Origin of the sequence: Saccharothrix sp. AJ9571, assembly GCF_021725495.1 — a bacterium.
Taxonomy (GTDB): Bacteria; Actinomycetota; Actinomycetes; order Mycobacteriales; family Pseudonocardiaceae; genus Amycolatopsis; species Amycolatopsis magusensis.
On the sequence record NZ_CP091382.1, the window covers coordinates 6,019,007 to 6,132,631 of the forward strand.

Sequence of the window (113,625 nt, forward strand, 5' to 3'; positions counted from 1 at the left end):
CGGTTCAGCATCGGCGAGGGCGACGAGATCGTCATCACCGAGATGGAGCACCACGCGAACCTGGTGCCGTGGCAGCAGCTCGCCCACCGGACCGGGGCGAAGCTGCGCTGGTTCGGCGTGACCGACGAGGGCAGGCTCGACCTGTCCGAGCTGGACTCGCTGATCACCGAGCGGACGAAACTCGTGGCGTTCACCCACCAGTCGAACGTGCTCGGCACGGTCAACCCGGTGGCGACGCTGGTGGCCAAGGCGAAGCAGGTGGGCGCGCTCACCCTGCTCGACGCCTGCCAGTCGGTGCCGCACGCGCCGGTGGACCTGGCCGCGCTCGGCGTCGACTTCGCCACCTTCTCCGGGCACAAGATGCTCGGCCCGTCCGGGATCGGCGTGCTCTACGGCCGCCGGGAACTGCTCGAGGCGATGCCGCCGTTCATCACCGGCGGGTCGATGATCGAGCTGGTGCGCATGGAGGGTTCGACCTTCGCGCCGCCACCGCAGCGGTTCGAGGCGGGTTCGCCGATGACCTCGCAGGCGGTCGGCCTCGGTGCCGCGGTGGACTACCTGTCCGCGGCCGGGATGGACGCGATCGCCGCGCACGAGCACCGGCTCACCGAAGCCGCGATCGCCGGGCTCGGCGAGATCGCCGGCGTCCGGATCATCGGACCCACGGATCTGGCCGACCGCGGGGGCGCGGTGTCCTTCGTGATCGACGGGGTGCACCCGCACGACGCCGGGCAGGTGCTGGACAGCCTCGGGATCGCGGTGCGCGTCGGGCACCACTGCGCGTGGCCGCTGCACCGCCGGATGGGGGTGCCCGCCACCGTGCGCGCGTCGTTCTACCTGTACAACGAACTGTCCGAAGTGGACGAACTGGTGCGCGGTGTGCGCGAGGCGCAGCGCTTCTTCGGGGTGGCTTGATGCAGCTGCAGAGCATGTACCAGGAGATCATCCTGGACCACTACAAGAACCCGCACGGCCGCGGCCTGCGGGAGCCGTTCGACGCCGAGTCGTTCCAGGTGAACCCCACCTGCGGCGACGAGGTGACGCTGCGGGTGAAACTCGACGGCGGTACCGTCACCGACATCTCCTACGAGGGGCAGGGCTGTTCGATCAGCCAGGCGTCGACCTCGGTGCTGACCGACCTGGTGGTCGGGCACACCGTGGAGGAGGCGATGCGGACGCTGGACGCGTTCGTCGAGCTGATGCAGGGCCGGGGCCAGGTGGAACCGGACGAGGACGTGCTCGAAGACGGCATCGCCTTCGCGGGGGTCGCGAAGTACCCGGCGCGCGTGAAGTGCGCGCTGCTGGGGTGGATGGCGTTCAAGGACGCGGTCGCCCGTACCGCGGGTGACGGTTCGAGTGGTTCGAACGGTTCGAACGGAGAGGTGAAATGAGCGAGACCGAAACCGACGCGCCCGCCCACCGCGAGGGCCGCACCGCCGCCGACCTGCCGGAGCAGCAGGCGCCGGCGGCCGACCTCGCCAAGGTGGAGGACCTCGAGGAGGCCATGCGCGACGTGGTCGACCCCGAACTGGGCATCAACGTGGTCGACCTCGGCCTGGTGTACGGCATCCACGTCGAGCCGGACAACACCGCCACCATCGACATGACGCTGACCTCGGCGGCCTGCCCGCTGACCGACGTGATCGAGGACCAGACCGCCTCCGTCCTCACCGGCGGCGCCGGCCTGGTCAAGGACTTCCGGATCAACTGGGTCTGGATGCCGCCGTGGGGCCCCGAAAAAATCACCGACGACGGCCGGGACCAACTACGAGCCCTCGGCTTCACCATGTAACCCCGGGCACCTTCCCTCGCGAAGGTGCCCACACACTCGTGCACCCGAGCCCCACACTCGGGCATGCGAGTTCCACATTCGTGCGCTCGAGTTCTACGTTCGTGCAGTCGAATGCCGCGTTCGCGGAGCCGGGTTCCACACTCACGCAGCTGAGTTCCACACTCAGGTAACCGGGGTGGCCAGGTGAGGCCGTGGAGGAGGCGCGAGCGGTCTCAGGCCAGGACCCCGAGCAGAAGCCAATAGCCGCCGCCTCCGGTGAGTAGGCCGATGAGCAGGCCGCCGGCGATCTCGGCGGGGGTGTGGTGCCGGAGGCTGAGGCGGGACCAGCACACCCAGGCCACCAGCACCAGGAGCAGCAGCACGAGGGCCGTGCCGTAGGTGACCGCGAGGATGAGCACCGCGCCGACGGCCACCCCGGCGTGCATGGAGACCTTGAGCCCGGCGCCGAAGGTGACGGCCACGCTGACGACCAGGCAAGCCAGCATCGCCGCCGCGAGGGCGAGCATCTGATACGGCGCGCCGCCCAGAATCAGCAGGACGAATCCCGCCGCGAGCGAGCCGATGCACGCCGCGAACGGGATGACGCGCCCGGCCCGGTCGGTGACGTGGTGGCTGTCCCACCTGCCTTGCCGGGCACCGCGCACGATGACGGCCATGGGGATGAGCGACCCCGTCACACCGACGACCAAACCCCAGAGCAGCGTCTCGCCGGGATGGAAATCGGTGACCCGCCAGGCGACGACGAGCGGAAGACCGAGTACCCAGACCCACGGCGCCAGGATCTCGGTGCCGAGCCGGGCGAATCGGGATTCGGCGAGTTGTGCTTCCTGCATGGCAGGCATGTTAGCGTTCGTATAACAGCCTATACTGCCGCGCTTCGGACTTCCGGATGGTGGACGGCGGCGAAGGGCAGGTTCGGATGATCGGGTGAGGAGCCAGCTCTTCTCGCGCCGGTTCCGGGTGCCCGGCAACTCGGCGACCTGCGGGCCGATCGCCGAACCGCGGCTGGTTCACTCCGGCCGCCGGGCTGTTCAAAGCACTCATCTGAGCCGTCGCTGCGTCCGGAACACCACGAACAGCAGCCGCAGCCCGACCAGGAGGCTGACCACCAGCAGGTGGTAGCCGAACAGCTGGTTCAGCGAGACGTCCGGCAGCACCCGCGGCCCGCTCGCGCTGCCGAGCAGCAGTACCGCCATGATCCCGGTGGCCAGGCCGGTCGCGGCGAGCAGGATCTCGTGCAGCCAGCCGGTGATCACCTGGCGGTCGCGTTCGTCGGCGAACAACCGCACGTTGACCGACAGCCTGCCCTGCTCCAGCGCGGAACTGATCCGGTCCAGCCGCCGCGGCAGCCGCCGCATCACCGGCAGCAGCGACATCAGCTCGTCGGTGGCGGCCTGGCGCAGCGAGTCCGGGCGCAGCTTCTCGCCCACCTTGGCCATGGCGAACGAGCGCGACTCGCTCATCACGTCGAACCCGGGTGACAGCAGGCCCAGTGTGCCCTCCATGGTGGCCAGCGCGCGGAACACCGCGGCGATCGGCGGCGGCACCGACAGCCGGAACCCGGAGATCACCTTGAACAGGTCGGTGAACAGGTCCAGGTCCGGTGCCTGCCGGTGGCTGAAGTGCTTGGCCACCAACGCACCCAGCGCGCGTTCGAGCCGTCGCTCGTCGATGTCGTCGGGCCGGTCGACGATCTCCAGCAGGCCGTCGCGCAGCGCCGCCGGGTCACCGTGGTCGATCGCGGCGAGCAAGTTCTGCAGCCCGCCGCGCAGGCTCGCGTCGAGCCTGCCGACCGAACCGAAGTCGAGCAGGCCGAGCCGCCCGTCGGCGAGCACCAGCACGTTGCCCGGGTGCGGGTCCGCGTGGAACACCCCGTGCAGCATCACCTGGTGCAGCAGGCAGTCCAGCAGCGAGCGCGCCAGCGCGGGCCGCCGGTCGGCACGCACCGCGGCCGAGTTCAGCGGCGCTCCCTCGAGCCTGCTCATCACCAGCACGCGTTCGGTGGACAGTCCTTCGTGGACGGTCGGCAGCGCCACCGAGTCGTCCGGCCGCGCGGCTCGCACCGACGCCAAGTTCCGTGCCTCCACCCGGAAATCCAGCTCCTCCACCAGTGCGACGGCGAAGCCCTCGGCGAGTTCGGTGACGCCGAGCGAGCGCGCCCACCGCGTGCGCAGTTCCAGCGAACGCGCCACCCGGTGCACGATGTCGAGATCCCGCTCGACCACGCGGCGGACGTCGGGCCGCTGCACCTTGACCACCACCTGCTCACCCGAGCGCAGCTTCGCGCGGTAGACCTGCGCGATCGACGCCGCGGCGATCGGCTCCGGGTCGAACTCGGCGAACACCTCGGCGGGCGGCGCGCCCAGTTCGTCCTCGAGCACCCGCTCGATCAGCCCGGCCGGGGCCAGCGCGACCCCGTCCTGCAGCCGGCTCAGCTCGTCCAGGAACGGCTGGGACAGCAGGTCGGGCCGGGTGGACAGCACCTGCCCGAGCTTGACGAAGGCGACCCCGGCCTCTTCGAGCGCCTTGCGCAGAGACCTGGCCAGCGCGGCTTCCCGGCTGCGATCGGGGTCGCGCCGCCCGCTCAGGTACGGGCCGAGCCCGTGCTTGACCGCGATCCGGGTGATCTGCGAGTACCGGCGCCCGCGGGCGGCCTTCGCCCGTGCCGCCCGGATCCGCCCGAGCAGGCCGAGCCCGCCGCCGGTCGGCAGCGCGAGTTCGGCGACGAACAGGAAGACCAGCGTGGTGACGAAGGCGGCCCCGGCGATCGGTACGAGCAGGCCGACGAACGCGGCCGGACTGTCCGGGTCCACCGGGGGCAGCAGGGTGAACACCCCGGTGACCACCAGCCAGCCGAGCAGGGCCCCGGCGAGCGCGCGGACGGTGCCGATGCGCACGCCGAGCACCCGGCGCGAGGCGGCCACCAGCGGCCACAGGAACACCACGTATAACGGGAGACTGAGCAACCCGAAGAGCAAAGAGGACACTCACGGAGTAGAGCAGTCCAAGATGAGCCGAGGGGTCCACCTCGCGCGGGGCAGCCCTCCCTCCGGAGAGGGAACCCCGGGTCGCGCGCACCCGCCTACGATCGGATCGTGCGCGTGCTGAACCCGGTGGTCGACCGGTCGACCTACCGCCGCTGGGCCTACCTGATCCTCGGCGGCGCGCTTTCGGTGCCCTACCTGATCTTCGCCTCGATCGCCATCCCCTCGGTGAGCCCGTTCGCGGCCACCGTCGGCATGGCGGCACTGGTCGGCGGGCTGGCGGCGCTCCTGGTCATGGCCACCACCTCGTTCCTGCCCGCGGTCCGCGTGCTGGAAGGCACCGCCGTGCGCGAACTGCTCGACGACCCGGCGCCGGGCGCGAGCTTCGGCCGCGCGGAGAACTGGCCGGTGCGGCTGCGCTCGAGCGCGATGTTCCTGCTGCACGTGGTCAGCGGGAGCGTCTTCAGCTTCCTGAGCCTGGTCCTGCCGGTGCTCTTCGGGTTGTCGCTGGCCGGGCCGTTCACCGGGCGGATCGCCATCGCCACCGAGGAGGGCATCCCGGTGCCGCGCGGCTGGGCCGGTGCGTGGATCCCGGCGCTGTTCCTGCTGTCGGTGATCGGGCTCGTCTACGCGGTCTCGGCAGCCGGTGCCCTGCTCAGCCGGGCGGCGGCGGTGCTGCTCGGGATCTCGGCGGCGGACCGCATCGCCCAGTTGGAGAAGCGCACCGAGCAACTCGCCGAGCGCAACCGGCTCGCCAGGGAACTGCACGATTCCGTGGGGCACGCGCTGAGCGTGGTGACCATCCAGGCCGGGGCCGCACGGCGCACGCTGCGCCGCGACCCCGACTTCACCGAGCGCGCGCTGGAGGCCATCGAGGATTCCGCCCGCTCCGCACTGGAGGACCTGGACCACGTGCTGGGCCTGCTGCGCGAGGAGAAAGCGGGCAAGGCACCGCAGGCGGGGCTGACCGAACTGCCCGGCCTGCTGGAGGCGACCCGGCTGGCGGGCGTGCCGGTGACCGCGGAGGTCACCGGGGAACCGGCCGAGGTACCCGCCGTGGTTTCCCGCGAGGCGTACCGGATCCTGCAGGAATGCCTGACCAACGTGCTGCGGCACGCGGGTAAGGTCCCGGTCGGCGTGCACGTGGCGATCGGCGGCGAACGGCTGGACCTGCTGGTGCGCAATCCCGCCGGGGCGCCGGTGGCCTCGCGCGGCACCGGCGGGCGCGGCGTCCGCGGCATGGCGGAACGGGTCGAGGTCCTGCGCGGGGAGTTCAGCGCCGGGCGCAACGGAGAACACTGGGAGGTCGTGGTGGGATTGCCTTGGGGTGCCGGGAAATGAGCGGTCCGGGGGTCCGGGGGTCGTCCCCCGAGGGGACGGCCCAGCGCATCGGTGTGCTGCTGGTCGACGACGAGCAGCTGATCAGGGCGGGGCTGCGGGCGATCATCGAGTCCGAGCCGGGGCTGACCGTGGTGGGGGAGGCCGGCGACGGCGCCGAGGTGCCCGGACTGGTCAGCAGGCTGCGGCCGGACGTGGTGCTGATGGACGTGCGGATGCCCGCGGTGGACGGCATCCGCGCCACCGGGCACCTGATGTCCACAATGGACAACCCGCCGAAGGTCGTGGTGGTGACCACCTTCGAGAACGACGACTACGTCTACGAGGCCCTGCGTGCGGGAGCGAGCGGCTTCCTGCTCAAACGCGCCCGGCCGGAGGAGATCGTCTCCGCGGTGCGCACGGTCTCGGCGGGCGACTCGCTGCTCTTCCCAGCCGCCATCCGCCGCCTCGCCGCCGCCCACGGCGACACCGGCACCCAGGACCGGCTCGCCGGGGCCGGGCTCACCGAACGCGAGTCCGAGGTGCTCCGCCTGGTCGCCAAAGGACTGTCCAATGTGGAAATCGCCAGTGAGCTGTTCCTCGGCGTGCAGACGGTGAAGACCCACGTCGGCAACCTGCTGGCGAAACTGGGCGCGCGCGACCGCACGCAGGCGGTGATCAGGGCCTACGAATCCGGTTTCATCAAGCCGGTGGGTTGAGGCGTGCTTCCCGACCGCCCCGGCCGCGCAGGACTTCGACGCGGTCGGAGCCGGGGCGCCCGAGGACCCAGCTCGACCCGGGTACCTCCTTGGCCCGTTTCTTCAGCGGTGCCAGCAGTTTCGACACCTCGCGGTAGGAACCCACCGACGCGGTCGTGCAGACCAGCGTGGCCAGCGAGACCGACACCGGACGGCCGTCGGCCGACCACGAGGTGTCCACCATCGCGGCGGCCAGGGTGGCGATCTCGTCCACGTCGCAGGCGACCAGGAAGTCGTCGCCGCCCACGTGGCTCAGGGTCACCTTGGGCAGGCGCGCGGCCACCTCGGTCAGCGCGCGGCCGAGTTCGCGGATGAGGTCGTCGCCCGCGGCGAAGCCCACGTTGTCGTTGACCGCCTTGAACGAGTCCACGTCCAGCCAGGCGGCGACGAACGGCTCGCGGGCGGCGATCCGGCGGTCGATGTCCCTGGCCACGGTGTCGGAGCCGGGCAGCCGGGTCAGCGGGCTGAGCGCGGTGGCCTCCTCGACCTTCGCCTCCGCCACCCCTCGCACCACCTCGGTCACCAGCACCACGCCGAGGCACCGGCCGCGGCGGTCGACCACCACCACGTCGTCGCCGGTGCGGTCCCAGTCGGCGTCGGCCACCACGTCGAGCAGTTCCAGCGCCGAGGCCTCGGCGTCGATCGTGTGCGGGGTGTCCGCCAGCCGGCCGGCGGAGCGCTTGGCGTGCAGCGCGTGCCCGTACGGGCCGGTGAAGGCGAGCAGGAACCGCGCCCGGTCGACCGACCACAGTGGACGTTCGCGGTCGTCCACCCCGACGATGCCGGTGACCCGGTCCGAGGCGGCCAGCGCTTCCCTGACCTCTTCACAGGTGGCCGAGGCAGGCAGGGTGGTGGCCGGCTTGAGGAAGTCCTTGACCCGGGGTGCGGCCTGCCGGGTGACCTGCTCGGTGGTCACCGGCAACGGGGTGGTCATGCCCTCGAGCCAGCTGTCGTGCTCGGTGCCGGTGAACAGCGGCCCCTGCGCCACCCGGATGCCGAGCCCGCGCACCACCTCCAGGTGCGCGGGGTTCTCCACGCCGGTGGCCACCAGCCGGGCGCCGGTGCGGGACGCGAAGTGCAGCAGGGCCTCGAAGATCGCCGCCGAAGCCGGGTCACCGGGGGCGCGGGTGGTGAGCGTGCCGTCGACCTTGAGCGTGCTCGCCGGCGCGGCGGCCAGCAGCGCCAGCGGCAGGTCGCCGCGGCCGAGCCCGTCCAGCGCCAGCCGGAAGCCGAGGTCGGTCAGCGCGGCCATGCTGTCGAGCAGGTCCGCCGGGCGCACCCGGCCGAACGGCGGGCCGATCTCCAGCACCACCTCACGCGGCCGCCTGCCGACCTCGTCCAGCACGTCGAACAGCGGGGTGAACCGCGCGGCGCCCTCGGCGACCGAGGCGGCGGTCAGGTTCAGGTGCAGCGGCAGCAGTGCCTGCCCACCGGCCTCCTGGCGGACGGCGTGCGCGGCCAGTGCCACGTCGGTCTCGGCGAGCCTGCCCGCGCGGGCGGCTTCGTCGAGCAGCCTGGCCACCGAGTGCTCCCCGTGGCCGGCGCGGGCGAGCGCTTCCAGCGCCACGGCACCGCCGGTGTGCAGGCTGTACAGCGGCTGGAAGGCGAAGCTGACGGCGATCTGGGGCGGACCCACGACCGCATGGTGCCCACCCCGCGGCGACTTCGGGTGGTCTGTAAACAGAAGTTCACCGGCTGGTCGCGCAATTAGACCATCCGGGCGCGGATCCGCCAGGGTGCCCGCCGGAAAAGGCCCATCATGGCGGCGGTCATCCCGGTCAGGTCCTCACGCCCGGAGAGATAGGCGCGCTGCGAAGCCGGGTCGAGCGCGAAGAACATTTCGAAGAATTCCGGCACCTGCGCCGGCGGCAGTCCGGTCAGTACGCGCAGCCCGAACTTGCGCAAGGCGTGCACCTGGCGTGCGCGAGCAGAGGCCACCACCTGCCGTGCGGCACGATCGGCGGCGGCGGGATTTCCGGCATTCGCGATGGCCTGGGCCACCGGATCAGCGAGCCGCAGCGAAGTGCCGACGCTGTAACCGGTCGCCGGGTGCACGAAGCCCCCCGCGACACCGAAGGCGAGCGTGCGCGGAATGGGCAGATCGAGCGGAATGCGCACGCGTTCGGGATCACGTGGTTCGGCGATTCCCGCGGCGGCCAGGCGTGAGCGCAGGCGGGTGGAAAGAATGCCTTGCGCGAGCCCGGGTTCGCGCGCCAGGCAGGTTTCCTCGACGAGCGTCCGACCGTCGCCGAGCGGCAGCGAATAGAGAAAAGTCGGCGTTTCCTCGCCACCCCGATCCGGTGCGGGCCGCCAGTCCATGAACACGGCTGTGCCGGGGGAGTGGCCGGTCACCCGCTCGGCCAGATCATCGGGCAGCGCGAGCCCGAACGCGGTCTGTTCCGCGGGCCGCCGCGCCGGGCCGCCGGACAGCGCGCGCCGGGCGCCGGTGGCGTCGACGGCCACCGAGCAGGCCAGCCGCCTGCCGTCGCCGAGGGTGACCGTCGCGCCACGAGCGCCGCGGATCACCTCGGTCACGCGCCCGGTGATCGTCTCGACGCCCGGATCGGCCAGCCAGGCACGCAGACCGGCGTTGTCGAGCACGACGTACTCGCGGTCGATCGCGTGCGTGGTGAGGGCCGTGACCAGCACGGTGTGCGGCGCGGCGGCCACAGCCGAATCGGGCAGGCCTGGCACCTCGTCGCGCCAGAGGCCGTAGGTCGGCGTCCACGGGCGCCGTGGTGCCGGGTCGATCAGCACCGTCCGCAGTCCGGCGCGGGCGCAGGCCCCGGCCAGCGCCCAGCCTGCCGGGCCCGCCCCGGCGATCACGGTGTCCATTCGCGAATCCCACCACAGGCGCCGTTAGGGTGGGGCGCGTGCCGACCAACTCCGCCGAAGACCCGCGAGCACGCCGCCGCGACCACGATCGGCAGGACGCGCGCGCGGCGCGGTCCTCGGCGGCCGACCTGGCGAGCAGCCCGTTCCGGATCGACCGCGACCGGATCGCCGCCTCGCCGTTCTTCGCCCGCCTCGGCGGGGTCACCCAGGTGGTCAGCGCCGGTGGCGCCGGTCTGCTGCACAACCGGCTCACGCACAGCCTCAAGGTGGCGCAGGTGGCCAGGGCGATCGCCGAGCGGCTGGCAGGCTCGCCGGACACCGCCGAACTCGCCGAGAAGCTGGGCGGCTGCGATCCCGACGTCGCCGAGGCGGCCGCGCTCGCGCACGACCTCGGGCACCCGCCGTTCGGGCACCTCGGCGAGCAGGTGCTCGACCGGATCGCCCGCCACCGGTACGGGCTGGCGGACGGGTTCGAGGGCAACGCGCAGACCTTCCGCATCCTGACCACCACCGACGTCCGCGGCCCCGCCGCGATCGGCCTCGACCTGACCGCCGCGGTGCGCGCGGCGGTGCTGAAGTACCCGTGGGCCCGGTTGCACGTGCCCGACCCGCACCCCTCCGCCATGCGCGTGCCGCCGCGTGGTGCCGCCGAGCCGGAGTCCTCGCCGGGCACCGGGGCGAGCAAGTTCTCCGCCTACTGCACCGAGCTGGACGACTTCGCGCAGGCGCGGGCGCCGTTCAGCGGCAGGCTGGAGCACTGGCAGCAGACGGTCGAGGCGTCCGTGATGGACACCGCCGACGACATCGCCTACGCCATCCACGACCTGCAGGACTTCCACCGCATCGGCGTGCTGCAGCACGCTTCGGTGGCCGCCGAGCTGGGGCAGTGGTCCGCGCACATGGCCGAGCTGTCCGAACTGGACGCCGGCACGCTGGCCACCGAACGGCGGAAACCGGGCTACTCGCTGGAACGCCTGCGGCGGCGCATGCACGCGAAGGACCGCTGGATCGTCGACGACGAGGCGTTCGCCATGGCGGTGGCCCGGGTGCGCGGCGAACTGGTCGACGACCTGCTCGCGGGTGCCTTCGACGGGTCCATCGAGGCCGAGCAGGCGACCGCCGCGTTCTCCGCGCGCTGGACCGCGCGGCTGGTCGACGGCGTGTCGCTGACCCCGTCGCCGTCCACCCGCTCGGGGCACGTGATGCTGCGGCCCGCGCAGTGGCACGAGGTCCAGGTGCTCAAGTTCGTGCACCGGCGGTTCGTCCTGCTGCGCCCGGACCTGGCGCTGCACCAGCGCGGCCAGGCGAGCCTGGTGTCCACTTTGGTCGACGCGCTGGACGCCTGGCTGGTCGACCGCGACGAGGCCTCGCGGCTGCCGCGGCGGCTGCACGACCTGGTCGAACTGGCCCACCGCGAGTACGCGCTGCTCGCGCGCGACACGCCGGAATTGCTGGTCGGTGCCACCGGCGAGCCGATTCGCGGACAGGACGAGGTGCGCGGCCTGGCCAGGGGACGCGCGGTGGTCGACTTCGTCGCGTCGCTGACCGACAAGCAGGCGGTGAGCCTGCTCGACGCGCTGTCGGGCCGGGCGTCGCAGCCGTGGTCGGATTCCTTCGTCCTGTAGCAACAGGCCGCCCTACCTGGTGAGGAATTCACCTTCGAGGGTCACTCGAAAGGGTGCTGCGTCACTCCGGCGCTCTGCACTTAGGTGGTCTCAGCCGGTGATCACCGGCGGTCGGCCAGCGTGAGTCGGGGCACGCGCCAGGAATCCGGAGGCGCTCGTGCGTCCAGCTCAGTCACCCGGTAGGAGATCGCGAAGAAGAGGGTTGGCCACAGCGGCCTGCCTGGCGGTCGCCGCCGGAGTGCTCGCCCCGGCGGCCGCGGCGGCGGATCCCGCCGCGGACGTCCAGCAGAAGGTGCTCCAGCAGATCGCCGCGCTGCAGGAGCTCAAGCGGGCCCAGGGTCCCGCCGACGCCAAAGTGGACAGCCACCTGCTGGTCGAACAGCAGCGGCGCGCCCAGCGCGTGCCCGCCGGTGAATTGTCCGCTTTGGACACCGGTGCGAAGGTCACCGAACGCGGCACGGTCACCGTGGACATCCGCGCCACCGAGGTCACCGACGACCTGCTCGCGGGCCTGAGCGCCGTGGGCGCGGAACTGCGCACGGTCTCGGCGAAGGCGGCCAGCATCCGGGCCGAACTGCCGCTCGACGCGGTCACCACGCTGGCCCAGCGCGCCGACGTGCGGCTGATCGAGCCCGCCGTGCAGGCCGTCACCGCGCACCAGCTCAGCAACCCCGGGAACGGCACAGCCCGGGCCCCGCGGTCGGACGACGCGCCGGTCCAGAGCAAGGACGAGTTCGCCGCGAAGCTGCAGGCCGAGCTCTCGCAGGCCGAGGTCGGCATCCAGGCCGGGCCGGTCACCAGCGAGGGCGACCGCGCGCACAACGCCGACACCGCCCGCCAGCAGTACGGCATCAGCGGCGCCGGGGTGAAGATCTGCGCGCTGTCCGACGGGGTCGCCTCACTGACCGCCTCGCAGGCCAAGGGCGAGCTGCCGCCGTCGATCGACGTGCTGCCGGGCCAGGAGGGCAGCGGTGACGAAGGCACCGCGATGCTGGAGATCATCCACGACGTGGCCCCGGGGGCGGACCTCGGTTTCGCCACCGCGTTCAGCTCCGACGCCGGGTTCGCGGACAACATCCGCAAGCTCCGCTCCGACGCGGGCTGCGACATCATCGTCGACGACGTCCTCTACTTCAAGGAATCGCCGTTCCAGGACTGGATCATCGCCCAGGCGGTGAACGAGGTGACCACGGACGGCGCGCTGTACTTCTCCTCGGCGGGCAACGAGGGCAACACCAGCGACGGCACCACCGCGCACTGGGAGGGCGACTTCGCCGATTCCGGGCTGCAGGCGGGCAAGTTCTCCGGCGCGGCGCACGACTTCGCCGGTGCCGGGGGCACGCAGATCTTCCAGCCGATCTCCGACGCCTCCTCGGCCTCGGTGGTGGTCACGCTGTTCTGGTCGGACCCGGTCGGCAAGTCGGCCAACGACTACGACCTCTACCTGTTCAACTCCGCCGGTGCGGTGGTGGCGATGAGCCAGAACAACCAGACCGGCACGCAGGACCCGTACGAGCGGCTGGACACCCCGGCGTTCGGCGGCACCGGCCTGCGCCTGGCCGTGGTCAAGTACTCCGGCGAGAACCGGTACCTGTCGCTGTCCGGGCTCGGCGGGCGCTTCTCCGACTCGGCCGACGGCCTCAAGGCCTACACCACCCCGGGTGTGACCGTGGGCCACTCGGCCGCGCGGCAGGCCTACAGCGTGGCGGCGACCCCGGCGGCCAAGCCGTTCGGCTCCCCGCTGGAGCCGGGTGACCCGGCCAACCCGACCGGCCCGTTCCCGGGTTCGTTCGGCCCCAGCACCCAGGTCGAGCGGTTCAGCTCGGACGGCCCGCGCCGGGTGTTCTACGAGGCGGACGGCACCCCGATCACCCCGGGCAACGTCTCGGCCAGCGGCGGCGAGGTGCGCCAGAAGCCGGACCTGACCGCGGCCGACGGCGTGAGCACCAGCATCGCCAACTTCAACCCGTTCTTCGGCACCTCGGCGGCGGCCCCGCACGCCGCGGCGATCGCCGGGCTGGTGCTCTCGGGCAACCCGGACCTGCACCCGAAGGAGATGCGCGAAGCGCTTCTCAACACCGCGGCCGACATCGAACTGGCCGGGACCGACGTGCTCAGCGGCGCCGGCGTGCTGCTGGCCGACCGGGTGCTGGCCTACACCGGGGCCAGCCCGCAGCCGGTCGCGGTGGCCAAGGCGCCCGCCGTGGCCGCCCCGGACGGCTACCTCGACCCGGGCGAGACCGCCAAGCTGACCCTGCCGGTGACCAACACCGGTGACGGCGCGGCGGTGTCCACCAGCGTGGTGCTGACCTCGCCGACGCCCGGTGTGACCATCACGCCGCGGTCGAAGTCCTACGGCACGATCAGCCCGAAGCAGACCGGGGTCAACGAGTTCGGCCTGACCGTGCCGGCGACCCACGAACTCGGTGAGCCGGTGCTGGTGGACGCGAAGGTGAGCTTCGCGGGGGCGCATTCGCCGACCACCGTGCGGTTCCCGCTGCCGGTCGGCAAGCCGTCGCCGGTGGCCACCGACTTCGCCTACACCGGGGCGCCGGTGGCGATCCCGGACAACAACCAGGTCGGCGTGAGCGTGCCGATCCAGGTGGCCGGGGTCGGCCGGGCGTCGAAGCTGACGTTCTCGCTGGACGGGAGCACCTGCAGCACCGACCAGACCTCGACCGCGGTGGGGCTGAGCCACTCCTACGTCGGTGACCTGGTCGGCACGCTGACCGCGCCCTCGGGCGCGCAGGCGGTGGTGTTCCAGCGCAACGGCAGTTCGGGCAACAACCTGTGCCAGGTGGTCTTCACCGACAGCGCGGCACGGGCGTTCAGCTCGGTGACCTTCGCCGACGCGCCGTTCACCGGGTCTTGGCGCCCGGCCGCGACGCTGTCCGGGCTGGCCGCCGAGCGGGTCGACGGCACCTGGACCTTCCACGCGCGTGACGTCGTCGGCGGTGACGCCGGCACCATCCGCGCGGTTTCGTTGCACATCAACGGTTATGTCAGTGGCACTGCGGCGGGCAAGCCCGCTCAGGCGCACCAGGAAGTGCGCAACGGACCGGTCCGCCCGGTCTGATCCACCCCTGCTGAAAACCCGCCTCCCGCACTGTCCGGAATGGACAGTGCGGGAGGTGTGGGGTGATCTCCGCCATGGGCGGGGTAAACCGGTGGACAGCGGACCGTACACTGGGAGCGTGGATATCCTCCTCGAGTAGCGTGCCGCCCGCGTGAGCACACCGCGGGCGTATCCGACGCTGCCCGGAATCCATCACCTCCCACCTCGGAGTTTCCTTTGATCACGGCCTCCGGCCTGGAGCTGCGCGCCGGCTCCCGCCTCCTGCTCGCCGACACCTCCCTGCGCATCCAGCAGGGCGACCGCATCGGCCTGGTCGGCCGCAACGGCGCCGGCAAGACCACCACGCTGAAGGTGCTCGCCGGTGAGGGCGAGCCCTACGCCGGCGAAGTCCGCCACACCGGTGAACTCGGCTACCTGCCGCAGGACCCCCGCGAAGGCGACCTGTCGGTCACCGCCAAGGACCGCGTGCTCTCCGCGCGCGGGCTCGACGCGCTCCTGCGTGACATGGAAAAAGCCCAGACGGCGATGTCCGAACTGGTCGACGACAACGAGCGCGACAAGGCGATCCGCCGCTACGGCAGGCTGGAGGAGCGCTTCTCCGCCCGCGGCGGGTACGCGGCCGAAAGCGACGCCGCGCGCATCTGCGCCAACCTGGGCCTGGCCGACCGCGTGCTGGCGCAGACCCTGAGCACGCTTTCGGGTGGCCAGCGCCGCCGGGTGGAGCTCGCGCGCATCCTGTTCGCCGCCTCCGAGGCGGGCGCCAGCGGCCGGTCCGACACCATCCTGCTGCTGGACGAGCCGACCAACCACCTCGACGCCGACTCGATCACCTGGCTGCGCGGCTTCCTCAAGGCCCACGACGGCGGCCTGGTGGTGATCAGCCACGACGTGGAACTGCTCGCCGAGGTGGTCAACAAGGTCTGGTTCCTCGACGCCACGCGCAGCGAGCTGGACCACTACAACATGACCTGGCAGCGCTACCTCGACGCGCGCGCCACCGACGAGAAGCGCCGCCGCCGCGAGCGCGCCAACGCCGAGAAGAAGGCTTCCGCGCTGCAGCAGCAGGCGGCCAAGCTCGGGGCCAAGGCGACCAAGGCGGTGGCCGCGAAGAACATGGCCCGCCGCGCCGAGCAGATGCTGGCCAACCTCGACGAGACGCGCCAGGCCGACAAGGTCGCGCACATCAAGTTCCCGGCCCCCGCGCCGTGCGGGCGCACCCCGCTCACCGCGGAGGGGCTGTCGAAGTCCTACGGCTCGCTGGAGATCTTCACCGGCGTGGACCTCGCCATCGACCGCGGGTCCAAAGTGGTGGTACTCGGGCTGAACGGCGCCGGGAAGACCACCCTGCTGCGGCTGCTGGGCGGAATGGAGCAGGCGGACACCGGCGAGACCATCCCCGGGCACGGCCTGCGGCTGGGCTACTACGCCCAGGAACACGAAACCCTCGACCACGACGCGAGTGTTTGGGAGAACATCCGCCGCCTCGCGCCGGACACCGGCGCGCAGGAACTGCGCAACCTGCTCGGCTCCTTCCTCTTCACCGGCGAGCAGCTCGACCAGGCGACGGGCACGCTGTCCGGCGGCGAGAAGACCCGGCTCGCGCTGGCCGGGCTGGTTTCCAGCGCCGCCAACGTGCTGCTGCTCGACGAGCCGACGAACAACCTGGACCCGGCCAGCCGCGCCCAGGTGCTCGAAGCGCTGCGCACCTACTCCGGCGCGGTGGTGCTGGTGACGCACGACCCCGGCGCGGTCGAGGCGCTCGAACCCGAACGCGTGATCCTGCTGCCCGACGGCACCGAGGACCATTGGTCGCCGGACTACCTGGAACTCGTGCAACTGGCCTGAGGTAGTTCGCCGCCGAAACCGCTCCGGGTGCGTTGATCAGTGGTTAGTTGATGTTGGACAAACACTGGAATGGCCCAATGTCATAGCGGTTTCGCAGGTTTTTCGCCTGTCGTCTGGCATTCCGCGCCCCAGTGTTCGATCATTGCGGCGGCAGGGGTCGAATGTGGCCCAGAACACGCTCATGCGGAAGGCGGAGAGACGTGGCTGACCTGAAGAAGGGCGCGCGGATCACCGGTAACACGCGCGACAAGCTGGCCGCAGATCTGAAGAAGAAATACGAGAAGGGCGCGAGCATTCGCGCGCTGGCCGAGTCCACCGGACGGTCCTACGGATTCGTCCACCGGGTGCTTTCGGAATCCGGCGTGCAGCTGCGCGGGCGCGGTGGGGCCACCCGGGTCAAGAAGAAGTAACAATCCGCTCGTCCGGGGTTTCCCGCGGAAAACACAGCATCGCGCCGAACAACGCCACCGGGTACACCAGATAGCCGAACCGGGTGGCCGGGGTGAGCAGGATCGAGGTGCCCAGCCCCACCGCGATGCGGAACATCGCGTCCGACCCGGTGACCGGCGGCCGCCGCAGCAGCCACCAGCTCAGCGCGAGAGCCGCGGCGAGGAGCAGGACGATCGCGAGCACGTGGCCCGCCTCGCCGGTGCTCGCGATCAGGTAACCGGGGAAGGGACTCGTCGCCGGTGAGGCGACCGCGCCGAGACCGGCCGGGAACCGCACCACGTGCTCGAGGAACGCGGCGGGGCCGGCGAGCAGCACGGGGACGTTGACCGCGGCGCACACCCCGGCGAAGGCGAGAGTCGCGGTGCCGAGCGCCTTGGCGCCGAGCCTGGCGGTGATCAGCACCGCGACCACGACCGCGGCGGGCAGCGCGGTCAGCTTGGCGCTGACCACCAGCGCCAGCACCGCGGCGGCGGCGAGGGGGTGGTCCTTCGCCGCGAGCGTGGTGCCGAGCACGATCAGGCCGATGATCGCCAGGTCCGGCCCGGCCACCGCGAAGGTCAGCGCGGTGAGCGGGAAGGCCACGGCCAGTTGCGCGGCGGTGACCGGCACCCGGGGGCGGCCGAGCAGCCGCAGGCTCGCCCACGCGCACAAGGCCGCGGTGAGCGCGAAGTACAGCCGCGCGTCGGTGAACGGGCCGTCGCCGAACAGCGCTCGCGGCAGCCCGAACACGGTCATCACCGGGCCGTACGGGGTGTAGTCGTTGACCTCGGGCAGGCGGCCGAGCGCGTGCACGTCCACGTACGGTGTGCCGGTGTCGAGCAGCAGCGAAGCCGAGCGCTCGATCACCCACACCTCGGGTTGCGCGCTCCACGACCACGGCGTGGTCAGCCAGTCCACTCCGGTCAGCCGGCGGAACACCAGGGTGAGCAGCGGCGCGAGCATGCCCACCACGGCGACGCAGACCACGCCGGTCCACCGGCTGTGCCACCAGCGGCGGGCCTCGCGGTGCCCGGCCGCGAGCAGCCAGGCGGTGTGCGCGAAGGCGAGCCCGTAGGCGGCCGTGGCGAAGTTGCCCCAGATGCGGAAGCCGTAGAACTCGTTGGTACCGGCCAGGATCAGCGCGTAGACCGCACAGGCGAAGTAGATCGCGAGATCGAGGATCAGGGGGTGCGTGGACCACAGCCGACGCAGGCCCTCGGGAACATGACGGACCACGCGTTCCTGCTCACCTTCGCCACGGGGATCTTTCCTCTGGTGTGCAGGCTACCGAGGGATCGGGCGGGAAATCCGCCAGATCGGGAACAAGGAGTTGGATTTCGCCGTTGTGCAGGACATATCCGGGAAAAAGCTCTATGTTACTTGAGGTTCTGGGGGAAGGATCGGTCCGATGGACAACACGTGGTCGCTGATGATGAGCGCGATGCGGGCGGGCGAGACGCCGCGCGGGCTGGCGCGGGGCACCGTCCGGCGGGTGGCGGAGTTCGCCAGGCCGCATTGGCGCAGGCTCGCGGTGTTCGGCGTGCTGACGGTGATCTCCGCGGTGCTCGCGGTCAGCACCCCGCTGCTGGCGGGCCAGGTGATCGACGTGATCACCAGCGGCGGGCAGGCCTCGGCGGTGGTGTGGCTGGCGGTGGCGATCGCCGGGCTGGCGGTGCTGGACGCGGGACTGGGCCTGGCCGAGCGGTGGCAGTCCTCGCGCATCGGTGAGGGCGTGATCTTCGACCTGCGGCGCGCGGTGTTCGAGCACGTGCAGCGCATGCCGGTGGCGTTCTTCACCCGCACGCGCACGGGCGCGCTCGTGAGCAGGCTGAACAACGACGTGATCGGCGCGCAGCGGACCTTCACCGCGACGCTGTCCGGCCTGCTGACGAACTCGATCCAGCTGGTGCTGACGCTGGTGGTGATGGTGGCGCTGTCCTGGCAGGTGACCCTGCTGGCGCTGGTGCTGCTGCCGGTCTTCGTGCTGCCCGCGCGGCGGATGGGGCACCGGATGGCCGCGCTGCAGCGGGAATCCTCGGGCCTGAACGCGTCGATGACCACGCAGATGACCGAGCGGTTCTCCGCGCCGGGCGCCACGCTGGTCAAGCTGTTCGGCAGGCCGCGGGCCGAGGCCGACGAGTTCGCCTCACGCGCCGGGCGCGTCCGTGACATCGGGGTGCGCACCGCGATGCTGACCCGCTGGTTCATGACCAGCCTGACGCTGGTCTCGGCGCTCGCGCTGGCGCTGGTCTACGGGCTGGGTGGCTGGCTGGCGCTGCAAGGGCAACTGGCCGCGGGCACGGTGGTCGCACTCGCGCTGCTGCTGACCCGGCTGTACACGCCGCTGACCGCACTGGCGAACGTCCGGGTGGACGTGATGACCGCGTTCGTGTCCTTCGAGCGGATCTTCGAGGTGCTCGACCTGGACCCGATGATCAAGGAGAAGCCGGAACCGGTACCGCTGCCCGACGGCGCGGTCTCGGTGGAGTTCGACGACGTGCGCTTCGGCTACCCGGCGGCGGACCGGTACTCGCTCGCCTCGCTGGAAGAAGTGGCCACTGTGGACGGTCGCGGTGGGGACGAGGTGCTGCACGGCATCAGCTTCCGCGCCGAACCGGGGCAGATGGTGGCGCTGGTCGGTTCCTCGGGCGCGGGGAAGTCGACCATCGCCTCGCTGCTGCCGCGGCTCTACGACGTCGATTCCGGAGCGGTCCGCCTGTCCGATGTGGACGTGCGGGACCTGAGCTTCCCCACGCTGCGCGCCACGGTCGGCGTGGTCACGCAGGACGGGCACCTGTTCCACGACACCATCCGCGCGAACCTGCTCTACGCGCGGCCGGAAGCGACCGACGAGGAACTGTGGGACGCGCTCACCCGGGCGCGGCTCGCCGACACCATGGCGGCGCTGCCCGACGGCCTGGACACCCTGGTCGGCGAACGCGGCTACCGGCTCTCCGGCGGTGAACGCCAGCGGCTGACCATCGCGCGCCTGCTGCTCGCCCGGCCGCGGGTGCTCGTGCTGGACGAGGCGACCGCGCACCTAGACTCGTCCTCGGAGGCAGCGGTGGGGGAGGCGATCTCGGACGCGCTGCGGGGCCGGACCGCGCTGGTCATCGCGCACCGGCTGTCGACCGTGCGCGCGGCCGACCTGATCCTGGTGGTGGAAGGCGGCAGCATCGTCGAACGCGGCACGCACGAAGAACTGCTCGCCGCGGACGGCCGCTACGCCGAACTGCACCGCACCCAGTTCGCCGAGGACCCGCTCCACGTCTGACCCGCCACCGCGGTGCTATGAGTGGGGCATTACTTGCGTTCATTGCAAGTAATGCCCCACTCATAGCGTTTTACCGGCGCTCAGGCACCCGGATGGGGGTCAGCCGAGCATGGGGACCCGCGGCTGGTAGCGCTCGAACAGCGCCGCGTTGGCGGCGTCGCCGCCGTCCACGTTGGAGCTGCGCCAGAGCGGGACCTCGACGCCCTCGGCGGCGGCCTGCTCCAGGGTGGCGGTGAGCACCAGGCTCCACAGGAAGGCGTTGACCACAGTGGACAGCGGCCCGGTCACCGGGTTGTCCGCCGGGTAGCTGGCGTCGCCGGGGCGGATGCCGGTGTCCAGCACGATGGTGCCCTGTTCGACCAGCGTGCTCGCCGAGCGCCGCGGCGCGGCTTCGACCGAGGCCCGCGAGCTGACCGCGATCACCGGGGCGCCGGCTTCGCGCGCCGCCATCGCCAGTTCCACCGGGTACGGGTTCACCCCGGAAGTGGAGAAGACCACCAGCAGGTCGTCGGGCCCCGGCGCCTTCGCCGAGAGCACCTCGGCGGCCAGGCCCGGGCGCCGCTCGGCGCCGGTGCTGCGCTGCGCGCCGTGCAGCGGCAGCAGTTCCTCGTGGTAGAGCGGGTAGACGTTGGCGAGCCCGCCCGCGCGGTAGAAGGTCTCCGCCACCGCGGCCAGGGAGTGCCCGGCCCCGGCCGAAAAGACCAGCGCGTCCGCCCGGATGGTCCGCACGATCAGGCCGGCGGCCTCGGTGACGGCCTCGGCGTTGTCCTTCCGCGCCCGCTCCAGCGCTGCCGCGGCGAGATCGGCGAATTCAGTGGTGCTCACCACATCGTCCCTTCGTGGGAATGGTCGGCTACGAAGCAACCTTGCCATGATCGGAGGAGGAGGTGGGCGTGCGGGAAGAACAGCAGAGACAGGCCGCTGTCACGATCCGGCGGGCACGCGGACCAGTGCGCGCGGTGGTACTGGTGCTGCACGGTGGCGCCGAGCGCGGACGCGCGGCGGTGCACCCCTGGCGGCTGGCCTACCTCCGGATGGTGCCGATCGCGAAGTCGGTGCACCGGGCCACCGCGCGGCACGGCGTCGAGGTGCGGCTGCTGCGCAACCGCGTCCGCGGCTGGAACGCGCCCGGACTCGACGCGGTCCGCGACGCCCGCTGGGCGCTCGACGCCATCCACACCGACCACCCCGGGGTGCCGGTGGTGCTCGTCGGTCACTCGATGGGCGGACGTGTGGCGCTGCGCGTGGCCGACGACCCGGCCGTGGTCGGCGTCTGCGCGCTGGCTCCGTGGACACCGCCCAGCGAACCGGTGACCGGCGTTCGCGACCGCGCCGTCCTCATCGCACACGGCACGAAGGACCTCATCACCAGTCCCGCCGATTCCTCCACGTTCGGTAGTCGCGCCGAGACGGTCGCCTCCAGGATCGCCCGGTTCGAGGTCTCGGACGAGGGACACGCGATGCTGCGGCGCTCGCCGGTATGGACCAGGTTGGTCTGTGCTTTCACACTGGACGCACTCGGATTGCCACCGGCGGACGGCGTGTTGACCGGCGCTTGGGCCAAGCCGACCGCGGAGCGGCTGCGAATCCCGCTTTAGGCACCGGGAGGGGAGGTACCGTGACGAGTTCGAAAGCCGGTCCGGCGACCACGGACGGCGGGTGGCCGGAACTGGCGGCCGCACCGGATGCACCGCTGCGGGCGAAGATCGCCGAAACGTTGTTCCGGCGGGCGGTCCGCCCGCTCGACGTGCGCGTGGTCCTGCCCGGCGGGCGCTGGCTCGGCGCGGGCGGGCCGGAGGCGCCGCGCATGTACCTGCGCCGCCCGGCCGCGTTCTTCCACCGGCTCGGGGTGGACGCGAAGATCGGCTTCGGCGAGGCGTACATGCTGGGGGACTGGACCTCCGACGCGCTGGCCGAGGTGCTCACCCCGTTCGCCGAGCGGATGGCCACGCTGATCCCGCCGGTGCTGCACCGGTTCCGGCGTTTCGTCGACCGCCGCCAGCCGGCCGGTGAGGCGAACACCGTGGACGGTGCCCGGCGGAACATCCACCGCCACTACGACCTGTCCAACGACCTGTTCGCCACCTTTTTGGACGAAACGATGACCTATTCGTCCGCTTTGTACGGTTCACCGGGTGAGGACCTGCCTGCCGCCCAGCGGCGCAAGATCGACGGCGTGCTCGACTACGCCGGGGTGCGCGAGGGCAGCGAGGTGCTCGAGATCGGGACCGGCTGGGGCGAGCTGTCCATCCGCGCCGCCCAGCGCGGCGCCCGGGTCACCTCGCTGACCATCTCCGGGGAACAGGCGGCACTGGCCAGGAAGCGGATCGCCGACGCCGGCCTGTCCGACCGGGTGGACGTGTGCCTGCGGGACTACCGGCTGTCCGAAGGGCGGTACGACGCGGTGGTCAGCGTCGAGATGATCGAGGCGGTCGGCGCGGAGTACTGGCCCGCCTTCTACGAGACCATCGGCAGGCGGCTGCGCCCGGACGGCAGGCTCGGCCTGCAGGCGATCACCATGGACCACGACCGCGTGCTCGCCGCCGCCTCCTCGTACACCTGGATGCACAAGTACATCTTCCCGGGCGGGCTGATCCCGTCGCCCGAGTCGATCGAGACCGGGCTGGCCGAGCACGCCGGGCTGAAGCTGCGTGCGGCCCGCGAGTTCGGCCAGGACTACGCGCGCACCCTGCGCGAGTGGCGCGAGCGGTTCACCCGGCGCTGGGCCGAGATCGCCGAACTCGGCTTCGACGAGGTGTTCAAGCGGATGTGGGAGTTCTACCTGGCCTATTCCGAAGCCGGGTTCCGCTCCGGCTACATCAAGGTCCGTCAGCTCTCGTTCGGCAGGTAGGCCCCGCCGGGGCGGCGGGCACAACCGGAAGGGGGTGTCGCACGTCCTTGGCTTCGGGGGTTGCGGTTCACTGGGCACCGCAGGCACGTCGACGGCAGGGATCGGTGAGGTTGATGACCTACGGCGGAGACTACGGCGGGCAGGAGCCCCGCCCGGCCCCCCGAGGCCCGCGGCAGCACCAGCGCGCGCAGATGCTCCCCATCCCGGGCCGGGAGCAGCCGCCGGCCCGGCGCGAGGCGTACCAGCCGCCGCGCGAGGAGCAGCACATGCCACCGCAGCAGACCCTGCGCGCACCCGTCCCGCCACGCGGGCCGGAGGCACCGCCGCGCCCGCCGATGCGCGAGCGGCCGCCACGCCGCCCCCGCCGGTGGAACTTCGGCAAAGTACTGCTCAGCCTGGTGATGGTCTTCGTGGTCTTCCTCGCCGGGGTGTGGGTCTACCTGGAGTTCTCCATCAACCGGATCGACGCGCTGGCCGACTACGAGGGCCGCCCGGCCGCCGCCGAGGGCACGAACTGGCTGGTCGTCGGCTCGGACTCGCGGGCAGGACTGGACCCGGAGGACGAAGCCCGGCTGTCCACCGGTGACACCGCCGGGCAGCGCACCGACACCATCATGGTCGCGCACATCCCGGACAACGACACCCCGCCGACCCTGCTCAGCCTGCCGCGCGACTCGCAGGTGAAGATCCCCGGCCACGGCACCAACAAGATCAACGCGGCGTTCTCCTTCGGCGGCCCGCAACTGCTGGCCAAGACCGTGGAAGGCGCCACCGGCCTGCGCATCGACCACTACGCGGAGATCGGCTTCGGCGGTTTCGCGAACATCGTCGACGCCATCGGCGGGGTGGAGATGTGCCTCGAAACCGAGATGAACGACTCGATGACCGGCGCCAAGCTGGCCGCGGGCTGCCAGGAACTCGACGGCGCACAGGCGCTGAGCTTCGTGCGCATGCGCTACAGCAGCGCGACCCCGCGCTCGGACCTCGACCGGGTGGCCAACCAGCGCAAGTTCATCGGCGCGATGGTCTCCGAGATGGCCAGCCCCGGCACCCTGCTCAACCCGTTCTACCTGTTCCCGCTGCTGTCCGAGGCGCCGGAAGCGCTGACCATGGACGAGGGCGACCACCTGCACAACCTGGTCGGGCTGGCCATCGCCATGCGCGGCATCTCCAGTGGCGGCGTGGTCACCACCACCGTGCCGGTCACCTCGGCCTCGGCGGAGAACTGGGACAAGAAGAAGTCCGAGCAGCTGTTCGACGCGCTGAAGAACGACACCGCGATCCCGGACAGCGTCATCGTCAACTAGTAGCTGGTGCCCGTCGCCCGCTCAGGCGGTGCGGCGGGCGCGCAGCGCGGCCAGCGCGCGGTCGGCGTGCACGCCCATCCGCAGCTCGCTCTTGATCACTTCGAGCACGCGGCGGTCGGTGTCGATGACGAAGGTGTGCCGCTTGGTCAGCAGCGGGCCGAACTTGCGGCGCACGCCGAACCGCGCGGCCACCGTGCCGTCCGGGTCCGACAGCAGCGGGTAGTCGAAGCCGTGCGTGGCCGAGAACAGCTGCTGCTTGGCCACGTCGTCCGGGCTGATCCCGACCCGCTGCGCGCCGACCGCGGCGAACTCGGCGGCCAGGTCGCGGAAGTGGCAGCTCTCGGCGGTGCACCCGCTGGTCATCGCGGCCGGGTAGAAGAACAGCACCACCGGGCCGCCGGCGAGCAGCTCGGACAGCGACCGCGGCTGCCCGCGGTCGTCGTCGAGGGTGAAGTCCGGGGCCAGGTCTCCCTGCTGCATGTGAAGAACTCCTCTGCCGTGCGCGTGGCCCGATCCTGCCTGGTGTTCGGAGCCGCGCGCACGGCGGGCTGGTCCTACCTCGCGGCGTGCCGGTCGATCAGCTCTTCCACGTCCGACTTGGTGGCCGACTGGGCGATGAACGGACCGCGCCCGGCGAGCACGCCGAGCCGGCGCAGCCGCTCCGCGTGGGCGGCGTCGCGCACGCCCTCCGCGCCGATCCGCAGGCCCATCTCCTTGGCACGGGAGACCAGTTGGCCGAGGTGACGGGAGGCGACCTCGTCGTCGTGCACGGCGAGCGCGTCGACCACCTCGCCGGTGAGGATGACGTGGCGCACGGGCAGCTGGTGGGTGCGGATCAGCTCCAGGTCGGCGCTGCCGGACACGGCCAGCACCAGGTGCGCGCCGAGGTCGGCGAGCACCGCCAGCGAGTCGATCACCTCACCGTTCGGGTCGAGCACCGACGGCCCGTCCGTGCACAGCCGCAGCGCGCCTGCCGGCAAGTCGTTGCGGTCGAGCCCCTCCTTGACCAGCAGCACCAGGTCCGGGTCGGTGGCCAGCCGGTAGGGCAGGCGCACGCACACCTCGGGCGCGGCGACGCCGAACTTCTCGCGCCAGCGCGCGGTCGCCGACAGCGATTCGGTGAGCAGCCAGCGGCCGAGCGGGATCATCATGCCGGTGGTGGCCGCCAGCGGGTAGAAGTCCTCGGACTCCAGGTTGCCGAACTCCGGGTGGTTCCAGCGCAGCCCGGCGTTGACCACGGCCAGCTCGTCCTGCTTGGCCAGTTTCACCGTCGGCTGGAACACCAGGGAGAACTCGCCGTTCTCCAGCGCGCCGGCGATGGTGGCGCCGAGCCGGTAGCGGCTGCGGTCGCGCGCGTCGAGTTCGGGGTCGAACAGCATCCACTGCGCCTTGCCCGCTTCCTTGGCGCGGTGCAGGGCGATCTCGGCGGCACGGAGCAGTTCGTCGGCCGAGCCGCCTGCGGCCTTGCGGACCACGATCCCGGCGCTGGCGCTCACGCCGATGCCGAGTTCGTCGTAGTAGACCGGCTCGGTCAGCTCGTCGAGGACCTGCTGCACCAGGGCGATCACCTCGGTGGCGTTCAGCTCGCCGTGCAGCAGCACCGCGAACCCGTCACCGGAGAGCCGCGCGATGAAGGCGTTGTGCTCGGCGAAGACCGTGCCCAGCTTGCGGCCGACCGTGCGCAGGACCTGGTCGCCCAGTCCGGCGCCGAGGCCGTCGTTGATCACCTTGAAGCCGTCGATGTCCAGGTACACCAGCGCGAGCTGGCCGGGGGAGTCCGCGGCGACCGCGGACTCCAGCTTGGTGGAGAAGCTCAGCGCGTTCGGCAGCCCGGTCAGCGAGTCGTGCAGGGTCTGGTGGCGCAGCCGCTCCTGGAGCAGGTGCAGGTCGTTGACGTCCTCGACCATCAGCACCGGGTAGGACCGCTCGGTGCAGTCCGAGGGCAGCTGGGACAGCGTGACGTTGACCCACAGCGGGTCGTCCTCGGCGTTGGAGAGCACGATCAACTGGCGGTACAGGGAAAGCTCGGCGCCGGCGAGTTCGGCCAGGCCCGTGGCCAGCGTCGCGGACCCCTTGTCGGTGGAGGCCAGGCTCGGGATCGGCGTGCCGCGCAGCGTTTCCGGCCGGCGCCCGAGCATGCGGCCCAGCGCCGGGTTCGCCTCGACGATCACGCCGTCCTGGTCCGCCAGCGCGATGCCCAGCGGAGAGGCTGAGTACAACGCGGCGAACCGGCGCTTGGCGCCTTCACGGGCGGGATCGGTTTCGGCGCGCAGCTCGTGGGCGAACCGGAGCAGGCTTCCCTCGATTTCCTCGGGCGGAAGCGATACTCCTTCCGTGTCGGCCAATTCGGCCGCCCATTTGCGGGCGATCTCCACCAATCCTGGCGCGTCACCAGGTCTCGGCACTGTCCACCTCTTCATGTGATGCAAAGGCCGAGTTCAGTGCCGGTGCGGGGATCGCAGAACCCGCCAAGGGCACGACTCAGCCGAGAGTCATGCCACGTCATCACGCCGCAAGCAGGGTGTCTACCGGCTGAAAGGGTGATGATCGGTACTCGAACGGGTACTCTGAGTGTGACAGTTTATCGCCTGGTCAGGAGAATCGGCAGTCCGTCGGCCGGGACCGGTAGGGAAACGTAGTCCCAGCGCGCTTCGTAGGCCGCCGGAACCGACCAGCGGAAACGGCGCAGCATCTCGTGCAGCAGCGCTTTGACCTCGTACATCCCGAAGTGCAGCCCGATGCACTTGTGCGCCCCGCCGCCGAAGGGCATCCACGCGTAGCGGTGACTGCGGTCTTCGCGCCGCGCCTCGGAAAACCGGTCCGGGTCGAAGCGCATCGGGTCGGTCCAGCACTCGGGCGCGAAGTGGTTGATGGTCGGAGAAACCCCGACCAGCGTCCCAGCCGGTAGGTGGAACCCCAGAACTTCCGTGTCTTGCAAGGTTTTCCGCGCCAGTGATGGTACGGGCGCGACGAGCCGCAGCGCCTCCTTGATCACCAGCTCCAGTGTGGACAGTTCACCGAGAGCGGCGACATCCGGTACGCCGTCACCGAGGCGCAGCGACTCCTCGCGCACGCGCTCCTGCCATTCGGGGTGCTTGGCCAGGTAGTACACCGCGGCGGCGCTGGTGATCGTGGTGGTGTCGTGCGCGGCCATCATCAGGAAGATCATGTGGTTGACCACGTCCTGATCGGAAAACCGTTCCCCGTCTTCGGTGGTGGCGTGGCACAACGCGGAAAAGAGGTCCTCGCCGTCGGCGCGTCGCTTTGCCGGGAGGTTCTCCAGGAAGTAACGTTCGAGGACTTTGCGTCCGTTGAGCCCGGCGGCCCAGCGCCCGCCCGGCACCGGCTTGCGCACGATCGCGGTCCCCGCGCGCACCGAGTCCACGAATGCCCGGTTGAGCCTGGCTGAATCGTTGCCGCTGGGCATGTCCATGAACACGCGGGTGGCGACGTCGAGCGTCAGCCGTTTGAGCGACCAGTAGAGGCGCGGGCGCGAATCCGGCGCCCAGGCCTCGATCCCGTCGCGCAGGGCGGGCCCCATCTGGGCGACGTACCCGGCGAGGCGGTCGCGGGTGAACGCGGACTGCATGATCCGGCGGTGCGCGTGGTGCTCGCCGAAGTCGAGGAGCATCAGGCCGCGGTGGAAGAATTTCTCGATGAAGAAGTCCCAGCCCTGCTGGGAGAAGGCCTTGTCCTTGTTGACGAGCGCGATCTGCGTGGCGTCGGGCCCGGACAGCGAAACGATGCGACGGCCGAACGCGCCCATCCACGACACGGGCCCGTAGGTCTCGTAACGGCGGAGGCCCCACTCGATGCCGAAGCGCATGAAGTCGAGGGAATGCCCGATCAGCGGAGCGCCGTCGTCACCGGGGATGGCCTTGAGCCCACTGCCCGCCGGGGGTGCGGCGAGTTCGCGGACCGGCCAGCGCTGCCCGAGCAGCCGACGGTCCACCGCGCGGGGGAGCGGCATGGAGGTCAGCGGTGGGACACGCTCGCGCAGGGCGGTGGTCACCTTGTGCACGGCCGGCTCCTTCGCCGTTGAGGGACCTACGCCGGACACCTTGCCGTCTTATTGGCGATCTGACAAGAAGGCGAACGGGTTGAGTTGCCGGCGAGCCCCACACTCGAGCACCCGAACCCCACGCTCACGACCGCGACCTCCACGTCCAGGAAGCCGAGTTCCACACTCAGGCAGCTGAACTCCCCACTCAGGCAGCCGAACTCCTCACTCCCGCTGCCGGGGTTGGTGGGACTCGGGCTCGCGGATGTGGGGTTCGGCTACCTGAACGTGGGGTTCGGGTGCCTGAGTGTGAGGTTCGGGCGTCTGAACGTGGGACTCGGGTGCTCGAGTGTGGGGTTCGGGTGTTTGAACGTGGGGTTCGGGTGGTGGGTTAGGGGAGGGTGGGGCGTAGGCGGTGGGCGGCGGCGACCAGGTTTCGCAGGGCGGGTTCGACTTCGGCGTAGGTGCGGGTTTTGAGGCCGCAGTCCGGGTTCACCCAGATCCGCTCCGGTGCCACGGCGGCCACGGCGGTGCGCAGCAGGGCGGTCACCTCGTCGACGTCCGGGACGCGCGGGGAGTGGATGTCGTAGACGCCCGGGCCGACGCCCCGCGCGAAGTCGCCGAGGCCGTCGAGGACTTCCATGCGTGAGCGCGCCGCTTCGATGCTGGTGACGTCGGCGTCGATCGCGTCGATGGCGGGCAGGATGTCCCCGAACTCCGAGTAGCACATGTGCGTGTGGATCTGCGTCGAATCCGCGATGCCCGAGGTGGCCAGCCGGAACGACTCGACCGCCCAGTCGAAGTAGGCGGCGTGCGCCGAAGCACGCAGCGGCAGCAGTTCGCGCAGCGCGGGCTCGTCGACCTGGATGATCCGGATGCCCGCCGACTCCAGGTCGTGCACCTCGTCCCGGATGGCCAGTGCCACCTGCCGCGCGGTGTCGGCGAGCGGCTGGTCGTCGCGCACGAAGGACCACGCGAGGATGGTCACCGGCCCGGTCAGCATGCCCTTGACCGGCTTCGCTGTCAGCGATTGCGCGTACGACGCCCAGTCCACGGTCATCGCCGCGGGCCGGGACACGTCGCCGAACAGGATCGGCGGCCGCACGCACCGCGAGCCGTAGGACTGCACCCAGCCGAACTCCGTCGCGGCGAACCCGGCCAGTTGCTCGGCGAAGTACTGCACCATGTCGTTGCGCTCCGGCTCACCGTGCACCAGCACGTCGAGGCCCAGATCCTCTTGCAGCCGCACCACTTTTTCGATCTCGGCGTGCATCTGCGCGCGGTAGGTCCCCGCGTCGATCCGGCCCGCCCGCAGGGCCGCGCGTGCCTTGCGCACGTCGCCGGTCTGCGGGAACGAACCGATCGTGGTGCTCGGCAACGGGGGCAAGCCCAGCGCTTCCCGTTGCGCCGCCGCGCGTTCGGCGTAGTCACCCCGGCGGCTGTGCTCCGGCTTCAACGCGGAGAGCCGGGCGCGGACGCGGTCGTCGCGGAGGTCGCCGGCGTTCGCCCGGTCGGCGGTCGCCGCGCGCGCCGCGCTCAGGTCCGCGGGCTCTCCGGCGAGCGCTTTGCCGAGAAGAACCACTTCCTCGACCTTCTGCCTGGCGAAAGCCAGCCAGCCACGCAGCCGTTCGTCCACATCGGACTCACGGGCGGTGTCGTACGGCACGTGCAGCAGCGAGCACGAAGTCGACACGCCGACCGAGCCCGCGGTGCCCAGCAGGGTCGCGGCCTTGGCGAGCGCGGCGTCGGCGTCCACCCGCCAGACGTTGCGCCCGTCCACCACCCCGGCCAGCACTTCCTTGTCCCGCAACGCGCTTTCGGCCGCGACGGCGTGCACCGCGTCCGGCTCGGTGACCAGGTCGACCGCGAGCCCGTCGACGGGGGAGCGGGCCAGCACACCGAGCGCGTCACCCAGCGCCCCGAAATACCCGGCGACCAGCAACTTCGGCCGCCGCTCCAAGCCGCCGAGCGCCGCGTACGCCTGCCGCAGCGCCTCCAACTCCTCGGGCGTGCGATCGGCGGCGAAGGCGGGTTCGTCCAGTTGCACCCACCGCACGCCTTCGTCGTGCAGCGTGCCGAGCAAGCGCGCGTAGGCGGTGACCAGGTCGGGGAGCAGGTCGAGCGGGGTGAACCCGCCGGGTGCGCCTTCGGCCGCTTTGGCCAGCAGCAGGTAGGTGACCGGGCCGACGAGCACCGGCCGCGTCTCCACGCCGATGGCCCTGGCCTCGCGGTACTCGTCGAGCGGCTTGCCGCCGGACACGGTGAACTCGGTGTCCGGGCCCAGTTCCGGCACCAGGTAGTGGTAGTTCGTGTCGAACCACTTCGTCATCTCGAGCGCGGGCGCCTCCTGGACCCCGCGCGCCGCGGCGAAGTAGGTGTCGGTCGGCGACAGGCCCAGCTCGGTGAACCGCCGGGGGAGCGCGCCGAACAGCACGGTGTTGTCGAGCACTTGGTCGTAGAAGGAGAAGGTGTTCGACGGGATCGTGTCGAGTCCGGCCTTGGCCAGTCCTCGCCAGGTGTCCAGGCGCAGCCCGCGGGCCACCTTCTGGAGTTCGGCTTCGTCGATCCGGCCGGCCCAGTAGCCCTCGACGGCCTTCTTCAGTTCCCGGTCGGGACCGATCCTCGGGTATCCCAGAACGGTCGAACCCAGGCGGTTGTGCTCTGCCACTGCTCTCTCCTCGCGAGCTGGTCTGACAGCCCGGGGACGGAAAAGAACGCGCGCGAACCAGCGACCTGGTTCGGACGTGTCCTCCCGCGAGACCCGGACCCGCGCACGCCGGCGGCGCGCGCACCACGGGCAGGTATTCGGACTCACGGGCGGGGCTCCTCGTCGAACGACGAGGGGCCGGACCTACTGGCCGTCGCTTCCCGGGCACGTGCCCAGTGCTCGACCGCTTGCGCGGTGACGGCGTTCGTTCCCGCTTACCGCTGCGGGGCAGTCCCGGATTCACACCGGGTTCCCTGTTGCCTTCCCCCGGAGCGCGAAAAGCTCGGCCACGCCCCCGGGGAAACCAGTGGCGTGGCCGAGCCTAGCAAGATCCGCGCGGTGGCGGGTGTGCGCTCGCGCGCACCGTCAGTCCCAGTCGAGGGCCCCGCCGCTCTGGTACTCGATGACGCGGGTCTCGAAGAAGTTCTTCTCCTTCTTCAGGTCCATCGCCTCCGACATCCACGGGAACGGGTTCTCGTTCTCGCCGTAGATCGGCGCCAGGCCGATCTGCTGCGCGCGGCGGTCGGTGATGAAGTGCATGTACTGCTCGCACAGCTGCGCCGACAGCCCGAGCATGCCGCGCGGCATGGTGTCGCGGGCGTAGGCGACCTCGAGCTCGCAGGCCTCCACCAGCATGCCGCGCACCTCGGCCTGGAACTCCTCGGTCCACAGGTGCGGGTTCTCGATCTTGATCTGGTTGATGCAGTCGATGCCGAAGTTCAGGTGGATCGACTCGTCGCGCAGGATGTACTGGTACTGCTCGGCGATGCCGACCATCTTGTTCCGGCGGCCCAGCGACAGGATCTGGGCGAAGCCGGTGTAGAACCACATGCCCTCGAAGATCACGTAGAACGCCACCAGGTCGCGCAGGAACGCCTGGTCGGCCTCGGGGGTCCCGGTCTCGAAGTCCGGGTCCTCCAGGTTCTGCGTGTACTTCAGCGCCCACGCGTCCTTGTCGGAGATCGACGGCACCTCGCGGTACATGTTGAACAGCTCGCCCTCGACCAGGCCGAGGCTCTCGCAGATGTACTGGAAGGTGTGCGTGTGCACGGCCTCCTCGAAGGCCTGGCGCAGCAGGTACTGGCGGCACTCCGGGTTGGTGATCTGCCGGTAGACCGCGAGCACGATGTTGTTCGCGACCAGCGACTCCGCGGTGGCGAAGAAGCCCAGGTTCCGCTTGAGCATCTGCCGCTCGTCCTCGGTGAGGCCGTGCGGGGACTTCCACAGCGCGATGTCGGCCTGCATGGCGACCTCGGTCGGCATCCAGTGGTTGTTGCAGCCGGCCAGGTACTTCTCCCACGCCCAGGTGTACTTGAGCGGGAGCAGCTGGTTCACGTCAGCGCGGGCGTTGATCATGCGCTTGTCGTCCACGCTGATCCGCCCGGCACCCCGCTCGATCTCGCCGAGGCCGGTGGCGTCGGTCAGCGGTGCTGGAGCTTCGGTGTTCGTCATCTTCGGCAGGTCCTTACTGACAGGCTTCGCAGTCGGGGTCGTCGATCCGGCAGGCCGCGCCCTCGGTGGCGGCGAAGTCGACGTCTTCGACCTTGGGCATTTCCTTCGGCTCCGGGGCCGGTGCCGGGGGCACCGCGGGCACCACAGCCGGAACGGACGCCGAAGCCGACGGGGACGGCGAAGCAGCCGGTGCCGGAGCGGGCGAAGCGGCCGGGGCAGCGGGGGTGGCCGGGGCCGGGGTGGCCGAGACCGCGTTCAGCTTGCCGTCGGTGCCGCGCAGGGTGCTCTTCTCCACGTGCGTCGCGGACTGCGCCCGCAGGTAGTACGTGGTCTTGAGGCCCTTGTGCCAGGCGTAGCGGTACAGCTCGTCGAGCTTGCGCCCGCTCGGCGCGGCGATGTAGAGGTTCAGCGACTGCGCCTGGTCGATCCACTTCTGCCGCCGCGAGGCCGCGTCGACCAGCCACCGGCTCTCCACCTCGAACGCGGTGGCGTAGAGCGCCTTGAGGTCGTCGGGCACGCGGTCGATCTGGCCGAGGCTGCCGTCGAAGTACTTCAGGTCCGAGACCATCACCTCGTCCCACAGGCCGCGTTCCTTGAGCGAGCGCACCAGGTGCGGGTTCACCACGGTGAAGTCACCGGACATGTTCGACTTGACGAACAGGTTCTGGAACAGCGGCTCGATGGACTGCCCGACCCCGCAGATGTTGGAGATCGTCGCGGTCGGCGCGATCGCCATCACGTTGGAGTTGCGCATGCCCACCGTGCGCACGCGCTGGCGCAGCGGCTCCCAGTCCAGGGTGGTGGAGGTGTCGACGTCGAGCGCGTCCTCGCGGCGGGCGTCGATCAGCAGCTGCATCGAGTCGATCGGCAGGATGCCCTTGCTCCACAGGGAGCCCTCGAAGGTCTGGTACTGCCCGCGCTGCTCGGCCAGGTCGGTCGAAGCGGAGATCGCGTAGTAGCTGATGTGCTCCATGCTGCGGTCGGCGAACTCCACCGCGGCCTCGGACGACAGCGGCAGGCCCAGCTCGAACAGCGCGTCCTGGAAGCCCATCAGGCCCAGCCCGATCGGGCGGTGGCGCAGGTTGGACCGGCGTGCCTCGGGGATGGTGTAGAAGTTGATGTCGATCACGTTGTCGAGCATCCGCACCGCGGTGCGCACGGTCTTCTCGAGGCGCTGGGTGTCCAGCCCGTCCGGGCCGACGTGCTTGAGCAGGTTCACCGAGCCGAGGTTGCACACCGCGACCTCGTCGGCGCTGGTGTTCAGGGTGATCTCGGTGCACAGGTTCGACGAGTGCACCACGCCGGTGTGCTGCTGCGGCGAGCGCAGGTTGCACGGGTCCTTGAAGGTGATCCACGGGTGGCCGGTCTCGAACAGCATGGTCAGCATGCGGCGCCACAGCTCGACCGCGCGGACCTTGCGGAAGACCTTGATCTCACCGCGCTCGGCGGCGGCCTCGTACTCGCGGTAGCGCTCGGCGAAGGCGTTGCCGTAGAGGTCGTGCAGGTCCGGCACCTCGTTCGGGGAGAACAGGGTCCAGCTCGCGTTCGTCTCCACCCGGCGGAGGAACTCGTCGGGCACCCAGTTCGCGGTGTTCATGTCGTGGGTGCGGCGGCGGTCGTCGCCGGTGTTCTTGCGCAGGTCGAGGAACTCCTCGATGTCCACGTGCCAGGTCTCGAGGTAGGCGCAGGCCGCGCCCTTGCGCTTGCCGCCCTGGTTCACCGCGACCGCGGTGTCGTTGGCGATCTTGAGGAACGGGACCACGCCCTGCGACTGCCCGTTGGTGCCCTTGATGTGCGCGCCGAGGCCGCGGACCGGGGTCCAGTCGTTGCCGAGCCCGCCCGAGTACTTCGCCAGCAGCGCGTTGTTCTTGTACGCCTGGAAGATCGAGTCCAGGTCGTCGTCCACCGTGGTGAGGAAGCAGGAGGACAGCTGCGGGCGGGTGGTGCCGGAGTTGAACAGGGTCGGCGTCGACGCCATGAAGTGGAACGACGACAGCAGTTCGTAGAACTCGATGGCGCGGGCTTCGCGGTCGTCCTCGCGGATGGCCAGGCCCATCGCCACGCGCATGAAGAACGCCTGCGGCAGCTCGAAGCGGGTGCCGTCGTGGTGCTGGAAGTAGCGGTCGTACAGGGTCTGCAGGCCGAGGAAGCCGAAGTCGAGGTCGCGCTCGGGACGCAGCGCGGCGGTGATCCGGTCGAGGTCGAACGAGGTCAGCTCGGGGTTGACCAGCTCCAGCTCGATCGCGCGGCGCAGGTAGTCGCGGAAGTAGCCGGGGTAGACCTGGGCCATCTCGTCCTGGCTGGCCAGGCGCGGGCGGCCGGCCAGGTAGCTGAGCGCCTCGGCGCGCAGCTTGTCGGCCAGCAGGCGGGCGCTGACGTAGGAGTAGTTCGGCTCCTGCTCGACCAGCGTGCGGGCGGCCATGATCTGGGCCAGCGCCAGCTCGTCGGCGGAAATGCCGTCGTAGAGGTTGCGCTTGGTCTCGGTGAGCACCGGCTCGGCGCTGACGTCGGACAGCCCGGCCACGGCCTCGCCGACCACGTGGGCGACGCGGTCCCAGTCGAGCGGGCGGAGGACGCCGTCGGCGCCCTTGACGTGCACGACGTTCTCCCCGCGGGCCGGGCCCGCGGCTTCGGCGGCGGCGCGGGCCTTGGCGCGCTCGTCGCGGTAGAGCACGTAGGCGCGGGCGACCTTGTGGTGCTCGCCGCGCATCAGCATCAGCTCGACCTGGTCCTGGATCTGCTCGATGTGCAGCGAGGTCTCCGGGCCGGCGTGGCGCAGCAGCGACTGCTCGACCTGCTCGGTCAGCTCCGCCACCAGGTGGTGGATGCGCGAGGACGCGGCGGCGTCGTCGCCTTCGACGGCGAGGAACGCCTTGGTCATCGCCACCGAGATCTTGTTCGCGTCGAACGGCGACACGTTGCCGTCACGGCGGATGACCCGCACGGTGGCGGTCTGGTCCGTGACCGACGGTGTTCGCGGCGTCGCCGCCGAAGTTGTCTCGGTGATGTCCAATGACATGCGTGGCTCCAAAAGGGCGCGTTGGTTCGCCACACCACCTCACGGAGGCGGTGCGCCGGTGATCGTGCAGGTCTGACCGAGTCGCCGTACCAGCGGTCTCCCGTCACTGGCGCGCTCTCGGTGTCCAGAGACTACATGTAGGGGTGCGAGCGCGCGAATGCCCCAACGGGTGGCGTGTCGCGGGCTTCCCGCCTGCCCGTTTCCCGCCTCCCCCAGGCAGGTTAGGGGGTGTCGCTCGGCTGCTGCTCAGGGGAGGTCTGCCCCCTCGTGCAGGGCGCTTCGAAGACCTCGGTGCCGGGGCCGTGCGGGTGTGCCCGACCGCACCCAGAGTGATGCCCCGGCGCCAGCCGGTGCCGGGGCATCACGTCCGTGGGAACCGGGGCTCACCCGGCCCGGGGGATCACTCGCCGAACGTGAGGCGGAAGTCCGCCAGGTGCACGCTCGGGCCGGGTCGGCGCCCGGCGAGGAAGCCGAGCGGGCCGTCGGGGTTGAGGTTCCAGCTCGCCGACGCCAGGTGCGGCCGGGCGGTCGAGCGCACCGGCGTGTACTTCAGCGCGCCCTCGAGTTCCTGGGCGATGCTGAAGGCGGCCGGTGGCGCGAACGGCAGCCCGGCACGCCGGGTGAAGGCCGCGGTGGCGATCCAGCGGTCGTCCAGGCTCGCCGACGCGGTGAAGGTCCGGCCGTGGGTGAAGTCGAAGGCGGCGAGGTCCTTCGGGATGCCCCACAGCCCGCGTCCGCCGGCGAGCGAGACCTCGCTGTCCACCCAGATGTCGGTGATCGAACCGGTGGCGCGCGTGCCGTTGCGGACCGCGACGGTGGCCAGCAGCTCGTGGTAGGCGAGCTGGCCAGGCGGCTGGTAGTCCAGCCACGCGGTGATCACGATCGCCTGACCGGCCACCACCACCGGGTCCAGGCCACCCGGCAGTCCCGGTAACCGGTCCGCGGGCACCCGCCAGGTGGTCGCGTAGGCCTGGCCTGCCAGGTTCCAGGGTTCGGGCGGGTAGTCGGGCGGGTTTTCGGTCACGGGTTCTCCAACCAGGGCAGGCCGCCGGGCAGGTCCTCGGGTACGCGGAGCTTGAACTCCGGCGGGCGTTTCTGCAGGAACGAAAGCACGCCTTCGACGGCGTCCGGGTTCGCCGACAGCCCGCCGATCAGCTTCGAGTCGGTCTCGTGCACCGGGAACGGGGAGTCCAGCGAAGACATGCGGTAGAGCAGCTGGCGCGTGACCGCGACGGAGACCGGGGCGGTGGTCTCGATCAGTTCGCGGGCCAGTTCGTAGGCCTTGTCCAGCAGTTCGCCCGGCTCGTGCAGGCACTGCACCAGACCGGCCCGGTGGGCCTCCTCGGCGCCGAACACGCGGCCGCTGATCATCCAGTCCATCGCGGTGCCCATGCCGACCAGTCGCGGCAGGAACCACGCGGACGCGCCCTCGGGGTAGATCCCGCGGCGCACGAACACGAAGCCGAACCGGGCGTCGGTGGAGGCGAGCCGGTAGTCCGCGGACAGCGTGATGGTGACCCCGCCGCCGATGGCCGCGCCGCGGATCGCCGCGATCACCGGTTTGTTCATCTCGAACACGCGCTTGGAGCACCGGCCCGCGGGCTCCTGCCACGCCGGGTCCGGGCCCTTCTCCGCGTCGAAGTCGAACCCGCCCTGGGACAGGTCGGCGCCGACGGAGAAGTTGTCCCCGGCACCGGTCAGCACCACCACGCGGACCTGCTCGTCGTGGTCGGCCCGGTCGAAGGCGGCGTTGAGCTCGTCGGCCATCCGGATGGTGTAGCCGTTGCGGGCGGCGGGCCGGTTCAGCGTGATCGTCGCGACGCGGTCGGCGACTTCGTAGGTGATGTCGGTGTACCCGGTGGACACAGGCGCTCCTTTGCTCCGTGTGCGACGAAGGTAAGGCGTCGGCGGCTTACTGGCAAGCTGTCAACAAGCCGCCGAGGAATTCGCCTGCCCGGTTCGTCGCGTCCCGGCCCTCCGGCAGGTTCGAGAAGATCGGGAACACGTGGATCTGCCCCGGCCACACCTCCAGCTCGGTCGCGGCGTGGGTGCGGGCGAACTGGCGGGCCTCGTCGACCAGTGCTTCGGTGTCGCCGACCTGCAACAGGATCGGCGGCCAGCCGGACTTGCCCGCGCCGAGCACGTCCAGGCGCGGGTGGTTCCACGGCGTGTTCGTGACGTAGGCGTCCCGGCACTTCGCTGCGTAGGCGGGGGAGAGGAACGGATCGCGCTGCTGACCATCACGGCGGGAGGCCGACGCGACGGTCAGGTCGAGCCAGGGCGAGACGAGGTACGCGCCGGCGGGCTGCGGCAGGTGCAACCGGGCGAGGTCGCCGAGCAGGCACGCGGTCAGGTGCCCACCGGCCGAATCACCGGCGACGAGCAGCTTCTCCGGCGGGTAGCCCTGGGCCAGCAGCAGCCGGTAGGCGTCGAGCGCGTCGTCGGCGGCGGCCGGGAACGGGTGCTCGGGGGCGCGCCGGTAGTCCAGCAGGAACACCGGCACGCCGACCCGCTTGGACAGGCGGTAGGCGAAGGTCCGGTGCGAGCGCGGTGAGCCGAAGACGTACCCGCCGCCGTGCAGGTAGAGCAGGGCGCCGCGGTTCGGGTCGGCCCCGGGGGCGCGCATCCACACCCCGCGGACGCGGCCGTAGCGGGCGGGCCAGGCGCGGGTGCCGCGGGGGAGACGGCTGAGCCCGGCGCTGTCGCTGATCCGGCGGATGCCCCGCAACTGGTACCCGCGGGGTGCGGCGCGATCGGCGACCGGCCGGACCCGGACGGAGAAGGCGGCGCGGAGGCGGACACTTTCCTGGCTGGGCGCGGCAGGCGGCATACGGCTCACCCTAGTGGCGCGTCAGCGCAAAACAATCATGCGCGCTTGATTTTTCTGGGTCCCGGTGCCACGCTCGCCGCACGAGCCCGTTCTGCGAGGAGGTACCGCCGTGGCGGATGTGGGCGCGATCCTGCGGGATCTCGCGGCCGAAAGCGGGGAACTGGACGCACTGGTGGCGGCGTTGCCGGAAGCGGAGTGGGCCCGGCCGACGCCCGCCGGCGGCTGGACGATCGCGCACCAGATCGCCCACCTGGCCTGGACCGACGACAAGGCGCTCATCGCGGTGCGCACCCCGGAACTGTTCGCCGCGGAGGTGGAGAAGGCGTTCGCCTCCGGCGGCAAGGACGTGGACGAAGGCGCCGAAGCCGGTGCGCAGGCCCCGCCCGCCGAACTGCTCGCGCGCTGGCGGGCAGGGCGCGAAGACCTCGCGCGCGGGCTGGCCGAGGTGCCCGACGGGCAGAAGGTGCCGTGGTACGGCCCGCCGATGAGCGCCGCGTCGATGGTCACCGCGCGGATCATGGAAACCTGGGCGCACGCGCAGGACGTGTTCGACGCGCTCGGCGTCCGGCGTGAGCCGTCGGAGCGGCTGTGGCACATCGCCCGGTTCGGCGTGCGCACCCGCAACTTCGCCTACACCATCAACTCCCGCACCCCGCCGGCCGAGGAGTTCCGCGTCGAACTGACCGCGCCGGACGGCTCGACCTGGGCGTGGGGACCGGAGGACGCGGCCGACCGCGTCACCGGCAGCGCGCTCGGGTTCTGCCTCGTGGTCACCCAGCGGCGTCACCCGGCCGACACGGACCTGCGGACCGAAGGCGAGCAGGCCCGGACCTGGCTCACCTTCGCGCAGGCCTTCGCCGGGATGCCCGGCCCCGGGCGCCGGGAAGGGCAGTTCGCGTGACCGGCCCGATCCGCATCGGCAACGCCTCCGGCTTCTACGGCGACCGCTTCGCCGCCGTGCGCGAGATGCTCACCGGTGGCCCGCTGGACGTGCTGACCGGCGACTACCTGGCCGAACTGACCATGCTCATCCTCGGGCGCGACCTGCTCAAGGATCCGGATCGCGGGTATGCCAAGACCTTCCTGCGGCAGATGGGCGAAAACCTGGCACTGGCCAAGGAACGCGGCGTCAGGATCGTCACCAACGCCGGTGGGCTGAACCCCGCCGGGCTCGCCGCCGCGTTGCGCGAGCTGGCCGCCGAGTCCGATGTGGACGTTTCGATCGCGCACGTCGAGGGCGACGACCTGCGGCACCGCGCCGAGGAACTCGGCTTCGGGAACCAGTTGACCGCCAACGCCTACCTCGGGGCCTGGGGCATCGCCGAATGCCTGGACGCGGGCGCCGACGTGGTGGTCACCGGGAGGGTCACCGACGCTTCGCTCGTCCTCGGCCCGGCCGCGGCGCACTTCGGCTGGGCCCGCGACGACTACGACGCGCTGGCCGGTGCGGTGGCCGCCGGGCACGTGATCGAATGCGGCGCGCAGGCGACCGGCGGAAACTACGCCTTCTTCACCCGGCACGACCTCGGGTACCCCGGCTTCCCCATCGCGGAGGTCCACGCCGACGGCAGCAGCGTGATCACCAAGCACGAGGGCACCGGCGGGGTGGTCACCACGGGCACGGTCACCGCGCAGCTCCTGTACGAGATCACCGGCGCGCGGTACGCCGGACCCGATGTCACCACGCGGTTCGACACCCTGAGCCTGACGCAGGAAGGTCCCGATCGCGTCCGGATCAGCGGGGTCACCGGCGAGCCACCGCCGCCGACGCTGAAGGTCTGCCTCAACGCACTCGGCGGCTTCCGCAACGAGACCACCTTCGTGCTCACCGGTCTCGACATCGAGGAGAAGGCGGCGCTGGTGCGCGAGCAGCTCACCGAGGCGCTGAAGGCGAAGCCACCGGAAAAGGTGCGCTGGACGCTCGCCCGCACCGACCGGCCGGACGCCGACACCGAGCAGACCGCGAGCGCGTTGCTGCACGTGGCCGTCACCGACGCCGACCCGAAGGTGGCGGGACGCGCGTTCAGCCAGGCCGCGATCGAGCTGGCGCTGGCCAGCTACCCGGGTTTCCACGTCACCGCACCACCTTCGGACGCCACGCCGTACGGGGTGTACCGGGCGTCCTATGTAGACGCTTCCGAGGTGCCGCACGTCGCGGTGACCGCGGACTCGCGGATCGAGGTGGCGCCCGCCGCCGAGACGCTGGAACTGGCCGAGGTGGACGAGCCGGAACTGCCGGAACCGTTGCCCGGCGGGCCGAAGCGGCGAGCGCCGCTGGGTGCGGTCCTCGGCGCGCGCAGCGGTGACAAGGGCGGCGACGCGAACGTCGGTGTGTGGGCCACCACCGACGAGGGCTGGCGCTGGCTCGCGCACACGCTGACCGTCGACGAATTCCGCCGCCTGCTCCCGGAAACCGCGGAATTGTCGGTGCGGCGGCATATGCTGCCCCACCTGCGAGCGGTCAACTTCGTGGTGACCGGCATCCTCGGACAGGGGGTCGCCTCGCAGGCCAGGTTCGATCCACAGGCCAAGGCGCTCGGCGAGTGGCTGCGTGGCCGGTACGCCGAGATCCCGGAGGTGTTGTTGTGAGCGATCCGTTCGCCACGCCGGAGCGCAAAGCGCTTCGGGAAACCGTGCGCGGCTTCATGAAGACCGACGTGCTGCCCCACCTGGACCAGTGGGAGCGCGACGGTGAGCTGCCGCGCGAACTGCACCGCAAGGCCGGAGCGCTGGGCCTGCTCGGCATCGCCTTCGACGAGAAGGCGGGCGGGGAGGGCGGGAACTTCCTCGACGCCATGACGGTCACCGAGGAAATCCACTACGCCGGCGGTTCCGGCGGGCTGGTCGCTTCGCTGTTCACCTGCGGCATCGCCGTGCCGCACATCGCGGCGGCCGGGGACGAGGCGCAGCTGGCGAAGTGGGTGCGCCCGGCGCTGGCCGGTGAGCTGATCGGCTCGCTCGCGGTCACCGAACCGGACGGCGGGTCCGACGTGGCGGGCATCCGCACCACGGCCCGCCGCGACGGGGACCATTACGTGGTCGACGGTGCCAAGACGTTCATCACCTCCGGCTGCCGCGCGGACTTCGTCACCACGGTCGTGCGCACCGGCGGTGAGGGCGCGCACGGGCTTTCCCTGCTGGTGGTGGAACGCGGCACGCCGGGCTTCACCGTCGGGCGCAAGCTCGCCAAGATGGGCTGGCACTGCTCGGACACCGCCGAACTGTCCTATGTGGATGTACGGGTTCCGGTGGAGAACCTGGTGGGTCCGGAGAACTCCGGCTTCGCGCAGGTGGCCACCCAGTTCGTCGCCGAACGGCTCTCGCTGGCGGTGCAGGGGTACGCGCACGCGCAGCGCGCGCTGGACCTCACCCTGGACTGGTGCCGGTTGCGCGAGACCTTCGGCCGCCCGCTCATCTCACGGCAGCTGGTGCAGCACAAGCTCGCCGAGATGGCGCGGAAGGTCGACGTGGCCAGGACCTACGCCCGGCAGGTCGGCGTGCGCCACGTCGCCGGGGAAGAAGTGATCGCCGAAGCCTGCTTCGCCAAGAACACCGCCGTCGAGACCGCCGAATGGGTGGTCAACGAAGCCGTGCAGCTGCACGGCGGCCTCGGCTACCTGAGCGAGTCCGAGGTGGAGCGCCACTACCGCGACGTCCGCATCCTGGGCATCGGCGGTGGCACCACCGAGATCCTCGCCGGGCTGGCCGCGAAACGATTGGGATACACCGCATGACCACTTTGAGGTCCACAGTGGACAGCCGGGGCGCGGACTTCGCCGCGAACCGCGAGGCCATGCTGGCCAAGCTCGCCGAGCTGGAGGCCGAGCAGGCCAAGGCGGTCGCGGGCGGCGGCGAGAAGTACGTCGAGCGCCACCGCAAACGCGGCAAACTGCTGGCCAGGGAACGGATCGAGCTGCTGCTCGACGAGGACTCGGCCTTCCTGGAGCTGTCCCCGCTGGCCGCCTGGGGTTCGGACTACCGGGTCGGCGCCAGCGTGGTCACCGGCATCGGCGTGATCGAGGGCGTGGAGTGCCTGGTCTGCGCCAGCGATCCCACGGTCAAGGGCGGCGCGAGCAACCCGTGGACGGCCAAGAAGACCTACCGGGCCGCCGACATCGCCGCGCAGAACCGGCTGCCCACGGTGAACCTGGTCGAGTCCGGCGGAGCGGACCTGCCGACGCAGAAGGAGATCTTCATCCCGGGCGGGCGGATCTTCCGCGATCTGACCCGGTCCTCGGCGGCCGGGGTGCCGACCGTGGCGCTGGTCTTCGGCAACTCCACCGCCGGTGGCGCCTACCTGCCGGGCATGTCCGACCACGTGGTGATGGTCAAGGAACGCGCCAAGGTCTTCCTCGGCGGCCCGCCGCTGGTGAAGATGGCCACCGGCGAGGAGTCCGACGACGAATCGCTGGGCGGCGCCGAGATGCACGCGCGGACCTCGGGACTGGCCGACTACCTGGCCGAGGACGAGCAGGACGCGATCCGGATCGGGCGGCGCATCGTGCGCCGGCTCAACTGGCGCAAGCAGGGCCCGTCACCGAAGCCGGACTACCGCGAGCCGGTGCACGACCCCGAGGACCTGCTCGGCATCGTGCCCGCCGACCTGAAGGTGCCGTTCGACCCGCGCGAGGTGATCGCCAGGGTGGTCGACGGCTCCGACTTCGACGAGTTCAAGCCGCTGTACGGGTCGAGCCTGGTCACCGGCTGGGCGAGCGTGCACGGCTACCCGGTGGGCATCCTCGCCAACGCGCGCGGTGTGCTGTTCTCCGAGGAGTCGCAGAAGGCGGCCCAGTTCATCCAGCTGGCCAACCAGGGCGACACCCCGCTGCTGTTCCTGCACAACACCACCGGCTACATGGTCGGCAAGGAGTACGAGCAGGGCGGCATCATCAAGCACGGCGCGATGATGATCAACGCGGTGTCGAACTCGAAGGTGCCGCACATCTCGGTGCTGATGGGCGCTTCCTACGGCGCCGGGCACTACGGCATGTGCGGGCGGGCCTACGACCCGCGCTTCCTGTTCGCCTGGCCGAGCGCGAAGTCCGCGGTGATGGGGCCGGCGCAGCTGGCCGGGGTGCTGTCCATCGTGGCGCGCCAGGCCGCGGCGAACCGGGGCCAGGAGTACAACGAGGAACACGACGCCGCCATGCGCGCCATGGTGGAGGGGCAGATCGAAGCCGAGTCGCTGCCGATGTTCCTCTCCGGCATGCTCTACGACGACGGCATCATCGATCCCCGTGACACCCGCACGGTGCTCGGGCTCAGCCTGTCGGCTATCCACAATGGACCGATCAGCGGCGCCGGGGGCTTCGGCGTCTTCCGGATGTGAGAGATGATCGCAAATCTGCTTGTCGCCAACCGCGGGGAGATCGCCCGCCGCGTGTTCCGGAGCTGCCGCGACGCGGGGATCGGCACGGTCGCGGTGTTCTCCGACGCCGACGCGGACGCCCCGCACACCGGAGAGGCCGACGTGGCGGTGCGGTTGCCGGGCAACGCGCCGTCGGAGACCTACCTCCGCGCGGACCTGCTGATCGAAGCCGCCGGCCGGGCCGGGGCCGACGCGGTCCACCCCGGCTACGGCTTCCTCTCGGAGAACGCCGCGTTCGCGCGTGCGGTCCTCGAAGCCGGGCTGACCTGGGTCGGCCCGCCGCCGGAGGCCATCGAGACGATGGGCTCGAAGGTGGAGTCGAAGCGGCTGATGGCCGCCGCCGGGGTGCCGGTGCTCGCCGAGCTGGACCCGGACGAGGTGACCGAGGCCGATTTCCCGTTGCTGGTCAAGGCTTCCGCCGGTGGTGGCGGACGCGGGATGCGGGTGGTGCGCGCGCCGGGTGATCTCGCCGCGGCGGTGGAAAGCGCCCGCGCGGAAGCCGGTTCGGCCTTCGGCGATCCGACCGTGTTCTGCGAGCGCTACCTGGAAACCGGGCGGCACATCGAGGTGCAGGTGCTCGCGGACACCCACGGCACGGTGTGGGCGCTGGGGGAGCGGGAGTGCTCCATCCAGCGACGGCACCAGAAGGTGGTCGAGGAGGCACCGTCACCGCTGGTCGGCGCGGCCATGCGCGAGGAACTGTTCGAGGCGGCGCGCAAGGCGGCGAAGGCGATCGGGTACGTCGGCGCGGGCACGGTCGAGTTCCTCGCCGCTCCCGACGGTCGCTTCTACTTCCTGGAGATGAACACCCGGCTGCAGGTGGAGCACCCGGTCACCGAATGCGTCACCGGGGAGGACCTGGTCGCCCGCCAGCTCCGGATCGCCGAGGGCGACCGGCTGCCGGTCGACCCACCACAGTGGACCGGGCACGCCATCGAAGTCCGGCTCTACGCCGAGGATCCGGCCAAGGACTGGCAGCCGCAGAGCGGCACGCTGCACCGGTTCGCCGTGCCCGGGGTCGACGCGGAGTTCCGCATCCCGGCCGGGTTCGGCCTGCGCCTGGACTCCGGCGTGGCCGACGGCTCGGTGGTCGGGGTGCACTACGACCCGATGCTGGCCAAGGTGATCGCCTGGGGTCCCGACCGGACCTCGGCCGCCCGGCGGCTGGCCACCGCGCTGGCCGGCGCGCGGATCCACGGGGTCCGCACGAACCGCGACCTGCTGGTGAACGTGTTGCGGCACCCGGCTTTCCTGGCCGGGGACACCGACACCGCCTTCTTCGCCACGCACGGGCTCGACACGCTGTCCCAGCCGCTCGCCTCGCCCGAGACCGCCCGGATCGCCGCGCTGGTGGCCGCGGTCGCCGGTGCCGCGGCGAACCGCCGGACCGCGACCGTGCAGGGCCGGTTGCCCGGTGGGTGGCGGAACGTGCGGTCGGCACCGCAGCACAAGCGGTTCGCCGCGGGTGACGTGGAGTTCGACGTGCGGTACGTGCTCGACCGTGCCGGGCTGCGGGCCGAAGACCACCCGGACGTGGAACTCGTTTCCGCGCAACCGGATCACGTCGTCCTCGACCTCGGAGGAGTGCGCCGGAGTTTCGCGGTCGCCCGCCACGAAGGGCGTGTGTACGTCGATTCCGCGCTCGGGCCGGTGGTGCTGGACGTGGTGCCGCGCTTCGCCGACCCGTCCGCCGCCCTGGCCGCGGGTTCGCTGGTCGCGCCCATGCCCGGCAACGTGGTCCGGATCGCCGTCGCCGCGGGCGATCGGGTCGAAGCCGGGGCGCCGCTGCTCTGGCTGGAGGCGATGAAGATGGAGCACAAGATCACCGCCCCGGCGGCCGGGGTGGTCGCCGAACTCCCCGTCGAAGTGGGGCAGCAGGTCGAGCTGGGCACCGTGCTGGCCGTGGTTCGAGACGCCGTGCAGGAGAAGGAGCCGGAATGAGCATGAACTTCACCGAACCGGAAGAGCGGATCGCCCTGCGCAAGGCGGTCCACGAACTGGGCAAGAGCTACGGCCACGAGTACTACCTGGGCAAGGCGCGCTCGGGCGGCAAGACCAAGGAGCTGTGGGACGAGGCCGGGCGGCTCGGGTACCTCGGCGTCGCCGTGCCGGAGGAGTTCGGCGGTGGTGGCGCGGGCATCGGCGACCTCGCCGCGGTCTGCGAAGAACTGTGCGCCACCGGCACGCCGCTGCTGCTGATGGTGGTGTCGCCGGCGATCTGCGCCACGGTGATCGCGCGTTATGGCACCGACGAGCAGAAGAAGCAGTGGCTGCCCGGTTTCGCCGCCGGTCAGGTGCGGATGGCCTTCGCCATCACCGAGCCGGACGCCGGGTCCAACTCGCACCGGATCACCACGACCGCCCAGCGTGCTGAGGGAGGCTGGGTGCTCAACGGGCGCAAGGTCTACATCTCCGGCGTCGACGAGGCCGACGCGGTGCTCGTGGTCGGGCGGACCGAGGACGCCAAGACCGGCAAGCTCAAGCCCGCTTTGTTCATCGTGCCGACGGACACCCCCGGCTTCGAATACCGCGAGATCGAGATGGACCTGGTCTCCGCGGACAAGCAGTTCGGCCTGTTCCTCGACGACGTGAAGCTGCCGCAGGAGGCGCTGGTCGGCTCGGAGGACGCGGCGATCGCGCAGTTGTTCGCCGGCCTCAACCCCGAACGCATCATGGGTGCCTCGTTCTCGCTCGGCATCGCCAGGTACGCGCTCGACAAGGGCGTGGCGTATGCGAAGGAACGCCAGGTGTGGGGCACGCCGATCGGCACGCACCAGGGGCTCGCGCACCCGCTCGCACAGGTCAAGATCGAGCTGGAGCTGGCGAAACTCATGACGCAGAAGGCCGCCACGCTCTACGACGCCGGGGACGACTTCGGCGCCGGGGAAGCCGCGAACATGGCCAAGTACGCCGGTGCCGAGGTCGCCATCCGCGCGGTCGACCAGGCCGTGCAGACCCACGGCGGCAACGGGCTCGCCTCGGAGTACGGCCTCGGCACGCTGCTCGCCGCGGTCCGGCTGGGCCGGATCGCGCCGGTGAGCCGCGAGATGGTCCTCAACTTCGTCGGGCAGCACTCGCTCGGCCTGCCCAAGTCCTACTGAGAGGTTTTCCCACCGTGACAAGTCTTTCCGGCAAGACGATCATCATGTCCGGCGGCAGCCGGGGGATCGGTGAGGCGATCGCGCTGCGCGCGGCCGCCGACGGCGCGAACGTGGCGCTGATCGCGAAGACCACCGAACCGCACCCCAAGCTGCCCGGCACCATCTACACCGCGGCCAAGGCGATCGAGGAGGCGGGCGGGCAGGCGCTGCCGATCGTCGGCGACATCCGCGACGACGAGTCGGTGGCGGCCGCGGTCGAGCAGACCGTGGCGCGCTTCGGCGGCATCGACATCGTGGTGAACAACGCCAGCGCGATCGACCTGACGCCGACCGAGCAGATCGGCATGAAGCGCTACGATCTGATGCAGGACATCAACGCGCGTGGTTCGTTCCTGCTGTCGAAGCTGGCGATCCCGCACCTGCGCGCGGCGGAGAACCCGCACGTGCTCACGCTGTCGCCGCCGATCAGCCTCGACCCGAAGTGGTTCGAAGCGGGCCACCTCGCCTACAGCATCGCGAAGTACAGCATGAGCCTGGTGACCGTCGGGCTCGCCGCGGAACTGCGCAAGGACGGCATCGCGGCGAACTCGCTGTGGCCGCGGACCACCATCGACACCGCGGCGATCCGCAATGTGGTCGGGGCGGAACTGGCGAACCGCTCGCGCACGCCGGAGATCATGGCCGACGCCGCGCACGCCATCCTCACCAAGCCGAGCCGGGAGACCACCGGGAACTTCTTCCTCGACGACGAGGTACTGGCGGCCGAGGGCGTCACGGACTTCTCGAAGTACCGCATCGCCGGTGAGGAGTCGGACCTCCAGCTCGACTTCTGGGTGGAGCCGGCCTGAGCACCATGCGCGAACCACAACAGGAGCGGAGCCGGACCACCCGGCGGCGGCTGGTCGAAGCCGCCGTCGAGTGCCTGGCCGCGCGGGGCTGGCACGGCACCACCGTGGCGATGGTGGCCGAGCAGGCCGGCGTCTCGCGGGGTGCCGCGCAGCACCACTTCCCGACGCGCGAGGACCTCGTGGTCGCCGCGGTCGAGCAGGTGGGCGAGGTGCAGCTGGCCGAACTGCGGCGGCACGTGGAGCTGTTGCCGGATGGCGCGTCACGCAGTGAAGCCGCCGCCGAGATGCTGCTGAACCTCTACACCGGGCCGATGTTCCGCGCGGCCCTGCAGTTGTGGGTGGCCGCTTCCACCGATTCGAAGCTGCTGGCGGTCCTCGCGCCGCTGGAGGCGCGGGTCGGCCGCGAGGCGCACCGGGTCGCGCTGGAGCTGCTGGGCGCGGACGAATCCCGGCCGGGGGTCCGGGAGACGGTGCAGGCCACGCTGGACCTGGCGCGGGGGCTGGGGCTGGCGAACCTGCTCAGCGACGACACCCGGCGGCGGCGCCGGATCGTGCGCCAGTGGGCCCGGATGCTGGAACCGGCGCTCGCCGGAACCCTGCCCGAACGGGCGGGAACCAGGTCGATGTGAACTTCGTCTCACGAAGTGGCTAACACTTTCGGACCAACGTCCGATAGGCAAGTGACAGAGGGTTACTTCTCAAGGGGGAAAAGTCTGATGTCAGAGCAAAGTGACGAACTGAGTCATCGCGCGCGGGCCATGCTCCGGGCCGTGGCTCAGCGGCGGGCGATGATGTCCGCGAGCTGCGAGCCGGACATGTTCGTCGACGGTTTCGCCTGCTGCGACCAGGTCACCGCGCACGCGCTGGCCCATGGCGGTTACCTCCGCCCGGCCGAGGCCGCGCTGCCCGGCGCCCGGGTGCGTGCCGAACTGACTCCGGCGGGGTGGGCCGTGGTCGGCGCCGCTGTCGCCGCCGCCTGACCTACCGCGCTTTCCGCTGAGCAGGAATCGCCTGGGGCCGCCGGAAATCCGCGGCTCGCTGTTCGTAGTGCCGCGTGCTCGGCGCGTATCCGGTTTCCTCCGATTGCCCGAGTGAATCCGGCACGAACAGTGGTTTCCTTGACGAGGTGGAGGGGGAGCGGACCCAGTCCGGCTGGGGGCCGTTCGGGGTGTTCGCCGTCGGTCGATGGCGGCTGTGGCGTCTGCCCGATCGGTTCCTCGTCGGCTATGTGCTCGCGGTCGATCTGACCGCGCTCACCGGCGCGGCCGTGGCGTTCCACGCGCTGCCGGTGCCCGAGCGTGACTGGCGCCCGTTCTGGATCCTGATCGCGTGCTGCGTGGTCTACGTCGAGGTGTCGCGCTCGATCGAGCGCAGCCGTGCCGAATTCCTCGACGGCCCGCACATCGACCTCAACTCGGTGTGGATGTTCGCCGCGGCGCTGCTGCTGCACCCGGGGCTGGCCGCGGTGGTCATCGCGGTCTCGTACGCCTACCGCTGGCTGCGCGTGCGCCACCGCGAGGTCTACAGGCAGACCTTCAGCGCCGCCGCCTCGATCGTGGCGGCGTACCTGGCGAACCTGGTGCCGTTCGTCCCGCACGAACTGGCGATCTTCGTCGCCGCGTTGCTCTACGGGCTGAGCAACACCGCGCTGATCACCTTCGCCGTCCACCGCAGCCGCCCGGGCACGCGCCTGCGCGACGCCCTGTTCTCCCCGCCGGAGTACGCGCTCGAAGCTTCGACGATCGCGCTCGGCGTGCTCCTGGCCTGGGCGCTGGTGGACTGGCCGCCGATGCTGGTGCTGATCATGGGGGTGACGCTGGTGCTGCACCGGAGCACGCTGGTGCAGCAGTTGCGTGAACAGGCCGACGCAGACGGGAAGACCGGCCTGCTCAACGCGGTGCGCTGGACCGAGATCGCCACCAGCGAACTCGCCCGCGGGCGGCGGCGGGGCATGCCGGCGAGCGTGCTGATGCTCGACCTCGACCACTTCAAGGCCATCAACGACCGGCACGGCCACCTGATCGGGGACAAGGTCCTGCTGGCTGTCGCCGCGGCGCTGCGGGCGGAAGTGCGCAGCGCGGACGTGCTCGCCCGGTTCGGGGGTGAGGAATTCGTGATCCTGCTGCCCGGCACCAACCGGTTCGACGCCGTCACCATCGCGGAACGCATCCGGCACCGGGTGGCGGCGCTGACCATTCCGGTGGCCGGTGGGGAAATCGGCATCACCATCTCGATCGGCGTGGCCGCGCAACCGCGGGACGGGCAGACGCTGGAACCCTTGCTGGCGGCGGCTGACAGGGCGTTGTATGTGGCGAAAGAGGCGGGGCGGGATCGGGTTCGGACGATGCCTTGAGGTTCTTGGCTCGGGCTTGGTGGGGCCACCCCGGGTTGGCCTGATTGTAGGGAACCACCCCGGTTTTTCAGTGTGACTACGGCGGAGAACCCGATGTCAAGGCGGGAAAGATGCCTTGACATCGGGTTCTCCGCCGTGTTTTTGGCTTGGGACCGGGGATGGGGAGGGGTGGGCGGCCTGGTTTCGTTTGCTGGGCCGGGTTCTGTTGGCATGTGGATGGTGTGCTGGCACTCGTGGCCGCGTTTGCTGGGGGATGGTGGCAGGGCTGGTCGCGTTTGCCGGGAGGTTTCGGTGGCCAGTGGGGGATGGCGGCGGCTTCTGGTCGCGTTGGTGAGCGGGTTCCTGTGCGCGTGGGAGGTGGCCGGTCTGGTCGCGTTTCCGGGGTGGATCCGTTGGCGCGCGGGGGTGCGGTGGCGGGTTGGTCGCGTTTCCCCGAGTGTCAGTCTTTTCCGATGTCTTCGAACCACAGGGTCGGGTGGGTGGCGATGAAATCGCGCATCAGGGTGGTGCAGGCGTCGTCGTTCAGGACGCTGATGGTCACGCCGTGTTCGGCCAGCCAGTCGTGGCCGCCGTGGAAGGTGGTTGCCTCGCCGATCACGACGCGCGAGATGCCGAACTGGCGCACCAGGCCGGAGCAGTACCAGCACGGCGAAAGCGTCGTCACCATCACCGTGTCGCGGTAGTGGGGGCGGCGTCCCGCGTTGCGGAACGCCGCCGTTTCCGCGTGCATGGCGGGATCATCGTCCTGGACGCGGCGGTTGTGCCCGCGCCCCAGCAGTTCTCCGTCCACGGTGAACAGCGCCGCGCCGATCGGGACACCGCCTTCGGCCTTGCCCAGCAGCGCTTCTTCCCGTGCGATGGCCAGCATGCTCTCGTCGTCGCGCATTCGCCCACTGTCGCCGCGCCGTCAGCGGTTGGCAAGACGGGCGTGGAAGAACTCCCGGATGTCCGCGGCGAGCAGGTCCGGCGCCTCCATCGCGGCGAAGTGCCCGCCCCGGTCGTATTCGGTCCAGTGCACCACGGTGTGCTCCAGTTCCACGGCCCGCCGGATCGACACGTCGTGCGGGAACACCGCCACGCCCGTGGGCACCGGCGACTTCGCCGCCGCGCTCCAAGCCCCCGCGTGCGCGGTCTCGTAGTACAGCCGGGACGAAGACGCGGCGGTGCCGGTCAGCCAGTAGAGCATCACGTTGGTGAGCAGCCGGTCCCGGTCGACGGCGTTCTCCGGCAGCGCCGCCGCCGGATCGGTCCATTCGAAGAACTTCTCCACGATCCAGGCGAGCTGGCCGACCGGGGAATCGGTGAGCCCGAACGCCAGCGTCTGCGGACGGCTGATCTGGATCATCGCGTACCCCGACTGCTCGTTTTCGAGGTAGCCGAGCCGCTCCACCCGCGCCTGTTCGGCCTCGGTCAGCGTCTCGCCGGGGTCGACCGGGGTGAACGCCGTCAGGCCGTTGCAGTGCACGCCGATGACCCGGTCGGGCACGAGCCGCGCGATCTCCGGCGACACGATCGCGCCGGTGTCCCCGCCCTGCACGCCGTACCGCTGGTAGCCGAGCCGGTCCATCAGCTCGACCCACGCCCGCGCGATCCGGGGCGAGTTCCAGCCGCTTTCCGTGGTGGGCCCGGACAGCCCGAACCCCGGGAGCGACGGGATGACCAGGTGGAACTCGGCGGTGAGCAGCTCGATCAGGTCCAGGAACTCGACGATCGAACCGGGCCAGCCGTGGGTGAGCAGCAGGGGCGTCGCGTCCGGGTCGGCGGAGCGCACGTGCAGGAAGTGCACCCGCTGCCCGTCGATCTCGGTGGTGAACTGCGGGTACGCGTTCAGCTCCTTCTCCGCCGCCCGCCAGTCGTAGGCGGTGCGCCAGTACTCGGCCAGCTCCCGCAGGTAACCCACCGGCACGCCCTGCGCCCAGCCGACGCCGGGCAGTTCGTCCGGCCAGCGGGTCTGCGCCAGCCGGACACGGAGGTCGTCGAGAGCGGCGTCGGGGAAGTCGATGCGAAACGGCTTGATCTCTTCGGTCATGTTCACCAAGGTAGAAGTCATTCAGGACAGGTTGTGTCCTCGATGAAGGAGACTTTGTGCGGACCTCGGCGAGATTGCTGCGCCTGCTCACCCTGCTGCAACTGCACCGTGAGTGGACCGGTGCCGAACTCGCCGCACGCCTCGAAGTGGATGTCCGAACCGTGCGACGCGACGTCGATCGCCTGCGTGAGCTGGGCTACCCGGTGCATTCGACCCCTGGCGTGGCGGGCGGCTACCGGCTCGGCGCGGGCGCCGCGCTGCCGCCGTTGCTGCTGGACGACGACGAGGCCGTCGCGGTCGCGGTGAGCCTGAGCACCGCGGCGGGCGGCACGGTGACCGGGATCGAGGAGACCTCGGTGCGTGCGCTGATGAAGCTCGACCAAGTGCTGCCCTCGCGGCTGCGCCATCGGGTGAACGCGTTGCAGTCGGTGACCCTGCCGCTCGGCGGCGGGGTTTCGGCGGTCGCCCCGGCCCAGCTGACCGCGATCGCCGCCGCCTGCCGTGACCGCGAACGTTTGCGCTTCGCCTACGCCGCCTCGGACGGCACCGCCACCGAGCGCCGGGTCGAGCCGCTGAAACTCGCCTGCACCGGCCGTCGCTGGTACCTGCTGGCGTTCGATGTCGACAAGGAGGCCTGGCGCACGTTCCGGGTCGACCGGATCACCGACGAACCCCGGATCGCCGGGCGGTTCGCCCCGCGCGAGCCACCCGCCGAAGACCTCGGCGCGTACCTCACCCGCCAGATCTCCAGCGCGCCCTACCGATACCGCTGCCGGGTGAAGCTGCACGCGCCCGCCGCGCGCATCGCCGAACTGGTCGGAGCCTCCGTCGGCGAGGTGGAGCCGATCGACGAGAACAGCTGCCTGCTGCACGCCGGCGGCGCCCGGATCGAGGAGATCCCGTTCTACCTGGCCCGCTTCGGCTGCGACTTCGAGGTGGAGGAACCCACCGAGCTGGCCGAGTACGTCCGGGAGCTGGCCGCGCGGTTCGGGCGGGCTGGCTGACCGACCGCTTAGTATGTCATCCTGGGCAGGTGAGCGCCCCTCAGTCGCCGGTCTTCGCACCGAGCATGCCGAGCACCAGGCCGGCGTACTCGCGGCCGAGCGCGGCGGGGGACTTGCGCATGCGGTCGGTGTACCAGCGCGCCACGTCGACGCCGAGTGACAGCACCGCCCGCGCGGCCGTGCGGGGCTCCGGCACGGTGAATTCGCCCGACGCCACACCCTCGGTGATCAGCTCGCGGACCAGTTGCTCGATGCGCCGCCGCAGCTGCCCGACCTCCTCGTACTCGGCCTCGGGCAGCGCCTGCAGTTCGTACTGCACCACCCTGGCCACGGTGTGGCGCCGCGCGTGCCAGGCGACGAAGTCCTCGACCAGCGCGATCATCTTGTCCGTCGCCGAATCCGGCCGCGCCACCACGCGCTCGACCAGCAGCAGCGTCTGCTCGTGGCCGTACTTGCTGATCGCGAACAGCAGCGCGGCCTTCGACGGGAAGTGCACGTACAGCGCCGCCGGGCTCATACCGGCGCGACCGGCGATGTCCCGGGTGGTGGTGGCGTGGAAGCCGCGGCGGGCGAAGGACTCGACCCCGGCCAGCATCAGCCGCCGGGCCGCGTCGGGCTGCACGTCGGGCCAGAGTTCGGCGGGCAGTTCGGCAGGCAGTGCGTCCGGTAATGCGTCCGGTACTGCGCCGCTCGGCTCGCTCATCGCGGAAACCTCCCCGATCGTGGCGGGCTTGACAGGCTGCCTGCCCCTTCGCATTGTAAGCGAGCGCTTAGCTCGAACCTCAGGTGACAAGGAGACCACACAGTGAACTCGTTGAAGGACCGCGTCGCGATCGTCACCGGTGCGAGCCGGGGCATCGGTCTCGGCATCGCGCGCACCCTCGTCGAGCGCGGCGCCAAGGTCTGCATCACCGCGCGCAAGCCGGAGCCACTGGCCGAGGCCGTGCGGGAACTGGGCGGACCGGACCACGCCATCGCGGTCCCCGGCAAGGCCGACGACGCCGAGCACCAGGCCGAGGCGGTCGCCAAGGCGGTGGAGACCTTCGGCAGCCTGGACATGCTGGTGAACAACACCGGCATCAACCCGGTCTACGGCCCGGCGCTGGACATCGACCCCGAGGCGGCGGCGAAGATCCTCGCGGTCAACGTGCTCGCCCCGCTGGCCTGGACCCGGCACGCGCGCGACGCGTGGATGGGCGAGCACGGCGGCTCGGTGGTCAACGTGGCCTCGGTCGCCGGGCTGGGCGCGTCGCCGGGCATCGGCATGTACGGCATCAGCAAGGCCGCGCTGATCCGGCTGACCGTGGAACTCGGCGCCGAACTGGGCCCGGGCATCCGGGTCAACGCCGTCGCGCCCGCCGTGGTCAAGACCAAGTTCGCCACCGCGCTCTACGAGGGCCGCGAGGAGGAGGTCTCGGCCGCCTACCCGATGAAGCGGCTCGGCCTGCCCGAGGACGTCGCGGGCGCGGTCGCCTTCCTGCTGTCCGACGAAGCGGGCTGGATCACCGGCCAGACCATGGTGCTCGACGGCGGCCGCACCCTGGTCGGTGGCCTGTGAGCGCCGAGCTGAAGGACGCCGGGATCGTCGTCACCGGCGGTGGCGCGGGCATCGGCGCCGCGATGGCGCGGCGGTTCCACGCCGAGGGCGCCCGGGTGGTCGTGGCCGACCTGAACGGTGACGCGGCCGCCGCGGTGGCCGAGGAGATCGGCGGCACCGCGATCGCCGGGGACGCCGCCGGGGTCGAGGGCGTCGAGCAGTTGCTCGCCCGCTCGCGCGAAGTGCTCGGCGGGATCGACATCTTCTGCGCCAACGCCGGGATCGCGCCGCTCGGCGGGGCGGACAGCACCGAGGACGTCTGGGCGCGGGCGTGGGACGTCAACGTGATGGCCCACGTGCGGGCGGCGAACGCGCTGCTGCCCGAGTGGCTCGAGCGCGGCCGCGGGCGGTTCGTCGCGACGGTGTCGGCGGCCGGAATCCTGACCAGCCTGGGTTCGGCGCCGTACTCGGTGACCAAGCACGGCGCGCTGGCGTTCGCCGAATGGCTCAGCGCCACCTACCGCCACCGCGGGATCGACGTGCACGCGGTCTGCCCGCAGGGCGTGCGGACGAACATGCTGGCCAACACCGGCAAGGGCGGTCAGCTGCTGATGGGCGCGTCGGCGATCGAACCGGAGCAGGTGGTCGACGCCCTGCTCGAGGCGATCGGCGAGAAGCGGTTCCTGGTGCTGCCGCACCCGGAGGTGGCCGACTACTACGCGGCCCGCGCCACGCAGACCGATCGCTGGCTCGGCGGGATGAACAAGTTGCAGCGGAAGGTCGAAGCGCTCGGGGAGTGAGATGACCGACGACTGGCAGCCGGAGGTCGACGAGATCGCCCGGCGGCGCGAGCTCGCGCACCGCATGGGTGGTGAGGCCAAGATCGCCCGTCAGCACGCCGCCGGGCGGCTCACCGTGCGCGAGCGCATCGAGGCCCTGGTCGATCCGGGCACCTTCGACGAGATCGGCGCGCTCGCCGGCTTCGGTCAGTACACGGAGGACGGTGCGCTGGAGTCGTTCACCCCGGCCAACTTCGTCGTCGGCACGGCCAGGCTGGACGGTCGCCGGGTGGCGCTCGGCGCGGACGACTTCACCGTGCGCGGCGGCGCGGCCGACGCCGGGATCATCGGCAAGCAGGTGCACGCCGAGCGGCTGGCGAACGAGCTCGGCCTGCCGCTGGTCCGGCTGATCGAAGGCACCGGTGGCGGCGGCAGCGTCAAGTCGCTGGAGGACTCCGGATTCACCTACGTGCCGTTCAACCCGGGCTGGGACCTGGTGGTGGACAACCTTTCCGCGGTCCCGGTGGTCTCCGCCTGCCTGGGCCCGGTGGCCGGGCTCGGTGCGGCGCGGGCGGTGATGTCGCACCTGTGCGTGCTGGTCGAAGGTGCCGGGCAGTTGTTCGTCGCCGGACCGCCGCTGGTCCGGCACGCCACCGGCGAAGATCTGTCCAAAGAGGAACTCGGTGGCGCGGCGGTGCACCGCCGCAGTGGTGCGGTCGAGCGGATCGTGCGCAGCGAAGCCGAGGCTTTCGCCGTGATCAAGGCGTTCCTGTCGTACTTACCGGCCAATGTGGACTCACTGCCCGCGGTCGTCCCGTCTGCCGACGATCCCGCGAGGGCGGAGGAGGCGCTGATCTCGCTGGTGCCGCGCAACCGGCGCAAGCCGTACCGGTTGCGGCCGCTGCTGGACGCGGTGTTCGACGCGGACTCGGTGTTCGACTACGCGTGCTACGGCGGTTCGGCGTATACCGGGCTGGCGCGGCTCGACGGCCACCCGGTCGGCGTGATCGCCACCGATCCCTACCGCGGCGCGACGCTGACCGCCGAGGGCGCCGACGCGATCACCCGGCTGGTCGACCTCTGCGAGACCTTCCACCTGCCCCTGGTCAACCTCACCGACCAGGCGGGCATGGTGATCGGCCTGGCGGGGGAGAAGCGCGGCTCGATCCGCCGCGGCGCGCGGGCGATCACCGCCGTCTACCAGGCCCGCGTGCCCTCCGCCGAGGTGATCGTGCGGCGGGTGTTCGGCGTCGGCGGGGCCGGGATCACCAACCGGCACCGGCTGGTGCGCCGGTGGGCGTGGCCGTCGGGTGACTGGGGCTCGCTGCCGATCGAGGGCGGGATCGAAGCCGCCTACCGAGCCGAACTGGAGGCCGCCGAGGATCCGCAGGCGCTGCTGGCCGAGATCCGGGAGCGGCTGGACAAGGTCCGCTCGCCGTTCCGGACCGCGGAGAAGTTCGGTGTCGAGGACGTCATCGACCCCAGGGAGACCCGCGCGCGCCTGTGCGACTGGGTGACCGATGCCTACCGGGTCCTGCCCAAACTCCTCGGCCGCCCGTCCTTCGGCGTACGCCCCTAGTAGGGCTTAACGCCGATGTCCGGCCGCACTCGAACGCTGCTACGAAGACACCGCCGTGCTCGTCCCCGGCCCGGTGACGGACGGTGGCGCTATGCCATCGACAATCCGTTCGGCACGGCCGCCGGTTAACGCGCCGGATGCCCAGGCAGCTGTCGCATTTTCGCTAGCGCGGCGCCGCGTGCCCGGCGATGCTGGTGCGGTGCAGGAAGTACGGGAAGTACACGAGGACACCGAGCGGTGCGTGCGAGCCGTGCGGTCGAAGGACGCCCGGTTCGACGGCTGGTTCTTCACCGTCGTGCTCACCACGCGGATCTACTGCCGGCCCAGCTGCCCGGTGGTCCCACCGAAGGCCGAGAACATGCGGTTCCTGCCCAGCGCGGCCGCCGCGCAGCAGGCGGGGTTCCGCGCGTGCAAGCGCTGCCGTCCCGACGCGAGCCCCGGTTCGCCGAAGTGGAACGAGCGCGCGGACCTGGTGGCCAGGGCGATGCGGTTGATCGCGGACGGTGTGGTCGACCGCGACGGCGTCGACGGCCTGGCGCGGCGGCTCGGGTACAGCGTTCGCCAGGTGCAGCGGCAACTGCTCGCCGAACTCGGCGCCGGACCGCTGGCGCTCGCGCGGGCCCAGCGCGCGCAGACCGCGCGCCTGCTCATCGAGACCAGCACGCTGCCGATGGGCGAGGTCGCGCTGGCGGCCGGATTTTCCAGCCTGCGCACGTTCAACGACACCGTGCGCGAGGTCTTCGCCATGTCACCGACCGAGTTGCGCCGCCGGGCCGGAAGCGGCGGACCGGCCTCCGGCGTGCTTTCACTCCGCCTGCCGTTCCGCGCGCCGCTCTACGCCGAGGGCCTGTTCGCCGTGCTCGCCGCCGAAGCCCTGCCAGGGGTGGAGGAGTGGCGTGACGGCGCGTACCGCCGGACGCTGCGGTTGCCGAACGGGCCGGGGATCGTCGCGTTGCGGCCGATGCCGGGGCACATCGCCGCGGAGTTGTCGCTGACCGACCTGCGTGACCTGCACACCGCGATCAACCGCTGCCGCCGCCTGCTCGACCTCGACGCCGACCCGGAAGCGGTCGACGCCCTGCTCGCCGAGGACAGCGTGCTGGCTCCGCTGATCGCGGCGCGGCCGGGGCGCCGCGTGCCGCGCACGGTGGACGGCGCCGAGTTCGCCATCCGGGCGATCGCGGGGGAGAAGGCGGCGGCACTGGCCGCGAAGCACGGTGAACCGGTCGACGACCCCGGTGGCGGGCTTTCGCTGCTCTTCCCCGAACCGGCGGCGCTGGTCGACGAGGAGCCGGTCGCCGCGCTGGCCCGTGCGCTCGCTGGTGGTGACCTCGAACTGGGCGCGGGCAGCGACTGGAACCGGGCCAGGGACCGGCTCGCCGCCATCGATCCGGCCAAAGTGGAACTGATCGCGATGCGCGCGCTGGGCGATCCGGACGCTTTCCCCCGGCCCGGTTCCGGCCGGCGGTGGCGGCCGTGGCGGGCCTACGCCGCGCAGTACCTGCAAGATTCGGCAACGGAAAGGGAAATCGCATGACCACCCGGGTGCACACGGTGGTGGACAGCCCCGTCGGAGAGCTGACCCTGGTCGCCGAGGGCGATCGGCTGGCCGGCCTCTACATGGAACAGCAGCGCCACCGCCCGCCGGACGAGCGCTTCGGCACGCGCGACGAGACGCCGTTCGCCGAGACCACCTTGCAGCTCAAGGAGTACTTCGCCGGGCAGCGCACCGAATTCGACCTGCCGCTGCACTTCGACGGCACCGAGTTCCAGCGTGCGGTGTGGACGGAGCTGTGCCGGATCCCGTTCGGGGACACCGTTTCCTACGCCGAACTGGCCGCGCGGGTCGGCAGGCCGAGCGCGGTGCGCGCGGTCGGCGCGGCCAACGGGCGCAACCCGATCAGCATCGTGGTGCCGTGCCACCGGGTGATCGGCAGCGGCGGCAGCCTCACCGGGTACGGCGGCGGGCTGCCCCGCAAGCAGTTCCTGCTCGCCTTCGAAGGGGTGCCGGGGCAGCTTCAGCTGGGGTAGGGCGGGAATTCGGGTGGACGGCGTTCGTTCCAGCTGGTCACGCCCTCGGCGAGTTCGGGGTGGCCGAACGAGTCGAGCATGAGGCCGGTCGCGCGCCGCGCCGATTCGGCCAGTGGCAGCGCCGTCTCCACCCGGACCTGGTCCTTGATCAGCGCCATCGACCGCGGCGCGCTGTAGGTGGCGAGTTCGGCCGCGTACGCCGTCGCCGCGTCGAGCAGTTCCTCCGCCGGCCGGACTTCCTGCACCAGGCCGTAGTCGAAGGCCTGCTCCGCGGTGAAGGTGCGCCCGGAGAGCAGCAGGTCCAGCGCCCGGCCCCGCCCGACGAGTTCGGGCAGCAGCTTGGCGATCCCGTATTCGGCGATGAGCCCGCGGCGCACGAACGCGGTGGTGAACTTCGCGCCCGCCGCGGCGAACCGGACGTCGGCGGCACAGGCGACCACGAACCCGAGCCCGGCGCACCCGCCGTTGATCGCGGCGACCACCGGTTTCGCGACCGTGGCGGCGGCGAGCACGTCGACATAGCCACCGTCGTCGGCTGTCACGTCCTTGTCGGCCACACCGGTCGAGCCGATGCCCGCGAGCGCGTCGAGATCCGCGCCAGGGCAGAAGGACCGGCCCGCGCCGGTGACCACCACCGCGCGCACCGCCGGATCCTGTTCGGCCTCGCGCAACGTCCTGCCGTACCGGGTGCGCATCGCCGGGTCCATCGCGTTGTGCCGCTCGGGCCGGTCGAACGTGAGCGTGGCGATCCCGGCGGTGATCGCATACCGCACTCCGTCGGCCGGTGTGGTTCCGGTCATCGGGCACCTCCCTTTCCGGCCCCAGACTAAGCGGTTGCTTAGGTCGGCGTCGAGGCGTAGTTTCACAGATACCGACTGGTCGGTGTGCGTTGTGGAGGACGGGTGAGCTGGTACGAGGACAAGCCGTGGGTGGCGCGGTACGACCGTCGGTTGTTCGCCGCCGAACCGGCGTGGCACGACTCGGTGCTGTCGGCCTTCCGGCACGCGGTCGCGGCGGTGCCGGACCGCACGGCGGTGGCCTACTTCGACGGCGGGCTGACCTACGCCGAGGTCGACCGGCTCAGTGACGGCGTGGCGAACCACCTGCTGGCGCGCGGGTTCCGGCGCGGCGACCGGCTCGCGCTGATCCTGCAGAACATCCCGCAGTTCGTGCTGGCGCTGCTCGGCGCGTGGAAGGCGGGCGGGGTGGTGGTGCCGGTCAACCCGATGTACCGCCGAGCCGAACTCGAGCACGTCTTCGCCGACGCCGGGGTGCGCGCGGTCGTGTGCTCGCAGCGCGGCTGGAACCGCGGGGTCTCCGAGGCGGCGCGGGGCATCGGCATCGCGCTGACCACCAGCGAACTCGATCTGCAGACCCGTGACGACGACCGGGTGTTCAACGCGGTGGTTTATGAGGACACCGAGGGCGCCGACGACCTGCTCGACGCGGCCAACGACGCCCCGGGCGCCCCGCCCGACCCGGGCCTCGGCGGCGACGAGGTCGCGCTGATCAGCTACACCTCCGGGACCAGCGGCCAGCCCAAGGGTGCCACCAACACCCACCGCAACCTCGCGGTCAACGCCGGATCACTGCGGAACTTCAGCGGGATGGCCGAGGGCAGCACGCTGTTCGCGCTGGCGCCGCTGTTCCACATCACCGGCATGGTCTGCGAACTCGCGTCGGCCTTCGACCTGGCGGGCACGCTGGTGCTGGCGTACCGGTTCGAGCCGGGCGTGGTGCTGGACGCCTTCGCCGAGCACCGGCCCGCCTACACCGTCGGCCCGGCCACGGCGTACCTCGCGCTGATGTCGCACCCGTCGGCGAGCCGCGAGCACTTCGCCTCGTTCGAACTGCTCTACTCCGGCGGCGCCGCCCTGCCGCCCGCCGTGGTGGAGACCTTCGAAGCGCGGTTCGGGCACTACCTGCACAACGGGTACGGGCTCACCGAGACCACCGCGGGCTGCATCACCGTGCCCGCTTCACTGCGCGCGCCGATCGACCCGGAGTCCGGCACCATCTCCATCGGCCTGCCGACCCCGGACACCGTGGTCCGCATCGTCGACGACCAGGGCGCCGAGGTGCCGCCGGGCAAACCGGGGGAGATCGTCGTCGAAGGGCCGACGGTGGTGCCGGGGTACTGGAACCGGCCCGCCGACACCGCCGCCGCGCTGCCCGCGGGCCGCCTGCGCACCGGCGACGTCGGGTTCATGGACGCCGACGGCTGGGTCTACGTGGTCGACCGCAAGAAGGACATGATCAACGCCTCGGGTTTCAAGGTGTGGCCGCGCGAGGTCGAGGACGTGCTCTACACCCACCCGGCGGTGCGGGAAGCCGCTGTCGTCGGCGTGCCGGACGAGTACCGCGGCGAGACGGTGAAGGCGTACGTGAGCGCCCGGCCGGGGCAGCGGCCGGCACCCCGCGAGCTGATCGACTACTGCGCCGAGCGGCTGGCGGCGTACAAGTACCCGCGCTCGATCGAGGTGCTGGACGAACTGCCGAAGACGCTGAGTGGCAAAATCCTGCGCCGGGAGTTGCGGGCACGGGGTTGAGTGCCGGGGCGGTGTACGTACGGTGATCATCGTCTCGGTACGCTCAGCTTCCGAGCAGAAACGGCTCGCCGCAGGTGAGCCGGGTGACGGGAAGGGGGCCGGGCGATGACTCGAGCCAGCGCCGGGAAGCCGGGCACCACGATCGAGGAGAATGGTTACGCTCCGGGGTCGGTGCCGCGGCGGCTGCTGTCCGTGGCCACCAAGCTCTTCGCGAAGAAGGGCTTCGACCGGACCTCGGTCCAGGAGATCGTCGAGGCCGCCGGAGTCACCAAGGGCGCGATGTACCACTACTTCGGCTCGAAGGACGACCTGCTCTACGAGATCTACGCGCGCGTGCTGCGGGAGCAGACCGATCAGCTCGAGCGCCTGATGGCCGGGGACGCGCCGCTGGCCGAGCGGCTGAGCGCCGCCGCCTCCGACGTCGTGGTCAGCACGATCGCCAACCTCGACGACGCCACCATCTTCATGCAGTCGATGCACCACCTCAGCCCGGAGAAGCAGAAGTCGGTGCGGGCCGAACGCCGCAAGTACCACGAGCGCTTCCGCTCGCTGATCGAGGAAGGGCAGTCGAGCGGGGAGTTCCGCGCCGACAAGCCCGCGGACCTGGTGCTGGACTTCTTCTTCGGCGGCGTGCACCACCTGGGCTCGTGGTACCGGCGCAGCGGCTCGATGTCCGCGCAACAGGTCGGCGACCACTACGCGGACCTGCTGCTCTCGGCGCTTCGGCCGGTCTAGAGGTCCTTTCAATACGGCACGACCGCGCGGGGCACGATGTCGTCGAGCCGCCGCTCGACCACCGTGCCCGGCGGGTAGTGCGCGGCGAGGCGGAGCAGGCTGGCGGCGAGGTCCCCGGCGATGTCCAGCGGATAGCCCTGCTGGTCGAGGCTGGAGCGGATGGCCTCGATGTAGTCGGCTTCGGTGAAACCCGGCCGTTCCACCACCATCGCCGTGGTGCCGGCGCGGTGGGAGTTCATCCCGGAGAAGGCGCGGCCGCAGCCGCAACCCCCGTCCGGGTCGGCCTGGTCCGCGCTGCAGACCAGGCCTATCCAGACCAGTTCACCGTCGACGCAGTAGCTGAAGTCGTTGCGGCGGGCGCCCTGGGTCACCTCGGTGGCGACGAGCAGTTTCATGGCGGCTCCCTCCGGCCTCGGCGAAAACACCTGCCTCAGCAGTACCACCCGCCACCGACAAAACCCACCGCCACCAGGGGGCGCACGGCTCCCGGCATGGCCAGTGTCACCCCCGAGGGACACGAATGTGGCTTTGGGGGCGTATTCGGCCCCGAAAGCCACATTTGTGTCCAAGAACTAGCCCGGTAGGTCCAGCAGGGTGGCCAGCGCGGCGCGGTGCCGGCCCGCGGTGCCCAGGGCGATCTGGTTCGCCTTCGCCCGCTTCAGGTACAGGTGCGCCGGGTGTTCCCAGGTCATGCCGATCCCCGCGTGCAGCTGGATGCACTCTTCGGCCGCGTGCACCGCTATGTCCGAGCACAGCGCCTGCGCCACCGCGGCCGCCACCGGCAGGTCCGGGTCCTGCCGCGCCAGGCAGTCCGCGGCGTAGCGCGCGGCGGCGCGGGCCGAGACCAGTTCCAGCCACAGGTCCGCGAGCCGGTGCTTCAGCGCCTGGAACGAACCCACCGGACGGCCGAACTGGTACCGCCCTTTGAGGTAGCGCACGGTTTCCTCGAGGCACCACTCCGCCAAGCCCAGCTGCTCGGACGCCAGCAGGGCGGCACCGGCGGTCAAGGCCGCGGTCAGCGCTTCCGTCGCCTCGGCGCCCGAGGCGATCAGCGTGCCGTGGGCGCCGGAGAGCGTCACGTCGGCGACGCGCCGGGTCAGGTCCAGTGAGACCAGTTCCGACACGGTGAACCCGGAGTCCACGATGTACAGGCCGTCCCCGGCGGGCACGACGAGGACGTCCGCCACCGAGGCGTCGGCGACCGTGCCCACCCGGCCGGTCAGCACCCCGTCCGAAGCCTCCACTGTGGACTTGAAGGTGTCCGCCGTGCTGGACAGCGGCACAGCCAGCACGGCGGTCGTGGTGCCCGCGGCCAGTTTGCCCAGCAGTTCGTGGTCCGTGCCGGTGGCGAGCAGCGCGTTGGTGGCCAAGACCGCGCTGCCGAGGAACGGCACCGGTGCCACGCTGCGGCCCAGTTCCTCCAGTACCAGCGCGATTTCCCGGGCCGACGCCCCGTGTCCGCCACGGTTCTCGGGCACCTGCAGCCCGGCGGCGCCGAGGTCACCGGCCAGCGCACGCCACAGCTTCAGGTCGTACGGTTCACCGCTTTCCGCGCGCTTGAGCAGCGCCGAGGGCTCACAGTGGTCGGCGAGCAGCGCCCGCACGCTCGCCCGCAGGTCGTCCTCGACGTCGGAGTACAGCAGATCCGCGGTCATCGGGGCAGGTCCTTCCAGGCGACGTCCTTGTCCACGCGCGGCTCGGACGGCAGCCCGAGCACCCGCTCCGAGATGATGTTGCGCAGGATCTCCGAGGTACCGCCCTCGATCGAGTTCCCCTTGGCCCGCAGGTAGCGGTACCCGGCTTCACGCCCGGTGAAGTCCACTTTGTCCGGACGGCTCATGGTCCAGTCGTCGTAGTGCAGGCCCTCTTCGCCGAGCAGTTCCAGTTCCAGTCCGGAGATCTCCTGGTTCAGCGTGGAGAACGCGAGCTTCATCCCCGAGCCCTCCGGGCCGGGCGAACCCGCCGCGAGCTGCTGGCGCAGCCGCGTCCCGGCCAGCCGCACGCCTTCGGACCGCACCCACAACCGCAGCAGCCGGTCGTGCAGTTCCGGCGTGCGCAGCTCCGGCCGTTCACGCCACAGCTTCGCGGCGATGCCGATCATGCCGCCCTCGCGCGGGATGGCGTGCCCGCCGATCGCGACCCGCTCGTTCATCAGCGTGGTCTGCGCGACCTTCCAGCCCTCGCCGACCTCGCCGAGCCGGTTCGCGTCGGGGATGCGGACCCCGGTCAGGAAGACCTCGTTGAACTCGGCCTCACCGGTGATCTGCCGCAGCGGCCGGACCTCGACGCCGGGGGCGTGCATGTCGCAGATGAAGTAGGTCATGCCCTGGTGCTTGGGCACGTCCGGATCGGTGCGGGTGACCAGGATGGCGAAGCGCGCGGTGTGCGCGCTGGAGGTCCACACCTTCTGTCCCGTCACCACCCAGTCTTCCCCGTCACGCACCGCGCGCGTGCCCAGCGCCGCGAGGTCCGAGCCCGCGCCGGGCTCGGAGAACAGCTGGCACCAGACCTCTTCGCCGATCCACAGTGGACGCAGGTAGCGCTTGCGCTGTTCGTCGTCGCCGAATTTGAGGATGGTCGGGGCGGCCATGCCCAGCCCGATGCCGATGCGGCGCGGGTCGTTGTCCGGTGCGCCTGCCGCGGCCAGTTCGGCGTCCACAACGGACTGCAGCGCACGCGGCGCGTCCAGTCCGCCCAGGCCTTCGGGGAAGTGCACCCAGGCCAGTCCGGCGTCGAACCGGGCCTGGAGGAAGGCGGAGCGGTCGGCGATGTCGTGCTCGTCGAGCAGTTTCCGGGTCCGCTCGCGCAGGTCGTCGGCGGTGATGGTCATCGGGCGTGCTCCGTCCGGTACTGCTTGAGTTCGCGGTGGGCCAGCGAGCGCTTGTGCACCTCGTCCGGGCCGTCGGCCAGGCGCAGCATGCGTGCCGACATCCACAGCTCGGCCAGCGGGAAGTCCTGGCTGACGCCACCGGCGCCGTGTGCCTGGATGGCCTTGTCGATGATCCACTCCACCGAGGCGGGGGTGGCGATCTTGATCGACTGGATCTCGGTGTGCGCGCCCTGGTTGCCCGCGGTGTCCATCAGCCAGGCGGTCTTGAGCACCAGCAGCCGCAGCTGCTCGATCCGCACCCGCGACTCGGCGATCCAGTCCTGGACCACGCCCTGCTCGGCGATCGGCTTGCCGAAGGTGGACCGCGAAAGCGTGCGCTCGCACGTGAGCTTCAGCGCCCGCTCGGCCATGCCGATCAGCCGCATGCAGTGGTGGATCCGGCCGGGGCCGAGCCGGGCCTGCGCGATGGCGAACCCGCTGCCCTCCTCGGTGAGCAGATTTTCCGCAGGCACGCGCACGTTCTCGAACACCACTTCGGCGTGCCCGCCGTGGTCGCCGTCGCTGTAGCCGAACACCTTCATGCCGCGCTTGACGGTCATGCCTGGGGTGTCGCGGGGGACCAGGATCATGCTCTGCTGCCGGTGCGGCGGCGCGTCCGGATCGGTCTTGCCCATCACGATGAAGATCTGGCAGTTCGGGTTCATCGCGCCGGAGATGAACCACTTCCGGCCGTTGATCACGTACTCGTCGCCGTCGCGCTCGATGCGGGTGGAGATGTTGCGCGCGTCGGACGAGGCCACGTCGGGCTCGGTCATCGCGAAGGCCGAGCGGATCTCCCCGTCCAGCAACGGCTGCAGCCACTGCTTGCGCTGCTGCTCGGTGCCGAACATGGCGAGCACTTCCATGTTCCCGGTGTCCGGGGCGGCGCAGTTCAGCGCGGCCGGGGCCAGCCGGGGGCTGTGCCCGGTGATCTCCGCCAGCGGGGCGTACTGCAGGTTGGTCAGGCCGCCGCCGTGGTCGCCGGGCAGGAAGAAGTTCCACAGCCCGCGACGGCGGGCCTCCGCCTTGAGCTCGTCGACGATCGGCACGCTGGTCCACTCGCTGTCGCGCTCGGCGAGCTGTTCCTCGAACACCGCTTCGGCCGGGTAGACGTGCTCGTCCATGAAGGACAGCAGCCGCTCCCGGAGTTCCTCGGTCTTCGCGTCGTAGGCGAATTCCATCGTCACTTCTCCTCTTTGAGAATCTCGTTGCCGTGTGCGACCAGCGGAGCCACGCCGGCCCCGACCTTCTCGAAGCCTTCGCCCACCGTTTTCCCTTGCGTGAAGCGGAAGTAGATGCCCTCCAGGATCACCGCGAGCTTGAAGAAGGCGAACCCGACGTACCAGTTCAGCTTCGACACGTCCCGGCCGGAGCGCTCGGCGTAGCGCGAGACCACCTCGTCCGAGGTCGGGTAACCCGCCGCCGAAGTCGCGCTGGAGACGAAGCCGAGGTTCACCGCGTCCCGCTCGGCGTAGGCCAGCAGCAGCGCGACGTCGGTGAGCGGGTCGCCGAGGGTGGACATCTCCCAGTCCAGCACCGCGGTGATCCGGTCGCCGGTGCCGTCCTGCGCGACGAGGACGTTGTCCAGCCGGTAGTCGCCGTGGATCACCGTGGGCGGGCCCGAAACCGGCACCGCGGCGGCCAGCCGGTCGTGCAGCCGGTCGATCCCGGGGACCTCCCGGCTGCGCGAGCCGTCCAGCTGCTTCTTCCAGCGCCGCAACTGCCGCTCGAGGAAGCCCTCGGGGCGGCCGAAGTCACCCAGCCCCACCGCCGCCGGGTCCACCGCGTGCAGGTCGACCAGGGTGTCCACTAGTGCCAGCGCGATGTCGCGCGTGCGCCGCTCGCCGAGCGCCTCCATCTCCTCACGGGCGCGGTACGGCGTGCCGGTCACGAACTCCATCAGGTAGAACGGCGCGCCGAGCACCTCGGTGTCCTGGCACAGCAGCAGCGTCTCCGGCACCGGCACCCGGGTGGGGTGCAGCGCGGTGATCACCCGGTGCTCGCGCACCATGTCGTGCGCGGTGGGCAGCACGTGCCCCAGTGGCGGGCGGCGCACGACCCACTGGCCGGTACCGTCACCGACCACGTAGGTGAGGTTGGAGCGGCCACCCTCGATCACCGTGCCGCGCAGCGGTCCCGACAGCAGTCCGGGCAGCACCTCGTCCACGTGCGCGCGCAGGCGCTCGAGGTCGAGTCCGGGCAGGTCTTCGCGGGTGGCCATCTGCTCTCCTGTCGAATTTCGGCGTTCCGGTAAGCGTACCGACTAGTCGGTATGGAGTACAGGCGGGTGGGCCGGGTGCCGCCCGGTGGGCGGGCTCAGCGGATCAGCCGGGCGACGGTCTCGGCCACGCATGCGGGCTTCGCCTCGCCGTCGATCTCGATGGTCCACCGGACCACCGCCTGCTTGCCGCCCGGCACGTCGGTCACCTCGACGAGTTCGGCACCGGCGCGCACCTTCGAGCCGACCTTCACCGGCTGCGGGAAGCGCACCTTGTTCAGGCCGTAGTTGATGCCCATGGACAGGTTGTCCACCCGGTAGATGTCCTTGCCGAACCGCGGGATGAGGGACAGGGTCAGGTAGCCGTGCGCGATGGTGCCGCCGAACGGCCCGGCCGCGGCCCGCTCGGTGTCCAGGTGGATCCACTGGTGGTCACCGGTGGCGTCGGCGAACTGCTGGACCTGCTCCTGGCTGATGGTCAGCCACTCGCTGTGGCCAAGGTGTTCGCCGACCGCGGCGGTGAAGGCGTCGACGTCGGGGAAAGTGCGCATGGTCTCAGTCCCTCGGTCCGCCGGCGACGTAGATGACCTGGCCGGAGATGAACCCGGCGCCTTCGCTGACCAGGAACGCCGCCAGGTTCGCGATGTCGGCGGGCTCGCCGACGCGGCGCACCGGGATCTGCTCGGCGGCGGCCTTCTTGAAGTCCTCGAAGTCCATGCCCACCCGCTCGGCGGTGGCGGCGGTCATGTCGGTGGCGATGAAGCCCGGGGCGATGGCGTTCGCGGTGACGCCGAACTTGCCCAGCTCGATGGCCAGCGTCTTGGTGAAGCCCTGCAGCCCGGCCTTCGCCGCGGAGTAGTTGACCTGACCGCGGTTGCCCAGCGCCGAGGTGCTCGACAGGTTGACGATCCGGCCCCAGCCCTGCTCGGTCATGTGCTTCTGGACCGCGCGCGTCATCAGGAACGAGCCGCGCAGGTGCACGCCGATGACCGAGTCCCAGTCCTGGTCGGTCATCTTGAACAGCAGGTTGTCGCGGGTGATGCCGGCGTTGTTGATCAGCACGGTCGGCGGGCCGAGCTCATCGGCCACCTGCGCGACCGCGCGCTCCACCTGCTCGGCGTCACTGACGTCCAGGCTGACGCCGACGGCGCGGCCACCGCCCGCGGTCAGCGTCTCGGCACCCTGCTTGACGGCGTCGGCGTCCAGGTCCAGCAGTCCGACGGCGAATCCGTCCGCGGACAACCGCGCGGCCACCGCCGCGCCGATACCGCGACCGGCGCCGGTGACGATCGCGACACGGGAAGGGGACTGGGTCACTTGTACCTCCTGAAGCGAGTACGAAAGCGCGACGGCTTCGAGCATGCGCCCGGCCGCCGCGCTAAGCAAGCGCTTAGGAAGTTACTAGTCCCGGTTCCCCCTCGGGTGTGACCTGTGTCATGTTCGCCTCGGCCGGGTGCTTCACCCGGAGCGCGCCGTAGCCGAGTGCGACGAGCGCGAACATCTCGTTCAGCGCCATCAGCCGCTCGACCAGGCCCAGCGGCACGAAGGTCCACCACGCCTCGCCGCCGGCGAGCATGTTCAGCACGCCGACGAGGATCAGCCCGAACCACATCAGCGAGGTGACCCCGAAGAACACCGCGATCCGGCGGGCGGTGGGGGAGTGCCGGAACACCGAGCGGGCGCCGATGATCACCGCGAGCGGCAGCGCGACGAAGGCGACCACGCTGGCGTACCGGTGGATCGTGCCGCCGAGGCTCGGGCCGACCGCCCAGTTCGTCTTCGGGAAGGCCACGATCAGCAGCAGGCTGGCGGTCCACAGGCCGCCGAACACGGTGGCCGCGGACACCGGAGCGAGCAGGCCGCGCCGGATCAGCGCGTAGAGCAGCACGGCTGAGCCGACGGCGACCAGCACGAGGCCGAGGTCGAAGATCCAGCGGCTGTCGGTGAGCGCGTACTGGCTGATGGTCCGGCGGACCGGGCTGATGTCGGCGGTGCCCGGCAGGACGTGCAGCAGGGCGACCAGCACGACGCCGGTGGCCAGTGCGGCGAACCCGGCGAAGGCGTCGGCCGGTGAAGTGCGGGCGGGCGGCGTCATGGAACTCCTCGGCGCGCTCGGTGTTGACTGTCCGGTTTCGAGGTTATGGACCGAACATGACGAAATCCTGAGAGCGAGCTGTCGACCCGCTTGCTTGACACCGGTGGGCGGTCGTGTCACTTTGTATCGCCATGAGCCTGTCAGACAGGCGGACAGGCGGGGTCGCGCCTCGCCGGGTGACCGCGATGGAGGCCGTGCTCGGCGAAATCCGCGGGGCCATCGAGCGTGGCGAGTACCGCGTCGGCGACAAGCTCCCGGCCGAGGCGGCGATGGCGCAGACGCTCGGCGTCAGCCGGTCGGTGATCCGGGAAGCGCTGCGGGCTTCGGCGGCGCTGGGGCTGACGGTGTCGCGCACCGGCAAGGGCACCTACGTGCAGGCCGCCGGCGCGGCGCAGAACCCGATCTTCGGCTCGTACTCGGCGCGGGACCTGCTCGAAGTGCGGCGGCACGTGGAGATCCCGGTCGCCGGGTACGCCGCCCTCCGCCGCGGCGCCGACGACCTCGACCGGCTCACCTCGCTGACCGAGCGAATGCGGCAGGAAACCGACGACACGGCATGGGTCGCGTTGGACACGCTTTTCCATATCAGCGTGGCGCAGGCCTCGGGGAATCCGGTGTTCGCGAAGGTCATCGAGGAAATCCGGGACGCTTTGCGGCAGCAGTCTTTCTTTTTGAACAAGCTCGCGGATCGGCGGGAACGGTCGAATCGGGAGCACGAGGTGATTGTCGAGGCGATTGCTTCGGGGGTGGTGGAGGGTGCTGAGGGGGCTATGACTGTGCATCTGGAATTGGTGGAAAAGTCTTTGAGTGCAGTTGTTTCTGCGTAGGGTTCTTGGGGTCACCCCGGTTTTTTATTGTGACTACGGCGAGTGCCTCGATGTCAAGGCGGGAAAGATGCCTTGACATCGAGGCACTCGCCGTGTTTTGGGCTGGGGACCGGGGATGGGGAGGGCCGGGTGACGTCGGGGTCTGGTGGGGTGCCCGGGTGCGGTGGGGTGGTGGGGGTGGCTGGTGCCGTGAATGTGGCTTTCACGGCGGAATTCGCCGTGAAAGCCACATTCACGGCGTCTTTTTTGACGTGGCGGCTCCTGAGTGTGGGGTTCGGGTGCCTGGGTGTGGGGTTCGGGTGCGGGAGTGTGGGACTCGCCCGGGCGTCGTGGTATTTCGGGCGAGTCCCACGTTCAGGTAGCCGAGTTCTGCGCTCCTGCAGCTGAAACCCACACTCGGCGCACCTGGGGTGGGGGGTGAGTGTCACGAATGTGGCTTTGGGGGCCGAATACGCCCCGAAAGCCACATTCGTGACAGGGGGGGTCAGAAGGGGGTGGGGGTGGTGGAGCCGACCAGGGATTGGGTCAGTTGGTTCCGCCGTGAGATGCCCAGTTTGCGGTAGATGTTCGTCAGGTGGAATTCGATGGTGCGGCGGCTGAGGACCAGGGCCTGGGCGATTTCCGGGTTGCTCTTGCCCTGGGCGGCCAGGGTGGCGATGTTGTGTTCCCGCCGGGTGAGGACCTGGGGCTGCGCGGTGGCGGGCGAGTGCAGTTGCTGGTGGATCCGGCCCGCGAGGGCGATGGCGCCGCAGGCGGTGGCGGTCGACATGGCCTGGTGCAGCATGGTCGCGGCTTGTTCGTGGCCGCCGGCGCAGCCCAGTTGTACCGCGAGGTCGGCTTGCGCCTGCGCGAACTCCAGCTTCGCCTGCGAGCGGCCCAGTACCTCCACCGCCTCGGTCAGGAGGTCGACGGAGCGCGCGTCTTCGGTGACGGTCGCGGCGGTGTGCAGGGCGATGCCGAGGGTGCGCGGCAGGCCCCGCTTCCTGGCGAAGGCCAGCTGCGTTTTCGCCAGCAGGATGGCCTCTTCGTGGTTGCCGAGCTGGAACTGGGCCAGCGCGGCCGGTACGCGCCAAGGGATCTGCGGGTGGTCGACGTAGCCGAACCGCTCCAGGCGCCGCCCGCAGTCGAGTTGGTCGTTCAGTGCGGCGGTGTGGTTGCCCAGCGACGCGTGCAGCAGGCCGCGGCCGTGCAGGGCCATGCAGGTGCGCAGATAGGTGGTCTTCGCGATGTGCCGGTGGCGCGCCAGCAGGAGTTCGGCGGCTTCGGTGTCCTGCTGGATCGCGGCCAGGCGCATTTCGGTGCCGTCGAGCAGCGCCGGGATGATGCCGCGGCGGATTTCGAAGGCCTCCAGCTTGTCCCGCGCGGTCTGCGCGTCGGAGCGGGCGGAGGTGAGCTGGCCGATCTGGTACCGGATGTCCGCGCAGTAGGCACTGGCCAGCCCGGTCGCCAGCGGCAGGCTGCGCCTGCGGTCGTCGAGCACTTCCTCGCAGATCTGCAGTGCGAGGTCGTACTCCTCCAAATTGGACAGTGCGCCGACCACCGCGCCGAACGCGCGCAGCTCGCCGAGGTCGTTCAGCGAGCCGGGTGGGGTGGAGTCCAATGCCAGGCGGCGCAGGGCGGCGGCCGACATGTGGTCCAGTGCCACCGCGCCGTGTTCGGCCACGAAGGCGTTGAGCCGCCGGCGCGCCTGCGGGGTGGAACTGTTGCGGCGCCGCAGGTTCGCCAGTCGCTGCGGCACGGTGGTCGCGGTGTGCGGATCGTGGCGCGACAGGTACAGGATCTCGGTTTCCAGCTCCGAGGCCAGTTCCGGGTGGTGCGGGTCGAGCCGGTCGACCGCGTTCTGCAGCACGTTCAGCGACTCGCGGAACCTGTCGCATTCGGACAGTGCACCGGCCAGCAGGGTGGCGACCCTGGCCTGACGGCGGGGATCCGCGTTCTCCGACTCCACCATGGACAGGTGGTGCACGGCCGCGGGCGGGTCGGCGTGGATCTCGGCGGAGCCCAGTTCGAACAGCACCTCGTTGCGCTGTTCGGCGGACAGCGGCTCGTGCAGCACCCGGCGCAGGTGCACCACGGCGGTGTTCGGGTCGCCGTCGGTGATCGCGTCCCGCGCGGCGGTCAGGAGGGTGTGCACCGCCCAGTCCTGGCCCACCTGACGGGTTTCCTGCAGGTGCGCGGCGATGCGGGCGCACGGCGCGTGCACGCCGTTGAGGAAGCGCGCGGCCTTGGTGTGCGCGGTGTGCAGGTCCTGCGGGGTCAGTCGGCAGGCGATCGCGGCCTGGATGCCGCGCTCGGTGAAGGCCAGCGTCTCGGTGTCGGCGAGCAGGTCCATCTCACGCAGCCGCCGCGCGGCCCAGAAGGTGGCCGAGGCGGGCAGGCCGGCGACCGCGGCGGCCAGCTCCAGGTCGGCGTCGGTGCCTTCGAGGGCGGCGATCGCCTGCGCCAGCGAGACCAGCGCGGTGTCCTCCTGCTCCAGCCGGTGGTAGATGGTGGTGGCCAGTTCCTGCGCGCCGAACCGGGACAGGTCCAGCCGCTCGCCCGCCGCGTGGCAGGAACGCAGCAGGCCTTCGAGCAGTGCCGGGTTCCCGGCGGTCGCCGTCTGGCAGGTGCGGACGAACTCGGCGGAGACGTCCTCACCGAGGGTGCCGGTGAGCAGCTCGGTGATCGCCTCGGCGTCCAGGCCGCCGATCTCCAGCTGCTCCGCGCCGGTGACCCCGGGTGCCCTGCCGAAGGGGCCCGCCTCGGCGCCGCGGGTGCCGGCGGTGAAGATGCCGATGCGCTGCCCCGAAAGCCGCCGCGACACGTAGTCGAGCCATTGGGTGGACAGCGAATCCGCGAAGTGCACGTCGTCGATCACCAGCAGGAGCGGGGAACCCTCGGCGAGGGACCTCGACAGGTGCCACAGGGAGTGGAAGGTGGAGTGCAGGTCCACCGCGGTGGCCGACGGCCCGGCTTCCAGCACCTCCACGGCGAACGCCGCGGGCCCGCCGAGCAGCCGCTCGCGTTCCTCCTGGCTCGCTTCGAACACCGTGCTTTCCAGCAACTGGCGCACCACGCCGAAGACGAAGTCGCGTTCGAGCCGGGCGGAGCGGGCGGTGAGCACGCGGAACCCCCGCGAGGCGGCCTCGCCGGAGGCCGCGGCGAGCAGGGCGGTCTTGCCGGAACCGGCTGTGCCGGCCAGGTTCAGGATGGTGGGACGGCCGCAGGCCACCGCGTCGAGGTGCTCGCCGAGCACGCGCAGCTGTTCGGCGCGCCCGCGAAGCCGCGGCGCGTGTGGGGCGAAACCCTCCACGGCTACCTCCCGTGTCCTGTTCCCGGCCCGGGGTGCTCGCGCTGACCAGCGTCCTGTCCGGCTGTCCGACAGGTATCGAGCGACCCTGTCACCGGAGTCCGGCGGCTGTCAAGACGAGTGCTCGCCGGGTACCGCCGACCGGGGGAGGTGCGGAGCGGGCGAGGGCGGCGGGAAGTGTGATTCGCGCCGCCGGGGCTGCGAGATCGAACGCGACGGTGTTCACTGTGTTGCGTGCGCGTTTCACGTTAGAGCGCATTAATGGACACCTCCCGCTGACGGGCCGAACTGGGCGACCGGACCGGTTTGGGCAATCCGTATCTTAGGCGAGCCCGTCCCCCCATGCGGCGAATTAACATGCACTTAAGGTTGCCCCCCGCCGTGCGCCGTCCGGGGCGCCCCCGGCGGTCCGCGGCCCTGCGGAGGGGTCACCGGCCGTGTGCGGAGACTACGGTTCGTGATCATCCACTGTGGCACGCCGTGGTGTCACCGGACCACCCCCGCGCGGGGGCCCATCCGCCGGTGAACCTGCGATTTCCTTGCCATTCAAGGCATTTCGCCCAGTTCTATGACGCTGTTACGCAGGTCGGGCGGATAGTTCCCAACATCTCTGTGGATCGACCTGTGGAGTTCCGCAGTACCTGTGGAGTGACTCATGTGTGACGATAGGTGCACTCGAGCAGTTACATGAGTCGAGGGACTGGGGCCCGCTCGGTGGGCGCGGAGGACGTCGTGGCGACTCCGCTGCCGGGGGGCCGGTCAATTGCCACAAGCGATTGATCGGCGATCCGGTGACCGCCCGAGGAAGCGGATTTCGGTCCGAAATGCCGGAACTCGCTCGATGTGAAAGTTTTTCGAGTTTGACCGGCCAGAGTCGGGGTGAATGTTCGTGAGGTTCTGCGTTCTCGGTTCCCTGGAGATAGTCGACGACGGGCCGCCGGTGGAACTGAGCGGCGTGAAGCAGCGGGCCGTGCTCGGCTACCTCCTGCTGCACGCGAACAACGTGGTGCCGACCAGTCACGTGGTCAAGGCGCTCTGGGCCGACGGGGTGCCCTCGACCGGGCGCAAGATGGTGCAGAACGCCGTCTCCGGTATCCGCCGCACCCTGGCTTCCCGCCCGCACGCCGCCGGTCGCACCCCGATGCTGCTTACCCACGCCCCCGGCTACCTCCTGCGCGTGGACCCCGAGTCCGTAGACCTGCACCACTTCCAGACCCTCGCCGAGCGCGGCCGCGCGGAACTGGCCGAAGGACTGGCCGAACCGGCCGCCCGCACCCTGCGCGAGGCGCTCGGCCTCTGGCGCGGGCCCGCGCTGGCCGACCTCGTCGAAACCGGGATCGCCTGGCCCGAACTGGCCGCGCTGGAGAAGCTGAAGCTGGTCGCGCTGGAGGACCGCTTCGAGGCGGAACTGAGCTGCGGGCGCCACCACGAGGTCATCGCCGAACTCGAAGAGGTCGTGGCCACCGAACCGCTGCGCGAGCGGCTGTGCGGGCAGTTGATGCTCGCGCTCTACCGCTCCGGCAGGCAGGCCGACGCGCTCGACGTCTACCGCCGCACCTACGCGCTGCTCGTCGACGGCCTCGGCATCGAACCCGGCCGCGAACTCCGCGAACTGCAGCGCATGATCCTCAACCAGGACGCCGCGCTGACCGTGCCGGGGGTGCCCGCCGGGCAGATCCGCGTGGCCACCACGATCAACCCCGCCACCATCGCCACCGGGACGCGGACCATCCCCGGCCAGCGCCGGCTCTCCCCGGAACCGCCCGTGCGCCCGGACACGCCCGAACCGGCCGAGAGCGCCGACGCGGCCCCGGTCGCCGCCGTCCGGCTGCCGCCGTCGGCCCCGGCCGACGCCAGGGCGGAACGCAAGAACGTCAGCGCGGTACTGGTTTCCGCGCAACTCGGGCCGGGCATGGCCGACGCCGACCCCGAGGACGTCGACGAGGCCATGCGCGGGATCAGCGCCATCATCGGCGGTGAGGTCCGGCGGTTCGACGGGGTGGCAGGCGGCTCGATCGGCCCGATGTACCTGGTGCTGTTCGGCGTGCCCCGCAACCACGAGAACGACGCCGAGCGCGCGGTGCGGGCGGCGCTGGCCATCCGCGACCGGTTCCTCGCCGACGAGATCCCCGAACTCGGGGTCCGCGCGGCCACCGGCATCAGCGTCGGCGTCGCGGTGGCCACCGGCAGCGCGCTGGTCCGCTACGGGGCCGCGGGCTGCGACGCGCCGCCCATGGTCACCGGCTCGGTGATGGACGGCTGCGCGCGGTTGCTGTCCGCGGTGCCCGACGGCGACATCCTCGTCTGCGATGCCACCCGGCACGCCACCGAGGAGGCCGTCACCTACGCCCCCGTCCCCGGCGGCGGCCGGGGCGCGCTGGCCGTGGCGCCCGCGCCGCGGGCGATCAGCGTGCCGGAGACCGGGCCCGGCCTGGTCGGCCGGGACCACGAGCTCCAGGTGCTGCGCAGCCTGCTCGGGCAGGTCCGCGGCTGGCGGCGCCCGCACCTGGTGACCATGCTGGGCGAGCCGGGCATCGGCAAGAGCAGGCTGCTCGCGGAGTTCGGCAGGCAGGCCGCCGAACGGGGCGAGATCGCCGCCGCGCTGACCGGCAACACCCAGCCGTTCGCCGCCGAAGCGCCCTACGCCGCGCTGACCGGGGTCCTGCGCGAGCACTGCGGCTTCTCCGCCGCCGACTCCGCCGGACTGGTGCGCGAGAAGATCGCCGCCGCGATCGACCGGCTCGCGGTGCCCGCCGAGGCCGCCGCCTGGATGCGCGAGAACCTGTGCCGCCTGGCCGGGCTGGGCGACCAGCCCGCCGATCCCGGGCAGATGCTGGCCGCGTGGTGCCGGTTCCTCGAAGCCATCGCGGTCGCCGGGCCGGTGGTCGTGGTGCTGGAGGACCTGCACTGGGCCACCGACGAACTGCTGGACTTCGTCGACGAACTGTCCGACCACGCCGCGCCGGTGCCGCTGTTCGTGGTGGCCACCGCGCGCCCGGAACTGCTGCAGCGCCGGCCCGGCTGGGGCGGCGGACGGCGGCACGCCACCACCACGACGATGGATCCGTTGTCCGACAACGAGATCGCCGGGATCCTGCGGCACCTGGTGGCCGGTGACCCGGCCGAGGCCGAACAGGACCCGATCGTGCGGGATTCCCTCACCGAGTTCTGCCGCGTGCTCGCCGTGCGGGTCGGCGGGAACCCGTTGTTCGCCGTGGAGTACGCCCGCGTCCTGGCCGACCGGCTGCGCAGTGGCGACTGGCCCGACTCCGAACGCGACCAGCTGCCGCTGCCCCAGGCGGTGCACAGCGTGATCGCCGCCCGGCTGGACACCCTGCCCGCGGTGGACAAGGCGGTGCTGCTGGACGCCTCGGTGGTCGGCGAGCCGGTCACCCCGGCGGCGGTGGCCGCGGTCGGCGACCGCGAGCAGGCCGAGGTCGCCAGATCGCTGGGCAACCTGGAACGGCTGGAGTTCGTGCGCCGGGCCCGTCCGGCCGGGGCGGGCGGGGAAGCGGCCTACGTGTTCGGCCACTCGCTGGTCCGGGACGTGGCCTACGCCCAGCTCCCGCGCTCGGACCGGGCGGACAAGCAGCGGCGCGCGCGGGAGTGGGCCGAGGCCACCGGCTGGGAGGCACCGGCGCTGGCCGAGGAGAAGTGCGCCTCGTGACGTCGTGTGAGCGGCGGTACCCGAGGAGGGCCCGTGGACCCGTTCCTTGACGATCCCGGCGCGCGCTTCCTGGTGCTGGAAGGCGCGAGCGGCGAGCACACGCTCTGGCCGTCCTACGTGGACGTGCCGAGGGGGTGGCGGGTGGCCTTGTCCGCCACCTGGCGATCCGAGGCCATTACGTTCATCACCGCGAAGCAGACCGAGCTGTTGTTCGGCGAAGAGGTCACCGCGGCCGTCTGACCAGGGACGACGACGCCGAGTTACTCGCCGGTGGCCGGCGGGTGGACAGCGAACCCCGGAGAAACCTTTGCCCCCGCGTCGCCGCCTGCCTACCGTGGGGTAACGGGCCGGCGGGGAACCGGCCGTCAGAGGGGCAGGAAAGGTCGGCGGTGATGAGCAATCCGTTCGCGGATCCCCGGGGCCGGTTCGTGGTGCTGTTGAACGAGAACGGCCGGTACTCGCTGTGGCCGTCGTTCGTCGAGATCCCGGCGGGGTGGGCCACGGTGCTGGCCGAGTCCCCGCGGCAGGACGCGCTCGACTACATCCACGCCACGTGTGTGACCGAGCGGAACACGGGTACCCGGATCGCGTAAGCAACCGCGATCGAGGAGAACCCGTGGGAACGATCACCGAGACCGTCGAAGTCGGAGTACCGGTTTCCACCGCGTACAACCAGTGGACCCAGTTCGAGTCCTTCCCGCAGTTCATGGAGGGTGTCGAGGAGGTCCGCCAGCTCGACGACACGCACACCCATTGGAAGGTGAAGATCGGCGGTGCCGAGCGCGAGTTCGACGCCACGATCACCGAGCAGCACCCCGACGAGCGCGTCGCGTGGCGCTCCGATGACGGGCCGCGGCACGCGGGTGTCATCACCTTCCACCGGATCGACGACAACCGGACCCGGGTGACCGCGCAGATGGACATCGATCCGGAGGGCTTCATCGAGAACGTCGGTGACAAGCTCGGCGTGCTGGACCGGCGCATCAAGGGCGACATGAAGCGGTTCGAGAGCTTCATCGAAAGCCGCGGCCGGGAATCCGGTTCCTGGCGCGGTGACGTCCCGCGCCCCGGCAGCTGACGCCAGGCAGAGCACGGAACGAAGGTGGCCTGGGAGCGGAATCCCGCTCCCAGGCCACCTTCGTGTCCGGCCGGGTGCGCCGAGTGTTGCCAGTCAAGTCGGCACGGGCGAATGCTATGAGTGGGGCATTACTTGCGTTCAACGCTAGTAATGCCCCACTCATAGCATTGAGCCTGGCCGTGCGGGCGAGTGCCCGGGTCCGGGGTGCTAGCGCCCGAGTGCGCGCTCCAGCTCCTTTTTGGTCATGCTGGACCGGCCCTTGATGTTGCGCTTCTTCGCGTCGTTGTAGAGCTGTTCCTTGGTCGGCCCGCCGGGACCCTGCCGGTTGCCCGACCGCTTCCCGCCGCGGTGCTGCGGTGACACGTCCTTGAGCGAGGATTTGCTGGCCCGCTTGGCTTCGCCCGACTGCGCGCGGTTCTTGTTGACCGTGCGGGCGGCGATCTCCTCGGCGCGGTCCTCGCCGGCGCCGCGGTCCTTCTGGCCGGCCTTGATGTGCTCGTACTGGCGTTCCCGTTTGTCGCTCCACGCTTGTTGCGGCATTTCCGCCTCCAGTCAAGGGGGTTCCTCCGGAAGATCGGTTACCCGGCCCCGAATGGCGCAAACGGCCCTGATTGAGGGCTCGGTGGACGGGGTAGCCGAGTGGTAACAGTCCACGGGAGGTAACGATGACTCAGGACGACCGTTCGGTCTCCCAATTGGTGGGAGACGCGTCCGAGCAGTTGAGCAGGCTGGTCCGCGACGAGATGCGCCTGGCGACGGCGGAGTTGCAGCAGAAGGGCAAGCGGCTCGGTACCGGCGCCGGACTGGCCGGTGCGGCGGGCTTCGTCGCGATGGTCGCCGTGCTGGTGCTGGTCGCGGCCGCGGTGCTGGGGCTGGCCGTGGTGCTGCCGGGCTGGGCCGCCGCGCTGATCGTGGCCGGCGTGCTGCTGGTGGTCGCCGGGATCGCCGCGCTGGCCGGGCGTTCGCAGCTCAAGCGCGGTACGCCGCCGGTGCCCGAGGAAGCGGTGGCCAGCGTGCAGGCCGACGTCAAGGTGCTGAAGGAGAGTGTGCATTCATGAGCGGGAAGGAGAAAGCCTCGTTCCCGCGTGACGCCGAGCAGGCGCGCGTGGACATCGAGCTGACCCGCCAGGAACTCGGCGAGACGGTGGAAGCCTTGGCGCACAAGGTGAACGTGCCCGCTCGCGCGAAGGAGCAAGCGCAGGAGGTGGCGGTTTCGGTGCGGCGCAACCCGTGGCCGGCCGTCGGTGGCGGGGCCGCGGTGCTGGCCCTGCTCGTCCTGCTGATCGTGCGCAGGAGCCGCAAATGAACAAGGTGCTGTACAAGCCGCTCGGCATGGTGGTCAGCTCCCTCGGCGGGATCGCCGCCAGCATGCTGTTCAAGCAGGTCTGGAAGCGGGTGGCCGGGAAGGACGACGCGCCCGAGGCCACCGACGCCAAGTACGGCTGGGCCGAGGTGGTGATCGCCGCCGCGGTGCAGGGCGCCATCTTCGGTGCGGTCAAGGCGGCGGTGGATCGCGCCGGGGCCGAGGGCTACCGCAAGGCCACCGGCGACTGGCCGGGTGACGAGTAGGGTCTTCACTCCCCGTCCGCCGTCGGTGCCGGTGGTTCGCCCGCGTGCCGGCGGCGGATGTGGTGGGGGACGACGAACCACAGCACGCCGAACAGCAGGCCGATCACCGGTCCGATGAGGGCCATGGTGAGCGAGCCGAAGATGACCTTGGCGATCAGCGCGACCGTGGTGGTCACCGCGAGGGCGAGGCAGACCAGCCCGCCGAGCACGGACTTGTTGCCGAGCTGCAGGATCTCCTCGCGGCGGCCTTCGCGGAAGAGCATGCGGTGCCAGACCGGGGGAGCGGCCAGCAGCGCCGTGGAGGTGGCGGCGAGCAGCACCGCGGTCAGGTGCATGCCCTTCTCGAAGCCGTTCGCCTCGCGGAAGTGGTCGGTGAAGGTGATCGTCAGCAGGAAGCCGAAGAGGAACTGCACGGCCGCCTGGGCCACGCGCAGCTCTCCCAGCAACTCGCTGACGTTGCGCGCGAGCTGTTCGTCCCGCGACTCGGCACTGGGCTGGCTAGCACTTGGCTGGCTACTCACCCATTCGTGGTACCCAGTTTGTCCTTTTTCCATTCCGTTCCCGGGGTGCTCACTCACCGATGCGGACTTCCCCGGGGTCCCGGCCGGGGAGCAGGCCGCGCCAGCGCGGGGTGCGCAGGCACGCCGCGTCGGTCCAGCCGCGGAAGACCACCTCGCCGACCAGGCACGGGCGCACCCAGTACGCGCCGCGCACCTGCGGGTCCGGCACGGAGTGGAACGGTGAGGTCTTGCGTTCGAGCCGGTTCAGCCGTGAGGCGAGCGCTTCGAGCGCCTGGTGGGTGAACCCGGTGCCGACGTTGCCGACGTAGCGCAGGCCGCTGCCGTGCGGGATGCCGAGCAGCAGTGAGCCGAAGGTGCCCGACCGCGATCCGCCACCGGGCCGCCAGCCCCCGATCACCACCTCCTGCACGCCGGTGCCGGTCACCGCGATCCAGTGCGGACTGCGTTTTCCGGGCTGGTACTCGCTTTTGACCCGTTTCGCCAGCACGCCGGGCAGCCCGCGCCCGATCGCCGAGCGCAGCGTGGCGCCGCCGTTGCCGAGCTGGTACTCGGGGGTCTGCCAGGCGTGCCCCCGCAGGTCGAGATCGGCGAGCAGCTGACGGCGTTGCAGGTAGGGCAGGCCCAGGCACGGGGTGCCGTCGAGGTGCAGCACGTCCGAGGGCAGGTACCAGACCGCGGCCCGGCGTTTCCCGCGCCGCTTCAGCGCCGCCGGGTTCGGCAGGCCGCTGTCGAAGGTCATCAGCTGGCCGTCCAGCAGTACCTCGGTGGTGCCGAGCGAGGCGCCGATCCCTTGCAGTTCCGGGTACTCCGCGGTGATCGCGCGACCGGACCGCTCACGGACGGTGGTCCGGCCGTCCTGCACGCGGACCAGGGTGCGCGGCCCGCCCCAGTCGAACTCGTAGGCCCACTCCTCGTCTTCGGCGACCGGGGGCAGCCTGCCCGGTTTCGGTTGCATCGGCGGGAGGAAGACGGGCAGCGGTTGCCGGCCGTCGAGATCCGGCCTGAAATCCCGGGTGTGCACGGAGGCAGGGATAGCCCGCGGGGTCTCCGGCCAAACCCGCCGCGGTGTTTGCCCGCTGCCTCGATCGGGTAGATACCGGAGGAGGTGAGGCGGGTGCGGGAGCGTTTCCACGGCCAGCTCGAGGATCTGGGTGAGCGGCTGGCCCGGTTGTCCGCCACGGCCGCCGCCGAACTGCGGCTGGCCAACTGCGCGCTGTTCGAGTGCGACCCCGGGGTGGCGGCCGAAGTGGTGGCTTCCGACCGGCTGCTCGACGCGGCACGGGACGAGTGCGAGCACGCCGCGCACCGGTTGCTGGCATTGCAGGCGCCGGTGGCCGGGGACCTGCGGCTGGTGCTGGCGGCGGTGTACTGCGCCGATCGCCTGGAACGGATGGGAGATCTGGCCAGGCACATCGCCGAGACCGCGGCCAGGGCGCACCCGGACCGGGCGGTACCCGAGGAACTGCTGCCCGCCTTCGAGCAGCTCGCCGCGTGCACCGCCGGGATGGCCGAGGACCTGCAGGGCTTCCTCACCCGGGCCGGTGGACCGGCGTTCGGGCGGATGCGCGCGGCCGAGACCGAAGCGGACGCGCTGCACCAGCACGTGCTCACCCGCGTCACCGATCCCCGGTGGCCGCACGGCGTGCCGGTGGCGGTGAACGTGACGCTGCTGGCCCGGTTCTACGGCCGGTTCGCCGACCAGGCGGTCTCGGTGGCACGCCGGGCCGATTTCGCGACCACGGGCGCACTGCCCGGCTGACCAGGAGGCCAGTGCTTTGACTGCTACCACCAACCCGCCGGCGAACCCGCAGACCCCGCGGACCGCGCTCGAACGCGAGCGGAAGTTCGACTTCCCGCTGGACCTGCCGATCCCGGACCTGCGTGCCCGCGGCCCCATCGCCGGGCAGTCCGATCCGCTCGAAGAACGGCTGGACGCGACCTACTACGACACCCCGCGGTACGACCTGGCCCGCGCGGGCGTGACGCTGCGACGCCGGACCGGGGGCGGCGACGAGGGCTGGCACCTGAAACTCCCCGTCGGGAAGGACGCGCGCGAAGAGATCACCCTGCCACTGGGCGATTCCGAGGCTCCTGCTGCCGAGGTCCCCCGCGAGCTGGCCGAGCTGGTGCGCGGGCACACCCGGGGTGAGGACCTCATCGCCATCGCCGGGCTGCGCACCGTGCGGTACTCGGTGGAACTGGCCGACGCCGACGGCCGGGTGCTGGCGACGCTGACCGACGACCACGTGACCGGTGAGGCGGCGGGCACGGTCGCGCGCCTGGACCAGTGGCGCGAACTGGAAGTCGAGCTGAGCGCCGACGCCGAGGACGGAACCCTCGGCACCGTGGCGGACCTGGTCGTCGAAGCGGGGGCGGTGCCCTCGGAGTGGCCGTCCAAGCTGCGGCGGCTGATCGGGGACCTGCTGCCCGCCGGATCGCCGAAGGCACCGGGGAAGAAGGCGACCGCCGGGGAAGTGGTGCTGCACTACCTGCGCACCCAGGTCGACGCGCTGCACCGCCACGACGCCGGGGTCCGTCGCGACACCGAGGACTCGGTCCACCAGATGCGCGTGGCGATGCGGCGGCTGCGCAGTGCCCTCGGCTCCTTCCACCGGGTGCTCGACCGCGACGCCGTGCAGCCCCTGCGCGACGAGCTGAAGTGGCTCGGCGGCGAGCTGGGACCGGTGCGGGACAACGAAGTGCTGCACGCCGGACTGGCCGAGCAGGCGGCCGGCCTGCCGCGGCGGCTGACCATCGGCCCGGTCGCGGTCTACCTCGACACCTACTTCGAACAGCGGGCCCGGCGCGCCCAAGCCCATGCGCTGACCGCGTTGAACAGCACGCGGTACCTCAACCTGCTGCGTGCACTGGATTCCCTGCTCGACGATCCGCCCCTGACCAAGAAGGCGAAGCGCCCGGCCCGCACCGAACTGCGCCAGGCCGTGCTCCGTGCCGACCGGCGGCTGCGCCGGGCGGTGGCCGCGCTGGAGGGCGCGGAGGACCGCGGTGCCGCCCTGCACGAGGTGCGCAAGAAAGCCAAGCAGGCCAGGTACACCGCGGACGCGCTGCGCCCCGTGGCAGGCAAGGGGCTGAACGCGTGGCGCAAGCGCGTGAAGGCGGTGCAGTCCACGCTCGGGGACCACCACGACAGCGTGGTCGCCCGCGCGGAACTGGTGCCGCTGGCGGTGGCCGCCGACCGCGACGGGCACAGCTCGTTCTCCTACGGCGTGCTCCACGGCCGCAACGAACTCGAAGCCGAGCGCCTGGACGCGGAGTTCCGCCGGAAGTGGCCGCGGGTCGCCGATGGCAGCGCACCCGGCTGGCTGCGGTGAGTCCGGTTCGGACACCGCGGTGAGGAGAACCGGTGCGGAAGGCGGATGTCCGGCGGTCGGCCGGGCATCCGGCTGGTAGCGTTCCCGCGATGCCGCCGATCCGGGTCGTACTCGTCGAAGACCACGACATGGTGGCGGAAGCGATGGAACTCGTCTTCGCCGGCATCGGGGACATCGACCTCGCCGCCAGGGCCGGTTCGCTGGCCGACGCGGTGCGCGCGGTGGAGCTGACCTACCCGGATCTGGTGCTGCTCGACCGCAGGCTGCCCGACGGCGACGGCCTCGAGGTGATCGGCCGCCTGCGCGAGCTCGCCCCCGAACCCAAGGTCCTGCTCGTCACCGCCGAGGTCAGCGCCGGGGTGGCCACCAGGGTGGTCGAAGCGGGCGGTTCCGGGGTGGTGGCGAAGACCGCCGGGCTGCACCAGCTCGCCGACGCCATCCGCCGGGCCGCGGCGGGCGAGATGGTGTTCGACGCCGGACTGCTCGGCGAGGTGATCGGCCGGCTGTCCGGGCGGGGCACCGCGGCCGAGCTCACCGCGCGCGAACGGGAGATCCTGCGCCTGTTCGCCGACGGGGCCACGGTGGACGAGATCACCCAGCGCCTGCACCTGGCGCGCAACACCGTACGCAACCACGCGCAGCGCGCTCTGGCCAAGCTGGGCGCGCATTCGCGGCTTGAAGCGGTCGCCATCGCCCGCCGCCGCGGGCTGCTCGACTGATGCAAATGCATCAGTCGATGAGGAACCGCTGCGTCTAGCCGGGACTGCGCCGGACGGAGGACGATGAGTCACGATGGACAGCATCCTGAGCGCGGAAGGCCCGGTGACCGCCGTGCTGCCCGCCGACCTGACCGCCGAGGGTGAGGCCAGGCGGTTCGTCTCCCGCGTGTTGTCGGACTGGCGGGACACACTGCCCTTCGAGGACGCCACGCTGATCGCCTCCGAGCTGGTCGCGAACGTGGTCCGCCACGCCGGTGGCAAGCCGACCCTGAGCATCACCACCACCGCCGAGAGCATCCGGATCGAGTGCGAGGACGGCAACCCCGCACCGCCGCGGCCCAAGCTCGGCGGCCCGGAGGGCGGCTGGGGTCTCGCGCTGGTGGAGCGCCTTTCGCAGCGGTGGGGCGTCCAGACCCGCGACGCGGGCAAGGTCGTCTGGTGCGAACTGCCGTTGCCGCCGATGAGCGGGAATGGCTGAGGTCAGGGGTCCGGCCTGGGAGTCACCCGGAGTGAGCGTGCCCGGTCCCGGCGGTACGGGTGCCGAACCCGATCCGCTCGACGACCCGTTCTCCGAGGACTCGTTCCGGCTGTTCGTGCACAGCGTCCAGGACTACGCGATCTTCATGCTCGACCCGCAGGGCGTGGTGTCCACCTGGAACACCGGCGCCGAGCGCATCAAGGGCTATCGCGCCGAGCAGATCATCGGCAAGCACTTCTCCGTCTTCTACCCGCCGGAGGACCTGCGGGCAGGCAAACCGGCCTACGAGCTGAAGATGGCCACCGCCGAAGGCCGGTTCGAGGACGAAGGCTGGCGGGTCCGGGGGGACGGCAGCCGGTTCTGGGCGATCGTGGTGATCACCGCCCTGTTCGACGAGCGGGGCACGCTGCGCGGGTTCGGCAAGGTCACCAGGGACGTCAGCGAGCGCGTGCGCGCGGAGAACGAGCTGGTCGAGCGCAGGCGGCTGTTCTTCCACCTGGTCGAGGCGCAGGAGGCCGAGCGGCGCCGGATCGCCTGGGACGTGCACGACGACTCCATCCAGGCGATGGCGGCGGTGTCGATGCGGGTGCAGCTGCTAGCCGGGCAGGTGCCCGCCGAGCACCTGCCCGCGGTCCGCGCGCTGGACACCGCGGTGTCGGAGACCATCGGCAGGCTGCGCGACCTGGTCCGCAGGCTGCGCCCGCCGACGCTGGACGAGCGGGACCTGACCGAAGCGGTCAGCGCGCACCTGCAGCAGCTGGCGGCGCAGGGGATCGAGACCGAGCTCGAGACCACCGAGCTGACCGGGACCCCGCCGGCGGAGGCGTCGGTGACCCTGTTCCGGATCGTCGGCGAAGCGCTGACCAACGTGCAGAAGCACTCGCGGGCGAGCCGCGTGCGGGTGCGATTGCGCTCGATCGACCAGGGCACGCTCGCCGAGGTCACCGACGACGGGGTGGGCACCGACGTCGTGGTGGTCGGCGGTTTCGGCGAACCCGGCTCGCACTTCGGCCTGCAGGCCATGCGCGAGCGGGCCGAGGCGGTCGGTGGCTGGTGGGAGCTGATCAGCGAGCCCGGCCGGGGCGCGCTGGTGCGATTCTGGGTTCCGGACGGGCCGGGACCGGGTGCGGGGGTGCAACGGTGAACACGGAACCCGTCCGGGTGGTCATCGCCGATGACGAGTTGCTGATCCGTGAAGCGCTCCGCGCGGTGCTGGAGGCGGAGGCCGATCTGGTCGTGGTGGCCGACGCGGCCACCGTCGACGAGGCGGTGACGCTGGTCGAGCAGCACCGCCCGGACGTGGCGGTGATCGACGTGCGGATGCCGACCGGTGGCGGGGTCGAAGTGGCCCGCCGCCTGGCCAGGCTCGGCATCGGCACGCCGCTGGTGGCGTTCTCCGCCTACGACGACGCCGGCAACCGCAAACTGATGCGGGATGCCGGCGTCGGCGAGTACGTGATCAAGGGCATGCCCAACGCGGAACTGGTCTCAGCGGTGCGGCGGGCGGTGAATGCCCCGGTCAGCTGACCGGCACGGAGTGCAGGGCGGCCTCGACGCTGGTGTAGAGCCGCAGCCTGCGGTCGAGGCCGACGACCTCGAGCGGGCGGCGGACCGGGCGGCCCGCGCAGACCACGCGGACTTCGGTGCCCAGCTCGTCGGCGCGGTCCTGGAACTCGGTGAGGACCTGCAGGCCGCTGCTGGACAGGAAGCTCACGCCACTGAGATCGAGGACGATCAGGGCGGTGTGCGGGTCGAGCGCGGCGGTGAGCCCGGCGGCGAGGTCGGGCTTGGTGGCCAGGTCGACCTCGCCGGTGACCTCGATGAGGAGGTGACCCGACGTGTGGTCGGCGTGGATGTTCAGCTGATCGCGCATGAAGGGAAAAGTCATGGCGGAAGCTCCTTCCGGCTCCGGTGTGCCCGGAGATCGGCGGAGACACGCTTGAGGCGGTACGTGCCCAGTGCATCGGCTGCTGGTTTCAACCGCTGATCCTGACCGTACGCGCCCACTGCCCACTACTCAATGGCCGCCCCCCGGGCGGGTCGCCCGCCGGAGTGATCATCATTACTCCGTTCGGGCGGATTTTCCGCATCCGGTACCGGATGGCAGTGCTCCGGTGCGGTCGCTACGATCTGTGCAACCGGTTGAGCAGCCAGCCGGGATATCCGATCGCGCTCGGTCACGACCAACCGAGACCGGCGGAGAAACTTTCCGTTCGTTCGAACCCGGGAGGTCCCGTGCCATTGCCCAGCGAGCTGCTGGAGCTGGAACACCGTGCCGAGGAATCGGCGGTGATCGTGGTCGCGTCCGGTGACATCGACATGCTGACCGTGCCCGCACTGGTCGCGGAGTTCGACACCGCCCGCGAACTGGCGAAGCCACCGCGGCCGGTGGTCGCCGACTTCACCAAGGTCAACTTCCTCGGTTCCTCGGGGCTGGCCGCCTTGGTGGAGATCCAGCAGAAATGCGCCGACGCGGGCACCCCGTTGCGCCTGGTCGCCACCGGCCGGGTGGTGCCCAGGGCCATCGAGGCCGCCGGTCTCCAGCCGGTGCTGCCCATCGACGAGACCGTCGAGGGCGCGCTGAACCGCCACCGCGAGGCGGCGGAAGGCCACTGACGCCTCGGCGTCCACGCTAGGAGTGGGGCATTGCTGGCAAAAAATGCCAGTAATGCCCCACTCCTAGCATCTACAGGCCCGGGGGCCAGGCGAAGTCCGGGTCTTCGGTGACCGACCGTAGCGCGGTGATCGTCGGCGTCCCCTGCTGCAGCAGGTCCGCGTCCGTTCCCGGTTCGGTACCCCCTTCGACCACGGTGGTCACCACCTCGGCGGATTCGCCCGCCTGCTCCAGCCGCGTCTGCACGGCACCGGCGGAGGACAGGCCGGCCCTGGTGAGCGCGCCCAGTTCCGCCCGCGGCCGCGCGGGCACGTTCAGGTTCAGCACGGTGCCCGGCGCCGATTCGATCAGCATCGGGATCACCTCCGCCGCCAGGTCCTCCGCGCTGTCCCAGTGCAGCAGGCCCGATGCCGGGTGCTCCAGCGAGACCGCCAGCGCCCGCAGGTCGTTCATCCCCGCGGTCAGCGCCGCGCCCACGGTGCCCGAGTGCAGCACCGCCCGGCCGATGTTGACGCCCCGGTTCACCCCGGAGAGCACCAGGTCGGGCGGATCGCCGAAGCTGCCCTCGCGGGCGGCGAGCACGATGTAGGCGGGCCGCGCGGTCACCGCGTGGCAGAGCACCCCGGGCAGTTCGGGCAGTTCGACCGGCTTGGCCACCGATTCCGAGCCCAGCACGGTCAGCCCGGCGCTGGTACCGCTCGACTCTTCGTGCGGCGCGGCGACCACCACGTCCAGCTGGTGCCGCAGCGCCGCCCTGGCCAGCGTGACCAGGCCCGGCGAGTCGATGCCGTCGTCGTTGGTGATCAGGACACGGGTCATGCCGCTTCGCCCTCCGAGGTGATCCGCCGCAGCTCCACCCGCTCGGAAACCGCGCGGACGCTGTCCCCGCCACCGGTGGCGAGCCCACGCCGGGTCACGTTCAGCGCCCCGGCCGCGGCGCCGAGGCGGACCGCTTCCAGCAGCGAAACACCCTCGGTGAGCGAGGCGGCCACGGCGGCGGTCATCGAGTCGCCCGCCCCACGGGAGTCCATCGGGTGCAGCGGCGGTGCTTCGATCTCGTACAGTTCGCCTTCGAGCAGCGCGAGCGCCGGGTCGGCGGCCCTCGAGATGACCACGGACGCGTCGCCCGCCTGCCTGCTCAGCTCCTTCATCCCGGCGATCAGCGCCGGCGGGTCGTCGCTGCCGGCGCGCCCGTCGTCCAGCAGCTCCTCGTGGCTGACCTTGATGAACTGCGGTTTGCCCTCGATCGTGGCCTCCAGCAGCTCGCCGGAGAGGTCGACCACCAGCAGGCAGCCGTTCGCCCGCAGATCGGTGGCCAGCCTGCGGTACATGTCGGCGGGCACCGGCTGGCCGGTGGACGGGCCGCTGAGCGTGACCGTCTTCGACCGCAGCCCCTCCACCAGCGTCTTTTCGTAGAGGCCGTCGAGTTCGTGCCGCGAAAGCGGTTCGCCGGGGGCCTCTACGACCGGCTCGCGCTTGTCGTCGCGCCGGTCGTGCACGTAACCGCCGTTGCGGGAGTGCGCTTCCTGGGCCACCAGTTCGATGCCCTCTTCGGGGATCAGGTGCTTGAGCAGGTTGCCGGTCTCCCCGCCGAGCGCCGCGCAGAGCACCGCGGGCACGCCGAGCGAGACGATCATGCGTGCCTGCCACACCCCCTGCCCGCCGGCGTGCAGGTGCATCTCGGGGATGCCGTCCAGTTCCTCGATGGTCACCGTCAACTGCGGTGACGGGGCGAACACCGTGACGCGTCGCTGTGGTCTCACGCTGGTCGTCCTCCTGTTTCCGCTGTCACTTCGAAGGACAGCTCGTTGTCGCGTTCGGTTACGCGGACCCGGGCGCCGGCGGGCAGTCCGCCCCGCAGCACCAGGTCCGCCAAGGGGTTGTCCACGGCGCGCTGGATCGCCCGGCGCATCGGCCGGGCGCCGTACTCGGGCTGGTGACCGGCCCGGCTGAGCCAGCGCACGGCGCCGGGGGTGAAGTCCAGTTCGATGTCGCGCGCCCGCGCGCGCCGGCGGGTGCTTTCCAGCATCAGCTCGGTGATCCGCTCGAGCTGGGCGTCGGTGAGCCTGCGGAAGACGATGATCTCGTCGATCCGGTTGAGGAACTCCGGCCGCAACGACTCGCGCAGGCGGCGCACCAGCCGCTCCCGCAACGGTTTCTCGGGGTCGTGCCCGCTCGCCGGGGTGAAGCCGAGCGCGCCGCTGCCGCCGATCAGCTCCGAACCGAGGTTGCTGGTCATGATCACCACGGTGTTCGAGAAGTCGACGGTCCGGCCGCGGGTGTCGGTGAGCCTGCCGTCGTCGAGCACCTGCAGCAGGACGGGGAAGATGCCGGGGTGGGCCTTCTCGATCTCGTCGAGCAGCACCACCGAATACGGCCGCCGTCGCACCGCCTCGGTCAGTTGCCCGGCGTCTTCGTGGCCGACGTACCCCGGAGGGGCGCCGAGCAGCCTGCTGACCGCGTGCTGCTCGCCGTACTCGCTCATGTCGATGCGCACCATGTGCCCGGCGTCGCCGAAAAGCGCTTCGGCCAGTGCCCGTGCCAGTTCGGTCTTGCCGACGCCGGTGGGGCCGAGGAACAGGAAGCTGCCGGACGGGCGGCCCGGTTCGGCGAACCCGGCCCGCGAGCGGCGCACCGACCCCGCCACCGCGGTCACCGCCTCGTCCTGGCCGATGACCTTCCGGTGCAGGTGTTCTTCCAGGCGCAGCAAGCGATCCCGCTCGTGTTCGGTCAGCCTGCCCACCGGGACGCCGGTGAGCCGGGAGACCACTTCGGCGATGTCCTCCGGGGTGACCGGGCTGTCCGGCCCGTCGCCGCGCAGGCGCACCCGCGCGCCCGCCTGGTCCACCAGGTCGATCGCCTTGTCCGGCAGGAAGCGCTCGGTGAGGTAGCGGTGGGACAGTTCCGCCGCGGCGACCAGCGCCGCGTCGGTGTAGCGGATGCCGTGGTGCGCCTCGTAGCGTCCGCGCAGGCCGTGCAGGATCTCCAGTGCGTCCGAAACGGACGGTTCGCCGACCGTGATCGGCTGGAACCGCCGCTCCAGCGCGGGATCGCCTTCGATGCCCTCGCGGTACTCGTCGAGCGTGGTCGCGCCGACCACGGGCAGTTCACCGCGGGCCAGGGCGGGTTTGAGCATGTTGCCCGCGCCCGGTGAGCCTTCGGACGAACCGGCGCCCGCCACGGTGTGCAGTTCGTCGATGAACAACACCAGCCGGTCGCGGTGCGCCCGGATCTCGGCGAGCAGGGCGGTGACGCGCTCCTCGAAGTCACCGCGGTAGCGCGTGCCCGCGACCAGCGCGGTCAGGTCGAGCTGGATCAGCCTGCGCCCGGCGAGCACGTCCGGCACGTCACCGTCGGCGATGCGCTGGGCGAGACCCTCCACAATGGCCGTCTTGCCGACCCCGGCCTCACCGATCAGCACCGGATTGTTCTTGGTGCGCCGGGAAAGCACCTCGATCGTCTGCTCGATCTCGTGCTCCCGCCCGAGCACCGGGTCGAGCGCGCCCCGGCGGGCCGCTTCGGTGAGGTCGTGGCCGAACCTGTCCACTGTGGGCGTGTCCGGGAGTTCGGTGCGGGCGAGCGGGCGTGGGGGAGCAGGCGCCAGGTGGACCGGCTCCACCGGACGCGGGCGGGCGGCTGGTGCGTCGCCGTAGCACCGCGCGAGGAACTGGTCCAGCGAACCGCCGCCGGAGGGGAAGAAGTCGGTCATCTCTCGGCCGCTCCCTGGCGTAGGCGTCAAGCGGTCGACCCCGGCTACCCGCCGGGACGAGAGGTGAAACCGGTTCACCGCCTGCTGAACACGCCCCAGACCACCTTGCCGCCGGTCAGCGTCGGCGAGCAGCCCCAGCGGGTGGTCAGCTGCGCGACCAGTTTCAGGCCGAGGCCGCCGAGGTAGCCCGCGCGGCCTTCGCGCAACCGGGCGGGCACCGGCGACCCGTCGGCGACGGCGACGCTGAGCGCGTCCTCGCGCAGGTCGCACCGCAGCACGGCCGGGGAATCGGTGTGCACCAGCACGTTCTCCACCAGTTCGCTGGTCACCATCCGCGCGTCACCGGCACGCACCGGCTCGATCGCCCAGTCCCGGCAGAGCGTCCGGACGAAGTTCCTGGCCAGCCGGGTGCTGGCGGACACCGGCGGCAGGTCGATGCTCGCCTGCCGCCGGGGCGCGGGACGGACGCGGGCGAGCGCGTCCGCCACCGAGGGGTGCACCGGGAGACCCGGGGGATCGTCGCCGGGTGGTGTGGCCGCGGCCAGCCGCAGTGGGATGCCCGGCCAGTCGGCGAGCTGCAGCCGCACCTGGGTGAACACGCCCAGGCGGCCGGGCCCGTCGACGGTGAGTTCGTCGAGTGCCACGACCAGCGCCGCCGGGTGGTCGGCGGCGCAGCCGAGCAGGGTGTCACGCAGCCGCGGCAGGCCGGCGGAATCGAGTGTGCCCGCCGGCCGCGCCACGACCGCGTCCCCGTGTTTTTCCAGTGTTATGTGAAGGCCCGACCGCCCGGTTCTGTCCGCGTCCACCCGGCTCGGCCTCTCGCGGTCAGCCGTGTTGGCGGGGATCCGCGGGCGTGCGCTGCTCCGCGGCGTCCGCCGGGTCGGCCTCGAGCGGCAGTTCGGGGTCGGACGGCCCGCCCGGCTGCCCCGGTGACGCGGCGCGGTTCTGGTCGAGCGCGTCTTCGGTGGGCTTTTCCAGGTCGTGCTCGGGGCTGCTCATCGGTTGCTCCTTCATCCGTGACCGGGCTCAGTGGCGCAGGATTGCGCCGAAGCCCTCGGTCAGGTCGAGTCGTTGGTCGAACACCACGACGTCGGCGCCCACGGCGACCGCCGCCACCGGCAGCGCCTCGTCGGCGCGGCGCTCGGTGCTGGTGCTCGTGCCGAAGGCCGCCAGCTCCGCCTGGTCCACCGCCACCTGCGCCGGGGACGGCCCGACGGCGACGGTGCGCTCACCCGGCTCGGTCACCAGCAGCGTCTCCACGTTGCCCTCGCGCAGGGCGGTGGTCACGCCCTCCAAGCCGGACACCGCGAGACCGGAGGTGCGCCCGAGTTCGGCGCGGAACCGCTCGGCCATCCGGTCGAGGCGCGCCAGCCTGCGCCCGGCGAGCAGTTCGCCGAGCGCGGTGTCGAGCTGGCCCGCGGTCCCGGAATCGGCGCGGGCCCCGGCCGTGACCTCGGTGGCGATCTCCTTGGCCGCCTTGGGCAGCAGGTCGCGGAGTTCGCGCCGGGCCTGCACCTCGCCCGCGAGCACGATCAGCTCGGCACCGAGTCCGGCGGCCACCTTCGCGGTGCGCTCGGCGACCTCGGCGAGGTTGCGGTGCACGTTCTCCTCGACGCGGGCCTGGATGTCGCGGTGGGCTTCGGCGCCCCCGCGCACCTTGTGCACGGGGTGGTCCGAGCCGTCGACGCGCTCCACGGACTTCCGGCGCCCCTTGGCGTCCACCGCGGTCAGGTCGGCGCCGGTGCGATCGGCCGTCACCACCACGTAGGGGGTGCCGATCGCGGAGTGGGCCACCAGCGGGGTCAGGTAGGGCAGCTCGGAGAACCGGACCTCGGGCGCGCCCGGCGGTTCGGCCAGTTCCTCGTCGAGCAGGACCTTGCCGTGCGCGGCGAGCACCGCGCGGCCACTGCGCCCGACCGGCGGCTGCCCGTCGCGGAGCGCGCGGTCGATCGCCTCGATCGTGGCGTCCTCGGCGCCCTTGCCGGTCAGCTGCTCCCGGATGTCGCGCCGCTTCAGCTCCAGCTGCTTCGCCGCGTCCTCGGTGTCGTGCGAGTCGTCGAAGTAGACCGAGACGAACGGACCTTCGGTTTCGGTCAGCGCACGCAGCGTGGTGGTGTCCAAGGGACGCTCCCTTCGCGCTTGCGGGGTGATCATGTGCTGTGGCCGGGTACCCGGGCCGGTGCCCGGCAAACGCCCGGACGGCCCAGGTGGTTCACCCGTGAGGCGGCTGGAAAACCATGATCGAACCGTAGACTTCGCTGCACCTGGTGAGCGAAACCGGTGATCTGGAGGGGTCCATCCGTGCGCATTCCCACCGAACCCATCGGCAGCGTCCCCCGGCCGGGTTACCTGATCGAGGCGATGGGCGAGTTCGCCGCCGGGAAGATCGACGCCGAGGCGTTGGCCGAGTACCGGGGGAAGGCACTCGCCGAGACGATCGCCCGGTTCACCGAGACCGGTTCGCCGGTGCTGACCGACGGTGAGCAGGGCAAGCCCAGCTTCGCCACCTACCCGCTCGACGGACTGGCCTCGCTGGCGCCGGACGGGGTGGTGATCCCGTTCGCCGACGGGCACACCCGGCAGCTGCCGCGCCTGACCGCCGGGCCGTTCCGCTACGCCACGCACGCCGACGAGTACCTGCGTGAGGCGAAGGCGCTCACCGATCTCCCGGTCAAGCAGGCGGTGATCGCGGCTTCGGCGATCAGCCTCATCTACCCGCCCGACGGCATCGACGGCTACTCCCGCGAAGCCTTCACCGCCGACCTCGTCGACCAGGCCGAGGCGGACATCCGCCGCTGCCTCGACGCCGGTGCCGACAGCGTGCAGCTGGACTTCACCGAGGGCAGGCTGTCACTGAAGCTCGACCCCTCCGGCGGGCTGTTGCAGTCCTTTGTGGACCTGAACAACCAGGTGCTGGGGCGGTTCTCCGCCGAGGAGCGGGCCCGCATCGGCGTGCACACCTGTCCCGGCGGGGACCAGGATTCGGTGCACAGCCTCGATGTCGACTACGCCGGGCTGCTGCCCGCGTTGTTCTCGCTCGACGCCGGGCGGTTCTACCTGCAACTGGCCAGCGAGGCCGAGCCGCGGCGGGTGCTGGAGATCGTCCGTGCGCACTCGCGGCCGGAGCAGCGGATCTTCGTCGGCGTGACCGACCCGGTGAACCCGGTGGTGGAATCCGCCGAGCAGGTCCGCGACCGGGTCCTGCTGGCGGCCGAGTACGTTTCCGCCGACCGGCTCGGCACCTGCGACGACTGCGGGTTCTCCCCGTTCGCCGACGACACCTCGACTTCGCGGGACATCGCCTTCGCCAAGATCGCGGCGCGGGTGGAAGGCACCCGACTCGCCACCGAGTAGGGCCCTGCGAATGCTATGAGTGGGGCATTACTTGCATTCAACGCAAGTAATGCCCCACTCATAGCATTGCCGAGAGTGTGAGCCTTCCCCGACTTGGCCGGCATGAGGCCCCCCGAATGTGGAACTCGACTGCCCGAGTGCGGGGTTCGGCTGCAGGAACGTGGGACTCGCCCGACTCCCGCGTCATCAGGCTGCCCAGGTGGGGTAGTCGGACCAGGATTCCAGGGTGCGGCGGCTTTCGAAGCGGCGGCGTTGTCCGCTCACCGGGTCGGTGAATTCCAGTGCCTTCGCCAGCAACTGCAGGGGGCGGCGGAAGTCGTCGAGGGCGGTTTCGGTGAGCACGGGGTAGAAGTCGTCGCCGAGGATGGGGATGCCGAGGCTGCTCATGTGCAGCCGCAGTTGGTGCGTGCGCCCGGTGGCGGGCAGCAGGCGGTACCGGCCGAGGCCGTCGCGTGCCTCCGCGAGTTCGACGCGGGTTTCGCTGTTCGGCGGACCCGGCACCTCCTGCGCGGCCAGCACCCCGCGTTCCTTGACGATCCGGCTGCGCACCACGCACGGCAGGTCCAAGCCGGGAACCACCGGCGCGATCGCCTCGTATTCCTTGTGCACCAAACGATCCCGGAACATCGTCTGGTACGCGCCCCGCAGTTCCGGGCGGACGACGAACAGCAGCAGCCCGGCGGTCACCCGGTCCAGCCGGTGCGCCGGGCTCAGCTGCGGCAGGTCCAGGTCACGGCGCAGCCGGACCAGCGCGGTCTGGAGCACGTGCCTGCCACGCGGGATGGTGGCCAGGAAGTGCGGCTTGTCCACCACCAGCAGGTCGTCGTCGCGGTGCACCACCTCGACCTCGAACGGCACCGGCACTTCGTCCGGCAGATCGCGGTGGAACCAGATGAAGGTGCCGGGCCGGAACGGGGTGTCCGGGCCGAGCGGACCGTCGAGCCCGACGATCCGCTCTTCGGCCAGCAGTTCGTCGATGCGCGCTGGGTCGACCCGAGGCAGCCGTTCCACCAGGTGCTCGCGAAGGGTCGCCCACGGACCCTCGTCCGGCAACCGCAGCCGGGCGGGATCGAGGCCGTGCCGCTGGGGCAGCGGTGATCGGAGTTTCCTTCGCACCCGGCGACTCTAACCCGCGGGGAGGAACGGCTCTCGGATGGCACATCGGCCGCCGTTCCCGAAAGGTCCACTTGGGTATCGTCGGCCCTTTTCCGTGTACGCGCGGCGATCGCCGCCGGTCAGCGGCAGGCTCGGAAATCTAGTGAGCGGCAGGAATTCTCGTCATTCCGCCCGGACATAGCATCGGCGTTACGCTGGAACCGGCAGGGAGAGGGTGGGGACCACGAGCGCGGCTGAAGTCGAGTCCATCGCGGAGACGGTGCACGACGCCATCGCCTCACGGGTTTTCCCGCGGCACGCCACGGATTCCCGGTTCGACGCGGTGCTCGAGCGGTGTGTCCGCGGCAACATCGGCCTGCTCGCCGACGTCGCGGCGGGCCGGGTGCACCACGAAGAACCCCAACTCGGGCACGCACTGGCCTTCGCCGAAGTCGTCGCCGATCAGGGCCTGCCCTTCGAAGACCTGGAGCGCGCCTACTGGGTCGGCCTGGAGCAGTTCTGGCACCGCTGGCTGGCCATCGTCGGCGAGGCCGCCGCACGCGGGGACGGCACGGTCGCCGAGCTGATCGGCGACCGGACCCCGGCGGTCTTCGGGTACGTCACCCGGGTGCTCGGCCTGGTCAGCGCCCGCTACGACGAGGTCGCCGGCGAACTGGCCTGCACCGGGGAGGAGCGCCGCCGCGCGCTGGTCGACGAACTGCTCGGCGCCACCCCGCCCGCGCACACCCAGTTCCTCGACGACGAACTCGGCTACCGCCTGCGTGCCTGCCACCTCGCGTTGCTCCTGCAGGGCGACCGGCCGCACGCCGAGCGGCGCCTGGCCCGGCTGCGCCACGAAACCGACGCGCAGGCGGCGCTGCTGGTCCAGCGCTCACCCGGGCTCTGGGCCGGTTGGCTCGGGTTTCCCGGCAGGGTCGACCTGGCCACGCTCCGGACGATCCGGCAGGCGGTGTCCCGGCACGGCGAACCGGTGGTGGCCGGTGGCCCGGCCCTCGGGCTGGCCGGTTTCCGCCGGGCCCACGAAGAGGCCGTGCGCGCGTTCGCGTTGCGTGAAGTGCTCGCCGATCCCGGCGATTTCCTCTGGTACACCGACGTCCGCCTCGAAGCGTTCCTGCTGGGGGACCCCGCGGCGGCCCGGCGGTTCGTCGCCGAGGAACTCGGTGAGCTGGCCGAAGCGAACGAGCGCGCCGACCGCATCCGCGAAACGCTGCTCGCCGCGCTGGCCAGCGGATCGCAGGCGCGGGCGGCCGCCGAACTCGGGGTGCACGAGAACACCGTCCGGCTGCGGATCCGCACGGCCACCGAACTGCTCGGCGACGCGTTGTCCGAGCGCCGCACCGAACTGCTGGTCGCCCTGCGGCTGCGCCGCGCGCTGGGGCCGCAGGCGGGCAGCGGCTCGATGGACGCCGTCGGCTGAGCTTGTGGGAAACCGCGCGCCCCGGTGTCCGATTCCGACATTGGGCCGCGCCTCCCGCCGACCTAGCTTGGAAGGCATGCAGGAGGAGACCATCGGCGGGCTGGTCGAACGGGTGGCACTGGCGTACGGGCCCCGCGCCGCGGTCGTCGCCGGCGGGCAGCGGATCACCTACCGCGAGCAGATCGGCCGGATCCGGCGGGCCGGGCGAGCGCTGCTCGATCTCGGCCTGGACACCGGGGATCGCGTGGCCATCCTGATGAGCGATCGCCCCGAACTGCTCGACGTCTACTACGGCGCGCTCTGGGCCGGACTCGCGGTGGTCCCGCTCAACAGCCGCCTCGGCGTGGCCGACCACCAGTACATCGTCTGCGATTCGGCGGCGGAGGTCCTCGTCCACGACGCCGCCCACGCGCGGCGCGTGCAGCAGATCCGCGGGACCTCGGGCGTCGAGCACGTGGTCTCCGTGGACGACGACGCCGTGCTGACCGGCGGGCACAGCTGGCAGCGGCTGTCCTGCCATCAGCCCGACCACCCCGGCGCGCCGACGGTGTTCCCCAGCGACCTCTACGGCATCTACTACACCGCGGGCACCACCGGGCAGCCCAAGGGCGTGGTGCACACCCACCGGACCGTGCTGGCCGCGTTGTTCAGCCAGCTCAGCGAGTTGGGGCTCGACGAAGGCGACCGGTTCGCCCACGTCACGCCGCTGTCCCACGCCGCGGGGGCGTTCGTCCTGCCGGTGTGGCTGCGTGGTGGCACCAACGTGCTGGCCGGGCGGTTCGACCCCGGCGAACTGGTGGACACGATCGCCCGCGAGCGGATCACCGCGACCCTGCTCTCCCCGGACATGCTCGCCGGGCTGTTGGACGCCGCCCCCGCGGCCGGCGCGAAACTGCTCTCGCTGACCACCGTGGTCTACAGCGGCGGCCGGGTCGAGCCGGAGCGGCTGATCGCCGCCATGGACCGCTTCGGACCGGTGTTCGTGCAGTTCTACGGGCTGACTGAGGTGCCGAACCAGGTGACCGTGCTGCGCAAGCGCGACCACGCCGCGGCGGTGGCCACCGGCAACCCCGGCCCCCTGTCCTCCTGCGGCCGCCCGGTGGCGATCGCCGACGTGCGGATCGAGCACCCCGACGGCAGGCAGGCCAGGGCGGGGGAGCGCGGCGAGGTGGTGGTGGGCGGGCCGCACGTGATGCTGCGCTACTGGAACCGCTACGCCGACACCGAGCGCGCGCTGCGCGGCGGTCACCTCTACACCGGCGACACCGGCCACTTCGACGAGGGCGGCTTCCTGCACTTGGCCGACCGGCAGCGCGAGACGATCCGGTCGGCGGGCGTGACGGTGTACCCGAAGCAGGTGGAGGCCGGGTTGATCACCCACCCGGCGGTGCGCGACGCCTGCGTGTTCGGCGCACCGGACGACCGCCGCGGCGAGGTGGTGCACGCGGTGGTGGTCGCCGACCCGGATGCCACGGTGTGCGCCGAAGACCTGATCAGCTGGGTGGCCGAGCGAGGCGGCGAGGCGCTGGCGCCCCGCCGCGTCGACTTCGTGGACGCCATCCCGCTCACCGCGGTCGGCAACCACGACCGCCCGCGCCTGCGCGGCCGCGCGAGCTGACGGGTCCGCGGTGTCCGCCTCAGCAGGTGGCGGAATCGGTGTGCTTGGTCCCGTTCGCGCGCAGCCCGTTCACCCGGTCCTGGACACCGGCGGGGGAGAGCACCTCGTTGGCCGTGTAGTAGACCCAGTCGTTCTGCGTCTGGTAGGTGCTGCGGCCGCCGGAGTGCGCGGCGTGGTCGATGAACCACTCCTGGAAGGCGAGCATCATCGGCGTCTCGGGGTAGACGTGCCCGTCGTGCGTGGCGACGAGCTGGTCACCGATGAAGTAGCGCAGCGTGCCACCGGAGACCTGCACGGTCAGCGTCCGCCAGCCGGCGAAGCCCGAGCGGACCGCGGTGCTGCGGTTGTCCGCCACCCACGGGTCGGGCTGGTAGGTCTCCCAGCTGGTGAGGAACATCGTCGCGCCGGACTCGCCCCAGCCGCCGTTGGGCAGGTACTCGAAGTCCAGTTCGCCGTAGTTCGGGTCGTTCGGGAAGGCGAGCGGGGTGATGGTGAAGAAGGTCTGGACCAGGTGGTCGCCGTCCGCGCCGGAGACCGGCACGTCGCTGAACCGGACGCGCGCGGAATAGGTGCCCTCGTAGAACTTCCGCTGGTGCATCACCTCGGCCTGGCTGGTCCCGCCGGTGGTGCCGTCGGTGTGCGCGGAGAGCTGGAGCACCGGCTGGCCGTCCACCACCGGGAAGGTGGCGTTGGCCGCGGACCAGTTCCCCACGCCGGGGCCACCACCGCCGTTGCGCAGTTGCCAGCCGCGCTGCGCCAGGCGCGGGTCGGCGTGGGAGTCGTAGGCGAAGTCGTCGAACAGCACGCCGGCGCAGGCGGCCGGTGCGGCGGCGGCGCCGGTGGGGATGGCCAGCGCGGTGGCCAGCAGCGCGGCGACGGCCACGGGAATTCGGCGGTTCATTTTCACGCCCTTCGGTTACGGGGGGACTGGAGAAAACGCGCCGGAGAATTGTGGCGGTGATTCGTCCGGTCTCCCATTAAGGCGCGCCGGAGCGGCCGGTCGCAAGCCCGGCGGGGCGGATGTTCGAGGTTGACCGTTTGCGGACGGGAAACGGTCAGCTGTTCGAGATCGTGGCCAGGCCGATCTCGGCGCCCGCCGCCCGCAGGCCGTCCAGTTCGGCCGGGTCGGCGGCTTCGTCGGTGACCAGCCGGTGGATCCGCTCCGGCGGTATGGTCTGGACCATGGCGTCCGAGCCGATCTTGGTCGAGTCGGCCAGCACCACCACCTGCTCCGCGGCCGCGGCCAGCGCCCGGTCGGCCCCGGCCACCGCCGGGTTCGGGGTGGACAGCCCGCGTGCGGCGGTCAGGCCGTTGCCGGAAAGGAAGGCGTGGCGCACCCGCAACTGCGCCAGGCCCGCCTCGGCCGCGCTGCCCACCGTGGCGAAGATCGACGCCCGCAGCGTGCCGCCGGGCATGAGCACCTCGACCCCCGGCGCCTGCGCGATGATCTGCGCCACGAGCAGGGAGTTCGTCACCACGGTCAGCTCGCCGGTGCGGGTCAGGCGCCGCGCCAGCGCCTGCGTGGTGGTGCCGGGGCCCAGTGCCACCGAGTCGCCGGGGGAGACCAGATCGGCGGCCAGCGCGGCGATCGCCTCCTTCTGCGCGCCCGCCACCTTCGCCTTCTCGGTGCAGCTCGGCTCGTAGGAGGTGCGGTTGGTCGCGACCGCGCCGCCGTGCCGGCGCGCCAGCAGCCCCTCGGCGGCCAGCTGCCGCAGATCGCGGCGCACGGTGACCTCGCTGGTCTGCACGATGCGCGCGAGCTCGCGCAGGGAGACGGCTCCGTTCGAGCGGACGAGTTCGAGAATGACCTGGCGGCGTTCGGCGGCGAACATGGCCGCACGCTAACGGAGACAAAAGCGGATTCCTAGCGCCGAACCGAGGCCATCGGCGAATGGCGATTACCTCCGGTGTTCGACACGTGCGCCGAACGGACCCTTGCGCATCCGCTTTCCATGGGGTTTGCTGCAGATCGTCTCCGTTGTGCGCAAACCCCCGATGACAACGTTGACATCCCCCTTGCCGATTATCGGTGAATAAGCAGCCGAGGAGTGCTTGGACGATGTGGCCCGGCCGGAGTTCCGCCGCCCTGTTCCTTTCACTGGCGATCGCGCTGTCGCTGACCGCCGTCCCCGCTTCGGCGGCGAACGGCTGGACGGTGACCGGCCCGTCGTCCCGTTCGCCGCTGACCGCGCAGCTCACGCTGGAAGCGGGCACGCTCAAGCTGTCGGCCGCCCGCGCTGGGCGGACCGTGCTGGCTCCCGCGCCGGTCGGCCTGCGCACCGAACGCGCCGACCTGAGCAAGGACCTGAAGGTGCTCGGGCAGCAGCAGCGCATGCTCGCCGAGCGCTACACGATGCCCACCGGCAAGCGGAAAGAACGGGCGGTCCGCGCGCGGGAGACCCGGTTCCAGCTGGCCGCCGGGGACGCTCGTTTCGAGCTGGTGCTCCGCGTGTCCGACGACGGTGTTGCCTACCGCTACGTGCTGCCGGACGAGGACGGCACGGTGGTCACCGGGGAGGCGTCGGCCTACAGCCTCGACCCGGCCGCCACGGCCTGGCTGCTGCCCTACAACGCCTGGTACGAGAACCAGCGGGTGGAGACCACCGCCGCCGGGGCGGCGGCAGGCGAGTTCGGCCACCCGTCGCTGTTCCAGTCCGGTGGGGACTTCGTGCTGCTCACCGAATCCGATGTGGACGGTTCGTACTCCGGGAGCAAGCTGGTGCACGAGGCCGGTTCATCGACCTACGCGGTCAAGCTGGCCGACGAGCGGGTCACCGCGCCGGGCGCACTCCGGACGCCGTGGCGGACGGCGATCATCGGCGACCTGGCCACGGTGACCGAGTCGACCTTGGTCGACGACCTGGCCTCGCCGTCGAAGATCGAGGACACCTCGTGGATCCGGCCGGGCAAGTCGGCCTGGTCGTGGCTGAGCGAGCACCAGAGCCCGCGCGACTTCGAACGGCAGAAGGTCTACGTGGACTTCGCCGCCCGCAACGGCTGGCCGTACGTGCTGGTCGACGAGGGCTGGAGCGAGGACTGGGTGCCGGAGCTCACCCGCTACGCCAGGGCGCGCGGGGTCGAGGTGCTGCTGTGGTTCCACTGGCAGACGCTGGACACCCCGCAGAAACGGGCGGAGATCCTGCCGAAGGTCAAGGGCTGGGGCGTCAAGGGCGTCAAGGTGGACTTCATGGAGTCGGACAGCCAGGCGCGCTATCAGTGGTACGACGAGATACTGGCGGACACCGCGGCGCTCGAGCTGATGATCAACTTCCATGGTTCGACCATTCCGCACGGGCTGGCCAGGACCTGGCCGCACGTGATGACCATGGAGGCCATCCACGGGCAGGAGCAGTTGCCGCAGCCGGCGAACAACCCGGTGCACCCGTTCACCCGCAACGTGGTCGGCTCGATGGACTTCACGCCGGTGGCGCTGGAGGTCGGGCCGCGGACGTCGAGCGTGGGGCACGAGGTGGCGCTGCCGGTGCTGTACGAATCGGCCTGGCAGCACTTCGCGGACAAGCCGGAGGCGTACGACCGGCACCCGAACACGCTGCGCTTCCTGAACCAGGTGCCGACCGTGTGGGACGAGACCCGGTACCTGACCGGGCACCCCGGCGACGAGGCGGCGCTGGCCAGGCGGAACGGCGACCGCTGGTTCGTCGGCGCGATCACCGCCGGTCCGGCGCGCACGGTGAGCACCCCGCTGTCCTTCCTCGGCGAGGGGGAGTGGCTGGTGGAGACCGTACGGGATGTCCCGGGCTCACCGCGTTCCGACGTGCAGCGGGAAAGCCGCGTGCTGCGCTCCACGGACACGCTGAGTCACGAGGTCCCGGCCAACGGCGGCTTCGCCGCGATCGCCTGCCCCGCGACGGCTGGGCGGACCACCTGCGACAAACCCATCCAGCACGTCCCGGGAACCTCTCTGACGATCACGCCGCAGGACGCCGGTGACCGCTCGCCGGGCTCGACGTTCGAAATCAGCGCGGAGTTCACCGCCGACCGGCCGGTGCGCGATGCGGTGCTGGCGCCTTCGGTGCCCGAGGGTTGGTCGGTGGCCGGGGAACCGGTGCGGGACAACGACTTCGTGCCCGGTGAGGTGCTGAGTGGCAAGTGGACGGTGACGGTCGGGTCGCAGACGGGGAAGCACGAAATCCCCGTCGCGGCGGACTTCCGTGATCCTTCACTGGATGCGCCGGAGGTGCACGTCGCCAAGGCGGTTTCGGTCTTCGTGCCGCCTCCCGTGCCGTCGGATGGTTCTTACGTGAGTGAGCTGCCGTTCGTCTCCGCGACCAACGGCTGGGGTCCGGTCGAACGGGACCGCTCCAACAACGACCAGACAGCCGGGGACGGCAACCCCCTGACCATCGGCGGCGTCACCTACGCGAAGGGCCTCGGCACGCACGCCGCCAGCGAGGTGACGGTCTACCTGGGACGGGGATGCCGGAGTTTCACCGCCCTGGTCGGCCTGGACGACGAAACCACGGAACCCGGCTCGGCCACCTTCCACTTGGTCGGCGATGGCAAGGTACTGGCCGAAACGCCGGTGCTGCGCGGTGGCTCCCCGGCGGTGGCGCTGAGCGCCGATGTCACCGGCGTGCGCATGCTGACCCTGCGCACCACGGATGGCGGAGACGGCAAGAACCACGACCACACCGACTGGGCCCAGCCGCAACTGACCTGCTGACCGGCCGAAGGAAGCCGGGCTGGGTGGCCAGCCCCTCCAGGGCGACCGATCCTCGCGCCGGGATCACCAGCTAAACCATGGCGAGCCAGGAAACCGGAATCACCAACTCGACCATAGTGAGCCAGGGAACCGGGATCACCAGCTCGACCATGGCGAGCCAGGAAACACGAGCAGATCCCGGCACCCAGCTCAAGGAAAGCCGGGCACGCTCAGAACAGCGACCACCTCGGCCAGCAAACCCCGGGCAAAACAGGAGTCTGAGGCACTAGACCCAGGGGCCACCCAAACCCCACCTCGGCCCAAAGCCAAAAACACGGTGGGGATTCCTTTGTCAAGGCAGGCTTTCCCGCCTTGACAAAGGAATCCCCACCGTAGTCACACTAAAACCCGGGGTGAACCCCCAGAGAACCCGAATGAATCGTTTCATTCCGGCAAGTAACTCCGCACCCCCCGAACCCAAGATCGCAACTCTCCCAACCCCCCACTCACAACCCCCGCACCCCGCGCCTGAACCAGCAGATTCCCCGCCGCGGTCGCCTCCATCGGCCCCGCGTGGACCGGCAAGCCGCAAGCATCAGCGGTCAACCGGCACAGCAACTCGTTGTGCGCGCCCCCGCCCACGAGGTGTACCGCTTCGATCGGGCGCCCCGACAGGCGTACGGCATCCGAAAGGGCATCGCGGTAGGCGAGGGCCAGGCTGTCCAGGACGCACCGCGCCAGTTCGCCGGGGTCGCGGGGTTCCGGTTGCCCGGACTCCCGGCAGGCCGCGGTGATCCGCGCGGCCATGTTCCCCGGGGGCAGGAAGCGTGGATCCGTCGCGTCGACGACGCTCCGGCCCGGCGTGGCCCTGGCGGCGGAGTCGAGCAGGTATCCCAAACCCAGTCCCAGATCCCGTTGCACCTCCTGCAGCAGCCACAAACCCATGACGTTGCGCAGGAAACGGACCTTGCCGTCCACCCCGCGCTCGTTCGTGAAGTTCGCCTGCCGTGCTTCTTCGGTGAGCACCGGTTCGTCCAACTCCAGTCCGACCAACGACCAAGTCCCACAAGAGATGTAGGCGAAACGGTCGCTCGTCGCCGGGACCGCGACCACGGCCGAGGCGGTGTCGTGCGAGCCCACGGTGTACACCGGACATCCTTCGTAGGACCCGGCCAGGACGCCAGGATCGCGCAGCGGCGGGAAGAGTCCGGTGGACAGCCCCAGTTCCGAGAACAGCTCCGCGGACCACTCACCCGTGCGCGGGTCCAGCAGCCCGGTGGTGGAGGCGTTCGTCCGCTCGGTGCCCTTTTCGCCGGTGAGCCAATACGACAGCAGGTCCGGGATCAGCAGAACGTCCGCCACGGACGTCAGATCCTCCGTGGCGAGCTGGAAAACGGTGTTGAACGGCTGGAACTGGATGCCGGTGGTGGCATACAGCCGCGCAGGCGGCACCAGTGCGTGCACCCGCTCGACCCCCGTCGCGGTACGGGGAACCCGGTAGTGCACGGGGTTCGCGATCAGCGAGCCGGAGGCGTCGAGCAGGCCGTAGTCGACCGCCCAGGAGTCGATGCCGATGCCGTCGAGCGTGCCGTGGCGGTCGGCGGCCGCCCGCAGACCGTCGGTGAGTCCTTTGTAGAGCTTGCGGATGTCCCAGCGGAGCACGCCGCCTTCGGACACCGGCTCGTTCGCGAACCGGTGCACCTCCGCCAGTTCCAGCGTGCCCGCACCGAACCGCCCGGTCACCACCCGGCCGCTGGACGCGCCGAGGTCGACCGCCGCGAAGACCGCGGCCATCAGCGGAGGAACGCCGCGGCGACCCCGGCGTCCACCGGCACGTGCAGACCGGTGGTGTGCCCGAGTTCCCCGGCCGCCAGCACGAACACCGCGTTGGCCACGTGTTCCGGCAGCACTTCGCGCTTGAGCAGCGTGCGCTGGGCGTAGAACGCGCCGAGTTCCTCTTCCTCCACGCCGTAGACCGCCGCTCGCTGCGCGCCCCAGCCCCCGGCGAAGATGCCCGAACCCCGCACCACCCCGTCCGGGTTCACGCCGTTGACGCGGATGCCGTGCTCGCCCAGTTCGGCGGCGAGCAACCGCACCTGGTGCGCCTGGTCCGCCTTGGCCGCCCCGTACGCGACGTTGCTCGGCCCGGCGAACACCGCGTTCTTGCTGACGATGTAGACCAGGTCGCCACCCAGGCCCTGCGCGATCATCTGCCGTGCCGCTTCGCGCGAGACCAGGAACGAGCCGCGGGCCATCACGTCGTGCTGCAGGTCCCAGTCCGCCGCGGTGGTCTCCAGCAACGGCTTCGAAATGGACAGTCCCGCGTTGTTCACCACCAAGTCGATCCCGCCGAACGCGAGGGCGCCCTCGGCGAACGCGGCGGCGACCTCGTTTTCGTCGGTGACGTCGGCGCGGACCGCGATCGCGGTGTCGCGCCCGAGTTCCGCGGCGACCTCCTGCGCGGCGTCGAAGGCGCGATCGGCGACGACCACGCACGCGCCTTCGGCCGCGAGCCGCCGGGCGGTCGCCTTGCCGATGCCCGAACCGCCGCCGGTGACCAGCGCGACGCGACCGGCCAGCGGCTTCGGGGCCGGGCGGCGGCGGAGCTTGGCTTCTTCGAGGGACCAGTACTCGATCCGGAACTTCTCGCTTTCCGGGATCGGCGCGTAGGCCGACACCGATTCCGCGCCCCGCATGACGTTGATGGCGTTGACGTAGAACTCACCGGCCACCCGCGCGGTCTGCGCGTCGGCGCCGAAGGAGAACATGCCCACCCCGGGCACGAGCACGATCGCCGGGTCGGCGCCGCGCAGGGCGGGGGAGTCCGGCTCGGCGTGGCGCTCGTAGTAGGCGCGGTAGTCCGCGCGGTACTCCTCGTGGAGTTCACCCAGGCGGGTGAGAACCTCGTCCAGCGGCGCGGACGGCGGCAGGTCGAGCACCATCGGCCGGACCTTGGTGCGCAGGAAGTGGTCCGGGCAGGAGGTGCCGAGCGCGGCCAGACGCGGGTGTTCCGCCCCCGCCAGGAAGTCGAGCACCACGGCCGAGTCGGTGAAGTGCCCCAGCTGACGGCGATCGGTGGACGCGAGCCCGCGCAGGACCGGCGCCAGTGCCGCGGCCCGCTCGCGACGGGCGGCTTCGGGGAGCGGTTCGTACTCGGGGACGCGGGCGCCGAACGGGTCGGCGCGGCCGTGTTCGGCGAGGAACTCCGCCGCGGTCCGGATGATCTCCAGTGAGCGCGCCTCGCACTCGTCGGAAGTGTCACCCCATGCGGTGATCCCGTGGCCGCCGAGGATGCAGCCGATCGCCTGGGGATTGGCCGCCTTGATCTCGGCGATGTCCAGGCCCAGCTGGAAACCCGGCCGCCGCCACGGCACCCACACCACGCGGTCACCGAAGCAGCGCGCGGTCAGTTCTTCACCGTCGGCGGCGGTCGCCAGCGCGATCCCGGAATCGGGGTGGAGGTGGTCGACGTGCGCGGAATCGACGAGGCCGTGCATGGCGGTGTCGATCGAGGGAGCCGCGCCACCGCGGCCGTGCAGGCAGTAGTCGAACGCGGCGACCATCTCGTCCTCGCGCTCCGGTCCGGGGTAGACGCCGGTCAGCCCGCGCAGCCGGTCGAGCCGCAGCACGGCCAGCCCCGGTTCGGTCAGCGTGCCGAGGTCGCCGCCGGAACCCTTGACCCACAACAGTTCCACCGGCTCGCCGGAGGCAGGGTCGGTGGCCGTGCCCTTGGCCGAGGTGTTCCCGCCGGCGTAGTTCGTGTTCGCCGGGTCCGCCCCCAGCCGGTGGGACCGCGTCAGCAGCCGGTCGACGGTTTCCTGGCTGGGCTCGGTCATCACTTCTCCCACGTCGCTGGAGTGAACTGGCCGGGTTGAAACGTTTCATCCGCATGTTAGGGTTCGGTGTGACGGAGAGCAAGTATGGTCGGCATTAAGGACGTCGCCCGGATCGCCGGGGTGTCCATCGGCACGGTGTCGAACGTGGTGAACCGGCCGCACGTGGTGTCGGCCGCGACACGGTCCCGGGTCCTTTCGGTGATCCAGGAACTGGGGTACGTCCGCGACGAATCGGCCCGGCAGCTGCGCGCCGGGCGCAGCCGCACGCTGGCCGTGCTGGTGCTCGACCTCGGCAACCCGTTCTTCGTCGACGTGGCGCAGGGTGCCGAGCAGGCGGCGCAGGCCGAGGGCCTGAACGTGATCACCTGCAACAGCGGCCAGCGAGTCGACCGCGAGGCCGCGCACCTGGCGATGCTCGCCGAACAGCGCGTCCGCGGGGTGCTGCTCAGCCCGGTCGGCACGGCGGGGGAGAGCCTGGAAGCCTTCCGGCGCAGCGGCATCCCGTACGTCTTCGTGGACCGGAACGTGCCGAATTCCGACGCGTGCTCGGTGTCGGTGGACGACGTGGCGGGTGGCGCGCTGGCCGCCCGGCACCTGGTCGAAGCCGGGCACACGCACCTCGCCTTCGTCAACGGGCCGCAGTTGCTGGCCCAGTGCCGCGACCGTGAAGCCGGAGCCCGGGCGGCGCTGGCCGAGGCACCCGCGCCCGGCCGGACCTTCACCGTGCTGGAGTCCGAGGCCCTGGACGTGGCCTCCGGGCGTGACGCCGGGGCGCGTGTGCTCGGCATCAGCCCGCGGCCGACCGCGGTGTTCTGCGCCAACGACCTGCTCGCGCTCGGCGTGCTCCAGGCGATGGTCGCGGCCGGGGTGCGCGTGCCGGAGGAGATGGCGATCGTCGGCTACGACGACATCGAGTTCGCCGCGGCGGCCGCGGTGCCGCTGACCTCGGTCCGCCAGCCCGCCAGCCGACTCGGCAAGACCGCCGCCGAGCTGATCATCGCCGAGACCGCCGACGACGCCGTCCCCGGCGAGCACGAGCACCAGACCGTGGTCTACACCCCGGAACTGGTGGTGCGGGACTCCACCCGGGTGCGCCGCGACCGGGTCAGCAGGTAGGTCACCGCGACCGCCGCGGTGGCGGTGATCAGGCGGTTCACGTCGACCGCGGGCACCCAGCGCACCTTCCCGCCCTTGATCTCGTAGGCGCCGGTGGGGTGGGCGATCACGCCGAAGCCCGCGCCCTGCGCGCGTCGCCCGTCGAGGCCGTCGCCCCCGCCTCCACCGCCCCAGACGGTGGCCGCCGGGATGACCACGACACCGTCCTTTTCGCACGGCTCGCCGTAGACCCGCTTCACGGTCAGGGAATTCCAGGCCGTGCCGATCAATTCGGGGATGTTCACGACGCTCCTCGGGTCACGGTGTGCAGCTCGACCTCGGTCAGCTCGCCGCCGTCGACCACGGCGGTGAGGTAGGTGTGGTGCGGCTGGCGGCGGCGGTCGGTGGGGGAGCCGGGGTTGAGCAGGCGCAGGCCGGTGCCGGTCTCGGTGTCCCACGGGATGTGACTGTGCCCGAAGACCAGCACGTCGGTGTCCGGGTACTCCTTGGCGCAGCGCGCTTCCCGGCCCTTCGCCGGACCGGTCTCGTGCACCACGGCCAGGCGCAGCCCGTCCAGGTCGGCGCGGGCCACCTCGGGCAGCCGCGCTCGCAGGCCGGGCCCGTCGTTGTTGCCGTACACGCCGATCAGCCGCTTCGACCGCCGCTCCAGTTCGTCGAGCAGCGCGAGTTCGACCCAGTCGCCGGCGTGCACCACCACGTCCGCCGACTCGGCCTCGGCCCACACTTGTGCGGGCAGGTCCCTGGCTCGTTTGGGCACGTGCGTGTCGGCGATGATCAGCAGGCGCATGCTTGGCACCTTAGGGGCAGAATGACCGCCATGGCGGCCAAACGCAGTGCCGGGCTCCTGCTGTATCGCGGGGGCGCGGCGCACACCGAAGTACTGCTGGGGCACATGGGCGGGCCGTTCTGGGCCCGCAAGGACGAAGCCGCCTGGTCGGTGCCGAAGGGCGAGCAGGAGCCGGACGAGGAGCCACTGGCCGCCGCGCGCCGGGAGTTCGAAGAGGAGCTCGGGTTGCCGGTCCCCGCTGGTGAGCACGTCGAACTCGGCGAGGTCCGGCAGTCCGGCAAGGTGGTCACGGTCTTCGCGCTCGAAGCCGACCTGGACCCGGCGCTCGCCGTGCCCGGCACCTTCGAGATGGAGTGGCCGCCGCGCTCGGGCCGGATGCAGGAGTTCCCGGAGATGGACCGGTTCGAGTGGTTCGAGCTGGCCGAAGCCGAGCGGAAGCTGGTGAAGGGGCAGCGGGCCTTCCTCGGCCGCCTGGCCGAGCGCTTGACCTGAACCCTTGTTCAACTCCTAGCGTTCGCGGCATGACCCCTTGGCTTGACGCGGTGACCCAGGACGGACTCGCGGCGCTGGGTGCCCGTGCCGCGGACGTGGACGTCGTGGCGCTGGGCGTTTCCTGCCGCAACGCCCACGAACTGTCCACAATGGCTGACGAGATGGTGCGGTACCTGGTGCGCGAGCACGGTTTCCGCGCGGTGCTGATCGAAGGCGACGACGCGGCGAGCGTGCTGCTCGACGACTACGTGCGCACCGGTGACGGCGATCCCCGGCGGGTGCTCGCCGGGGCCAGGTCGTTCCTGCGGGCCGAAGAGGTCCTCGGCACGATCCGGTGGCTCCGGTCGTTCAACGAGGAACACCCCGGCGACCCGGTGCGCGTGGTGCATTCCCGCGAGGAGCCCGGCGTCCCCGCGGACCGGGAGGCGATCGAGCGCATGCTCGCCGACGGCGTCACCCGGTGGCGCGACCGGAATCCGGCGAAGCTCGTCTACTGGGGCGGGATCGGGCACACCGCACCCGGCGACGTGCCGACAGCGGGCCGCCTGCTTCGTGAGCGGTGCTCCTACCTCTCGGTCGGCCTGACCTTCCACCACGGCGAACCGCTGGACTGGCTGCCGGTGCTGCCCGAGGACTTCCTCGAAACCACGCTGGACCGGGCGAAGGCGGACACCTTCCTGCTCGACCTGCGCGACGCCCCGGCCTCCTTGGCGGACGCCCCGGCCAGGACCAGGCTGGTCGGACCCCGGTACGACCCGGCCCGCGACTACCTCGAAGGCACGCCGGCGGGCTGGTTCGACCTGGTCCGGCACACCCGCCAGGTGACCCCGGCGCGATTGTTCGCCTGAGGTGTCGGTCTCCACCCGGTCCGTTCGTCGAAAGAGGTGACGGAAAGGAGAACGATCATGAAGGTACGAGCTCAGGACGGGCGGCTCCACTTCGAACGGCAGTACGGGCACGAGGTCGCCAGGGTGTGGCGGGCGCTGACCGACGACGCCGAACTGTCCGCGTGGACCCCGTGGCGGGTGCGGGCGGAAACCGTGCCGGGTGGCAAGGTGCGCCTGGCGTTCGGCAAGGGCAAGCCGGTGGAGGGCGAGGTGCTGGCGGTGGAACCGGAGCGGCGGCTCACCTGGCGGGCGTTCGACGTGCTGATGGATTGGCGGCTGCGGGAGGGCGACGGCGGCTGCCTGCTCATCCTCGAAACCACCGTCAAGGACCCCGGCCACGTCTCTCAGAGCGCCGCCGGGTTCCACATCTCCCTGGACAACCTCGAAGCCCTGCTCGACGGGCGCGAGGTGGTCAAGGCGAGCAGCCCGCCGGAGGAGCCGAGGTTCCCCGGACTGGTGAGGCACTACTCGGAAGTGTGGTGACCGCGCTCAGACGTCGGCGGGCAGGTGGCGCGCGAGGTGCAGGCCCACGCCGAGCACCAGCGCGAGCAGGCCGGTCAGGACCAGGGTGGCGTTCGCGGTGATCACCGCGAGGGCGAGCAGGAAGCCCGCGAGGACGTCCACGCAGAGGGGGAACACTTTCCCGATGCGGAACCGGCGTGGGGTGCCGATCCGGCGGAAGGAGGCGGCGAGGGCCGGTTCGGCGGCCTCGAACCACTCTTCGATCTTCTTCAGCTGCTCGCGATCGTGGTGACTCAGCATGGGGATCCAGCCCTTCGCGCGATGCCGACACCGCCGGGTACCCAATCGGGGCAGTCGTCACACGTCGGTTCGGGTGAACCGCGCCGGAGCGGGCGAATACGAGGTGTGACATCCGGCTGCGCGAGGTGAAAGGGGTGCACCGCCACCGATCTTCGTGCCGTCCCCACCGGCGAATCGTGCACGGTCGACCTGGACACCCCGGTTTCGGCCTACATCGCCATCGACTGGCGGCTCGGCCGGTTCCCCGGCCGTGACGTCGCCCTGATCTGGGACGAGCAGCACGGCTGGGCGGTGACGATCGAGGCGGGCTGCGGCGAGGACGTGATCGTGCTGGCCTACCTCGGCGGGGAGGTGCTGCCGGACCGGCGGGCGGTGGTCCGATTCCTGGCGGCGCTGCGGGGGGACGACCACTCGCTGGGGCAGCCGGACCCGCCGGACCTGCGGGTCCCCGGCCGCCACCACGAACTGCTGGACCGCCTCGGCTGACGGCTCAGGCGCGGGGTATGCCGGTACTGGCGCGCGCGAGCGCGAGTACCTCGTCCACGCTCCACTGGTCGTTGATGTGCTCGCCGTACTTCGCGGCGAGCACCGTGCCGTCCCCGGCGATCAGGAAGTCCGCGGGCAGGCCGAGCCTGCCGTGTTCCTGCTTCGGCGCGGGCAGCCGGTCGCGCCGAAGCAACCCGGTCGCGATGCTGCGCAGGACCGGCAGCCACGCCCGCGGGTCCAGCAGGGCCCGCCGCCCGGCTTCCACGCCGAACTCGCGGTAGAGCCGCTTGCCCGGATCGGCGACCACGGCGAACGGGATGTCCGCGGTGTGCCGGCGCAGTTCTTCCTCGGGGGAGTGGAAGACCGCCACCTCCAGCACCCCCGCCGCGCTGAGTTCGGCGTGGCGCCGGGTCACCGACCGCAGGTGCACGTTGCACACCGGGCAGCCGGCGAAGCGCCGGAACTGCAGGTGCACCAGCCGTCCGGCCAGCGGGATCGCCACCGGTTCCCCGTCGACCACGTCCACCTCGCGCGGGGCCAGCACTGTGCCCGGCTCGATCCGTCCTGCCATGACGACCTCCCAGAGTTAAGCGTGCGGTGTACGCCTACGAACGTATGCGCGTATGTCGTACGCTGTCAATCGAGATGCCCCGCCCACGTTCGCTGACCACCGACCGGATCGCCACCGCCGCGCTCGCCGTGCTCGACCGCGACGGCCTCGCGGCGCTGTCGATGCGTGCCGTGGCAGGCGAACTCGGCATGGGCACGATGTCGCTCTACCGCTACGTCGAAGACCGCGACCAGCTCGAAGCGCTGATCGTGGAACTGGTGCTCGGCGGCATCGACCTCGAACTGCCGCCGCGCGCCCCCTGGCGTGAGCGGCTGACCACGCTCGCCGAGCGGATGCGCGCGGCCGTCGGCGGTCATCCCGCCGTGGTGCCGCTGCTGCTCACCCACCGGCACCGCGCACCGTCGTCGGCCCGCTGGGGTGAGGCCGCGCTCGGGGTGCTGACCGGCGCCGGGTTCACCGGGAAGCGCCGGGTGATCGCCTTTCGCGTGCTCATCGGCTACCTGCTCGGCGCGTTGCAGGCCGAGCACCTGGGGCCGTTGTCCGGTCCGGGCACCGACGCGCTGGCCGCGTTGCCGCCCGCCGAGTTCCCCTGGCTGAGCGAGACCGCGCGTGACGCGCGACGCCTCGGCGCCGACGAGGAATTCCGCGGTGGACTGGCGGTTGTACTGCAGGGTATGGGCGTGAGCGAGGAGGACAGGGATGACTGAACAGACCGGGGACGTCACGGTGGCCCGTGACGAGGCGGGTTCCCGCTACCAGGTCTTCGTCGGCGACCGGGTGGCCGGGTTCGCCGCGTACCGGGAGCAGGGCGAGCGCACCGTCTTCACCCACACCGAGGTCGGCGCGGAGTTCGGCGGGCAGGGGCTGGGCAAGGTGCTGGCGGCCGGCGCGCTCGACGACACCGTCCGGCGTGGACGGACGATCGTGCCGTTGTGCCCGTTCATCGCGAAGTACCTCGAGCGCACCACCGGCTACGAGGAGCACGTCGACTGGAACGCGCGGCGATGACCAACCTGGACCGCGAGCCCGAGGTGACGCCGTGCCGCTCGGCGGCCGGTGCCGGGGCCGTCGCGGAGTTCCACGAGCCGCGCGCGGTACCGCTCGGCGGGGTGCGCGGGATGAAGGTCGACCGGGTGCTGCCGCAGCGCGCACTGCCCACGGTCGGTGCCTGGTGCTTCCTCGACCAGTTCGGCCCGGAACGGGTCGAGATGAAGGTGCTGCCGCACCCGCACACCGGTTTGCAGACGGTCACCTGGCCGCTCGCCGGGGAGATCCGGCACCGGGATTCGGTCGGCTCCGACGTGCTCGTGCGCCCGGGGCAGCTGAACCTGATGACGGCCGGGCGTGGCGTGTCGCATTCGGAGTTCTCCGTGCGCGCGGAGTCGGAAACCCCAGAAACCCCAGAAACCCCGGAAACCCCACTGCTGCACGCGTTGCAGCTCTGGGTCGCGCTGCCCGATGACGCGCTGGGCATCGAGCCCGCTTTCGAACAGCACACCGACCTGCCGCGCTATACCACCG

Annotated in this window: 105 protein-coding genes and 1 riboswitch (2 of these 106 only partly in view); of the genes, 58 read left to right on the forward strand and 47 right to left on the reverse strand. The window is 71.1% G+C overall.

Translation table 11 applies throughout. The features are described 5' to 3' along the window. The 3 genes in view from L3Q67_RS27990 to L3Q67_RS28000 are tightly spaced (each overlapping or abutting the next) and all read left to right on the forward strand, a layout consistent with a single transcriptional unit that may run on beyond the window. Nucleotides 1-915, forward strand: partial view of a cysteine desulfurase gene (locus tag L3Q67_RS27990; protein WP_499184418.1) — the 3' portion only. The gene continues 372 nt to the left of window position 1, outside the view; 915 of the gene's 1,287 nt are visible here — the last part of the coding sequence; its start codon lies beyond the left edge, outside the window; the stop codon is at nt 913-915. After that, the gene (gene sufU / locus L3Q67_RS27995; RefSeq protein ID WP_499184419.1) at nt 915-1,391 is read left to right on the forward strand and encodes an iron-sulfur cluster assembly scaffold protein; all 477 of its coding nucleotides are present in this window, start codon (nt 915-917) and stop codon (nt 1,389-1,391) included. Before L3Q67_RS27990 ends, sufU begins: the two co-directional genes overlap by 1 nt. Further along, nucleotides 1,388-1,792: a metal-sulfur cluster assembly factor gene (locus tag L3Q67_RS28000; protein ID WP_499184420.1), complete on the forward strand. Its 405-nt coding sequence runs from the start codon at nt 1,388-1,390 to the stop codon at nt 1,790-1,792. Before sufU ends, L3Q67_RS28000 begins: the two co-directional genes overlap by 4 nt. Before the next feature lie 212 nt (nt 1,793-2,004). On the opposite strand, the gene L3Q67_RS28005 is transcribed toward L3Q67_RS28000, so the two are convergent. After that, on the reverse strand, nt 2,005-2,625 hold the full coding sequence (locus L3Q67_RS28005; protein WP_499184421.1) for a hypothetical protein: 621 nt from the start codon (nt 2,623-2,625) through the stop codon (nt 2,005-2,007). 207 nt (nt 2,626-2,832) lie between these two features. Next, the gene (locus L3Q67_RS28010) at nt 2,833-4,779 is read right to left on the reverse strand and encodes an ABC1 kinase family protein (protein ID WP_499184422.1); all 1,947 of its coding nucleotides are present in this window, start codon (nt 4,777-4,779) and stop codon (nt 2,833-2,835) included. A 108-nt stretch (nt 4,780-4,887) separates the two neighbouring features. Between L3Q67_RS28010 and L3Q67_RS28015 the strand changes: the two genes are divergently transcribed. Beyond that, a complete protein-coding gene (locus L3Q67_RS28015) occupies nt 4,888-6,117 on the forward strand; it encodes a sensor histidine kinase (RefSeq protein WP_499184423.1) in 1,230 nt (409 codons plus the stop codon). Next, nucleotides 6,114-6,812: a transcriptional regulator gene (locus L3Q67_RS28020; RefSeq protein WP_499184424.1), complete on the forward strand. Its 699-nt coding sequence runs from the start codon at nt 6,114-6,116 to the stop codon at nt 6,810-6,812. Before L3Q67_RS28015 ends, L3Q67_RS28020 begins: the two co-directional genes overlap by 4 nt. Here the strand turns inward: L3Q67_RS28020 and L3Q67_RS28025 are convergent. Together L3Q67_RS28025 and L3Q67_RS28030 are read right to left on the reverse strand one after the other, a co-directional pair. Next, a complete protein-coding gene (locus L3Q67_RS28025; protein WP_499184425.1) occupies nt 6,796-8,487 on the reverse strand; it encodes a GGDEF domain-containing protein in 1,692 nt (563 codons plus the stop codon). The two genes, L3Q67_RS28020 and L3Q67_RS28025, sit on opposite strands and share 17 nt — an antisense overlap. Before the next feature lie 71 nt (nt 8,488-8,558). Continuing rightward, complete coding sequence (locus L3Q67_RS28030; protein ID WP_499184426.1) at nt 8,559-9,686, reverse strand: lycopene cyclase family protein; 1,128 nt, start codon at nt 9,684-9,686, stop codon at nt 8,559-8,561. Between the two features lie 38 nt (nt 9,687-9,724). On the opposite strand from L3Q67_RS28030, the gene L3Q67_RS28035 reads away from it, so the two are divergent. From L3Q67_RS28035 to L3Q67_RS28050, 4 genes are all read left to right on the forward strand, one after another. Continuing rightward, nucleotides 9,725-11,311, forward strand: coding sequence for a deoxyguanosinetriphosphate triphosphohydrolase family protein (locus L3Q67_RS28035; RefSeq protein WP_499184427.1), 1,587 nt, complete (start codon nt 9,725-9,727; stop codon nt 11,309-11,311). A 202-nt stretch (nt 11,312-11,513) separates the two neighbouring features. Further along, nucleotides 11,514-14,387, forward strand: a complete 2,874-nt coding sequence (locus L3Q67_RS28040; RefSeq protein WP_499184428.1) for a S8 family serine peptidase — start codon at nt 11,514-11,516, stop codon at nt 14,385-14,387. A 216-nt stretch (nt 14,388-14,603) separates the two neighbouring features. Beyond that, nucleotides 14,604-16,232, forward strand: coding sequence for an ABC-F family ATP-binding cassette domain-containing protein (locus L3Q67_RS28045; protein WP_499184429.1), 1,629 nt, complete (start codon nt 14,604-14,606; stop codon nt 16,230-16,232). 200 nt (nt 16,233-16,432) lie between these two features. Continuing rightward, the gene (locus L3Q67_RS28050) at nt 16,433-16,642 is read left to right on the forward strand and encodes a helix-turn-helix domain-containing protein (RefSeq protein WP_005437638.1); all 210 of its coding nucleotides are present in this window, start codon (nt 16,433-16,435) and stop codon (nt 16,640-16,642) included. On the opposite strand, the gene L3Q67_RS28055 is transcribed toward L3Q67_RS28050, so the two are convergent. Next, entirely contained in the window at nt 16,629-17,897 is a 1,269-nt protein-coding gene (locus tag L3Q67_RS28055; RefSeq protein ID WP_499184430.1) for a glycosyltransferase 87 family protein, read from the reverse strand. The genes L3Q67_RS28050 and L3Q67_RS28055 overlap by 14 nt on opposite strands. A 172-nt stretch (nt 17,898-18,069) precedes the next feature. Between L3Q67_RS28055 and L3Q67_RS28060 the strand changes: the two genes are divergently transcribed. After that, on the forward strand, nt 18,070-19,935 hold the full coding sequence (locus tag L3Q67_RS28060; RefSeq protein ID WP_499184431.1) for an ABC transporter ATP-binding protein: 1,866 nt from the start codon (nt 18,070-18,072) through the stop codon (nt 19,933-19,935). Between the two features lie 99 nt (nt 19,936-20,034). Here the strand turns inward: L3Q67_RS28060 and L3Q67_RS28065 are convergent, their stop codons facing one another. Further along, nucleotides 20,035-20,763: an SIS domain-containing protein gene (locus L3Q67_RS28065; protein WP_499184432.1), complete on the reverse strand. Its 729-nt coding sequence runs from the start codon at nt 20,761-20,763 to the stop codon at nt 20,035-20,037. Between the two features lie 65 nt (nt 20,764-20,828). On the opposite strand from L3Q67_RS28065, the gene L3Q67_RS28070 reads away from it, so the two are divergent. The 3 genes from L3Q67_RS28070 to L3Q67_RS28080 all read left to right on the forward strand — a co-directional run bounded on the left by L3Q67_RS28070 (nt 20,829) and on the right by L3Q67_RS28080 (nt 24,093). Next, nucleotides 20,829-21,533, forward strand: coding sequence for an alpha/beta hydrolase (locus L3Q67_RS28070; RefSeq protein WP_499184433.1), 705 nt, complete (start codon nt 20,829-20,831; stop codon nt 21,531-21,533). Between the two features lie 20 nt (nt 21,534-21,553). Continuing rightward, nucleotides 21,554-22,786, forward strand: coding sequence for an SAM-dependent methyltransferase (locus L3Q67_RS28075; protein WP_499184434.1), 1,233 nt, complete (start codon nt 21,554-21,556; stop codon nt 22,784-22,786). 113 nt (nt 22,787-22,899) lie between these two features. Then, nucleotides 22,900-24,093 carry an LCP family protein gene (locus L3Q67_RS28080; protein ID WP_499184435.1) on the forward strand — a complete coding sequence of 398 codons (1,194 nt, stop codon included), beginning with the start codon at nt 22,900-22,902 and terminating at the stop codon, nt 24,091-24,093. Between the two features lie 21 nt (nt 24,094-24,114). Here L3Q67_RS28080 and L3Q67_RS28085 read toward each other — a convergent pair whose 3' ends face one another. The 9 genes from L3Q67_RS28085 to L3Q67_RS28125 form a co-directional block, all read right to left on the reverse strand. After that, on the reverse strand, nt 24,115-24,573 hold the full coding sequence (locus L3Q67_RS28085) for a peroxiredoxin (protein WP_499184436.1): 459 nt from the start codon (nt 24,571-24,573) through the stop codon (nt 24,115-24,117). Between the two features lie 74 nt (nt 24,574-24,647). Continuing rightward, on the reverse strand, nt 24,648-26,462 hold the full coding sequence (locus L3Q67_RS28090; RefSeq protein ID WP_499191660.1) for a diguanylate cyclase domain-containing protein: 1,815 nt from the start codon (nt 26,460-26,462) through the stop codon (nt 24,648-24,650). A gap of 212 nt (nt 26,463-26,674) precedes the next feature. After that, on the reverse strand, nt 26,675-28,063 hold the full coding sequence (locus tag L3Q67_RS28095; RefSeq protein WP_499191661.1) for a cytochrome P450: 1,389 nt from the start codon (nt 28,061-28,063) through the stop codon (nt 26,675-26,677). 421 nt (nt 28,064-28,484) lie between these two features. Beyond that, on the reverse strand, nt 28,485-30,761 hold the full coding sequence (gene metE / locus L3Q67_RS28100; protein WP_499184437.1) for a 5-methyltetrahydropteroyltriglutamate--homocysteine S-methyltransferase: 2,277 nt from the start codon (nt 30,759-30,761) through the stop codon (nt 28,485-28,487). Nucleotides 30,762-30,872: 111 nt separating this feature from the next. Further along, nucleotides 30,873-31,124, reverse strand: a riboswitch (cobalamin riboswitch). A 42-nt stretch (nt 31,125-31,166) separates the two neighbouring features. After that, the gene (locus L3Q67_RS28105; protein WP_499184438.1) at nt 31,167-32,252 is read right to left on the reverse strand and encodes a ribonucleotide-diphosphate reductase subunit beta; all 1,086 of its coding nucleotides are present in this window, start codon (nt 32,250-32,252) and stop codon (nt 31,167-31,169) included. Between the two features lie 13 nt (nt 32,253-32,265). Then, nucleotides 32,266-35,271, reverse strand: coding sequence for a ribonucleoside-diphosphate reductase subunit alpha (locus L3Q67_RS28110; RefSeq protein WP_499184439.1), 3,006 nt, complete (start codon nt 35,269-35,271; stop codon nt 32,266-32,268). Between the two features lie 400 nt (nt 35,272-35,671). After that, nucleotides 35,672-36,295 carry an acetoacetate decarboxylase family protein gene (locus tag L3Q67_RS28115; protein WP_499184440.1) on the reverse strand — a complete coding sequence of 208 codons (624 nt, stop codon included), beginning with the start codon at nt 36,293-36,295 and terminating at the stop codon, nt 35,672-35,674. After that, complete coding sequence (locus L3Q67_RS28120) at nt 36,292-37,137, reverse strand: Clp protease/crotonase-like domain-containing protein (RefSeq protein ID WP_499184441.1); 846 nt, start codon at nt 37,135-37,137, stop codon at nt 36,292-36,294. Before L3Q67_RS28120 ends, L3Q67_RS28115 begins: the two co-directional genes overlap by 4 nt. A 46-nt stretch (nt 37,138-37,183) precedes the next feature. Beyond that, nucleotides 37,184-38,101 (reverse strand): alpha/beta hydrolase, encoded by a 918-nt coding sequence (locus L3Q67_RS28125; protein WP_499184442.1) that lies wholly within the window; start codon nt 38,099-38,101, stop codon nt 37,184-37,186. 109 nt (nt 38,102-38,210) lie between these two features. On the opposite strand from L3Q67_RS28125, the gene L3Q67_RS28130 reads away from it, so the two are divergent. The 10 genes from L3Q67_RS28130 to L3Q67_RS28175 all read left to right on the forward strand — a co-directional run bounded on the left by L3Q67_RS28130 (nt 38,211) and on the right by L3Q67_RS28175 (nt 49,771). Then, nucleotides 38,211-39,002 carry a TIGR03084 family protein gene (locus L3Q67_RS28130; RefSeq protein ID WP_499184443.1) on the forward strand — a complete coding sequence of 264 codons (792 nt, stop codon included), beginning with the start codon at nt 38,211-38,213 and terminating at the stop codon, nt 39,000-39,002. A 65-nt stretch (nt 39,003-39,067) separates the two neighbouring features. Next, on the forward strand, nt 39,068-40,690 hold the full coding sequence (locus tag L3Q67_RS28135) for an acyclic terpene utilization AtuA family protein (protein ID WP_499191662.1): 1,623 nt from the start codon (nt 39,068-39,070) through the stop codon (nt 40,688-40,690). After that, nucleotides 40,687-41,835, forward strand: coding sequence for an acyl-CoA dehydrogenase family protein (locus L3Q67_RS28140; RefSeq protein ID WP_499184444.1), 1,149 nt, complete (start codon nt 40,687-40,689; stop codon nt 41,833-41,835). The genes L3Q67_RS28135 and L3Q67_RS28140 overlap by 4 nt, the downstream gene beginning before the upstream one ends. Beyond that, nucleotides 41,832-43,430, forward strand: a complete 1,599-nt coding sequence (locus tag L3Q67_RS28145; RefSeq protein WP_499184445.1) for an acyl-CoA carboxylase subunit beta — start codon at nt 41,832-41,834, stop codon at nt 43,428-43,430. The genes L3Q67_RS28140 and L3Q67_RS28145 overlap by 4 nt, the downstream gene beginning before the upstream one ends. A gap of 3 nt (nt 43,431-43,433) precedes the next feature. After that, nucleotides 43,434-45,410: an acetyl/propionyl/methylcrotonyl-CoA carboxylase subunit alpha gene (locus L3Q67_RS28150; protein ID WP_499184446.1), complete on the forward strand. Its 1,977-nt coding sequence runs from the start codon at nt 43,434-43,436 to the stop codon at nt 45,408-45,410. Between the two features lie 2 nt (nt 45,411-45,412). Further along, entirely contained in the window at nt 45,413-46,570 is a 1,158-nt protein-coding gene (locus tag L3Q67_RS28155) for an acyl-CoA dehydrogenase family protein (RefSeq protein ID WP_499191663.1), read from the forward strand. Between the two features lie 14 nt (nt 46,571-46,584). Further along, the gene (locus tag L3Q67_RS28160; protein ID WP_499184447.1) at nt 46,585-47,418 is read left to right on the forward strand and encodes an SDR family oxidoreductase; all 834 of its coding nucleotides are present in this window, start codon (nt 46,585-46,587) and stop codon (nt 47,416-47,418) included. A 5-nt stretch (nt 47,419-47,423) separates the two neighbouring features. Then, a complete protein-coding gene (locus tag L3Q67_RS28165) occupies nt 47,424-48,047 on the forward strand; it encodes a TetR/AcrR family transcriptional regulator (protein ID WP_499184448.1) in 624 nt (207 codons plus the stop codon). An 87-nt stretch (nt 48,048-48,134) separates the two neighbouring features. Next, nucleotides 48,135-48,398 carry a hypothetical protein gene (locus tag L3Q67_RS28170; RefSeq protein WP_499184449.1) on the forward strand — a complete coding sequence of 88 codons (264 nt, stop codon included), beginning with the start codon at nt 48,135-48,137 and terminating at the stop codon, nt 48,396-48,398. 146 nt (nt 48,399-48,544) lie between these two features. Further along, complete coding sequence (locus L3Q67_RS28175; RefSeq protein ID WP_499184450.1) at nt 48,545-49,771, forward strand: GGDEF domain-containing protein; 1,227 nt, start codon at nt 48,545-48,547, stop codon at nt 49,769-49,771. A gap of 439 nt (nt 49,772-50,210) precedes the next feature. Here L3Q67_RS28175 and L3Q67_RS28180 read toward each other — a convergent pair whose 3' ends face one another. Both L3Q67_RS28180 and L3Q67_RS28185 read right to left on the reverse strand, forming a co-directional pair. Continuing rightward, a complete protein-coding gene (locus L3Q67_RS28180; protein WP_499184451.1) occupies nt 50,211-50,657 on the reverse strand; it encodes a nucleoside deaminase in 447 nt (148 codons plus the stop codon). A 21-nt stretch (nt 50,658-50,678) separates the two neighbouring features. Then, nucleotides 50,679-51,821: an epoxide hydrolase family protein gene (locus L3Q67_RS28185; RefSeq protein WP_499184452.1), complete on the reverse strand. Its 1,143-nt coding sequence runs from the start codon at nt 51,819-51,821 to the stop codon at nt 50,679-50,681. Between the two features lie 35 nt (nt 51,822-51,856). Between L3Q67_RS28185 and L3Q67_RS28190 the strand changes: the two genes are divergently transcribed. Beyond that, nucleotides 51,857-52,804: a helix-turn-helix transcriptional regulator gene (locus tag L3Q67_RS28190; RefSeq protein WP_499184453.1), complete on the forward strand. Its 948-nt coding sequence runs from the start codon at nt 51,857-51,859 to the stop codon at nt 52,802-52,804. A gap of 40 nt (nt 52,805-52,844) precedes the next feature. Here L3Q67_RS28190 and L3Q67_RS28195 read toward each other — a convergent pair whose 3' ends face one another. After that, nucleotides 52,845-53,507, reverse strand: coding sequence for a TetR/AcrR family transcriptional regulator (locus L3Q67_RS28195; protein WP_499184454.1), 663 nt, complete (start codon nt 53,505-53,507; stop codon nt 52,845-52,847). A gap of 102 nt (nt 53,508-53,609) precedes the next feature. Between L3Q67_RS28195 and L3Q67_RS28200 the strand changes: the two genes are divergently transcribed. The 5 genes from L3Q67_RS28200 (at nt 53,610) to L3Q67_RS28220 (ending at nt 58,730) form a co-directional block, all read left to right on the forward strand. Next, on the forward strand, nt 53,610-54,362 hold the full coding sequence (locus L3Q67_RS28200) for an SDR family oxidoreductase (protein ID WP_499184455.1): 753 nt from the start codon (nt 53,610-53,612) through the stop codon (nt 54,360-54,362). A gap of 62 nt (nt 54,363-54,424) precedes the next feature. Beyond that, complete coding sequence (locus tag L3Q67_RS28205; protein ID WP_499191664.1) at nt 54,425-55,141, forward strand: SDR family oxidoreductase; 717 nt, start codon at nt 54,425-54,427, stop codon at nt 55,139-55,141. 1 nt (nt 55,142) lies between these two features. Beyond that, nucleotides 55,143-56,699: an acyl-CoA carboxylase subunit beta gene (locus L3Q67_RS28210; protein WP_499184456.1), complete on the forward strand. Its 1,557-nt coding sequence runs from the start codon at nt 55,143-55,145 to the stop codon at nt 56,697-56,699. Nucleotides 56,700-56,898: 199 nt separating this feature from the next. After that, nucleotides 56,899-58,236, forward strand: coding sequence for a DNA-3-methyladenine glycosylase 2 family protein (locus tag L3Q67_RS28215; RefSeq protein ID WP_499184457.1), 1,338 nt, complete (start codon nt 56,899-56,901; stop codon nt 58,234-58,236). Further along, nucleotides 58,233-58,730, forward strand: coding sequence for a methylated-DNA--[protein]-cysteine S-methyltransferase (locus L3Q67_RS28220; RefSeq protein WP_499184458.1), 498 nt, complete (start codon nt 58,233-58,235; stop codon nt 58,728-58,730). The genes L3Q67_RS28215 and L3Q67_RS28220 overlap by 4 nt, the downstream gene beginning before the upstream one ends. On the opposite strand, the gene L3Q67_RS28225 is transcribed toward L3Q67_RS28220, so the two are convergent. Further along, entirely contained in the window at nt 58,718-59,530 is an 813-nt protein-coding gene (locus L3Q67_RS28225; protein ID WP_499184459.1) for a Clp protease/crotonase-like domain-containing protein, read from the reverse strand. The genes L3Q67_RS28220 and L3Q67_RS28225 overlap by 13 nt on opposite strands. A gap of 102 nt (nt 59,531-59,632) precedes the next feature. Between L3Q67_RS28225 and L3Q67_RS28230 the strand changes: the two genes are divergently transcribed. Together L3Q67_RS28230 and L3Q67_RS28235 are read left to right on the forward strand one after the other, a co-directional pair. After that, entirely contained in the window at nt 59,633-61,279 is a 1,647-nt protein-coding gene (locus L3Q67_RS28230; protein ID WP_499184460.1) for a class I adenylate-forming enzyme family protein, read from the forward strand. 105 nt (nt 61,280-61,384) lie between these two features. Then, nucleotides 61,385-62,014 carry a TetR/AcrR family transcriptional regulator gene (locus L3Q67_RS28235; RefSeq protein WP_209668023.1) on the forward strand — a complete coding sequence of 210 codons (630 nt, stop codon included), beginning with the start codon at nt 61,385-61,387 and terminating at the stop codon, nt 62,012-62,014. Nucleotides 62,015-62,022: 8 nt separating this feature from the next. Here L3Q67_RS28235 and L3Q67_RS28240 read toward each other — a convergent pair whose 3' ends face one another. The 8 genes from L3Q67_RS28240 to L3Q67_RS28275 form a co-directional block, all read right to left on the reverse strand. Next, a complete protein-coding gene (locus L3Q67_RS28240; RefSeq protein WP_499184461.1) occupies nt 62,023-62,409 on the reverse strand; it encodes a DUF7715 family protein in 387 nt (128 codons plus the stop codon). Between the two features lie 177 nt (nt 62,410-62,586). Continuing rightward, nucleotides 62,587-63,669 (reverse strand): acyl-CoA dehydrogenase family protein, encoded by a 1,083-nt coding sequence (locus L3Q67_RS28245; protein WP_499184462.1) that lies wholly within the window; start codon nt 63,667-63,669, stop codon nt 62,587-62,589. Then, nucleotides 63,666-64,844 (reverse strand): acyl-CoA dehydrogenase family protein, encoded by a 1,179-nt coding sequence (locus L3Q67_RS28250; RefSeq protein WP_499184463.1) that lies wholly within the window; start codon nt 64,842-64,844, stop codon nt 63,666-63,668. The genes L3Q67_RS28245 and L3Q67_RS28250 overlap by 4 nt, the downstream gene beginning before the upstream one ends. Beyond that, a complete protein-coding gene (locus tag L3Q67_RS28255) occupies nt 64,841-66,064 on the reverse strand; it encodes an acyl-CoA dehydrogenase family protein (protein WP_499191665.1) in 1,224 nt (407 codons plus the stop codon). Before L3Q67_RS28255 ends, L3Q67_RS28250 begins: the two co-directional genes overlap by 4 nt. A gap of 2 nt (nt 66,065-66,066) precedes the next feature. Beyond that, nucleotides 66,067-67,104, reverse strand: a complete 1,038-nt coding sequence (locus L3Q67_RS28260; protein ID WP_499184464.1) for a phosphotransferase family protein — start codon at nt 67,102-67,104, stop codon at nt 66,067-66,069. 95 nt (nt 67,105-67,199) lie between these two features. Continuing rightward, nucleotides 67,200-67,652: a MaoC family dehydratase gene (locus tag L3Q67_RS28265; protein ID WP_499184465.1), complete on the reverse strand. Its 453-nt coding sequence runs from the start codon at nt 67,650-67,652 to the stop codon at nt 67,200-67,202. A gap of 4 nt (nt 67,653-67,656) precedes the next feature. Further along, a complete protein-coding gene (gene fabG, locus L3Q67_RS28270; protein WP_499184466.1) occupies nt 67,657-68,418 on the reverse strand; it encodes a Rossmann-fold NAD(P)-binding domain-containing protein in 762 nt (253 codons plus the stop codon). Between the two features lie 73 nt (nt 68,419-68,491). Further along, nucleotides 68,492-69,196: a DUF998 domain-containing protein gene (locus L3Q67_RS28275; protein WP_499184467.1), complete on the reverse strand. Its 705-nt coding sequence runs from the start codon at nt 69,194-69,196 to the stop codon at nt 68,492-68,494. 185 nt (nt 69,197-69,381) lie between these two features. On the opposite strand from L3Q67_RS28275, the gene L3Q67_RS28280 reads away from it, so the two are divergent. Beyond that, a complete protein-coding gene (locus tag L3Q67_RS28280; RefSeq protein ID WP_499184468.1) occupies nt 69,382-70,023 on the forward strand; it encodes a FadR/GntR family transcriptional regulator in 642 nt (213 codons plus the stop codon). 484 nt (nt 70,024-70,507) lie between these two features. Here the strand turns inward: L3Q67_RS28280 and L3Q67_RS28285 are convergent, their stop codons facing one another. Beyond that, a complete protein-coding gene (locus L3Q67_RS28285; RefSeq protein ID WP_499184469.1) occupies nt 70,508-73,315 on the reverse strand; it encodes an AAA family ATPase in 2,808 nt (935 codons plus the stop codon). Nucleotides 73,316-74,201: 886 nt separating this feature from the next. On the opposite strand from L3Q67_RS28285, the gene L3Q67_RS28290 reads away from it, so the two are divergent. The 4 genes from L3Q67_RS28290 (at nt 74,202) to L3Q67_RS28305 (ending at nt 78,057) form a co-directional block, all read left to right on the forward strand. Further along, a complete protein-coding gene (locus L3Q67_RS28290; RefSeq protein ID WP_499184470.1) occupies nt 74,202-76,979 on the forward strand; it encodes an AfsR/SARP family transcriptional regulator in 2,778 nt (925 codons plus the stop codon). A 33-nt stretch (nt 76,980-77,012) separates the two neighbouring features. Then, on the forward strand, nt 77,013-77,219 hold the full coding sequence (locus L3Q67_RS28295; RefSeq protein WP_499184471.1) for an MbtH family NRPS accessory protein: 207 nt from the start codon (nt 77,013-77,015) through the stop codon (nt 77,217-77,219). Between the two features lie 152 nt (nt 77,220-77,371). Then, nucleotides 77,372-77,572: an MbtH family protein gene (locus L3Q67_RS28300; RefSeq protein ID WP_499184472.1), complete on the forward strand. Its 201-nt coding sequence runs from the start codon at nt 77,372-77,374 to the stop codon at nt 77,570-77,572. A gap of 23 nt (nt 77,573-77,595) precedes the next feature. Continuing rightward, a complete protein-coding gene (locus L3Q67_RS28305; protein WP_499184473.1) occupies nt 77,596-78,057 on the forward strand; it encodes an SRPBCC family protein in 462 nt (153 codons plus the stop codon). Nucleotides 78,058-78,264: 207 nt separating this feature from the next. On the opposite strand, the gene L3Q67_RS28310 is transcribed toward L3Q67_RS28305, so the two are convergent. Then, nucleotides 78,265-78,597, reverse strand: a complete 333-nt coding sequence (locus tag L3Q67_RS28310) for a plasmid stabilization protein (RefSeq protein WP_499184474.1) — start codon at nt 78,595-78,597, stop codon at nt 78,265-78,267. 125 nt (nt 78,598-78,722) lie between these two features. Here L3Q67_RS28310 and L3Q67_RS28315 point away from each other — a divergent pair, with 125 nt between their 5' ends. From L3Q67_RS28315 to L3Q67_RS28325, 3 genes are read left to right on the forward strand one after another with little or no spacing between them, the layout of a single operon-like run. Continuing rightward, nucleotides 78,723-79,115 carry a phage holin family protein gene (locus L3Q67_RS28315; RefSeq protein ID WP_499184475.1) on the forward strand — a complete coding sequence of 131 codons (393 nt, stop codon included), beginning with the start codon at nt 78,723-78,725 and terminating at the stop codon, nt 79,113-79,115. Then, on the forward strand, nt 79,112-79,363 hold the full coding sequence (locus L3Q67_RS28320) for a DUF3618 domain-containing protein (protein ID WP_499184476.1): 252 nt from the start codon (nt 79,112-79,114) through the stop codon (nt 79,361-79,363). Before L3Q67_RS28315 ends, L3Q67_RS28320 begins: the two co-directional genes overlap by 4 nt. Beyond that, a complete protein-coding gene (locus tag L3Q67_RS28325; RefSeq protein ID WP_499184477.1) occupies nt 79,360-79,626 on the forward strand; it encodes a DUF4235 domain-containing protein in 267 nt (88 codons plus the stop codon). The genes L3Q67_RS28320 and L3Q67_RS28325 overlap by 4 nt, the downstream gene beginning before the upstream one ends. A 5-nt stretch (nt 79,627-79,631) precedes the next feature. Here L3Q67_RS28325 and L3Q67_RS28330 read toward each other — a convergent pair whose 3' ends face one another. Together L3Q67_RS28330 and L3Q67_RS28335 are read right to left on the reverse strand one after the other, a co-directional pair. Beyond that, a complete protein-coding gene (locus L3Q67_RS28330) occupies nt 79,632-80,147 on the reverse strand; it encodes a DUF6328 family protein (RefSeq protein WP_499184478.1) in 516 nt (171 codons plus the stop codon). 49 nt (nt 80,148-80,196) lie between these two features. Beyond that, entirely contained in the window at nt 80,197-81,102 is a 906-nt protein-coding gene (locus L3Q67_RS28335; protein WP_499184479.1) for an ATP dependent DNA ligase, read from the reverse strand. Between the two features lie 159 nt (nt 81,103-81,261). Here L3Q67_RS28335 and L3Q67_RS28340 point away from each other — a divergent pair, with 159 nt between their 5' ends. The 6 genes from L3Q67_RS28340 to L3Q67_RS28365 all read left to right on the forward strand — a co-directional run bounded on the left by L3Q67_RS28340 (nt 81,262) and on the right by L3Q67_RS28365 (nt 86,203). Continuing rightward, nucleotides 81,262-81,906 (forward strand): phosphate signaling complex PhoU family protein, encoded by a 645-nt coding sequence (locus L3Q67_RS28340; protein WP_499184480.1) that lies wholly within the window; start codon nt 81,262-81,264, stop codon nt 81,904-81,906. Between the two features lie 16 nt (nt 81,907-81,922). Then, nucleotides 81,923-83,479, forward strand: a complete 1,557-nt coding sequence (locus L3Q67_RS28345) for a CYTH and CHAD domain-containing protein (RefSeq protein ID WP_499184481.1) — start codon at nt 81,923-81,925, stop codon at nt 83,477-83,479. A gap of 32 nt (nt 83,480-83,511) precedes the next feature. Continuing rightward, nucleotides 83,512-84,198: a response regulator transcription factor gene (locus tag L3Q67_RS28350; RefSeq protein ID WP_499184482.1), complete on the forward strand. Its 687-nt coding sequence runs from the start codon at nt 83,512-83,514 to the stop codon at nt 84,196-84,198. Nucleotides 84,199-84,271: 73 nt separating this feature from the next. Beyond that, nucleotides 84,272-84,676, forward strand: a complete 405-nt coding sequence (locus L3Q67_RS28355; protein ID WP_499184483.1) for an ATP-binding protein — start codon at nt 84,272-84,274, stop codon at nt 84,674-84,676. Continuing rightward, entirely contained in the window at nt 84,669-85,820 is a 1,152-nt protein-coding gene (locus L3Q67_RS28360; protein WP_499184484.1) for a PAS domain-containing sensor histidine kinase, read from the forward strand. Before L3Q67_RS28355 ends, L3Q67_RS28360 begins: the two co-directional genes overlap by 8 nt. After that, entirely contained in the window at nt 85,817-86,203 is a 387-nt protein-coding gene (locus tag L3Q67_RS28365) for a response regulator (RefSeq protein WP_499184485.1), read from the forward strand. The genes L3Q67_RS28360 and L3Q67_RS28365 overlap by 4 nt, the downstream gene beginning before the upstream one ends. On the opposite strand, the gene L3Q67_RS28370 is transcribed toward L3Q67_RS28365, so the two are convergent. Further along, nucleotides 86,196-86,564: an STAS domain-containing protein gene (locus tag L3Q67_RS28370; protein WP_499184486.1), complete on the reverse strand. Its 369-nt coding sequence runs from the start codon at nt 86,562-86,564 to the stop codon at nt 86,196-86,198. The two genes, L3Q67_RS28365 and L3Q67_RS28370, sit on opposite strands and share 8 nt — an antisense overlap. A gap of 347 nt (nt 86,565-86,911) precedes the next feature. Here L3Q67_RS28370 and L3Q67_RS28375 point away from each other — a divergent pair, with 347 nt between their 5' ends. Then, nucleotides 86,912-87,292 (forward strand): STAS domain-containing protein, encoded by a 381-nt coding sequence (locus L3Q67_RS28375; protein ID WP_499184487.1) that lies wholly within the window; start codon nt 86,912-86,914, stop codon nt 87,290-87,292. Nucleotides 87,293-87,362: 70 nt separating this feature from the next. On the opposite strand, the gene surE is transcribed toward L3Q67_RS28375, so the two are convergent. From surE to L3Q67_RS28405, 6 genes are all read right to left on the reverse strand, one after another. Further along, on the reverse strand, nt 87,363-88,109 hold the full coding sequence (surE, locus tag L3Q67_RS28380) for a 5'/3'-nucleotidase SurE (RefSeq protein WP_499184488.1): 747 nt from the start codon (nt 88,107-88,109) through the stop codon (nt 87,363-87,365). After that, entirely contained in the window at nt 88,106-89,053 is a 948-nt protein-coding gene (locus tag L3Q67_RS28385; RefSeq protein WP_499184489.1) for a 1-phosphofructokinase family hexose kinase, read from the reverse strand. Before L3Q67_RS28385 ends, surE begins: the two co-directional genes overlap by 4 nt. Continuing rightward, complete coding sequence (locus L3Q67_RS28390; protein WP_499184490.1) at nt 89,050-90,999, reverse strand: ATP-dependent Clp protease ATP-binding subunit; 1,950 nt, start codon at nt 90,997-90,999, stop codon at nt 89,050-89,052. Before L3Q67_RS28390 ends, L3Q67_RS28385 begins: the two co-directional genes overlap by 4 nt. A gap of 74 nt (nt 91,000-91,073) precedes the next feature. Further along, complete coding sequence (locus L3Q67_RS28395) at nt 91,074-91,739, reverse strand: ATP-binding protein (protein ID WP_499184491.1); 666 nt, start codon at nt 91,737-91,739, stop codon at nt 91,074-91,076. A gap of 85 nt (nt 91,740-91,824) precedes the next feature. Then, nucleotides 91,825-91,998 (reverse strand): hypothetical protein, encoded by a 174-nt coding sequence (locus L3Q67_RS28400; RefSeq protein ID WP_499184492.1) that lies wholly within the window; start codon nt 91,996-91,998, stop codon nt 91,825-91,827. Nucleotides 91,999-92,025: 27 nt separating this feature from the next. Beyond that, nucleotides 92,026-93,120, reverse strand: coding sequence for an Rv2629 family ribosome hibernation factor (locus L3Q67_RS28405; protein WP_499184493.1), 1,095 nt, complete (start codon nt 93,118-93,120; stop codon nt 92,026-92,028). Nucleotides 93,121-93,300: 180 nt separating this feature from the next. On the opposite strand from L3Q67_RS28405, the gene L3Q67_RS28410 reads away from it, so the two are divergent. Further along, on the forward strand, nt 93,301-94,353 hold the full coding sequence (locus tag L3Q67_RS28410; protein ID WP_499184494.1) for a cobalamin-independent methionine synthase II family protein: 1,053 nt from the start codon (nt 93,301-93,303) through the stop codon (nt 94,351-94,353). Nucleotides 94,354-94,539: 186 nt separating this feature from the next. On the opposite strand, the gene L3Q67_RS28415 is transcribed toward L3Q67_RS28410, so the two are convergent. Then, a complete protein-coding gene (locus L3Q67_RS28415) occupies nt 94,540-95,469 on the reverse strand; it encodes a pseudouridine synthase family protein (protein WP_499184495.1) in 930 nt (309 codons plus the stop codon). 214 nt (nt 95,470-95,683) lie between these two features. Between L3Q67_RS28415 and L3Q67_RS28420 the strand changes: the two genes are divergently transcribed. Beyond that, nucleotides 95,684-96,886, forward strand: a complete 1,203-nt coding sequence (locus L3Q67_RS28420; protein ID WP_499184496.1) for a PucR family transcriptional regulator — start codon at nt 95,684-95,686, stop codon at nt 96,884-96,886. Between the two features lie 76 nt (nt 96,887-96,962). Continuing rightward, complete coding sequence (locus L3Q67_RS28425; RefSeq protein ID WP_499184497.1) at nt 96,963-98,504, forward strand: acyl-CoA synthetase family protein; 1,542 nt, start codon at nt 96,963-96,965, stop codon at nt 98,502-98,504. Nucleotides 98,505-98,523: 19 nt separating this feature from the next. Here L3Q67_RS28425 and L3Q67_RS28430 read toward each other — a convergent pair whose 3' ends face one another. Beyond that, nucleotides 98,524-99,405 (reverse strand): glycoside hydrolase family 16 protein, encoded by an 882-nt coding sequence (locus tag L3Q67_RS28430; RefSeq protein ID WP_499184498.1) that lies wholly within the window; start codon nt 99,403-99,405, stop codon nt 98,524-98,526. A 154-nt stretch (nt 99,406-99,559) separates the two neighbouring features. Next, nucleotides 99,560-100,336, reverse strand: a complete 777-nt coding sequence (locus tag L3Q67_RS28435; protein ID WP_499184499.1) for a DeoR/GlpR family DNA-binding transcription regulator — start codon at nt 100,334-100,336, stop codon at nt 99,560-99,562. A 227-nt stretch (nt 100,337-100,563) separates the two neighbouring features. Between L3Q67_RS28435 and L3Q67_RS28440 the strand changes: the two genes are divergently transcribed. Further along, the gene (locus L3Q67_RS28440; protein ID WP_499184500.1) at nt 100,564-103,188 is read left to right on the forward strand and encodes an NPCBM/NEW2 domain-containing protein; all 2,625 of its coding nucleotides are present in this window, start codon (nt 100,564-100,566) and stop codon (nt 103,186-103,188) included. A gap of 423 nt (nt 103,189-103,611) precedes the next feature. Here the strand turns inward: L3Q67_RS28440 and L3Q67_RS28445 are convergent, their stop codons facing one another. Next, nucleotides 103,612-104,961, reverse strand: a complete 1,350-nt coding sequence (locus L3Q67_RS28445) for a rhamnulokinase (protein ID WP_499184501.1) — start codon at nt 104,959-104,961, stop codon at nt 103,612-103,614. Next, nucleotides 104,961-107,003 carry a bifunctional aldolase/short-chain dehydrogenase gene (locus L3Q67_RS28450; protein ID WP_499184502.1) on the reverse strand — a complete coding sequence of 681 codons (2,043 nt, stop codon included), beginning with the start codon at nt 107,001-107,003 and terminating at the stop codon, nt 104,961-104,963. Before L3Q67_RS28450 ends, L3Q67_RS28445 begins: the two co-directional genes overlap by 1 nt. An 84-nt stretch (nt 107,004-107,087) precedes the next feature. On the opposite strand from L3Q67_RS28450, the gene L3Q67_RS28455 reads away from it, so the two are divergent. Next, entirely contained in the window at nt 107,088-108,119 is a 1,032-nt protein-coding gene (locus tag L3Q67_RS28455; RefSeq protein WP_499184503.1) for a LacI family DNA-binding transcriptional regulator, read from the forward strand. On the opposite strand, the gene L3Q67_RS28460 is transcribed toward L3Q67_RS28455, so the two are convergent. Further along, nucleotides 108,056-108,403, reverse strand: coding sequence for a sporulation protein (locus L3Q67_RS28460; RefSeq protein ID WP_209667982.1), 348 nt, complete (start codon nt 108,401-108,403; stop codon nt 108,056-108,058). The genes L3Q67_RS28455 and L3Q67_RS28460 overlap by 64 nt on opposite strands. Next, entirely contained in the window at nt 108,400-108,906 is a 507-nt protein-coding gene (locus L3Q67_RS28465) for a metallophosphoesterase family protein (protein ID WP_499184504.1), read from the reverse strand. The genes L3Q67_RS28460 and L3Q67_RS28465 overlap by 4 nt, the downstream gene beginning before the upstream one ends. Nucleotides 108,907-108,936: 30 nt before the next feature. Here L3Q67_RS28465 and L3Q67_RS28470 point away from each other — a divergent pair, with 30 nt between their 5' ends. Genes L3Q67_RS28470 through L3Q67_RS28480 form a run of 3 tightly spaced genes read left to right on the forward strand, consistent with a single transcriptional unit; the run spans nt 108,937 to nt 110,768 of the window. Further along, nucleotides 108,937-109,398: an NUDIX hydrolase gene (locus L3Q67_RS28470; protein ID WP_395899060.1), complete on the forward strand. Its 462-nt coding sequence runs from the start codon at nt 108,937-108,939 to the stop codon at nt 109,396-109,398. 29 nt (nt 109,399-109,427) lie between these two features. Next, complete coding sequence (locus tag L3Q67_RS28475; protein ID WP_499184505.1) at nt 109,428-110,246, forward strand: TraB/GumN family protein; 819 nt, start codon at nt 109,428-109,430, stop codon at nt 110,244-110,246. Nucleotides 110,247-110,303: 57 nt separating this feature from the next. Continuing rightward, nucleotides 110,304-110,768 carry an SRPBCC family protein gene (locus L3Q67_RS28480; RefSeq protein ID WP_499184506.1) on the forward strand — a complete coding sequence of 155 codons (465 nt, stop codon included), beginning with the start codon at nt 110,304-110,306 and terminating at the stop codon, nt 110,766-110,768. Nucleotides 110,769-110,774: 6 nt separating this feature from the next. Here the strand turns inward: L3Q67_RS28480 and L3Q67_RS28485 are convergent, their stop codons facing one another. Then, nucleotides 110,775-111,047, reverse strand: a complete 273-nt coding sequence (locus L3Q67_RS28485) for a DUF3040 domain-containing protein (RefSeq protein ID WP_499184507.1) — start codon at nt 111,045-111,047, stop codon at nt 110,775-110,777. 219 nt (nt 111,048-111,266) lie between these two features. Here L3Q67_RS28485 and L3Q67_RS28490 point away from each other — a divergent pair, with 219 nt between their 5' ends. Then, nucleotides 111,267-111,533, forward strand: coding sequence for a DUF6292 family protein (locus L3Q67_RS28490; RefSeq protein ID WP_499191666.1), 267 nt, complete (start codon nt 111,267-111,269; stop codon nt 111,531-111,533). A gap of 4 nt (nt 111,534-111,537) precedes the next feature. Here L3Q67_RS28490 and L3Q67_RS28495 read toward each other — a convergent pair whose 3' ends face one another. Continuing rightward, nucleotides 111,538-112,104, reverse strand: a complete 567-nt coding sequence (locus tag L3Q67_RS28495) for a peroxiredoxin-like family protein (protein WP_499184508.1) — start codon at nt 112,102-112,104, stop codon at nt 111,538-111,540. Nucleotides 112,105-112,178: 74 nt separating this feature from the next. Here L3Q67_RS28495 and L3Q67_RS28500 point away from each other — a divergent pair, with 74 nt between their 5' ends. The 3 genes in view from L3Q67_RS28500 to L3Q67_RS28510 are tightly spaced (each overlapping or abutting the next) and all read left to right on the forward strand, a layout consistent with a single transcriptional unit that may run on beyond the window. Further along, nucleotides 112,179-112,811 carry a TetR/AcrR family transcriptional regulator gene (locus tag L3Q67_RS28500; RefSeq protein WP_499184509.1) on the forward strand — a complete coding sequence of 211 codons (633 nt, stop codon included), beginning with the start codon at nt 112,179-112,181 and terminating at the stop codon, nt 112,809-112,811. After that, on the forward strand, nt 112,804-113,112 hold the full coding sequence (locus tag L3Q67_RS28505; RefSeq protein ID WP_499184510.1) for a GNAT family N-acetyltransferase: 309 nt from the start codon (nt 112,804-112,806) through the stop codon (nt 113,110-113,112). Before L3Q67_RS28500 ends, L3Q67_RS28505 begins: the two co-directional genes overlap by 8 nt. Further along, nucleotides 113,109-113,625, forward strand: partial view of a pirin family protein gene (locus L3Q67_RS28510; protein ID WP_499184511.1) — the 5' portion only. Its footprint extends 467 nt past the window's final position; only the first 517 of its 984 coding nucleotides appear in the window; its start codon is at nt 113,109-113,111; its stop codon lies beyond the right edge, outside the window. Before L3Q67_RS28505 ends, L3Q67_RS28510 begins: the two co-directional genes overlap by 4 nt.

Coding starts and splice junctions, on each gene's coding strand:
- sufU (WP_499184419.1), top strand. CDS start 915: ATGCAGCTGCAGAGCATGTACCAGGAGATCATCCTGGACCACTACAAG.
- L3Q67_RS28000 (WP_499184420.1), top strand. CDS start 1,388: ATGAGCGAGACCGAAACCGACGCGCCCGCCCACCGCGAGGGCCGCACC.
- L3Q67_RS28005 (WP_499184421.1), bottom strand. CDS start 2,625: ATGCAGGAAGCACAACTCGCCGAATCCCGATTCGCCCGGCTCGGCACC.
- L3Q67_RS28020 (WP_499184424.1), top strand. CDS start 6,114: ATGAGCGGTCCGGGGGTCCGGGGGTCGTCCCCCGAGGGGACGGCCCAG.
- L3Q67_RS28030 (WP_499184426.1), bottom strand. CDS start 9,686: ATGGACACCGTGATCGCCGGGGCGGGCCCGGCAGGCTGGGCGCTGGCC.
- L3Q67_RS28060 (WP_499184431.1), top strand. CDS start 18,070: ATGGACAACACGTGGTCGCTGATGATGAGCGCGATGCGGGCGGGCGAG.
- L3Q67_RS28080 (WP_499184435.1), top strand. CDS start 22,900: ATGACCTACGGCGGAGACTACGGCGGGCAGGAGCCCCGCCCGGCCCCC.
- L3Q67_RS28085 (WP_499184436.1), bottom strand. CDS start 24,573: ATGCAGCAGGGAGACCTGGCCCCGGACTTCACCCTCGACGACGACCGC.
- L3Q67_RS28095 (WP_499191661.1), bottom strand. CDS start 28,063: ATGCCGCTCCCCCGCGCGGTGGACCGTCGGCTGCTCGGGCAGCGCTGG.
- L3Q67_RS28105 (WP_499184438.1), bottom strand. CDS start 32,252: ATGACGAACACCGAAGCTCCAGCACCGCTGACCGACGCCACCGGCCTC.
- L3Q67_RS28110 (WP_499184439.1), bottom strand. CDS start 35,271: ATGTCATTGGACATCACCGAGACAACTTCGGCGGCGACGCCGCGAACA.
- L3Q67_RS28125 (WP_499184442.1), bottom strand. CDS start 38,101: ATGCCGCCTGCCGCGCCCAGCCAGGAAAGTGTCCGCCTCCGCGCCGCC.
- L3Q67_RS28135 (WP_499191662.1), top strand. CDS start 39,068: ATGCTCACCGGTGGCCCGCTGGACGTGCTGACCGGCGACTACCTGGCC.
- L3Q67_RS28145 (WP_499184445.1), top strand. CDS start 41,832: ATGACCACTTTGAGGTCCACAGTGGACAGCCGGGGCGCGGACTTCGCC.
- L3Q67_RS28150 (WP_499184446.1), top strand. CDS start 43,434: ATGATCGCAAATCTGCTTGTCGCCAACCGCGGGGAGATCGCCCGCCGC.
- L3Q67_RS28155 (WP_499191663.1), top strand. CDS start 45,413: ATGAACTTCACCGAACCGGAAGAGCGGATCGCCCTGCGCAAGGCGGTC.
- L3Q67_RS28165 (WP_499184448.1), top strand. CDS start 47,424: ATGCGCGAACCACAACAGGAGCGGAGCCGGACCACCCGGCGGCGGCTG.
- L3Q67_RS28170 (WP_499184449.1), top strand. CDS start 48,135: ATGTCAGAGCAAAGTGACGAACTGAGTCATCGCGCGCGGGCCATGCTC.
- L3Q67_RS28180 (WP_499184451.1), bottom strand. CDS start 50,657: ATGCGCGACGACGAGAGCATGCTGGCCATCGCACGGGAAGAAGCGCTG.
- L3Q67_RS28185 (WP_499184452.1), bottom strand. CDS start 51,821: ATGACTTCTACCTTGGTGAACATGACCGAAGAGATCAAGCCGTTTCGC.
- L3Q67_RS28195 (WP_499184454.1), bottom strand. CDS start 53,507: ATGAGCGAGCCGAGCGGCGCAGTACCGGACGCATTACCGGACGCACTG.
- L3Q67_RS28205 (WP_499191664.1), top strand. CDS start 54,425: ATGGCGCGGCGGTTCCACGCCGAGGGCGCCCGGGTGGTCGTGGCCGAC.
- L3Q67_RS28210 (WP_499184456.1), top strand. CDS start 55,143: ATGACCGACGACTGGCAGCCGGAGGTCGACGAGATCGCCCGGCGGCGC.
- L3Q67_RS28220 (WP_499184458.1), top strand. CDS start 58,233: ATGACCACCCGGGTGCACACGGTGGTGGACAGCCCCGTCGGAGAGCTG.
- L3Q67_RS28225 (WP_499184459.1), bottom strand. CDS start 59,530: ATGACCGGAACCACACCGGCCGACGGAGTGCGGTATGCGATCACCGCC.
- L3Q67_RS28235 (WP_209668023.1), top strand. CDS start 61,385: ATGACTCGAGCCAGCGCCGGGAAGCCGGGCACCACGATCGAGGAGAAT.
- L3Q67_RS28240 (WP_499184461.1), bottom strand. CDS start 62,409: ATGAAACTGCTCGTCGCCACCGAGGTGACCCAGGGCGCCCGCCGCAAC.
- L3Q67_RS28245 (WP_499184462.1), bottom strand. CDS start 63,669: ATGACCGCGGATCTGCTGTACTCCGACGTCGAGGACGACCTGCGGGCG.
- L3Q67_RS28250 (WP_499184463.1), bottom strand. CDS start 64,844: ATGACCATCACCGCCGACGACCTGCGCGAGCGGACCCGGAAACTGCTC.
- L3Q67_RS28255 (WP_499191665.1), bottom strand. CDS start 66,064: ATGGAATTCGCCTACGACGCGAAGACCGAGGAACTCCGGGAGCGGCTG.
- L3Q67_RS28260 (WP_499184464.1), bottom strand. CDS start 67,104: ATGGCCACCCGCGAAGACCTGCCCGGACTCGACCTCGAGCGCCTGCGC.
- L3Q67_RS28265 (WP_499184465.1), bottom strand. CDS start 67,652: ATGCGCACTTTCCCCGACGTCGACGCCTTCACCGCCGCGGTCGGCGAA.
- L3Q67_RS28275 (WP_499184467.1), bottom strand. CDS start 69,196: ATGACGCCGCCCGCCCGCACTTCACCGGCCGACGCCTTCGCCGGGTTC.
- L3Q67_RS28280 (WP_499184468.1), top strand. CDS start 69,382: ATGGAGGCCGTGCTCGGCGAAATCCGCGGGGCCATCGAGCGTGGCGAG.
- L3Q67_RS28300 (WP_499184472.1), top strand. CDS start 77,372: ATGAGCAATCCGTTCGCGGATCCCCGGGGCCGGTTCGTGGTGCTGTTG.
- L3Q67_RS28310 (WP_499184474.1), bottom strand. CDS start 78,597: ATGCCGCAACAAGCGTGGAGCGACAAACGGGAACGCCAGTACGAGCAC.
- L3Q67_RS28315 (WP_499184475.1), top strand. CDS start 78,723: ATGACTCAGGACGACCGTTCGGTCTCCCAATTGGTGGGAGACGCGTCC.
- L3Q67_RS28320 (WP_499184476.1), top strand. CDS start 79,112: ATGAGCGGGAAGGAGAAAGCCTCGTTCCCGCGTGACGCCGAGCAGGCG.
- L3Q67_RS28325 (WP_499184477.1), top strand. CDS start 79,360: ATGAACAAGGTGCTGTACAAGCCGCTCGGCATGGTGGTCAGCTCCCTC.
- L3Q67_RS28335 (WP_499184479.1), bottom strand. CDS start 81,102: ATGCAACCGAAACCGGGCAGGCTGCCCCCGGTCGCCGAAGACGAGGAG.
- L3Q67_RS28355 (WP_499184483.1), top strand. CDS start 84,272: ATGGACAGCATCCTGAGCGCGGAAGGCCCGGTGACCGCCGTGCTGCCC.
- L3Q67_RS28360 (WP_499184484.1), top strand. CDS start 84,669: ATGGCTGAGGTCAGGGGTCCGGCCTGGGAGTCACCCGGAGTGAGCGTG.
- L3Q67_RS28370 (WP_499184486.1), bottom strand. CDS start 86,564: ATGACTTTTCCCTTCATGCGCGATCAGCTGAACATCCACGCCGACCAC.
- surE (WP_499184488.1), bottom strand. CDS start 88,109: ATGACCCGTGTCCTGATCACCAACGACGACGGCATCGACTCGCCGGGC.
- L3Q67_RS28390 (WP_499184490.1), bottom strand. CDS start 90,999: ATGACCGACTTCTTCCCCTCCGGCGGCGGTTCGCTGGACCAGTTCCTC.
- L3Q67_RS28400 (WP_499184492.1), bottom strand. CDS start 91,998: ATGAGCAGCCCCGAGCACGACCTGGAAAAGCCCACCGAAGACGCGCTC.
- L3Q67_RS28425 (WP_499184497.1), top strand. CDS start 96,963: ATGCAGGAGGAGACCATCGGCGGGCTGGTCGAACGGGTGGCACTGGCG.
- L3Q67_RS28430 (WP_499184498.1), bottom strand. CDS start 99,405: ATGAACCGCCGAATTCCCGTGGCCGTCGCCGCGCTGCTGGCCACCGCG.
- L3Q67_RS28435 (WP_499184499.1), bottom strand. CDS start 100,336: ATGTTCGCCGCCGAACGCCGCCAGGTCATTCTCGAACTCGTCCGCTCG.
- L3Q67_RS28440 (WP_499184500.1), top strand. CDS start 100,564: ATGTGGCCCGGCCGGAGTTCCGCCGCCCTGTTCCTTTCACTGGCGATC.
- L3Q67_RS28445 (WP_499184501.1), bottom strand. CDS start 104,961: ATGGCCGCGGTCTTCGCGGCGGTCGACCTCGGCGCGTCCAGCGGCCGG.
- L3Q67_RS28450 (WP_499184502.1), bottom strand. CDS start 107,003: ATGACCGAGCCCAGCCAGGAAACCGTCGACCGGCTGCTGACGCGGTCC.
- L3Q67_RS28455 (WP_499184503.1), top strand. CDS start 107,088: ATGGTCGGCATTAAGGACGTCGCCCGGATCGCCGGGGTGTCCATCGGC.
- L3Q67_RS28465 (WP_499184504.1), bottom strand. CDS start 108,906: ATGCGCCTGCTGATCATCGCCGACACGCACGTGCCCAAACGAGCCAGG.
- L3Q67_RS28470 (WP_395899060.1), top strand. CDS start 108,937: ATGGCGGCCAAACGCAGTGCCGGGCTCCTGCTGTATCGCGGGGGCGCG.
- L3Q67_RS28475 (WP_499184505.1), top strand. CDS start 109,428: ATGACCCCTTGGCTTGACGCGGTGACCCAGGACGGACTCGCGGCGCTG.
- L3Q67_RS28480 (WP_499184506.1), top strand. CDS start 110,304: ATGAAGGTACGAGCTCAGGACGGGCGGCTCCACTTCGAACGGCAGTAC.
- L3Q67_RS28485 (WP_499184507.1), bottom strand. CDS start 111,047: ATGCTGAGTCACCACGATCGCGAGCAGCTGAAGAAGATCGAAGAGTGG.
- L3Q67_RS28495 (WP_499184508.1), bottom strand. CDS start 112,104: ATGGCAGGACGGATCGAGCCGGGCACAGTGCTGGCCCCGCGCGAGGTG.
- L3Q67_RS28500 (WP_499184509.1), top strand. CDS start 112,179: ATGCCCCGCCCACGTTCGCTGACCACCGACCGGATCGCCACCGCCGCG.
- L3Q67_RS28505 (WP_499184510.1), top strand. CDS start 112,804: ATGACTGAACAGACCGGGGACGTCACGGTGGCCCGTGACGAGGCGGGT.